This window comes from Novosphingobium sp. BL-S-21, assembly GCF_055521655.1.
This window is the reverse complement of sequence record NZ_CM145495.1, coordinates 57,672-160,000: the sequence shown is the minus strand read 5'-3', so window position 1 is coordinate 160,000 and position 102,329 is coordinate 57,672. Positions and strand designations below refer to the sequence as shown.

At 67.6% G+C, this 102,329-nt stretch carries 77 protein-coding genes (2 of these 77 cut by a window edge); 25 read left to right on the top strand and 52 right to left on the bottom strand.

What is annotated here, in order from left to right; genetic code table 11:
• On the top strand, positions 1–84 hold the 3' portion of the coding sequence (locus tag ACZ1J6_RS00620) for a hypothetical protein (protein WP_465127344.1). 708 nt of this gene lie to the left of the window's left edge; the window shows 84 of its 792 coding nt (coding positions 709–792); the start codon falls outside the window, past its left edge; it ends in the stop codon at positions 82–84.
• 31 nt (positions 85–115) lie between these two features.
• Here the strand turns inward: ACZ1J6_RS00620 and ACZ1J6_RS00615 are convergent, their stop codons facing one another.
• A complete protein-coding gene (locus ACZ1J6_RS00615; protein ID WP_132267842.1) occupies positions 116–577 on the bottom strand; it encodes an Lrp/AsnC family transcriptional regulator in 462 nt (153 codons plus the stop codon).
• A 136-nt stretch (positions 578–713) separates the two neighbouring features.
• On the opposite strand from ACZ1J6_RS00615, the gene ACZ1J6_RS00610 reads away from it, so the two are divergent.
• Entirely contained in the window at positions 714–1,766 is a 1,053-nt protein-coding gene (locus tag ACZ1J6_RS00610) for a Leu/Phe/Val dehydrogenase (protein WP_132267840.1), read from the top strand.
• A gap of 91 nt (positions 1,767–1,857) precedes the next feature.
• Here ACZ1J6_RS00610 and ACZ1J6_RS00605 read toward each other — a convergent pair whose 3' ends face one another.
• From ACZ1J6_RS00605 to cpaB, 16 genes are all read right to left on the bottom strand, one after another.
• Positions 1,858–2,778 (bottom strand): diguanylate cyclase, encoded by a 921-nt coding sequence (locus ACZ1J6_RS00605; RefSeq protein ID WP_132267839.1) that lies wholly within the window; start codon positions 2,776–2,778, stop codon positions 1,858–1,860.
• Positions 2,775–5,747, bottom strand: coding sequence for a hybrid sensor histidine kinase/response regulator (locus ACZ1J6_RS00600; RefSeq protein ID WP_465127343.1), 2,973 nt, complete (start codon positions 5,745–5,747; stop codon positions 2,775–2,777). The genes ACZ1J6_RS00605 and ACZ1J6_RS00600 overlap by 4 nt, the downstream gene beginning before the upstream one ends.
• Positions 5,744–6,124, bottom strand: coding sequence for a hypothetical protein (locus tag ACZ1J6_RS00595; RefSeq protein ID WP_134093284.1), 381 nt, complete (start codon positions 6,122–6,124; stop codon positions 5,744–5,746). The genes ACZ1J6_RS00600 and ACZ1J6_RS00595 overlap by 4 nt, the downstream gene beginning before the upstream one ends.
• Before the next feature lie 157 nt (positions 6,125–6,281).
• A complete protein-coding gene (locus ACZ1J6_RS00590) occupies positions 6,282–7,505 on the bottom strand; it encodes a GGDEF domain-containing protein (protein ID WP_465127342.1) in 1,224 nt (407 codons plus the stop codon).
• A gap of 219 nt (positions 7,506–7,724) precedes the next feature.
• Complete coding sequence (locus ACZ1J6_RS00585) at positions 7,725–8,744, bottom strand: response regulator (protein WP_243840876.1); 1,020 nt, start codon at positions 8,742–8,744, stop codon at positions 7,725–7,727.
• A 38-nt stretch (positions 8,745–8,782) separates the two neighbouring features.
• Positions 8,783–9,244 (bottom strand): hypothetical protein, encoded by a 462-nt coding sequence (locus ACZ1J6_RS00580; RefSeq protein ID WP_132267832.1) that lies wholly within the window; start codon positions 9,242–9,244, stop codon positions 8,783–8,785.
• Positions 9,245–9,691, bottom strand: coding sequence for a TadE/TadG family type IV pilus assembly protein (locus tag ACZ1J6_RS00575; RefSeq protein ID WP_465127341.1), 447 nt, complete (start codon positions 9,689–9,691; stop codon positions 9,245–9,247).
• Positions 9,691–9,861, bottom strand: coding sequence for a Flp family type IVb pilin (locus ACZ1J6_RS00570; RefSeq protein WP_465127340.1), 171 nt, complete (start codon positions 9,859–9,861; stop codon positions 9,691–9,693). Before ACZ1J6_RS00570 ends, ACZ1J6_RS00575 begins: the two co-directional genes overlap by 1 nt.
• A gap of 76 nt (positions 9,862–9,937) precedes the next feature.
• Entirely contained in the window at positions 9,938–11,779 is a 1,842-nt protein-coding gene (locus ACZ1J6_RS00565) for a pilus assembly protein TadG-related protein (protein WP_465127339.1), read from the bottom strand.
• A gap of 2 nt (positions 11,780–11,781) precedes the next feature.
• Positions 11,782–12,552, bottom strand: a complete 771-nt coding sequence (locus ACZ1J6_RS00560) for a tetratricopeptide repeat protein (RefSeq protein ID WP_465127338.1) — start codon at positions 12,550–12,552, stop codon at positions 11,782–11,784.
• Positions 12,552–13,445 (bottom strand): type II secretion system F family protein, encoded by an 894-nt coding sequence (locus ACZ1J6_RS00555; RefSeq protein ID WP_465127337.1) that lies wholly within the window; start codon positions 13,443–13,445, stop codon positions 12,552–12,554. The genes ACZ1J6_RS00560 and ACZ1J6_RS00555 overlap by 1 nt, the downstream gene beginning before the upstream one ends.
• The gene (locus ACZ1J6_RS00550; RefSeq protein ID WP_465127336.1) at positions 13,445–14,347 is read right to left on the bottom strand and encodes a type II secretion system F family protein; all 903 of its coding nucleotides are present in this window, start codon (positions 14,345–14,347) and stop codon (positions 13,445–13,447) included. The genes ACZ1J6_RS00555 and ACZ1J6_RS00550 overlap by 1 nt, the downstream gene beginning before the upstream one ends.
• Positions 14,341–15,726, bottom strand: a complete 1,386-nt coding sequence (locus tag ACZ1J6_RS00545) for a CpaF family protein (protein ID WP_134093288.1) — start codon at positions 15,724–15,726, stop codon at positions 14,341–14,343. Before ACZ1J6_RS00545 ends, ACZ1J6_RS00550 begins: the two co-directional genes overlap by 7 nt.
• Positions 15,723–16,886 (bottom strand): AAA family ATPase, encoded by a 1,164-nt coding sequence (locus ACZ1J6_RS00540; RefSeq protein WP_314469171.1) that lies wholly within the window; start codon positions 16,884–16,886, stop codon positions 15,723–15,725. The genes ACZ1J6_RS00545 and ACZ1J6_RS00540 overlap by 4 nt, the downstream gene beginning before the upstream one ends.
• A 1-nt stretch (position 16,887) precedes the next feature.
• Entirely contained in the window at positions 16,888–18,099 is a 1,212-nt protein-coding gene (locus ACZ1J6_RS00535; RefSeq protein WP_465127335.1) for a type II and III secretion system protein family protein, read from the bottom strand.
• Positions 18,096–19,052 carry a Flp pilus assembly protein CpaB gene (gene cpaB / locus ACZ1J6_RS00530; protein ID WP_465127334.1) on the bottom strand — a complete coding sequence of 319 codons (957 nt, stop codon included), beginning with the start codon at positions 19,050–19,052 and terminating at the stop codon, positions 18,096–18,098. The genes ACZ1J6_RS00535 and cpaB overlap by 4 nt, the downstream gene beginning before the upstream one ends.
• A 633-nt stretch (positions 19,053–19,685) precedes the next feature.
• Between cpaB and ACZ1J6_RS00525 the strand changes: the two genes are divergently transcribed.
• Positions 19,686–21,020 (top strand): histidine kinase, encoded by a 1,335-nt coding sequence (locus tag ACZ1J6_RS00525; protein WP_465127333.1) that lies wholly within the window; start codon positions 19,686–19,688, stop codon positions 21,018–21,020.
• On the opposite strand, the gene ACZ1J6_RS00520 is transcribed toward ACZ1J6_RS00525, so the two are convergent.
• The 10 genes from ACZ1J6_RS00520 to ACZ1J6_RS00475 form a co-directional block, all read right to left on the bottom strand.
• Complete coding sequence (locus ACZ1J6_RS00520; RefSeq protein ID WP_465127332.1) at positions 21,000–22,106, bottom strand: sensor histidine kinase; 1,107 nt, start codon at positions 22,104–22,106, stop codon at positions 21,000–21,002. The genes ACZ1J6_RS00525 and ACZ1J6_RS00520 overlap by 21 nt on opposite strands.
• Positions 22,103–22,495, bottom strand: a complete 393-nt coding sequence (locus ACZ1J6_RS00515; protein ID WP_132267811.1) for a response regulator — start codon at positions 22,493–22,495, stop codon at positions 22,103–22,105. The genes ACZ1J6_RS00520 and ACZ1J6_RS00515 overlap by 4 nt, the downstream gene beginning before the upstream one ends.
• Before the next feature lie 167 nt (positions 22,496–22,662).
• Entirely contained in the window at positions 22,663–23,352 is a 690-nt protein-coding gene (locus tag ACZ1J6_RS00510; protein ID WP_165921469.1) for a helix-turn-helix domain-containing protein, read from the bottom strand.
• A gap of 50 nt (positions 23,353–23,402) precedes the next feature.
• On the bottom strand, positions 23,403–23,639 hold the full coding sequence (locus ACZ1J6_RS00505) for a hypothetical protein (protein ID WP_134093291.1): 237 nt from the start codon (positions 23,637–23,639) through the stop codon (positions 23,403–23,405).
• Between the two features lie 40 nt (positions 23,640–23,679).
• Positions 23,680–25,050, bottom strand: coding sequence for an EAL domain-containing protein (locus ACZ1J6_RS00500; RefSeq protein ID WP_465127331.1), 1,371 nt, complete (start codon positions 25,048–25,050; stop codon positions 23,680–23,682).
• Positions 25,051–25,174: 124 nt separating this feature from the next.
• Positions 25,175–26,680 carry a hypothetical protein gene (locus ACZ1J6_RS00495; RefSeq protein WP_465127330.1) on the bottom strand — a complete coding sequence of 502 codons (1,506 nt, stop codon included), beginning with the start codon at positions 26,678–26,680 and terminating at the stop codon, positions 25,175–25,177.
• Between the two features lie 782 nt (positions 26,681–27,462).
• Positions 27,463–28,821 carry a hypothetical protein gene (locus ACZ1J6_RS00490; protein WP_465127329.1) on the bottom strand — a complete coding sequence of 453 codons (1,359 nt, stop codon included), beginning with the start codon at positions 28,819–28,821 and terminating at the stop codon, positions 27,463–27,465.
• A 1,130-nt stretch (positions 28,822–29,951) separates the two neighbouring features.
• Positions 29,952–30,968 (bottom strand): ParB/RepB/Spo0J family partition protein, encoded by a 1,017-nt coding sequence (locus ACZ1J6_RS00485; protein WP_132267803.1) that lies wholly within the window; start codon positions 30,966–30,968, stop codon positions 29,952–29,954.
• 172 nt (positions 30,969–31,140) lie between these two features.
• A complete protein-coding gene (locus ACZ1J6_RS00480) occupies positions 31,141–31,701 on the bottom strand; it encodes a 2OG-Fe(II) oxygenase (RefSeq protein ID WP_431567815.1) in 561 nt (186 codons plus the stop codon).
• Between the two features lie 96 nt (positions 31,702–31,797).
• Complete coding sequence (locus ACZ1J6_RS00475) at positions 31,798–33,447, bottom strand: ShlB/FhaC/HecB family hemolysin secretion/activation protein (protein WP_465127328.1); 1,650 nt, start codon at positions 33,445–33,447, stop codon at positions 31,798–31,800.
• Positions 33,448–33,552: 105 nt separating this feature from the next.
• Between ACZ1J6_RS00475 and ACZ1J6_RS00470 the strand changes: the two genes are divergently transcribed.
• The 5 genes from ACZ1J6_RS00470 (at position 33,553) to ACZ1J6_RS00450 (ending at position 39,787) form a co-directional block, all read left to right on the top strand.
• Entirely contained in the window at positions 33,553–33,813 is a 261-nt protein-coding gene (locus tag ACZ1J6_RS00470; protein ID WP_431567813.1) for a hypothetical protein, read from the top strand.
• 393 nt (positions 33,814–34,206) lie between these two features.
• Positions 34,207–35,361 carry a diguanylate cyclase domain-containing protein gene (locus ACZ1J6_RS00465; RefSeq protein WP_431567812.1) on the top strand — a complete coding sequence of 385 codons (1,155 nt, stop codon included), beginning with the start codon at positions 34,207–34,209 and terminating at the stop codon, positions 35,359–35,361.
• Positions 35,362–35,593: 232 nt separating this feature from the next.
• Entirely contained in the window at positions 35,594–36,787 is a 1,194-nt protein-coding gene (locus ACZ1J6_RS00460) for an AAA family ATPase (protein WP_132267795.1), read from the top strand.
• 106 nt (positions 36,788–36,893) lie between these two features.
• Complete coding sequence (locus ACZ1J6_RS00455; RefSeq protein ID WP_431567811.1) at positions 36,894–38,027, top strand: ParB/RepB/Spo0J family partition protein; 1,134 nt, start codon at positions 36,894–36,896, stop codon at positions 38,025–38,027.
• Between the two features lie 410 nt (positions 38,028–38,437).
• Entirely contained in the window at positions 38,438–39,787 is a 1,350-nt protein-coding gene (locus tag ACZ1J6_RS00450) for a replication initiator protein A (RefSeq protein ID WP_431567810.1), read from the top strand.
• A 1,409-nt stretch (positions 39,788–41,196) separates the two neighbouring features.
• Here ACZ1J6_RS00450 and ACZ1J6_RS00445 read toward each other — a convergent pair.
• Positions 41,197–42,339, bottom strand: a complete 1,143-nt coding sequence (locus ACZ1J6_RS00445; protein ID WP_465127327.1) for a hypothetical protein — start codon at positions 42,337–42,339, stop codon at positions 41,197–41,199.
• Positions 42,340–42,749: 410 nt separating this feature from the next.
• On the opposite strand from ACZ1J6_RS00445, the gene ACZ1J6_RS00440 reads away from it, so the two are divergent.
• From ACZ1J6_RS00440 to ACZ1J6_RS00425, 4 genes are all read left to right on the top strand, one after another.
• Entirely contained in the window at positions 42,750–43,874 is a 1,125-nt protein-coding gene (locus ACZ1J6_RS00440; RefSeq protein ID WP_465127326.1) for a tyrosine-type recombinase/integrase, read from the top strand.
• Positions 43,875–44,241: 367 nt separating this feature from the next.
• On the top strand, positions 44,242–54,858 hold the full coding sequence (locus ACZ1J6_RS00435; RefSeq protein ID WP_465127325.1) for a YDG domain-containing protein: 10,617 nt from the start codon (positions 44,242–44,244) through the stop codon (positions 54,856–54,858).
• A gap of 38 nt (positions 54,859–54,896) precedes the next feature.
• Positions 54,897–56,633: a ShlB/FhaC/HecB family hemolysin secretion/activation protein gene (locus ACZ1J6_RS00430; protein WP_465127324.1), complete on the top strand. Its 1,737-nt coding sequence runs from the start codon at positions 54,897–54,899 to the stop codon at positions 56,631–56,633.
• 99 nt (positions 56,634–56,732) lie between these two features.
• On the top strand, positions 56,733–57,983 hold the full coding sequence (locus ACZ1J6_RS00425; protein WP_431567805.1) for a BamA/TamA family outer membrane protein: 1,251 nt from the start codon (positions 56,733–56,735) through the stop codon (positions 57,981–57,983).
• Positions 57,984–58,149: 166 nt separating this feature from the next.
• Here the strand turns inward: ACZ1J6_RS00425 and ACZ1J6_RS00420 are convergent, their stop codons facing one another.
• Entirely contained in the window at positions 58,150–60,471 is a 2,322-nt protein-coding gene (locus ACZ1J6_RS00420; RefSeq protein WP_431567804.1) for an arylsulfatase, read from the bottom strand.
• A 414-nt stretch (positions 60,472–60,885) separates the two neighbouring features.
• Between ACZ1J6_RS00420 and ACZ1J6_RS00415 the strand changes: the two genes are divergently transcribed.
• The 3 genes from ACZ1J6_RS00415 (at position 60,886) to ACZ1J6_RS00405 (ending at position 63,246) form a co-directional block, all read left to right on the top strand.
• A complete protein-coding gene (locus tag ACZ1J6_RS00415; protein ID WP_431567803.1) occupies positions 60,886–61,704 on the top strand; it encodes a hypothetical protein in 819 nt (272 codons plus the stop codon).
• A gap of 121 nt (positions 61,705–61,825) precedes the next feature.
• The gene (locus ACZ1J6_RS00410; RefSeq protein ID WP_314467498.1) at positions 61,826–62,656 is read left to right on the top strand and encodes a DUF2092 domain-containing protein; all 831 of its coding nucleotides are present in this window, start codon (positions 61,826–61,828) and stop codon (positions 62,654–62,656) included.
• Positions 62,653–63,246, top strand: coding sequence for a hypothetical protein (locus ACZ1J6_RS00405; protein ID WP_465127323.1), 594 nt, complete (start codon positions 62,653–62,655; stop codon positions 63,244–63,246). Before ACZ1J6_RS00410 ends, ACZ1J6_RS00405 begins: the two co-directional genes overlap by 4 nt.
• Positions 63,247–63,348: 102 nt before the next feature.
• Here ACZ1J6_RS00405 and ACZ1J6_RS00400 read toward each other — a convergent pair whose 3' ends face one another.
• The 4 genes from ACZ1J6_RS00400 to ACZ1J6_RS00385 form a co-directional block, all read right to left on the bottom strand.
• Entirely contained in the window at positions 63,349–64,251 is a 903-nt protein-coding gene (locus ACZ1J6_RS00400; RefSeq protein WP_431567908.1) for an outer membrane beta-barrel protein, read from the bottom strand.
• A 270-nt stretch (positions 64,252–64,521) separates the two neighbouring features.
• On the bottom strand, positions 64,522–65,445 hold the full coding sequence (locus ACZ1J6_RS00395; protein ID WP_465127322.1) for a bestrophin-like domain: 924 nt from the start codon (positions 65,443–65,445) through the stop codon (positions 64,522–64,524).
• Between the two features lie 70 nt (positions 65,446–65,515).
• Complete coding sequence (locus tag ACZ1J6_RS00390) at positions 65,516–65,911, bottom strand: YidH family protein (protein ID WP_132267775.1); 396 nt, start codon at positions 65,909–65,911, stop codon at positions 65,516–65,518.
• Positions 65,912–65,937: 26 nt separating this feature from the next.
• Positions 65,938–66,342, bottom strand: a complete 405-nt coding sequence (locus tag ACZ1J6_RS00385) for a DUF1622 domain-containing protein (protein WP_431567910.1) — start codon at positions 66,340–66,342, stop codon at positions 65,938–65,940.
• 195 nt (positions 66,343–66,537) lie between these two features.
• On the opposite strand from ACZ1J6_RS00385, the gene ACZ1J6_RS00380 reads away from it, so the two are divergent.
• From ACZ1J6_RS00380 to ACZ1J6_RS00370, 3 genes are all read left to right on the top strand, one after another.
• Positions 66,538–67,287: a siderophore-interacting protein gene (locus ACZ1J6_RS00380; protein WP_132267773.1), complete on the top strand. Its 750-nt coding sequence runs from the start codon at positions 66,538–66,540 to the stop codon at positions 67,285–67,287.
• Between the two features lie 141 nt (positions 67,288–67,428).
• The gene (locus ACZ1J6_RS00375) at positions 67,429–67,998 is read left to right on the top strand and encodes a TetR/AcrR family transcriptional regulator (protein ID WP_132267772.1); all 570 of its coding nucleotides are present in this window, start codon (positions 67,429–67,431) and stop codon (positions 67,996–67,998) included.
• A gap of 371 nt (positions 67,999–68,369) precedes the next feature.
• Positions 68,370–70,754, top strand: coding sequence for an adenosylcobalamin-dependent ribonucleoside-diphosphate reductase (locus tag ACZ1J6_RS00370; protein WP_431567911.1), 2,385 nt, complete (start codon positions 68,370–68,372; stop codon positions 70,752–70,754).
• A 4-nt stretch (positions 70,755–70,758) separates the two neighbouring features.
• Here ACZ1J6_RS00370 and ACZ1J6_RS00365 read toward each other — a convergent pair whose 3' ends face one another.
• The 5 genes from ACZ1J6_RS00365 to ACZ1J6_RS00345 form a co-directional block, all read right to left on the bottom strand.
• Positions 70,759–71,340, bottom strand: a complete 582-nt coding sequence (locus ACZ1J6_RS00365; protein ID WP_431567912.1) for a DedA family protein — start codon at positions 71,338–71,340, stop codon at positions 70,759–70,761.
• Between the two features lie 58 nt (positions 71,341–71,398).
• Positions 71,399–71,683, bottom strand: a complete 285-nt coding sequence (locus ACZ1J6_RS00360) for a hypothetical protein (protein ID WP_465127321.1) — start codon at positions 71,681–71,683, stop codon at positions 71,399–71,401.
• A 125-nt stretch (positions 71,684–71,808) separates the two neighbouring features.
• Positions 71,809–72,588, bottom strand: coding sequence for a hypothetical protein (locus ACZ1J6_RS00355; RefSeq protein ID WP_431567913.1), 780 nt, complete (start codon positions 72,586–72,588; stop codon positions 71,809–71,811).
• Positions 72,589–72,635: 47 nt separating this feature from the next.
• Entirely contained in the window at positions 72,636–73,268 is a 633-nt protein-coding gene (locus tag ACZ1J6_RS00350; RefSeq protein ID WP_134093699.1) for a DedA family protein, read from the bottom strand.
• An 84-nt stretch (positions 73,269–73,352) separates the two neighbouring features.
• Positions 73,353–74,642, bottom strand: coding sequence for a glycosyltransferase family 4 protein (locus ACZ1J6_RS00345; protein WP_431567914.1), 1,290 nt, complete (start codon positions 74,640–74,642; stop codon positions 73,353–73,355).
• Positions 74,643–74,855: 213 nt separating this feature from the next.
• On the opposite strand from ACZ1J6_RS00345, the gene ACZ1J6_RS00340 reads away from it, so the two are divergent.
• The gene (locus tag ACZ1J6_RS00340; protein ID WP_431567915.1) at positions 74,856–75,605 is read left to right on the top strand and encodes a response regulator; all 750 of its coding nucleotides are present in this window, start codon (positions 74,856–74,858) and stop codon (positions 75,603–75,605) included.
• The gene (locus tag ACZ1J6_RS00335; protein ID WP_431567916.1) at positions 75,605–76,966 is read left to right on the top strand and encodes an ATP-binding protein; all 1,362 of its coding nucleotides are present in this window, start codon (positions 75,605–75,607) and stop codon (positions 76,964–76,966) included. Before ACZ1J6_RS00340 ends, ACZ1J6_RS00335 begins: the two co-directional genes overlap by 1 nt.
• 83 nt (positions 76,967–77,049) lie before the next feature.
• Here ACZ1J6_RS00335 and egtD read toward each other — a convergent pair whose 3' ends face one another.
• The 5 genes from egtD to ACZ1J6_RS00310 all read right to left on the bottom strand — a co-directional run bounded on the left by egtD (position 77,050) and on the right by ACZ1J6_RS00310 (position 83,218).
• A complete protein-coding gene (gene egtD / locus ACZ1J6_RS00330; RefSeq protein WP_431567917.1) occupies positions 77,050–78,060 on the bottom strand; it encodes an L-histidine N(alpha)-methyltransferase in 1,011 nt (336 codons plus the stop codon).
• A gap of 1 nt (position 78,061) precedes the next feature.
• Positions 78,062–79,366 (bottom strand): ergothioneine biosynthesis protein EgtB, encoded by a 1,305-nt coding sequence (gene egtB, locus ACZ1J6_RS00325; RefSeq protein WP_465127320.1) that lies wholly within the window; start codon positions 79,364–79,366, stop codon positions 78,062–78,064.
• Between the two features lie 163 nt (positions 79,367–79,529).
• The gene (locus ACZ1J6_RS00320) at positions 79,530–80,240 is read right to left on the bottom strand and encodes a YoaK family protein (RefSeq protein WP_431567919.1); all 711 of its coding nucleotides are present in this window, start codon (positions 80,238–80,240) and stop codon (positions 79,530–79,532) included.
• 208 nt (positions 80,241–80,448) lie between these two features.
• On the bottom strand, positions 80,449–82,749 hold the full coding sequence (locus tag ACZ1J6_RS00315; RefSeq protein WP_431567920.1) for a S9 family peptidase: 2,301 nt from the start codon (positions 82,747–82,749) through the stop codon (positions 80,449–80,451).
• 196 nt (positions 82,750–82,945) lie between these two features.
• On the bottom strand, positions 82,946–83,218 hold the full coding sequence (locus ACZ1J6_RS00310) for a hypothetical protein (RefSeq protein ID WP_431567921.1): 273 nt from the start codon (positions 83,216–83,218) through the stop codon (positions 82,946–82,948).
• A gap of 97 nt (positions 83,219–83,315) precedes the next feature.
• Here ACZ1J6_RS00310 and ACZ1J6_RS00305 point away from each other — a divergent pair, with 97 nt between their 5' ends.
• From ACZ1J6_RS00305 to ACZ1J6_RS00285, 5 genes are all read left to right on the top strand, one after another.
• Positions 83,316–83,651 (top strand): hypothetical protein, encoded by a 336-nt coding sequence (locus ACZ1J6_RS00305; RefSeq protein ID WP_465127319.1) that lies wholly within the window; start codon positions 83,316–83,318, stop codon positions 83,649–83,651.
• A gap of 120 nt (positions 83,652–83,771) precedes the next feature.
• A complete protein-coding gene (locus ACZ1J6_RS00300; protein WP_132267748.1) occupies positions 83,772–84,545 on the top strand; it encodes a TSUP family transporter in 774 nt (257 codons plus the stop codon).
• A gap of 185 nt (positions 84,546–84,730) precedes the next feature.
• Positions 84,731–87,277, top strand: a complete 2,547-nt coding sequence (locus ACZ1J6_RS00295; RefSeq protein ID WP_431567922.1) for a hypothetical protein — start codon at positions 84,731–84,733, stop codon at positions 87,275–87,277.
• A gap of 145 nt (positions 87,278–87,422) precedes the next feature.
• Positions 87,423–87,848 (top strand): hypothetical protein, encoded by a 426-nt coding sequence (locus ACZ1J6_RS00290; RefSeq protein ID WP_431567923.1) that lies wholly within the window; start codon positions 87,423–87,425, stop codon positions 87,846–87,848.
• Positions 87,849–87,975: 127 nt separating this feature from the next.
• A complete protein-coding gene (locus tag ACZ1J6_RS00285; protein WP_431567924.1) occupies positions 87,976–88,779 on the top strand; it encodes a hypothetical protein in 804 nt (267 codons plus the stop codon).
• Between the two features lie 106 nt (positions 88,780–88,885).
• Here the strand turns inward: ACZ1J6_RS00285 and ACZ1J6_RS00280 are convergent, their stop codons facing one another.
• The 9 genes from ACZ1J6_RS00280 to ACZ1J6_RS00240 all read right to left on the bottom strand — a co-directional run.
• Positions 88,886–91,069 carry a GumC family protein gene (locus ACZ1J6_RS00280; protein ID WP_132267741.1) on the bottom strand — a complete coding sequence of 728 codons (2,184 nt, stop codon included), beginning with the start codon at positions 91,067–91,069 and terminating at the stop codon, positions 88,886–88,888.
• A gap of 340 nt (positions 91,070–91,409) precedes the next feature.
• Complete coding sequence (locus ACZ1J6_RS00275) at positions 91,410–92,444, bottom strand: hypothetical protein (protein ID WP_465127318.1); 1,035 nt, start codon at positions 92,442–92,444, stop codon at positions 91,410–91,412.
• A 141-nt stretch (positions 92,445–92,585) separates the two neighbouring features.
• Positions 92,586–93,929, bottom strand: a complete 1,344-nt coding sequence (locus ACZ1J6_RS00270) for an O-antigen ligase family protein (protein WP_132267738.1) — start codon at positions 93,927–93,929, stop codon at positions 92,586–92,588.
• 72 nt (positions 93,930–94,001) lie between these two features.
• A complete protein-coding gene (locus tag ACZ1J6_RS00265) occupies positions 94,002–95,210 on the bottom strand; it encodes a glycosyltransferase family 4 protein (protein WP_431567927.1) in 1,209 nt (402 codons plus the stop codon).
• On the bottom strand, positions 95,207–96,400 hold the full coding sequence (locus ACZ1J6_RS00260; RefSeq protein ID WP_431567928.1) for a glycosyltransferase: 1,194 nt from the start codon (positions 96,398–96,400) through the stop codon (positions 95,207–95,209). Before ACZ1J6_RS00260 ends, ACZ1J6_RS00265 begins: the two co-directional genes overlap by 4 nt.
• A 294-nt stretch (positions 96,401–96,694) precedes the next feature.
• Positions 96,695–98,392 (bottom strand): arylsulfatase, encoded by a 1,698-nt coding sequence (locus ACZ1J6_RS00255; protein ID WP_431567929.1) that lies wholly within the window; start codon positions 98,390–98,392, stop codon positions 96,695–96,697.
• An 81-nt stretch (positions 98,393–98,473) separates the two neighbouring features.
• Positions 98,474–99,427 carry a TauD/TfdA dioxygenase family protein gene (locus ACZ1J6_RS00250; RefSeq protein WP_132267732.1) on the bottom strand — a complete coding sequence of 318 codons (954 nt, stop codon included), beginning with the start codon at positions 99,425–99,427 and terminating at the stop codon, positions 98,474–98,476.
• A gap of 62 nt (positions 99,428–99,489) precedes the next feature.
• Positions 99,490–100,881 (bottom strand): MFS transporter, encoded by a 1,392-nt coding sequence (locus ACZ1J6_RS00245; RefSeq protein WP_134093328.1) that lies wholly within the window; start codon positions 100,879–100,881, stop codon positions 99,490–99,492.
• A gap of 28 nt (positions 100,882–100,909) precedes the next feature.
• Positions 100,910–102,329, bottom strand: the 3' portion of a protein-coding gene (locus ACZ1J6_RS00240; protein WP_431567930.1) for a TonB-dependent receptor. It continues 998 nt past the right edge of the window; only the last 1,420 of its 2,418 coding nucleotides appear in the window; its start codon lies off the right edge, out of view — the gene reads right to left on this strand; the stop codon is at positions 100,910–100,912.

The window sequence follows — 102,329 nt, the reverse complement described above, 5'->3', positions numbered from 1 at the left end:
CAATGCGCGAGGCGAAGCTGGGCCATCGAACCGAGCGAACAGGGCAGCGCGCTCTACAACCGCATTCGCAAGCTGGAGGACTGAGACGCGCAAGCGCTCCCGGAACCGGCCGCCTTCAGATCGGCAGTTCCGTCGTCGCCTTGATTTCCGAGAGCGCGACGATCGAGTTGAGTTCCTGCACCCCCGGCAACTGGGAGAGCTTCTCGAAAAAGAACTTCTCGTAAGCCTCGATGTCGGCAGCGACGACGCGGATCAGGAAGTCGATCGAGCCCATCAGCACATAACAGTCCAGCACCTCGGGAAATTCGCGAATCTTGGCCGAGAATTCGTCCAGGTTCGCGCGGCCATGGGCATTGAGCTTCACTTGCGCAAAGACATGCGCGTCCAGCCCCACTTTCTTGCGATCTACCAGGGCAACCCGGCGCTTGATGAAGCCTTCGCGTTCCAGCCGGTCGATGCGGCGCCAGCACGGGGAGGATGACAGGCCAACCCGTTCCGCGATCTGGGCCGTGGTCTGACTCGCGTCGCGCTGGAGTTCGCGGAGAATCTTCCGCTCGTAGGGATCAAGATCGGTCATTTCTTCCTCATATCAGCATTTATGAGGTCAGTCTTGCTCTCAATCAGCCCGATCGGCCCGGAATGAGGAGAGAATGCCCTCCACGGAACTGTCATAAGGCAGGCGGCAATCACGCCATCCTGACTGGAGTTCGAAAATGGTCGCCCGCGCCAGCCGCATGACGCCGCCGATGGAATATGTCCGTCTCTACGACGAAGCAGCCGGTCTCGACGGGGTGATCGCCATTCACTCGACCGCACGCGGCCCGGCCGCCGGCGGATGCCGCTTCTGGACCTACCCCGACGAAAGCGCCGCCATGGCCGATGCCGTGCGTCTGGCCGAAGGGATGAGCTACAAGAACGCCATGGCCGAACTGCCCTTCGGCGGCGGCAAGGCCGTATTGCGCCGCCCGGCCGGCGATTTCGATCGCGCCGCTCTGTTCGAGGCTTTCGGCCAGGCCGTCGCGCGGCTTGAAGGTCGTTACGTGACGGCCGAGGACGTCGGCACTTCCGTGGCCGACATGGAAGCGGTCGCCCGTTATACCGACCATGTCGCGGGCCGCACCGCCCTGCCCGGCCGCGCCGGCGGCGATCCCTCGCCCTGGACTGCGCTGGGCGTGTTCGAAGCGATGCGCGCGGCCGTCGCGCTTCGGTCCGGCAGCGGGCTTTCGAGCATGACCGTCTCGGTGCTGGGCGTCGGCAATGTCGGCGCGCACTTGTGCGATCTGCTGGCCGAGGCCGGTGCCGAACTGATCGTGGCCGACATCGACCCCGCGCGCTGCGCACGCATGGCGGAACGCCATGGCGCCCGCGTGGTCCCCATCCACGAGATCGCCGGGGTTGCGGCCGACGTCTTCGCCCCTTGCGCGCTCGGCGGCGCGCTCGATGAGGCCACGGTGGACGCGCTCAAGGCCCAGCTGGTCTGCGGCGCGGCCAACAACCAGCTCGCCAGCGAGGACATGGCCGCGCGCCTGCTCGAGCGCGGCGTGACTTACGTGCCCGACTATGTCGCCAATGCCGGCGGGATCATCAACGTGGCGGCCGAATACTTGCGCGAGAGCGCGGACGAAGTGCGCGAGCGCGTTCTTCAGATCGGCCCGCGCGTCGCCGCCGTTTTGGACGAAGCCGCAAGGCAGGGCCTCGCCCCTTCGACCGTGGCCGATCGCACCGCGGAACGCCTGATGCAGGAACGCGTCGCCGAACCGGCCTGACAGCTTCCGGAAAATCCGTCGTCCCGGGTCTGACCCGGGACGACGTTCTCCCTATACGCTGTCGTCCGGCCCCCTTCAGCCCAGGCCCCCTTCAGCCCAAACAGGGCACTTCGAATTCGGTGGCGACGATCCGGTCCCGCCCGCTCACCTTGCTGAGGTAGAGCTGCTTGTCGGCCTCGGCGATCCAGCGTTCGGGCGAAGTGTCGCCCGTGCAGCGCGCGCTGGCGACGCCGACGCTGACCGTGACGCAAGGACTGACGTTCGACGTTTCATGCGGGATCTGCAGGGCATTGATCTGCCGCCGGATCTCTTCCGCCACCTGCATCGCCGTAACCGGATCGGCGCCCGGCAGGATGCAGACGAATTCTTCACCGCCATAGCGCGCCGTCACCGCCGTCATCCGCCGCAGGGCGCGGTTGAGCGAGGCGGCGATCATGACGATGCAGCGATCCCCCGCGACATGGCCATACGTGTCGTTGAACTGCTTGAAGAAATCGATGTCCAGCATGATGACCGAGAGCCAGTCCCCGGTCCGGCACAACCGCACCCACTCGCCTTCCAGCGTCCGTTCCAGTTGGCGGCGGTTGCTGAGGCCGGTGAGCGCGTCGGTTACCGCCAGTTCGGCCAGCTTGTCGCGCAGGCGCTTCAGCTCGACATGGTTGCTCACCCGCGCGCGCAGGACGGCGGGCTGGATCGGCTTGGCCACATAGTCGATCGCGCCCAGCGACAGGCCGCGCATCTCGTCCTCGGCATCGCCAAGGCCGGTCATGAAGATCACCGGCACGTCCGCCATGACGGGATCCGTCTTGAGCTGGCGGCAGACCTCGAAACCGTCGAGGCCCGGCAGCATCACGTCGAGCAGGATCAGGTCGGGATCGACCGACCGCGCCGTCTCGATCGCTTCTTCGCCGGTGGTGGCGAAGCAGACGTCGTAGTCGTCTTCGAGCACGGCGTTCATGATCTCGATATTCGCCACATCGTCATCGACGACGAGAATGGTCGCTTTGGTCACGAAGGGATTCCTTGAGAGACGGGGCCTTCAGGGGCCGGGTTACCTTGCGGAGCGCCCGGCAATTCGTCCAGCAGAGCCAGGGCAGTGGCATAGTCCAGCCGCTGCAAAGCCTCGTGCAGGGGGTGAGCGGCGCGTTCGGCTTCAGTGAGGCCCATATCGCGCGCCAGCCGGTCGAAGGCGCCGCGTGCGCTCAGGCTGCGGCGCCGCAGCAGGGCGCGCAGATCCTCGCGCCCGTCGGCCAGGTTGCCGGTGCGCGCGGCGCCGGGATCGACATCGGCGATCGGTACGACGGGATTGATCGCGGGCGTTTCTGCCAGCGACCGCGCCGCGGCGACGGCCCTGGCCAGTTCCGGTTCGAGCGCCGCCAGCGCGGCAGCGGCCGGTGCCAGATCGTGGCGCGCCAGCCAGTGTTCGACATCGGCGGCACAGGCCTGAAGCTCGCGCAGTTCCAGCGATCCTGCCACGCCCTTGAGGCTATGGGCCACGCGCCGGGCATCGGCAACTTGCCCCGCCGCGATCCGCTGCCGGATGTCCTGCGCGGCATCGGCGTAAGTCCCCGCGAAACTGACGATCAGCTTGCGGAGCAGAGACGCCTTGCCGTTCACGCGCTTCAGCGCCTCGGCAATGCCGAAGGGGCCGAGCCGGTCGGGCAGGTCGGTCATGGCCGCGCACGCTTTCGCGGTTTCTCCCGCGTCCGTTCCCACCGGCTTCTCCGCCACCGCGCTCGCAGCAGGCGCGATGCCTTCGCGCGCGGGCTTCAGCCAGCGATTGAGCGTGCGGATCAGCTGAGCCGGATCGACCGGCTTGGCGACATGGTCGTTCATGCCCACGTCCAGGCAGCGTTGCCGCTCGGCATCGAAAGCATGGGCGGTGATGGCGATGACCGGCAGTTCCTCTGCGGGCCAGGCGCGGCGGATGACCGCCGTGGCCTCGATCCCGTCCATTTCCGGCATCTGCACGTCCATGAGCACGCCGGCATAGGCCCTGCCGTTCTGGGCCACCTTGTCGCAGGCGACCCGCCCGTTCTCGGCGCAGTCCACGACAAGACCGGCATGAGTCAGCAGTTCGGTCGCGATCTCGCGGTTGATCTCGTTATCCTCGACCAGCAGCACCCGCAGGCCGCGCAGGCGGGGATCGACTTTGCCTTCCACTTCGGCGCCCAGCGTCTCGACCGGGGGCGGCGCCAGGCTGGGACTGCCCCGGCGCCGATGCGGCGCGGCGCGGCCCGGCCCATGCTCGATGGCGGCTTCGGCAAAGAGCGAGGTGATGGTCTCCAGCAGGGCATGGGGCTCGATCGGCTTGGTCAGGAAGGCGGAGACTCCCGCCTCGCCCGCTTCGGCGGCCATTTCGTCCACGGAATACGCCGTGACGATCAGCGTCACCGGAGACGGCGCGCCGTGCTGCATGCGGCGAAGCTCGCGCACGGCCTCCATGCCGTCCATGCCGGGCATCTTCCAGTCGAGCAGGACGAGATCGTAGGCCTGGTCGCGCCCGGCCGCGCTGCCGAAGGCGGAAACGGCTTCCTCGCCCGAAGCGACAAGGTCCACGCCCATGTCCCAGCCTTCGAAGATCTCCTCCACCAGATGCCGCGCCGCCGCGTTGTCATCGGCCGCGAGCACCCGCAGCCCGCGGATATGCGGCGCGGGAACGGCACCCTCGCCCAGCGCCTTGCGCGCGGCGAAGCGCATCCGGCAGGTGAAAGTGCTGCCCTGCCCGGGAGCGCTGTCCACGCGGATGCCGCCGCCCATCTGCTCCACGATCTGGCGGCAGATGGCCAGGCCCAGCCCGGTGCCGCCGAAGCGGCGGGTGGTGGAATTGTCCCCTTGCGAGAAGGAGCGGAACAGGCTGGCCTGCTGCTCCGCGCTCATGCCGATGCCGTGGTCGCGCACCGAAAGCGTCACTTCCAGCGCCTGATCCCCGGCCGAGAGCAAGTCGAGGCCGATGGTCACCGCGCCCCGATCGGAGAACTTGACCGCATTGCTCAGCAGGTTGAGCACCACTTGCGAGAAGCGGAGTTCGTCTCCCACCACGCTGACGGGCAGGCGGTGATCGATCTGCGGCACGATCTGCACGCCCTTCGCCGCCGCCTCCACCGAGAGCAGCTGCACTTGCCCGGCAATCGCGGCGCGAAGGTCAAAAGGCCGTGATTCCAGAGTGAGCTTGCCGGCCTCGTTCTTCGAATAGTCCAGAATGTCGTTGATCAGCCGCAGCAAGGATGCACCGGCACTGCTGATCCGCTCGACATAACCGCGCTGGCGCTCGTCCAGTTCGGTGCGCGATACCAGATGGCAGAAGCCCAGGATCGCGTTCATCGGCGTGCGGATCTCGTGGCTCATATTGGCCAGGAACATCGACTTGGCGCGGGTCGCCTCTTCGGCCTCGCGCGTGCGTTCCTCCAGCGCGGCGTTCTTGGCGACGATTTCCTCGCTCATGCGCGCGCTGCGATCGAAACTGGCGTGGAGCATGTTGTTCAGCCAGACCAGCACGCCGGTCTGGAAAGCGACGATCGTGGCATGGAGCGCCACCCGCTCCAGGTTGCCCGCCCCCGGGAACACCGCATAGGGCAGGAGATAGAGCAATACGACGTGATGCGCGGCGATGGCGGCCGCGGCCACCAGGATCGCTTCCCGGTCCAGCCAGGCGATCGTCAGCGCCAGCATTGCGAAGAAGTACATGTGCATGTCCATCTGCCACGGATGCCCGCGCAGCAGGAACAGCAGCATGGCCGGTTCCGCCATGAGCGCCACGGCCGAGAGATAGCGCGTGGCCGGCGCCGTGCCGAACCGCCGCCAGGTGACATGATAGGCGGCGGCGACGATCGCGGCCGCGATCCCGGCCCGCAGCGCCGACCAGCTCCCCGAAGTGCTCAGCGTCTGGGCGACAGCAGCCTGAATGAGGACATGGCCCCAGAGCAGCGGGACCAGGATATGGCCGAACTGGTTGCGCAGCCTGTCGACAGCGGCGTTCACAGCACGGGCTCCAGGCTGGAATCGGTGCATCCGGCCGCGAGCGGCGCAGGCGCCACCAGCCAAGCGCCGGCGGCGCGGGCCCTGGCCGCAAAGGCAGGATCGGCCGAAGCGGCAAAGACCACGTTGGCGAAGTTTCCGGTGCGGACCAGCGTGCCGTCCATGCCGCGAACCAGTGCCACGGTCCGTCCCTGCGACCAGCCGGGCGGCGTTATCACCACGAACTTGTCGTCAGTGGCGTCGCTCCAGATCGAGGCCACGAGCAAGGCCAGCAGCCCCGCGCCCAGCAGAGAGAGGGCGGGCAACAGATCGCGGACTCGAAAAGCCTCGCCTTCCAACTTGAACGGCCGCGCCGTGTCATGGACATCCTGACTTCGCACTTCAACGTAGCTCGATCGCAAGTTTGTCCCCCCCGGGTCAAAGCGATAGCTTAAGCGCATCAGGTATTGTTTTCGTAAATGTTTCTCAAGTCGCCTTTGCCTATTCGCGATCAACCGAATGCTGCATTCGATTGTCGCACTCAAAGGAAACGATACTTTACCGTGTAGGAACGATTTCTCGGGGCCGGGACGCGTCGACCGGAAGCGTCACAAGGGGGATGGCACTGCGAAAGGCGCGGTCGCGCGGCGCCGGGGGCGCTACCGATTCGGCGCCGACCTCGCGGTGGCTGGGCCGGTTTCGGCCCTGACGTTTGGCATCGTAAAGCGCGCGGTCCGCCACCCCGAACAGCGTCTCAAGGTCGATCGCGCCGGCCGACTGGGTCGCGCAGCCGATGCTGAGCGTACCGCCGTTCCCGCGTCCACCACCGACGCTGGCAAAGCCGCGGCAGAGCGCCTTGGCCAAGCTCTGCGCCGCGAAGGAATCGGTGCGAGGCAGCAGGATGGCGAATTCATCGCCGCCCAGGCGCGCCCAGATCGCGTGCCCCGGCAGGGTGGAATTGAGGAACACGCCCAAGGCCACCAGCAGGCGGTCGCCTTCGGGGTGACCGTAACCATCGTTGATCGACTTGAAGTGATCGATATCCAGCAGGAGCAGCGCTGCCGGAGCGCCCTCCTCCTCCAGTGCCGCGCGGGCGCGCACGTCGAACCCGCGGCGGTTGAGCAGGCCGGTCAGCGGGTCGTGCTCGGCCAGGCGGACGATGCTGCGCTCGCGCCGACGCCGCAGCGCGCCGACGATCGACAGCGCCAGCGCCACTTCCATCATGATCCCCTCGAACAGCGAGACCGAGATCATCAGGCCGGTGTAGTGGAAGAGGTTGACGAAAGCGCCGGGGACGAAGGCCGTCAGCGTCTTGAACAAGTAGAAGCCGCCGTGGGCCAGGAATGCGAACGCCAGAAGCGCGGAATCGGGATTGCGGTGCTGGCGCAGGCCGCCCAGCATGTGCCCCGATTTCAGCGAGAGCACAGCCACCAGCAAGGCGTTCATCATCGAGAGCACTTGCGTGCGCGAGGCATCGTCGGGGATCGCCAGCATCAGCCCCCAGACCGGCAGCGTCAGGCACCAGCCCGGCGACACCCGGCGGCCGAGAAACGCGGCCGTGCCGTAGAGAAACGCCAGATGCGCCGTCACCAGCAGGCCGTTGGCCAGCCAGACCCCGGCGACGAAAAAGCCCGCCTCGCGCAGGGGGGTGATCGCGCAGCCCAGGACGATCGCGGCGAATCCGGCGCTCCAGTAAGCCAGCGACCGTTCGCGCAGCAGGTGCCATTCGAACAGCAGAAACGCCGAAGCCACGAAGGCCACGGCATTCGTCATGAACAGCATTGTGCGCGGATCTATGGTCATGGGAACTTCGCGTCGGGAAGGATGGCGCTTGGTTAACGGTTGTTCGTAAACAAACCGTTCCACCGGCCGCATGAATCGTTTGCGGTGGTCGCTCCCTGGTCTCCGGTTCCGAAGATCTGCTTTTTCTCGACTTGCGCGGAGCGGCCGTGTGCAGCCGCTCCCTTCAACCTCCGATGCGAGCTTTCGATCCTCAGGCCGTCACTTCACGCCCGATTTTGCGCGCTGGCGCAATTGCTCGGTTAGGTACTCCAGCAAGGGGCCTTCGAACTTCGGGTTGATGATCAGGAAGTGCCGGCGCCGGTCGTGTTCGTCGGGCAGGCGGCAAAGCACGCTTTCGCCGACCAGCCGGCGCACCAGCCGCAGCGCCGTGCTCATCGGCGCGCCGGAGGCGATGCAGGCGCTGGAAACGGAAACGCGCCGCCCCTCGATCTTGGCGAGCAGCAGATCGAGCAGCATTTCCCAGGCCGGATCGCCGAACAATTCTCCGCCGCCGATCTCGCGGCGTTTCATTTCCTTGCGCAGGAGTTCGCGGATGAAGTCGGTAAGCTGTCCGGCCTCGGGGATCGCCGGGATTTCGGAAAGCGGAACCCTGACGACAGGCTCCGGCTCGCGCACCAGATCTCCCGCGCGGATCTGCGGCTGCGCGCCGGGATCGTCCATCAGCATCGCCAGCCGCTGCAGTTCGGTGCTGAGACTGGACATCTTGCCGAGCAGCGATTCACGCGCGTCGGGCGTCTGGCGCAGGCCCTTGATGCGCTGCAGGGCCTGGCGCAAGTCAGACTGGTTGATCGGCTTTTCAAGGAAATCCACCGCCGATGCCCGCATGGCGTCGATGGCGACATCCTTGCTGGCATAGCCCGTGGCCATGATGAACTGAAGGCGCAGGCCCCGCGCCTCGGCATTCTGGCCCAGGGCGTGGATCAGCGCGATGCCGTCCTGCCCGGGCATGTTGTAGTCGACGATGGCGATCGAAATCTCGTTGCTCTCGAACAGGGCCATGGCCTCTTCCGCGCTCGTGGCGACGATCGGGTCATAGCCCATGAGCCGCAGGCTGAAGGCGCATTCGCTGCCGAAATCCTCATCGTCGTCGACGATGAGAACCGGCTCGGGCCGCATCGTTTCATCGCCGACGGCATCCTCGTCCGCCGCCCCGTGGGGCTGGGCCGGGTTGAGCATGGCTCCTAGGCGGGACCGCCAGCTGGGATTCATTACGTTCATCGGCACATCCAACCTCGCCTGAGCGACGGTTGCCCCTTTCAGATTGACGGCAGAACCTGCTGAAGGCCCACGCAGAAGATGGCGACAGCCACGATCGCCCCCGAGTCGGGACGGCGCGCGGCGGTGCGGAATTGCTGTGCGCTTGCCAGTACGAGCAGCGTCATGGCTGTGATCGCGATCATGGTCAGTGCGCCGACCAGACCGAGCCAGGTAGCCCCGGCGGCAAGAAGCTTGATCTGGCTGCCCGTGAGCACCCTCAGCCCCATGCCCGCGCGCAGGGCGGCGACACTGCCGGCCACCAGTATCAGACACCCGGCGCCCGCCGCCATCGCCCAGGCAAGCGCGGGCGCGCCGCCTTTCAGCGCAGCGAAGCTGAGGCCGCCGATAGCGATAACAACATAGAGAAGATCAGGTGGCCTTCGCCCCTCCCAAGGCAAAATCACCGCCGGGAGAAGCAAGATTATCAGCAAGGCCAGATTGAAATAACTCAGACCAGCCATTCAATATCCCCCATTTGTCACGACGACGCTTGCTTCTACGTTCGACGATGGCAAGGGAACGAAGTTCCCGTATTTCATTATTGGACTGCCGCTCATGTCATAGCTGACTTTGACCTTGAACGCACCCACTCCATCCGATGAAGCGGTTATTACAGCGGACGTGCCGCTGCCGAGAATGCGGCCATAGCCATCGACAACCTGCTTCGCCCGCTTCTGCGCCAGATCGACGCGCTCGCTGGTGGAAAGCCCGGCAACGGCAGCCCGCGCCCCTTCGGCCGCAGCCTGCCGCACGCCGATCAGCGCGCTGAAGTAGATCGAGTAGATGATGATCCCGAAGACCAGGGCCAGCAGCGCCGGAGCGAGAAACACAAACTCCAGCGCCGCCATTCCGCGTTCGCATTTCAGCAGACTTCGCAAAGCGTTAGCTGACATGCGAAGCTTCAGCATCAGAACTTAGCAATCATAGACCGGAAAGCGCCGCTGAGACCATCAGTGAACTCAGTGGCGACAGCACTAATTCCGCCCACAACAATCGCTCCCAATACTGCATATTCTACGGCCGTCAGACCACGTTCGTCAGTCATCAGACGCGCGAAAAGCTTACGAATGGTATTCATGGCTCAATACTCCCCAATTCCTCCGATTAAATTTCCGCAACCGGTTGGAGGACTCCGGTGGCAGTCTTCATGAAAACTAAATCAAAACAGGCACTCCGCACCGCGCGCCGGTAGTCCAGACGGTCGCGCTGCCAAGTTGGACGCCAAGTGCCGCCAGCACGTTGGTCAGAAGCGGGTCGATCACGTTCCCGGCCAGATCAGTTACCGGCCCGATGACAGCCGGCAGCACGGTACCGGTCACCGTAGCCAGACCCGTCGCTTCAAGAATGTCGCAGGCAATCAGGCACGTACCCAGGAGCTTGACGTTGACGTCCAATCCATTCGAGCCGAGCAAACTCTTCGTCAGACTGCTCACAGTCTGGCCGAGCTGAACCGAATTGCCGATGGTCTGGCCGGATGTCGGCACGGATGGACTGCCGGCGCCCGGCCCGAACGTCAGGGTCGCATCATTTGGTCCTGCGCCAGTGACGGGCTGCACCACTGCGCGTCCCTTCACTTCGGCGGACACGAGGCTTCCCAGCAGATTCACACTGACGATGCTGGCCTGGCGAATGTCGCTCGCACCGATCACCGGCAACGATTTGGCCATCGGGTCGAAGGCAGTGTCGCCGATATAGGCGTTGACGGTACCTGACCGCACATGGACGGCAACGCGCGTGTCGCGTGCCTGTTCGGATGAATTGGAGCAGTCGATTGCGCTGACTTCGGCCTGGGCTGCGCCAACGTCCACGATCACCGGCAAGTGCACATTGACCGAAGCCACCGCGAGATTGATGGGCAAGTCGATCAGGATGCCGATCCGCAAGGCAGACGTACCGGCCTTGGCTTCTCCAGCCGGTCCGAAGGCAAACCGGGGACGATCGCCCGCTCCGCTCGAAACCAGGCCGATCTTGACTGTGCTGACTGGCACCAGCAGCCCTACGGCCTTGGAAAGGTCGATGGCGGTCGGCCCCGACTGGACCGCATAAGTGATGAGTGCATAGGCGTTCATCCCGGCTCGCAGCGCCGGTTGGTCGTCGGCCTCGCCCACTGGCATGTTTTTCCAGACGCCAAGACTGTACATGCCGTTAAAGGGCACGACGTAGCCGTTGCTGACCTGCCGCGCGAATACGCGCAAGGCCGCGGCGGCCTCGGGCGTGGCGGCGGCATCCGCTGCGGCTTCGGCAATGTCCTTCAGCCCGTGCGATCTGTTCACCAGCTCGCCGTAAGTTCCCGTGAAGCCTTCTTTCCTGGCCAGGCTGTCGAAGAACAGACCGGCATCGACATTGCCTTGCATGAGCCCCCGAACGTCGGTCCGGCCCAGGGAGATGGGAATGCCCAGCAGCGAGCCGAGGAGATTGTTGACGACGCCCACCAGCGGCACCGTCACCGGATCAAGCACGGGCGAAACCACTTTTGTCAGAACATCGGACGTCACACTCACTCCCGCCTCATCGATGCGGGCGGCGGAGGCGGTGGCGGTGAGGTCGGGGATCGGGCCGGCTTCGCCCAGGACGCCGGTGAGGAAGCGGCGGCTTGCCTGGCTCGTGACCACGCGGACCGCGTTGGCGAGGCCGTTACCAGGGCAGCGCGCCATCGTCGGGTCGAAGCGCTGGTCGGTGGCCTGGCCGATGTCGGCGCAGTAGCGGCCGATCTGGACCGACTTGAGAACGGCGGGATCGTAGCCGTTGCGGGTCAGGTAATCGCGCGCGCGGGCTTCGGCGTGGTAGGGGTCCATGGCGGCCGCCAGCGCCGCCGCCTCGGTGGCCGCGCGCAAGTCGCGGTTGCCCTGGTAGTAGAGCCCGACATCCAGAGCCAGCCCCGCCGCGCCCAGCAGCGAGACGCCCAGCACCGCCACCATCGGCCCGATCACGCCGCCCTCGTCGCCTTTCAGTTCGCGCAGGGGCCGCAGTCTGGGGAAGGGACGGAGGCGGGCCACGGTCAGTTCTCCCGCGCCGCGATGGCCGGCGCTGCGACCGGGGTCGCCGGGATTGCGGAAGGTGAAGCCGAGGTGAGCAGAAGCGCGGCCTGTTCCGCGATCTGCGCGCGCAGCGTGGACCGGGCGGCGGCATCGCGGACGGTGTCGAGCAGCGCCTCGGCCTCGGCCCGGCGCCCGGCGACGGTCAGCGCTAGCGCGAGATTGTTGCGCACCACTTCGTTGCCCGGCGCCAGGTCCCGCGCGGCCTTGAGCGCTTCCACCGCCTGCCCCGCCTCTCCGCCGCGCAGAAGCGCGTAGCCCAGGGCATTGCTCGCCAGCGGATCGGCCGGGCTGACACGCAGCGCGGTGCGATATTGCTCCGCCGCCGCCGGCCAGCGTCCTTGCGCGGCCAGGACATGGCCTCGCACGGCCTCGGCCTCGGCGCTGTGGTCCGAGGCGGCGATCTGCGCCAGGGCGGCCTGCGCCTGGTCGTTCTGGCCGAGGTCGAGCAGGCAATTGATCCGCAGGATGCGCGATTCCCGGTCACCGGGATATTGCCGGTCGAAATCATCGAGGAACGCGAGCGCGGCGCGCTGGCGGCCGTCCTTGCGGGCCTGCTGGATCAGCACGAGGTAGAGCTGGCGGGTCGAGCCGGACGCTTCCGCGCCAAGGGCTTCGGCGGCGAAGGCGCGGCCCGCCAGCGGGGGGGAAAGCAGGGCGGGAACGGGCGACAGGACCGCAGCGGCGAGCGCAAGCGCGGCCGGGGTCACGGGAAAGAGGCGGCGACGGATCATCACTTGACGCTCCCCAAAGTGTCGAGAATGGCGGCTACCGGCGGGCCTGCGAGAACGATGAACAGCGCCGGCATGAAGAACACGAGCATCAGGATCACCATGCGCACGGTGATCGTGCCGATCGCCTCGCGGGCGCGGGCGACGCGGCGCTGGGAGAACTCGCGGATGAATTCGCGCAGCGCCGGGACCAGCTCCATGCCCTGGAACAGGGACTGCCGGAACACCGTGGCCAGTTCGCGCGCGCCGGTCACGGCCACGCGGGCGGCCCAGCGGTCGAACGCGAGCTGGTAGTCCTGCCCCCGGTCCAGATCCTCGACCAGCATGGCCACCAGCCGCGCGTGATGCGGCACGGCGACGCGCTCTTCGCGGGCGATGGCGCGGAAGCACTGGTCCAGCGAGACGCCGCTCTCCAGCATCATCAGCATGAGATCGAGCAGGAAGGGAAACTCGGCGGTGAGAATACGCTCGCGCGACGCCGCACGCATGCGCAGGGCGTACTTGGCGCCGATGTAGGTCAGGCCGGACAAGGCCAGCGTGGGGAACAGGGGGCGCAGCGGATTGCCGCTGGTGGCCAGGCAGGCGAGCATCGAGGCGAGCGCCACGGCGGCCGTCGCGGCCAGGCGCAGCCAGGCGAAGGCCTCCAGCGCGCCGGGCTCGAAATAACCGGCCTTGCGCAGCTTCTGCTCCACTTCCTCGCGGTCCCGCCCGCGCACCACGAACACGCGGGGCAGCGGGAAGCGGGCAGTAGTGGAGGCGCCGCCGGCGCGGCCGGACTGCCCGTCTATGCGCTGGCGCAGACGGGCGTCGGCATCGAGCATCCGCACGCCGAAAACCACCAGCACGAGGCTGCCCGCCGCCAGGGCGAAGAGGAGCATGGGGCCGAGCGCCGGCATCAGAACTCCAGCCTCAGCATGCGGCGGATGATGAGGATGCCCGCCACTTCGAGGCCGATCGCCAGGAAGGAAAGCGACCGTCCGCGCGAATCCGAGATGAAGAAGTCGAGATAGGCCGGGTTCATCAGCACGAGGCCGATCATGGCCAGGAGCGGCATGGCGATCAGCACGCGCGAGCTGACTTTGGCCTCCGACGTGGCGGCAACAAGTTCGCGGCGGATGCGCAGGCGCTCGCGCAGGATGTGCGCCAGGTTGGTGAAGACCGCGCCGATCGAGCCGCCGTAGCGCAAGTTGGTGCGAATGGCGGCGGCGATCATCGACACTTCGGGAACCTGGATGCGGTCGGCCAGCTGCTGCATCGTCTCGGCCACGGGCGCGCCCATTTCCAGCCGCCGCGCGGCGGTGTCGAAGAAGGAGCGCACCACCGGAGAGGCATCCGCCAGCGCGCGGGCCAGCGCCTGCGAGAGCGAGTTGCCCACCGCCTGGAGCTGGCGCACGCCGTCGAGATAGAGCGGCAGGGCCTCGGTCAGGGCGTCCACGCGCTTGCGGGCGCGGCCGCGCAGCCAGGACAGCGCCGCCATCGGCAGCCCGAGCAGTACCCCCAGCGCGAAAGCCGAACCGGCCAGCACCAGCACCAGGAAGACCAGGCCCAGGCCGACCAGCGCCAGCAGCCGCACGGTCTGCACCGTGATCTCCAGCTGGGCCTGCGCCAGCAGCGGCGCGATGCGTTCCGGCACCGAAATCGCCACCGAGGAGCGCACCGGCGCGGAGCCGGGCGTGGTCAGCCCGGCCAGGCGCCGGTCGATGGCCGCCAGGCTGCGCGCCCGCTCGCCCAGGAGGGCGAAGAGCACGCCGCCCAGGATCAGCAGGGCCAGGATCAGATAGGCGGCGCCCTTCACCATGCGGTCGAAGCTCCCCGGCCGCTGGCAAGGCCCGAGCCCGTGGAGCCTTGCGCCAGCCCGGGCATCGGATAGTCCTTGAGGCGCGCGGCATGATAAGGCCGCGGCGAGAGCGTCTGGAACGTGCCCTCCCCCGACATCGGCGGCTGCTCCTCGAAGCGGAAAAGCTCGTTCAGGGTGAAGGCGTCGCCTTCGGTTCCGGTCACTTCGCTGATCGAGGTGACGCGGCGCATGCCGCTGGCCAGGCGCTGGATGTTGACGATCACATGGATGCTGTTGGCCACGAAACGTCGCACCGCGCGCACGTCGTTCTGCTGCCCCGCGAAGCCGAGCAGCATTTCCAGCCGCGACAGCGCATCGCGCGGGGAATTGCCGTGAAGCGTCGCCATCGACCCGTCGTGGCCGGTGGACATGGCCTGGAGCATCTCCACCGCCTCCACGCCGCGCACTTCGCCCAGGATGATCCGGTCCGGCCGCATGCGCAGCGCGTTGCGCACGAGGTCTCGCGCGCTCACCTCACGGCTGCCATCCACGCTGGGTGGGCGGGTTTCCAGCCGCACGACGTGGTCCTGGCAGAGTTGCAGCTCGGCCGCGTCCTCGATGGTGACGAGGCGTTCGTGGTTGCTGATGCAGCCCGACAGCACGTTGAGCAGGGTGGACTTGCCCGCCCCGGTCCCGCCGCAGATCAGGACGTTGAGCCGCGAGCGCACGGCAGCGGCGAGATAAGTCGCCATCGGGCCGCTCATCACGCCGCCAGCGACGCAGTCGTCCAGGGTCAGGGCCTGAAGGCGGAACTTGCGGATCGAGACCAGCGGGCCGTCGAGCGCGATCGGCGGGATGACGATGTTGACGCGCGATCCGTCCGCCAGGCGGGCGTCGCAGAAGGGCGTCGCCTCGTCCACGCGGCGGCCGATGGGGCCGACGATGCGCTGGATGATGTTCATGAGATGGGCATCGTCGCGGAAGCGCGTTTCCACGCGCTGCAGCAGGCCGCCGCGCTCGGCGTAGATGGCGTGAGCGCCGTTGACGATGATGTCGTCTATCGAACCGTCGCGCAGCAGCGGTGCCAGCGGGCCGAGGCCGACCACTTCGTCCTCCACGTCCTCGATCAGCAGGAGGCGCTCGGCACTGTTGAGGGCAAGCTGGCCGCGGCGGCTGCGGCTGTTGATGACTTGTTCGATCTCGTGGCGGAGCGTGCGCTGGTCCAGCGATTCCGCGGTGATCCCCTGGGTCTCCAGCTGTTCTATGACCTGCTGGCAGGTGATCGCCTTGACCGCCTGGTAGCTGTCGCTCATGCGCTGGGCCGAAGGCTGCGCCACCGCGGACTTGCGGCGACCCGCGGCCAGGCCCTCCTGCAGTTCCTCGGTGGTCAGGAGGCTCATGCGCTGCGCTCCACGGAGCGCAGGATGGCCCGGCGCATGCGATCGATGCTGCCGCCGGACTTCGCCGGAGCGGCGATGTTGCAGGCGCGGCGCACGGCCTGGCCATAAGCGCCGCTCTCCCGGTCGTAGATCAGCGGGCGGCCGGCATTGAGGGCATTGGCGGTGCGCACGCGGTCCGTCGGCACGCCCATCACGGCCTCCACGCCCAGCACGTCGGCCATGCGCCGGCCGTCGAGCAGGATGCGCGGATCGTAGTCCCAGACCAGCAGGCGCATACGATTGCCGCTGGCAGTGTCGAGCGCGATCTTGTCGAGCAGGCGACGGCAGGCTTCAAGCTCGCGGATCGACTGGCTGCAGACGATCTCGATGGCCTGCGCCTGGGAGGCCAGTTCGCGCAGCAGGCCGCCATGGCGCAGGCTGCCTGCCGAAACCACCACTTGCGCGAAATTGGCGCGCAGCAGCTGGATCAGGCCGACCACGTCGTTGGGGCCGACACCGGCCGGCTCCGCGCCGGTGCCGCCGTCGAACGTCAGCAGGGACAGGCCGCTGGCCTCGTGCCGCGCCAGGGCGTCCGAAAGCAGGCTGGTGTCCATGCGGTCGAGATCGGCGACGGCAGAGGCCACGCCGTAGTCCACCTTGAGGTCGAGATAGGCCTCGGCCGTGCTGGTGGGCAAGGTGAAGTCCACCAGCAGCGTCGGCATCTGGGCCAGGCTGCAGGCCAGCGCCATGTCGGTCGCCAGCATCGGCAGCGCCTCGCGGTCGTTGCCGAGCACGATGGTCAGGCGGCCCAGTCGGCCCTGCGTGGTGAGCGCGGTGTTCATCACCCGCGTCAGGATTTCGGATATTTCCGCGCCCGCCGCCGCGCGCGGCAGCACGTCCGCCGCGCCGGCGCGGATCGCCTGCAGCACTTGCCCGGCATACATGTCCTCGGTGGCGACCACCACCGCACGGCCGGGCGCCATCTGCGCCACTTCGCCGATCGAGGACGAGAGCGAGCGCTCCGCCGGAACCGAGGCATGGTCGATCACGACGATGCCGGGGCCATCGAGATCGCTGTGCTCCAGCGATTGCACCATTTCGACGGCGACATGCTCGCCCATGGCGTCCGTCAGGCGTTGGGCCAGCGTGCGGTCTACGGAGAGGAGGTGGATCTTGGGCATGTCAGGGCCTCACGACGCCGAAGGTTTTCACGGACTGCTCGACGCCGTCGTTGCCGACGATCATCTGGCCCAGGCTGGGATCGGGGTTGCCGGGCGCCGAGGGCAGCGCCACCGGCGCAGTGCCGGGCTCGACCAGTCGCGGCGTCGCCACGATGATAAGCTCCTGCCGTTCCTTCTGGGTCTGCTGCCGCTTGAAGAAGGCGCCCAGCACCGGCAGGTCGCCCAGGAACGGCACTTTGTCCTTGGTGATCGCGCTGTTGGTATAGTTGAGCCCGGCGATCACGAAGCTCTGGCCGCTGCCCAGTTCCACGGTGGTTTCCGCGGAGCGGCGGCGGATGCCGGGCACCACGTAGCCCTGAAGCTGCACGCCGTTGCTGTAGTCCAGTTCGCTCACTTCGGGCGCCAGTTTCAGCACGATGTGGTCGGAGGACAGGACATAAGGCGTCACTGTCAGGCGCACGCCGAATTCCTTGTACTCGATCGACAGGGTATTGCCGTTGCCGCCGCTGTTCTGCGGCACCGGCACCGGGAATTCACCGCCGGCCAGGAAGCTGGCCTGCTCGCCGGAACGCACCAGCAGGGTGGGCTGCGCCAGGAGCTGGGACAGCCCGTTGGACGAGAGCGCGCTCAGCACGGCGCCGATCCCGTGGTTGCGGGCCGAGAGGAAGAGGTTGAAGGCGCTCTGGATCGGCACCGAAGCGTCGATCGACAACCCGGTCCGGTCGTTGCTGTAGCTGTTGACCCCGCTGGGCGAGATCACGGCGCCCTGAAGGTCTCCGGCCAGCTTGGCGAAGCTGAAGCCCAGCGCCTTGAGCGTGGAGCTGGAGACGGCCGCGAACTGCACGTCCACCGCCACGACTTTCTCACCGGGGCGGTAGCCCGCGGCCTGGCCGGTAAAGCCCGCGCCGCCGATGCGGACGTTGCGTTCGCCCATGACGGTGCCGTCCTGCGCAAAGACGGTCAGCACGGCATCGCCCACCGCCAGCGCTTTGATGCGGATCGACTGCGCGGTCGGAGCCGAGACGCCGATCACGTTCTCGCGGCTCACTTCCACCCGGCCGATCGCCTTGGGGAAGGACAGGGTGCGCTGGTCGTCCACTTGCAGGAGTTCCTGCTGCTCCTCGCCCCGCGCCTGGGCATGGGCGGGAACGGCCAGGGAGGCGCCGGCAAGGCCGGCTCCGGCCAGGACGCAGGAGGCGATCAGGGCTTTCACTGCGATGCACTCCCGGAATAGATGACCTGGCGATTGCCGCCGACGACGAGTTCGATGGCCTGCGCGCCGCCGGACTGGCTACCCGGCCTTGGCGCAGGGCGCGCTGCCGGCGTGGAGCGGGGCGCAGGGGCGGGGCGGGGGGCCGCATAAGCGGGCGCCGGCACCGGATAGGGCATGGCCGGGCGCGGCAGCGGCGCGGAGGCCACTTGCGAAACCGCCACTTCGACGCTGTCGCCCGGGTTGCGCAGCGAAAGCGTGAGCGCGCCCGTGCTCTTGGCCAGCGAGAGCTGCGAAACCTGCTCGGGCGAAAGGGCCAGCGTCACCGTGCGGGCGGGCGGCGGCTCGGCCGCGACCGTGCCCGTCACGCCACTTGCAGGCTGAGTGCCGACCACCGCCTCGCCCACGGCCAGAACCGGAACCATCTGCAGCAGCGTGCGCGCGCGGCTGACGCCGCTGGCCCGCGCGCCGCTGAGGGCGTCTTCGCCGGGATAGACGACTTGCACGTCCACCCGGTCTCCCGGCCGGACCAGACCGGCCACGGCGATTTCCGCCGTCGTGTCGATGCTGATCGCGCGCATGCCCATCGGCACGCGGATCGCCAGCTTCGTTTCCTCTCCCACCGCCGTGCGGGGGATCAGCGCGTTGGCGCGAATGTCCTGCGTGGCCACTTTGCCGACGATCTCGGCCGGGGTCACGGCGGTGGGGAAGCGTGCGGGATCGGACCGGGCATTGCGGATCATGTCGGCGGTGATGGTTTCGCCCACCTTGATGTCGCGCGTGGTGGCGGCAAGCACGGTGTAGGAAGGCTCCGACTTGCCCAGCGGGATGCGGGCGGCGGCATCGGCCACCGGCCTGGCAGCCCGTCCCAGTTCGCGAACTCCCAGAAAGGCAAAGCAGCAGGCCGCAACCAGCCCGACGCCGATTGTCAGCTTCGCCTTCGAACCGAGCCGCATGCCCATTCCCCCTGGTCCCTTGCGTCTACGCAAATCGGATCGACTGCCCCGAAGATCCGAATTGGAGATTTTCAATCATTCGACGGCTGAAATCGCCGTCTTGCGTATGAATGATAGCGGCTCTCGAATATGATCCGAGATGGAGAAATAGCCGATACGACCGCAATCAGCGGGAGTCTTTCTCAAGCGTTAAAGCCCCGGAAAGTATACCTTTGCTCATTTCGTCCAAATCAGGCGTCAATCCTGATCTTTGGCCATTTAGGGGTATGCCAAGACTATCGCCAAACATGTTCGGATCGGTTCTTTCCGATCCACGCAAAAGCCGGTTATGCGTTAGCAGGGAAAGCATAAGGCAAGAGCAGAACAGAATGGATCGCCTGCTTTGCGCATTCTCGTCTGGCGCTTCTCTTCGGCTTCCGCCGACATTTGCGAAGATTATCGCCGGATTAACATTCTGAAAGCGGCTTGCGGATCCGGCTGAACGGCGCTTTGTTAGTCTATTTACTTACGACCGCATAAAACCTTCTATCAGGTTTATTTCGCGGTTGCGAAAACCCGTCGGGCTGGCAATCATCGATCCGTCCGGACTCGCAGACGCAGGGCGTCCGATCCGGGCTCGGGGGCCAGACTGCAATGATAGTGCCGAACAACAACGTCGTGGAATTTCCGCCGGCTGCTCCGGCGGGGACCAACTCTTCCGGGGCCGGGCCGTCGGGAGCACCGGGGGCCAACGACGACGGCCTGCCGGGGGGCAAGAGCGCCTCCCGCGGCGCAGGCTTCGCGCCGCAACTGGCCATGCGGCTGCGCGCCTGGGAAGACGGCACGCGTTTCTATCCCGGCGCCATCGCGCTCTGCGCGCTTTGCCTCGGCCTCGTTTCCAGCCATGCCCCCGCCGCCGGCGTGATCGGTTCGGCCGCAGCGGGCGCTCTCTTCGTCCTGCACAAGACGATCAAGGCCGCGCTGGTCACCGCCGCCCTCAGCGCGGGCTTCTACCTCATTCCCGAAGCCCGGATCGCGCCCGCCTACTGGACCACCCTGGGCATGGTCGCCGCGGCCGGGTTCTTCCCGCGCAGCCTCGTCACCGTGCTGCTGCGCGCGCCGCGCTGGACCTGGGTGCTGGCACTGCTGGTCGCCATGGCCAGTTTCTGCGCCACGCTGATCGCCCCCGGCCTGCCGGCGACCGTTGCGGTCTTCACCGGATCGCTGAGCGCCGCGTTCCTGGGTGCCGGCCTCGCGCGGCACCTGGCCATGGTCGACGCCCGGCTGCTGGCCTGGGGCGAGGACGGCCTGGTGCCCGTCACCCGCGACCTGCTGCTCGGGCGCGTAACCGCGGGCATGCTGCACGACCTGGCGCAGCCGCTGAACGTGATCTCCATGGCCAACGGCAACATGCGCTATATCGTCGAGCAGCTCGACATCGGCGAAGAGAGCCGCAAGCAATTGCTGGACCGGGTCGCGCGCATTTCCACGCATACCGAGGCCGCGGCCTTCATCCTCAGCCTGTTCCGGTGGTTCGGCCGCGATGGCGACAAGGAGCGCAGCGCGCTCAGCGTGCGCAGCGCGCTGGAGCGGGCCGTGGCCGCCACCAAGTCCAACGTGCGGCACCACGGCGTCTCGGTGGAACTGGACGGCAATGCGCTGGACCATCTCCTGCCCGAACATCACGGCGCGCTGGAGATGATGGCGGTGGCCGCGCTGCTCAGTGCCTTCGGCAGCTTCATCGGGCCGGGCACCGAGAAGCGAAAGGGCAAAGTCCTGCTGCGCGCCGCCATGACGCCGGTTCACGTCGTGGTGACGGTCCAGTGCATCGACGAGAACGAGGCGCCTGCCCCCGGCTGCAAGCTGGACCATGCCACGCTCTGGCTGGTCGAACAGGTCGCGATCGAGGCGGGCGGGGACTTCCGCTCCATGCTGCGATCCAGTCAGCCCACGCGTTTCGTGATCCGCCTAGGCCGCGACGACATCTGAGGTTGCCGGCCTGCCCGACGCGGAAGGCAGGCAGATTTCCACCCGGGCGCCCACGCCCTGATTGGACACCAGCCGGATGCCGCCCTTGGCCTTTTCCATGATCTGACGGCAGATGTGCAGGCCCAGGCCGGTGCCGTCCTGCGCTTTGGTGGTGAAGAACGGTTCGAAGGCCAGCCGTTCGAGATCGGCGGAAAGGCCCGCGCCATTGTCGGTCACCACGCAGCGCATCTGGCCGGGCTTGCCTTCCAGGGCGATGGCGATCCGCCCCTCCCCGTCCCAGCCTGCCGCGCGGCGCGACTGGATGCTGTCGGCGGCGTTGCGCAGGACGTTGACGAAGACCTGCTCCAGCTCCACCCGCCCCAACGCCACACAGGCGGAAAGGCCCGTGGGTTCCAGCTCGACGGCGATCTCCGCCCGCTCGAACAGCGCTTCCAGAAACTCCACCGCGCTAGCGGCCGCTTCCATCACGTCGGTATGGCGGGCGACGATCTTGTCGTCCGCGGCCTGACCCAGCGTGCGCTTGATGATGACCTGGGCGCGCAGGACCTGCTCGGCAATGCGCGAGGCGCTGGTCTGAAGGCGCGAGCGCGTGGTGTCCGGCCGGTCCAGCATGAGGCGCAGGCTCTCGTTCGCCATCGAGATCGTGAAGAGGGGCTGGCGCAGTTCATGGGCCAGGGTCAGCGCCCTTTCGCCCAGATCCGCCATGCGGGCGCGCTCGGCCATGGCCTCGTGCCCCATTTCCTCGTGGGACACGCGCGGCTCGGGCGCGTTCAAGAACACCGCGCTGGCCCAATGCATGCCGCCCAGGTTGCCGCGCAGGATCACGGTCAAAGTGCTGCGCGGGCCGGTGCGAAGATCGGTCGTCACGTCCGAGCGGCCGCTCAGCGCGGCAAGGCGCAGGACATCCTCGGAATGGATCGCCAGGGCCTCGGGCTGCTCGCCCTCCCCGGCATTCTCGCGGCGGAACAGGATCGTCTTCGCGGCCGCATCCAGGCGCAAGTCGCTGACGACCCGCAGGCCGACATGCTCGCGCAAAGCCTCTATCAGGCCGCTCGCGGCGGCCGCATCATCGCCGGTCCCCGTCACGCACCGACACCGTTGGCCAGCATCTTGCGGATCGTGCCGATCAGCGCCTGCGGCTGCACCGGCTTGGTCAGGAACGTGTAATGCGACGTGCCGGCCACCAGATCCTCGCGCATCTGGTCACCGGTGATGAAGACATATTCGAATTCCCGCGCGCCCAGCTTCGGGTGCTTGCGGACGCGGGATACGATGTCGAGCCCCGATTCGCGGTCCAGCCGCAAGTCGCAGGCGACCACGCTGACGGCGGGATGGCGCTCCAGCATGTCCACGGCTTCGGTGAGATTGGCGGCACCGACGCCGGGAATGCCGTGAAGCGACATCAGGGTCAGCAACTCTTCGACGATGGCCGAAAAATCATCGAGAACAAGTACCCTGGCCTGGTCGTCCCGCATCCGATCCCGTTCCTCCGTGTGACGTCCGCCACCAGCAGCCACTGGTGGATCGCCACTGGACATCGTTACTCCTATAAGCGCGGGACATTATCAATAAATGAAAGCGGGATGCACGAACTTTCACGTCAAGCCGTTCGAACGGCTTAAAAAAATGCCTGCAATCGAATTCAGAACTCGATTACGATTTTCACTTTCGCCGGTGCGACATTGAAGTGGGTCGCGATCTGATCGCGATATTGGGCCATGAGAAAGGCCAGGTTATCGGTGCGCGGCAGGCCGTCCAGTTCGTCGACCGTGGTGCCCAGCGCTTCGGCTATTCCTTTCAAGCGGGCATCCTGCGGACGGGCGCGACCGTGCTCCCAGGCCCAGACCGTCGGCTTGCTGACGCCGATCCGCTCGGCCAGTTCGCCCTGGCTGAAGCCGTTCTGCTTGCGCAGCCGCCGCAGGCGCCGGGCCAGCGATTCCTGCGCATCGTCATCGGTATCGGACGCGGCATCGGCAGCGTCCTCCTCTTCCGCTTCCTCGGCCGCGAGCGGCGCCGCGCGCAGCCGGGCCGCGCCCAGCACCGCCGCGGAGATCGGCGTCTCGAAACGGCAGCCGTAGAAGCTCTCGCTGTGCCACATCACCCGGGCGCGCACGCGTTCGTGTTCCGACAGGTCGATCTCGATCACATCGTCGACCGTCAGCTCGACGTCGCTTTCGACAAGCAGGCCGCCCTGGGAGAGGTTGTGCACCACCACGTCCGCCTCCTGCCCATCGGCCCGTACCTGCGCATCGAGCAGGAGGCTGAAGCGCGGCAGGTTCGACCGCGCATCGCGCTCGAAACGGGCGGGCAGGCTCTGGTTGCCCCAGTTCATCGGGCCTCCTTCATCGGCATGCTCTCCTTGATCGGAATAGAGGGGCCGGGTCATGCGCAGCTGCGGATGCTGGAGTAGGCGGGACGGCCGCGCTGGATCGCCAGGGCCATGGCCTCGATCGGCGGGGCGCCGGCCGGCAGATCATCCAGCGACTCCGCGTGCGAACCGCCCAGCGCATCCAGCGCGCCGGCTACGAGAGCACCGCTCACGCGCGCTTCGCATTCGTCGAGCATGTCCAGCGCGATGCGCAGGAGTTCGCGGGCGTGCTGGACTTTGTCGTTCGTCATCTCGGCTTCCTTTCCAGTCTTTTCGTTTGATTATGAGTGATCAGAAAACGGGGCTCTGTGCCGCGAGCGGCCAGGACAGCGGCCTGAAACGGGCAGGTTCGGGCGCGGCGGTTTCGAGGGCGGAAGGGGCGCTGGCCGTTCGCGCCCGCGGGATCCGGTCCTGAGCCGCCCGATCCGGCGCCGACCACACCCGCCGTGTGCCGACGCGGCCGAGCCGCGCACCGGCAATCCATTCCGCGCCCTCCTCCGCTGCCAGCCGGATCTGCGCCGGGGTTTCGGCCCCGGTGAGGATAACGGTGCGGCACAGCGTGCGCGCTTCCAGCGCCAGCCGGCCGACGCGGGCGCGGTTGCGCTCCGAAAGGAAGGCGGTGCGCAGAAAGGCGCTGTCCAGCTTGACCTGGTCGGGCCGCAGCACGGCAAGTTGCCGCACCGAAGCATGGCCCGAACCGAATCCGTATAGCCCCAGGCCCACCCCCAGCTCGCGCAGGGTGTTGAGAAAAGTCAGCGTCCCCGGCCAGAACCGGCAGGCAGCGGATTCGTGGAATTCGAGCACGAGCCGCTCCGCCAGCTCGGGCCGGCGCTCCAGCCGCGCCAGAACGTCGGTCCAGGCCGCATCCGCGCCGCCAAGGTCGAAGGAGAGGCTCTGCGGCGAGATCGCGATGGACAAATGCGCGTGCGGATCGGCTTCGAGGGCGTCCAGCACCCGGAGCACCAGATTGCGATCCAGCAGGTGAGCCATGCCCAACCGCTCCAGCGCCGCATAGGCAGCGGTGCAGTCGAACTGCTCGCCCCGCTCCCCGGCATAGCGCAGCAGCGCCTCGTGCTGGAACAGGCGGTCCGGATGGCGCGGATCGAAGATCGGCCGCCACGCGAAGAAAGTTTCGCCCCGCGCGATCTGGCCGAGCAGCCGCTCCGCCCGCGCCATGTCGTCACGGTAGCGGGCGAGCATCTGGGCACTGGCCTCGTTCGCCAGGTGAAGGCTGGCCGTATGGCCGGGCGCGGCCAGTCGCTCAAGCCGGGCGCAGGCCGCAGCAAGCGCTGCCGAGAGGTCTTCGCCCAGCACGCCGGGCACGGGGTCGCTATGGCCGATCGAGACCGAGAGCAGGATGCGGCCCGCGCCATGGACCAGGGGGTCCAGGCAAAGCTGCATGCCAAGCGCCTCGATCTGGGCGCAGACGAAGTCCGGTTCGAGCATCGCCGCATGGGCCAGCAGGGTCATCCGGTCCCGCTCGGCCTTGTGGAAGCGGACCGGGTTGAGGTTCCGCTCGATCGCGCCGGCCAGGTGCGCCATCGCGGCGCGGAGTCCGTCCTCGCCGTGGATCGCGGCAATGGCCTCGGCATTGTCGAGACGTGCGACAAGCAGGGTGTTGCAGCAGCGGTTGGGCGGGCTGATCCTGGCGAGGTCGATCATCGGTCGGGTCCAAGAGCTTCGAGAGGGAAAGGCGGCCGGGGGAAAAGGACCGCCGGGGAGGGGGAAAGCGGTTGGGCCCAGCCGGCGCGGGTGGGGGAGATCCCGCGCCGGGGGCCGGATCGGGTCAGCTACCCGACGCGCCGCCAAGCAGGCCGCCGAGCAGCGCGCCGCCTGCCGATGCCCCACCGGAAGCGCTGCCCGAGGTGCCCCCCGTGAGGCCGCCACCCAGGCCGCCGGTCAGCCCGCCGACCAGCGAGGACACCGCGCCCGTCACCGGCGCCAGCACCGAACCTGCCGCGCCGCTGCCCGTCGATCCCGGCGCCAGGCCGCCCACGATGCCTTCGACAAGACCGGTCACCGGCGCCAGCGGCGAACCGCTTCCGCCTGCTCCGGCATTGCCAAGACTGCCGACCACGCCTTCGACAAGGCCCGTGACCGGCGCCAGCACCGATCCGGCGCCCGTGCCGGCGCCAAGGCCGCCCGTCACTTGCCCCAGCGTACCGCCCAGCGCGCCGTTCACCGTATCGAGGACAGGCGCGGTCACGGTGGCGACCGTGGCCGTAACCGGCGCGACGACCGGCGAGACACCGCCCGTCACCTGGTCCACCAGTCCGCCGACCTGCTCGCCCAGCAGGGCGCCGGCCAGGTTGCCGACAGGCGCCAGCCCGGCGGCCACGCCCTCGGTCGTCGTCGGCAGCGCCACGTCGACCACCTTGCCGTCGGAGAGCACATTGGCCGTCACCAGCTGGCCGGTGGTCAGGCCGGGATTTTCGGCCAGGACGTTCAGGCCCACCAGGGTATCGCCGTTGCTCGGCCCGGTGACGGGATTGTTGCCGAGGTCGACGCCGAGCAGCGGGCCGTCGAATGTCCGTGCCGGGCCGGAGCCATCGGCCCCCCCTGCACCCGCCAGGCTGCCGGTGACGCCGTCGACCAGCCCGCCGAGCTGCCCGGTGACGGGCGCCAGCACGCCGTTCTCACCGGCGATCGGCGCGAGCACGCCATTGACCGTGTCGAGTAGCGGCGAAGTGACGCTGCTCACCGCCGAAGTGACCGTGGCCACCGTTGGCGCGAGACCGTCGGTCACTTGCGTCACCGTGCCGCCCACCTGGTCGCCCAGCAAGGCGCCGGCCAGCGTGCCCACCGGGGCGAGCGCCTGCTTGGTATCGTCCGCGGTGGTGGGAAGCGTGACCTGCACCACTTTGCCGTCGCCGGTGAGGACATCGACGGTCACGCCGCTCGTGTCGGTGGTCGCCTTGTCCGGGTTCACGTTCACATTGACCAGGGTGCCCGATCCGCTCTGGCCGAGCAGATCGGTGCCGCCCACCGACACACCGGCGGCCGGGCCGGTGAAGCTGGTGGTCGAGCCGCTGGGATCGGTCGGACCCGTGGGGCCGGTCGGGCCGGTGGGACCGCTGGGGTCGGTCGGACCCGTCGGGCCCGTCGGGCCGGAAGGGGTGCTCGGGCCGGAAGGCGTGCTGGGACCGCTGGGCGTGCTGGGGCTGGTCGGCCCGGAAGAGGTGCCGGCCTGGAAGTCCATTCCGCTCGTGCAGGCCGCTACCAGCAGCAGCGGGATCGTGGCCGTGCCCAGGAGGGCGTGTCGCTTGAACGAGGGGTAATGACGGGTCGGCATGGGTCTTCTCCAACGTGATCTCAGCCGCGATCGGCCTGTTGAAGAGATGATAGGTCGGCCCCGCCGAAGCACCGCGTCCAGAAGCAGCCGCCTCGGACCTGACCGCATCCGGGCGGACCGGGAGAACGGAAAGTCGTTCGGGAACAAGCCGGAAAATTCGCGGAAGAGGTCTGCGCAAACACGCAAAGCACCGGAAATTCGCGCAAGCCGAGGGAAAATCGGCGGCTTTGGAAGGGAGAGGGAGGAAACCGGGCCGCGGAAGTTGCCCTATGGTTAAGCACTCAGTCCGGTTCATTTTCGTTACGTTTCGATAGCCCCCGATAGGCCTGATCACGGTTTGCAGCGGCGGCCGTAGCGGGGATCGAGCGGCGGCTTGGGCGGCGGCTTGGGCGGCGGCTTGGGCGGCGGCTTGGGCGGCGGCTTGGGCGGCGGCTTGGGCGGCGGCTTGGGCGGCGGCTTGGGCGGCGGCTTGGGCGGCGGCTTGGGCGGCGGCTTGGGCGGCGGCTTGGGCGGCGGCTTGGGCGGCGGCTTGGGCGGCGGCTTGGGCGGCGGCTTGGGCGGCGGCTTGGGCGGCGGCTTGGGCGGCGGCTTGGGCGGCGGCTTGGGCGGCGGCTTGGGCGGCGGCTTGGGCGGCGGCTTGGGCGGCGGCTTGGGCGGCCAGAATCGAAGAGGCAGCCCCGTCGCCGGGACTGCCTCTTCTCCCCCACCCCCCTTCGGTCAGAAGGCGGGGGTCGTTCGCGTGCCCGACCATGGGGTTGTGGGGCGCCGGGCACGCATGACGATCAGTTCGTGCGGCCGCCAAGCCCCCCGAGCAGCGAGCCTACGAGGCCGGTGACCGGCGCGAGTGCGGAGCCCAGACCATTGGACGCCCCAGTCCCGGCACCGGTCCCGGCTCCGGTGCCGGCACCCGTTGCCGCACCGGTGACACCGCCCACCAGCGCGTTGACCGCGCCCGTGACGGGTGCGAGCGGCGCCGTGCTTTCGGCCGCGCCGCCGACCACGCCTTGCACCACGCCGGTGACGGCGCCTGTTACCGGGGCCAGGGCGCCGCCCTGATTCGTGCCGCTCAGCAACGTGTCGACCGCGCCTGTCACGGGCGCGAGGGCGGCGCCTGCCCCCGTTCCGCTGCCCGTCAAGCCGCCGACGACGCCTTCGACAAGTCCGGTGACCGGCGCCAAAACGCCCCCGGCTCCACCCGTCGCGCCGCCTGCCAAACCGCCGACCAGCGAGTCGACCGCGCCGGTGACAGGGGCCAGCACCGCTGCCGCGCCGCCGTCACCCGATCCCAATCCTCCGGTCACGCCTCCCGTCACACCGCCGACAACGCCGCCAAGCGCGCTGTTGACGGCGCCGAGCAGAGGCGATGTCACGCTGTCCACGACGGCCGTCACCGGCGCCACCACCGGCGCGAGGCCGCTGGTCAACTGGTCGACCGCGCCGCCGGCCTGCTCGCCCAGCAGGGCACCGGCCAGGTTGCCGACAGGTGCAAGTCCGGCAGCCACGCCTTCCGCCGTAGTCGGCAGGCCCAGTTCCGCGATGTTGCCATTGGACAGCACGCTGGCCGTCACGAGCTGCCCCGTGGTCTGGCCCGCCCCTTCGGCGAGGACATTGAGGCCCACCAGAGTGTCGCCGGTGCTCGCCCCGGTCAGAGCCGTGTTGCCCAGGTCGACACCCAGCAACGGACCGTCATATGTCCGTGCCGGACCGCCCGCACCGCCTAGCGAGCCGGTCAGTCCCTCGACGAGACCGCCGACCTGGCCGGTGACGGGGGCCAGCAATCCGGTCTCACCCAGCACGGGCGAGAGCACGCCGTTCACGGTATCGAGCAGCGGCGAGGCGACGCCGTCCACCGTGGAGGTCAGCGTGGCCACCGTCGGCGCCAGTCCGTTGGTGAGCTGCGTCACCGTGGTTCCAGCCTGATCGCCGAGCAGGGCCCCGGCCAACGCACCGACCGGCGCGAGCGCCTGCTGGGTCTGCGCCGCGGTGGTCGGCAGCGTTACCTGCACGGCCTTGCCGTCTCCGGTGAGCAAGTCGACGGCCAGGCCGGTGCTGCTGGTGGAGGCGGTATCCGGCGCGACATTGACGTCGATCAGCGTGCTCGAACCGCTCTGGCCGAGCAGGCTGCCACCGCCGACGTTCACGCCCGCAATCGGTCCGGTGAAGCTGGTGCTGCCGCTGGGATCCGTGGGCCCGGTCGGGCTCGTGGGTCCGGTGGGACCAGTCGGGCCGGTCGGTCCCGTCGGGCCTGCGGGGCCGGTAGGACCAGTTGGACCGGTCGGACCTGCCGGGCCGGTGGGGCCTGCTGGACCAGTCGGGCTGGTGGGGCCGGTGGGGCCAGTTGGTCCAGTCGGACCGCTTGGCCCGTCGGGACCGGTGGGTCCAGCGGGACCGGTGGGGCCGCTGGGGTCGGTTGGCCCGGTGGGTCCTGTGGGACCGGTCGGACCGGCCGGACCCGTTGGGCCGCTCGGATCAGTCGGACCTGTAGGGCCGCTCGGATTGGTAGGGCCTGTGGGGCCGCTGGGATCGGAAGGGCCGCTGGGGCCGGATGGGCCAGTCGGGCCTGTGGGGCTGGTCGGGCCTGTGGGTCCCGTTGGACCGCTTGGGCCCGAGGGCGAGCCGCCGCCACCCGCGCCGACGCGGAAGCCGACACCGTCGGCACAGGCGCCCAGGAGAAGAAGCGGGATAGCCGTCGCACAAAGCAGAAGGTGCCTGGCGGATCGGCGCGATTGTTGACGCGGCATCGTGTTAACCTCCATGAAAATGCCCACTGCGTCGGAGCCTAGGCACAGTTCGGAGGCGCTTCGCGGCCAGATGGAACCGGCCTGAAACTGCCGATCCCGGACTTGCGACAGTCCCGCATCGGGAATGAGCAAAGGTGCTGTCGCGTACGGAAAATCGGGCCTTTGCGGGGCTGGTGCCACGCAAAGGCCATGCTCATCGTCGGATCGGAGGGGAAGGAAGCACGCAAGGCGCGCAAGTCGGCCAAACCGCTTGCCGAGCGGTTAGAACCGAAAAGACTATTGTTTGGAACAGGCTGCCGAAGACGGCGCCCGTCATGGCCGGAGAAAATCTGTCAGTCACGAATTCAACCGCTGCCACCTTCGCAGCCCCGCCGGTCAGCCGGCGAATCGGCCCAGCCAGACGCTGAAAGATCGGGGAGAAATCCCGCCCCGCCTGAGGGGTGACGAGATACCTGATCTCCCCCCGTCAGCGCCAACGAGTTGCCCTTTACCGCCGCGAACGGCCACGGAAGCCGCTATGGCCGGCTCGGTCAGGCGGCCGGCTCTGGCTCTACCGAGAGAAGGCGGCGGCTGTCGATCAGGGCGTCCCGCAAGGTAACGAGCAAGGCGTCGATGTCGGTTTCCTCGGAAACGAGCAGGTCCACGGCCAGCCCTTCCCTTCCGGCCCGGATGCGGCCCACGCGTGCATCGCCGAGAACCAGGGGCCGATCATTGCCGCGCCGGATGTCGCCTTCCTTGGCGGCGTCTTTCAGACGGGCAAGAACGGTGGCGGCCGGGATCATTCGCTCTCCCCCGGCGGCGAGGCGTTGCTGCTCTTCCCCGATCAGGCGTGCGCTGACCAGCAGGCGTTCTCGCTGTTCGGCACGGCGCAACAAGGGCGTCAGCACTTCGGAGTGGCGCACCCGCAGTTCGTCACGCGTGGCGAAGGCATTGACGACTTCGTCCGGCATTTGCGCGAGGGACAGCAGGCGGCTCAACTGGCTGTTCGACAGGTTCAGCGCTTCGGCCATGCGCGATTGCACCCCGCCGTAGAACCTGTCGACCGCATTCTGATAGCTGCGGGCGCGGTCCAGTTCGGTGATATCTTCCCGCTCGCGATTTTCGATATCCGCGAGGCGAAATGCTTCTTCGTCAGTGAGATCGACGATAAGCGCTGTCAGCCGAATCTCCGGCCGGCCATTGTGATTCAGCCAGTCCACCGAGAAGCGCCGGCGGCTGCCGACCAGCAATTGATAGGGATGATCAGCGCCGGGTGCATTGTGGCGGACGAGCACGGGAATGCGATTTCCGTCTTCCTGCGCGATCGATTCGATCAGCGAGCGGCAGCTTTCCGCCGAGAGGCCGGGCACATCGCGCGGGTTGCCATCCCAGACGCTGCAATCGGAAGGGCGAATGGAAATCGCCGTGCGGGCCCTGCCGCTCCCCTGCGCAAATCCGGCAAGGCGCTGATCGAGCCGCGACAGCGCTTCACCGTCCACGCCCGCCGCTTCGGCCGGATGAGGTTCGTAGGACAAGGTCGTCAAAATGTCCCGTACAAACCCGCCCATGTCACTCTCCACAACCTCTGACCAAGCCCTTTTCATATCCGCGCTTTTCGCAAAGCGGGTGTTAAACAATGTTCGTATCGGCGGAGTTATGGCACCACTTCGGTGCGGTTACGGTCCCCTGCGCGGCTGCAGGCACTCTCGACGCCCGCCCCGTTGCCTTCGCCGCCCCGGATCAACGCCAGTTGGGGCCTTCGACCCAGGTGACAAGGCTGCGCCGTGTCCCTTCAAGCACCGGCAGTACGCGGTGCTGAAGGAAGGACGGAAAGATCAGCAGACTGCCACGCGGCGCGAATTGCTCGGCCGGGTTGGCGATCCCGAAGAACTCGAACGCACCGCCGTTGTAGTCGCTGGCGTTGGATAGCTGGACGACGACAGACAGCTTGCGCGCAAAGGGCCGGGTGGATTCGAGCCACACGTCCTGATGCCAATCGTAATGCCCTTTGTTCGTCGCGCGGTATTCCGTGAACTGAAGTTCGTAAGGCGCTTCGATCTCCACGCCGAAGTTCGTTCGGTTGGAGGGGCGGACGAAATCCATGACGCGCGAAACGATGTCCTTCTCGCGCCCGGCGTCCAGCCAGCGGACTGTCGAAGTGCGATGACCAAGATCGCTGCGCAAGTTGCCGGAGAACCCGATCGTCGCGTCCTGTTCCGAATATCCCTCGGCACGCTTGATGATGGCGTCGCACTCCGCATCGGTGAACGCACTGGTCCAGACTTCCCAAACATTCTTCATCGTCCGCCCCATTCCTTCGACGCGTGAATTTCATGATCCAGTGAAAAGGCTCGCACGGAGAGCGCATGGCGTTTTGCGTACACGCAAAAGCGCAAATCAGACCGTCCGATTGACGCTGAAGAAGAACCGCGCCTTTTTACTGTAGAACTCTGATAGAGACTTGACAGGTACTGCAATTTGTGCAGTCGCAGTCCAGCCCTTGACCGGCGTTACCCTTACCCCGGCACCTGCGGTCGCCAGCGAAAAGTCCTGAGCCGCCAGTCGGTAGGCTGGTCGCTCGTAGCTGTGCGCCAGCGCTCCATCGGTATAGGCAAAAACGGTCAGGCCGCGCGTGGCACCCGCTGGCTTGCCCGCGACGCGCCAGGACAGTTCCAGACTGCCCGCGGCTGCCTTGTCCGAGGTGATGATGCCGATGCGGTAAGCCATGCCCGCGCCCTCGCCGCCCAAGGGGAAGCGCTCGGTGGTCGGCAACCGGTCGCCGCTATATTGGCCGCGCAGCGTGGCCTTGACGGAGACGGCCTTGGTCAATTCCTTGATCGCGGTGAGTTGCACATTGGCCTTGCGGAACGAGGCATCGGAATAGCCCTCGATCGGCCGCGCGCCCAAGGCATCCAGGCCCTGGCTCAGACTGGTGGAGATGGCATAGCCGCCAGTCTTGTCGATCGACGACCATACCGTGCCGAGCCGCAAAGCCCGCGTCTTGAAACCGCCGAACGCCGTATCGAGGAAGTAATTGGTGCTGTTCGTCCCGTCGAGCGAAAGGCTCAGGGAGAGATTGCGGCGATAGGAGCGGATCAGCGGGTGCGAGATGGCGATGCCGCCCTGCTTCGCTTCGCCGATGATGTTCAAATCGCGCGTCTTGGTGCGGACATAAGCGCCGCTGACGCCCAGCGTGGTGCCGTTGGAGCCGATCGGCGTGGCGTGGCTCAGCGAGTAGAACTGGTAGCGATCCGGGTTGAACGGCAGGTTCCCCGAGAAGCGCGTGGTATCGCCTTCGCGCAGCACGCCGTTCACCGCGACCGAAAGCTGGGTCTGCACGCCCGTGGTGACATTGACGATGCCATTGTTGTTGACGTTCAGCGTGACGTCCACTTGCTTGCGGTCCACCTTGAGGTCGAGCGCCAGCTCGCCGGGGGTCGGCGTCTGCTTCAGGCTGGCCTGCACGGTCTGGCCGGGAATGTCGCGCAGCAGGGAAATGGTGCGCTCGATGGTGGACTTGTGAGTCGGCGTCTCGCGCAGGAGGCGCTTCACTTGCGCGTCGATCAGGCGCGTCGGCGTGCTGCGCGTCTTTCCGTCCAGCGTGTAGCGGGTGATGCGCCCCTCCAGCACGCGGACCGTGAGCACGCCGCCGGTGGGCACTTGCTGCGGGATCGACACCGCGAAGAAGGCGATGTCGCTCTGCCCATAAGTAGTGCTGAGGGCGTTGGCGATCTTCTGCAGGTTGTCCCGGTTCAACGGGGCGCCGATGAAAGCGGCGACGGCCTTGTCGAGCAGCGGCTTGGGCAGGGTGGAGCCTTCGTATTGCAGGCCGGTCAGCGCGACGCCGGCTCCGCCCGAAGGTGCCGCTGGCGTGGCGACCACCGGGGTTTGCGCCTGCGGCACTTGCGCCGGTGCCGGCACCCGCGGCACGTCGGGATCCTGCCGGTCGACGCGGTCGCGGTCGATGATCGGGGCCTGCGGAGACGGCGCGGCGATCTGCGCCTGCGCGGCCTGGAACGGCATCGACGGAAGCAAGAGGCCCGCCATCAGCAGGCCCAGCTTTCGCGCCAGCCTCCGGGGCCGGCTTGGGGGTGAGGGAATTGCCGAAGCCGTCATGGTTCGTGATCGCCTGATGGTGTTTGCGGGAGTGAAGTGTGGGAAGAGCTTTCCCCGCAAGATGAAGAACATGGACTCGCCCGCCATCCCGAACTGGAGCCGGAGCGGCTGCTTCGAGGCGGTTATGCGGGTTTGCCGGCTCACGGCCGGGGCAGCCCCGTTGCCGGCGCTACGCAAAGCCGGCTTCAGGGCGCGGAAAACGGCAAGGCCGGCAGGAAATCGGTAACCATATCCGGGTTTTCGCCGGGATTGATCGCGGCGATGACGATCACCGGGACGAATTCATTAACGCTCTGATTTATAGTTCTTATTTTAGATTATGGCGGCCGAAGAGAGCCCCAAGAACGACCTTGGACAAGTTACGCAAATCGCCGCCAGGTCGGCTCCAACCCCATGTCGGGCGGGGAAAGGCCCGCAAGGCGCCGGAAAGCGGATATAGGTCGTTTCGGCTACAAATTAGCCCCTGGACGCAGGCAGCGCCCTGCCCGTTCGGCGCCGATCACCGCTCCGGCGGACTTGCAAAGTCCATCGCCTGCCCCGGAAATGATAAGCGATCCGTTCATCCCGCGGCGCTATAAGTATAGCAGCCAGTCGCCTCGCCGTCGGCGCTCCCCGGGCAACTACCGAGGGGCTCGACGATTTCAACGAGGTGAAGAGAGAATATCCGCAAAGCGGAATTGGGAGAGAGCCATGACCCCGTCACCGGGCGAAACGTCATCCGCGGAGACGGTGCCTGTCGAAAGCCTGGCGGAGCGGGCCTATGTCGAACTCGTGCGCAGTCTCTACGAGACGATCGCGCAGGCGCTCTACATGCTGGTCATCTTTCTCGTCTGTTTCGTTCTCGTCTACCATTCCAGCGAGGACCGCGCGGTTCTGCTGGTCGGCTCGGCCGCGCTGCTCACCTGGATCGCCCGCATCGAGGTGGCCCGGCGCTTCCGGCAACGCGCCTTGACCGGAGTGATCGCCAAGGCCGAGGCGCGGCGGCTCGAAGTGGCTTTCGCCGTTCCCTATGTCGGCTTCGCGATCCTGCTGGGGACTTTCGGCGCGCGAGTATTCGTCCTGCCGGACCCGCAGGCACACATGCTGGTGATCTGCACCGTCATGGGTTTCTGCGCGGGCGTGGTCACAGGCGTCGGGCGAAGGCCGGCCATCGCCAATCTCTCGATGCTGGCGGCGGCGGGACCGATCGTCGTCACGGCGGCCCTGCACGGCACACCTTTATATATAGGGACGGCCCTGATCACCGCGGCCTATCTGGTCGGCGGGATGCAGGCGCTGAAAATGCGCTTCGAGATCGTCAAGGCGGAGATCGGCAAGCGCCTGCTCTCGGTCTCGCTGGCCCGCAGCGACAGCCTGACCGCCCTGCCCAATCGCCTCGCCTTGCGCGAATACTTCGACGAGAACACGCGCCTCATCTCGTCTTCCGGGCTGATCGCGGTGCATTATCTGGACCTCAACGGCTTCAAGCCGGTGAACGACGATTACGGCCACAGCATCGGCGACATGTTGCTCGCCCTCGTGGCGGACCGGCTGCGCGGGGCGATCCGCAGCGGAGATATCGTCGCCCGCCTGGGCGGAGACGAATTCGCCGTGCTCCAATATGGCCTTCATCGCGGCGAGGAAGCGGAGTTCCTGGCGCAAAGGCTGGTGGCGGCGATCGCCCAGCCCTTCCTGGTGGGCGATCTGACGCTGGCGATCACCGCGTCCATCGGCACCGTCGTGACCAGCAACGGCAGGGAGGATCTGACCGTCTTGCTCGACGAGGCGGACGCCCGGCTCTACCTCGCCAAGCGGGGGCGCTTGGAAAGAGTCGCAGGCAAGACCATCAATGGCGCGGACTGGTAGCGGCGTGCGAATCACCTAGTGACATCGCGCGGTGCGTCACTGCGGCCGGGAATTGAATCCTTCCGCCGCTTCGCCGTTTATTGCCGAGACCTTTGCCGCATGGCCGCACTGATCGGACGCAACGTCCCAGAAACCCACAGATAGTCATGCTTTCCCGGATTTTTGCGCTCGACTGAACATCGCCTCAGGCATATACCTGCAAACTCGTTCAAAAGTATTTTGCAGGCGGGACATGCATTCACAAGTCGACCGTATCTCGGAAATGGCGCAAGCCGGAGAGAAGATGATCGAACGGCTGCGGCGCAAGGCCTTCTTGCCCGAAAGCCGCAAGGGCCTCAACGTTCGTTTCGGCATTGCCGAGGCCGCGACACTTCTCGGCTGCTCCACCAACCGGATTCGCATGGCCGAGGACGACGGGCGCCTGCCGCCGCCGCCCGCCGCCGGCAATGGTCGCCGCCTGGGCTATACGGTGGAGGAAATGCTCCACATGCGCGAAGTTCTGGGCGCCTCCCCTGCCCGCGCGCCGCTCGATGTTCCGGCGATGATCGCCGTGCAGAACTTCAAGGGCGGCGTCGGCAAGTCGACGGTCACAACGCACCTTGCGCACTATTTCGCGGTGCAGGGTTACCGCGTGCTCGTCGTCGATTGCGACAGCCAGGCCACCACGACCACGCTGTTCGGCTTCAACCCGCACTTCAACATCACGCGGGAAGAGACACTCTACCCCTACCTCTCGATCGACCCCACTCAGGCCGACCTGCTCTACGCGGTCAAGCGGACGCCTTGGCCCAATGTCGACCTGATCCCTTCGAACCTCGAACTCTTCGACGTGGAATACGAACTCGCCGCGGCGGGTGCGGATGGTCAGTCGGTATTGGCCGCACGCTTCCGCAAGCTGAAGCAGGGCCTGATGGATCTGGCGCGCGAATATGACGTGGTAATCCTCGATCCGCCGCCGGCGCTGGGCACGATCTCGCTCGCGGTGATGCAGGCCGCCAATGCGCTGCTCGTGCCGCTGGCCGCCACCACGCCCGACTTCTGTTCGACGGTCCAGTTCCTCTCGATGATGGACCAGGTGCTCGAACAGCTGGTGGGCGCGGGCATCTCGGTGGACTATTCCTTCGTCCGCCTGATCTGCTCGAAGTTCGACGGCAACGATCCCAGCCACGAGATGGTCCGCTCCATCATGGAGCAGACGTTCGGCCCGGCCCTGCTGCCGGTGCCGATCCTGGAAAGTGCCGAGATCAGCCATGCCGCCTTGCGCATGATGACCGTCTACGAGCTGGAAAAGGCCATCGGCACACCGCGGACGCACAAGCGCTGCAAGGCCAATCTCGACGAGGCCCTGGGCCAGATCGAACAACTGGTACGCACCGGATGGGGCCGCTCGCAGCGGGTGGACGAGGACTTGCTGGTCAATGGCTAAGCTCCTCGCAACGGACGAAAAAACGTTTTCCTACAAGGAATTTGTTCGTCATATGTTCCATCGCGATTCTCGCCGTTCTTCTCGCCAGCTATCTTTGAGGTAAGCCATGGCCCGCAAGCAATCCGACTATCTCGCCGCCCTGCTTTCCGACGACGACCTGAACCTGGATGACGACACGGCGCCCGCCGCCAATGTCGCGGCTGAGGACGGCTCGTCCACTTCGCAATCGGCCCTGTCCGCATCCGGGCAGGTATCCGGGCACACAGGCGGCCTGGAAGGCAGGCCCCGCACCGAAAGGACGCGCGGCACCACGCTGCTGGGGCGCGAGAGCGCCCTCGCCCGTGTCGCCACCGGCGAAGTGCGGCAGGTCACCCAGCTCCTGCTCGATCCGGCACGCGTGCGGATCTGGCCGGGCAATGCCCGGTCCTATGCCCATCTCTCGGAAGAGTCCTGCCAGGAACTGATCGATTCGATCATCGCCGAAGGGGGGCAGAAAGTCCCTGCCGTCGTGCGCCGGGTCGAAGGCGATGCCGATCACGACTACGAAGTGATCGCCGGCACCCGCCGCCACTGGTCGATCTCCTGGCTGCGCGGCCATTCCTATCCGGACATGCAGTTCGTGGCGCAAGTCGCCCAACTGGATGACGAAGCCGCGTTCCGTCTGGCCGACCTCGAAAACCGCGCACGCAAAGACGTCTCGGATCTCGAACGGGCCCGCAATTACGCCCAGGCCCTGCGCGACCACTACGGCAACCACATGACCCGCATGGCCGAACGGCTGAAGCTCTCCAAGGGCTGGCTGTCGAAGATGCTCAAGGTCGCCGCCATTCCCGACGCGGTGCTCTCGGCTTTCGCTTCGCCTGCCGACGTGCAGCTCAAGCCCGCGTATCCGCTGGCCCAGTTGCTCGACGATAAGGACAAGGCCGCCGCCGTGCGCAAGGAAGCGGCGCGTCTCGCGCGTGAGCAGGCCGGTCGCCGCGCCGATGGACGCCCTACCCTTCCCGCCGCGGACGTTCTCAAGGCCCTGCTCTCGGCGCCCGACGCCGAGCGGGTGAAGCCGGATCCGATGGTCGTCGTATCGCGCCACGGCCGTACGATGGCCTCGGTCCAGACCAGCAACCGGCAGGGCGTGACGCTCCGTCTCCACGCGGGTTCGGGTGCAAGCCGCGACGAAGTGGTCAACGCCGTGCGCAACCTGCTCATCCAGCTCGATGGCGAGGGACGCGGGCTGCAGACATGACACCGGGAGGGAAGAAGGCGGCCTGGCTTTTCGAGAACGTCGAAACGGCCCCCCTCTTCCCTCCATTGCCGAAAGACGGATCGAAAAGCAGGGGCGCCACCCCTGCTTTTTTATGTCCGCACCCGCTGCGCTTTCGGTGTTTCCCCGGGGAAACGCCCCCTGCCCTCGCCCCCGGCTCGGAGTCGAGGAGCCATCGCCGGTCCGGACTAGCTCGCAGGCCGCCGCACAGGCGCCTGAAACCACGCACAAGTTCTGCACAAGCAAGCGTTCCGGCCATTTGCCCAGCCCCGCGCGCGCCGCCATTATGCCGGGAATCACCCGAATCCGCCGATTCTTGTTTCCCCGGGGAAACAGGGAAACGCGGTGTCCGGGTGAACCTGTGTCCACCGTCCTGACTTCGGAATGAGATAATGAGTCGCCCACGCAAAGAGACGGCCTCTGAACAGTTCGACTTGTTCCTTCCGTATATCGCGGACCTGCCGATGCGCGACCAGCGCGAGATGATGGAGCGTCCCTTCTTCAGCCTCGCAAAGTCCAAGCGCGTCAAGCCGATCGATTACACCAGCCCCGACAGCAAGCTCTGGGTCCATGTCTCGGCCAACCCGGACTACGGCATGGCCACGATCTGGGATGCCGACATCCTGATCTACTGCGCCAGCATGCTCGCGGACATGGCGCGCCGCGGCGTCAACGATGTGCCGCGCAAGCTGCACCTCATGCCTTATGACCTGCTGCGCGCCATCGGCCGGCCGACCACGGGCCGCGCCTACGAATTGCTCAGCCAGGCGCTCGATCGGCTCGTGGCGACGACGATCAAGACCAACATCCGTGCCGAGAACCGCCGCGAGGCGACCTTCTCCTGGCTCGATGGCTGGACCCAGCTTGTAGACGAGCGCACCGAACGCTCGCGCGGCATGACCATCGAACTGTCGAACTGGTTCTGGGAAGGCGTGATGATGAAGGGCGGCGTGCTCTCCATCGATCGGGCCTATTTCGACATCACCGGCGGCCGCGAGCGCTGGCTCTACAAAGTCGCACGCAAGCACGCCGGCGGCGCGGGCGAGGGCGGCTTTGCGATTTCCATGCCGGTGCTCTTCGAGAAGTCCGGCGCGGAAGGACAATACCGCCGCTTCAAGTTCGAGATGCTGAAGCTGGTCGAGAAGGACGATCTTCCCGGCTACGCGCTGTCGCTGGAAACCGCGCGCGACGGTGAGCCGATGATCCGCATGCGCCGCGTCGATGGCAAGGGCGGCGCGGAAAAGGGATTGCCTGCCAGTCCCGCCGCGAACGAGGACGAGATGGAACAGGCCATCGATCGCGCCTTCGCCACCCCCCGCGCGCCCCTGCCCACCGAGGCGGCGATGCCTCCCAAGGCCCCTGCCCGTCCCCGCAAGGTCACCGCGACAGCCGCCGCCCGCACCGCCGTTTCCCCGGGGAAACCGGTCGCATCCCAAACTGTCTCGGCAACATCTCCGGCCGCTCGCGCGGGCTCGCCGAATGAACCCGTGGTCGACGCCAGCCACCTCATCCGCCGCACCGTCATCGGCCTGTCGGAAGCCGCAACGCGCGGTTTCATGACCGACGAGACCATCGACCACTTGCGCCGCACGTGCCCGGGCTGGGACCTCCACGCCCTGCATGCGGAGTTCGAACGCTGGATCGCCGCCTCTCCCGACCGCACCCCCGCCGACTGGCAGCGCGCCTTCGTGGGCTGGGTCAAGCGCCACCACGAAAAACACGGTCGCAACTTGCGGGGCTGACCGCTCCCCGATCCTGCCGCAGACCTCAGACCGAAGGCCCCGAAGCGACAACCGCTTCGGGGCCTTTGTCTTTGCCCATTCCGGCACTAGCTCTGGCCCAGCATCGCTGCGCGCTCCCCGTCTCTGCGTCCCGGACGCGCCCTATTCGGCAAGGCGCGGACGTGGCGGCAGGCGCCCCTCCTTCATTTCGACGCCAACCGCGATTGCTCTCAAATAGAGGGAAGGCGATGAAGAGGCCCGGGGACCTCTCTCGATGGGGAAAGGAAACTCGAAATTCCCAGTCGCACATAGGCCCGTTTGCGCAGGTCATCCTGACGACCGCAAGCGCCCGTTCTCAACGCGTCCCCTCTTCTCACGTCTGTCTCTGGTCGTTCGCCGATCGGGCCGTTCCCGAAGTGTCGCGTCTGGAGGTAAAGCGAAGCGGCAACGCGACGAAGGCTGGCGTGAGAGCAGCGCGATTGAACCTTTCCACACCGACCCCTTTGGAAAGTGATTCAAATATACGACGGAAATTCAGGCCTTCGACACACCGGGAACGCCCAAACCGCATGTTTCGACCCTTCGGGAACACCACGTCGACCTTTCAGGAACACGCGTTCGACCTTTCGGGAACAGGTCCTACGACACTTCAGGAACGAAGCAACGACACTTCGGGAATGGCCCGAAAATGCGAATCGCGGGACTCGTGGCGCTGCAGCGCAGATCCCGGCGGTCTAACTTCTTCTAACAGAATCCCTCTAAACACCTTTCTAACCGCTCCGCACGAAGTTTGCCTTTAGGGGGAAATGGGGGAGAGGGCTGCGCCGGGTTGAAAAGGGGTGCCAAGAGTGCGGGCCTTTCCTTCCGCTGCCTCGCGTGCAGAGCCGCTTCGGACGAACCGCAAGACAGCCGCGTTTGCCGGCCGCGGAAACGCGAGTTGAATCAATTTTCGGACCTTGAGGCGCATATTGATTCAAACCGCAGCGCCCGAGGTCCCATCTCGCGTCTGGCATGTCAAATTTTTGCCCTGAGAAGCCCGTAGAGCGCTCCCAGGGCTGTGGTGGACCCTTACCCCACCCTAGGCCGGTTTCGGCGCTCTACGAAGGCCGCTTTCAGGGTGCTGGAAAACCGCGATTTTCCGCGAAAATTCGTGTGAAGAGCGCTGAAATCGGTCTGGAGGGCCGTTTTTCGGCCTGGTCCACCAGAATTCGGCCCGGGTCAGGTCAACCTGCCACCTCGCCGGCAAACCCGTCCCCCTCGCGCGGAGAGGCGAGGCGACGAACAACCCGGGTCATCTCTTCTGGGTCGTGACCGTTTGCCTTGCGCCGCGTCTGGATCGGCAGAGGCTGGCAAGCCGAGCGCCCTCCAGGCGAACGGTGGCGATTGTAAAGAGCGCCGCCGTCGACGGAGGGCATAGTCACTCGTCGGCGTCAGTCCTCGCCGTCTCTGGCGGCGGTGCGGTTCAACAGGTCCTCGATAGCGCGCATGGAGGCTTCGTAATCTTCGATGGCCTCGCGCGAGGGGGTGAACTTCGCCTGCGCCGGTGGCGGTGCGGGCGCTTCGGGTTCCCAGGGCACGTAGGCGTGGATGCGCGCGGCGTTGCGCGAAACATGGGTCTCGATGAGGGCGGCGTCGCTCAAGGTGGTGGTCAGGACGCGGACGCCGGGGCGCGAGACGCCGATCAGGGCTTCGATCTGCGCGCCGCGCAGCGGGCCGAACCCGGCGAGATAGCCGGCCAGTTCCCGCGCGCGGCCGGAACTGCGACGGTCGTGCAAGCCTGCCGAGATGCGGGCGCCGTCGCGTTCGGCTTCGGTCAGCCAGCGATCGATCCGCGAGAAGGCGCCGTGCAGAGCGGCTATCGCCTCCTGGGCAACATCGGGGTCATCGCTATCGGGAAGTCCCGCGGGCAGTGCCACGAGGCCCGGTAGAGGCAGCGCGGCAGGGAGCCCGTGACGCGGCGAGAGGTAGTGCCCGGCGAGGATGTCCAAGGCCCAGCCTGCATGACCGGTAGGGCGCTGTTCCATGGCCATGCCGCGAACCAGAGCGAGGCTGGGCATCTGGCGGGCGAAGTGCGGCGAACGGGCCGCGGCAGCGAACAGGCGGGCGGCGGCGTGAAAGGGGAGGGCGTCCTCTGGGCTGTCGATGGCGGCGATCAGCGCGTGCGCGGCCTGGACCGCGGTATGGGCGTCCTCGTGCTCGGTTCCGAGGTGGAGGTCGCTGGGGGCGATGAAAGCCCGCAGAAGGGCTTCGGCGGCCAGGGCGAGGGGAGGCCAGGGATTGTGCCGGAATTCGGTTAGAATGGCTTGGCAGAGGGCCTTGGGAGGGCGTAAACTGGCGGGCGAGCCCTCCGAAAGCGTGTCCAGCCCGGCAAACCAGGTGAAGAATCGGCTTTCGGTGAATTCGTGGCCTTCCTGTCGAAGCGCGGTCAGGAGGCTTTCGCGGATCGACCGGGCGGCCAGAACCGGCAGGGCGGCGTCACTGGCCCGCGAAATGCCGATCTGGATGCGGCCCAGAAGCAGGGCGCAGAGCGTGATCGGGGCGGGTTCCAGGGGGTGTAATGGATCCGGCTGCATAAAACGCCCTTGAAACAATGGACTGCACCAAGTGGAACTTAAATCAAGTTAGCTTTGCACCTGCTGGTGTCAAGATTTGCCTCACTATCGATAATCGAAACGTGGTATAGTCGAGGTGCGGAAGGCAGGCGCGGTCCTTGGGTGCGCAGCGGTCGGACGCGCCGTTAACTGCGGTAAGGAAGCGGCGCTCGATGCCGCTCGCCACTTTGCCGATAGTCTCGCTGGCGGCGGAATTCCGCCCTTTTTGGGGGGCGCATCGAAGGAGTGAGGGTGCCATTACAGCGGACGGGCGAGGTGAGCAGGTTGTAGCGATGGAAGAGGGCGGGCTGAACTCGGGCGCTCGGCCGCCGGAGGAGCATGACTTGCATCAGGGCGGCAAAGGCGATGGGGCCGCAATTCGTGTCGCCAGAATGTCGGCGGCGGGCAGTGGGGAGAACGATGCGATCGTCATAGTCCATGCGGCCGGAAAGCAGTCTCTGCCCCAGCGCCGGACTGGTGGCGCCATCGATCGCAATGCTCAGCTCCTGGCGCTTGTCGGCAGTTTGTGGGCATCGGACCACGCCCTGGATGCTGCGGCTTTCCGCGCTGCCATCGCTCCCCGGGCCGCGGCGAGCGTGAAGGCGCTGGCGAGCGATCTTGACGATTACGCCACCTTTTGCCGGGAACGGCGCCTGACCGGGCTTCCGGCCGGTGAGGCGCGTCTGGTGCGCTATATCGAGGACTGCGAAGCACGGGGGCTCAAGCCCGCCACGGCAGCGCGGCGGTTGGCATCGCTGGGGGCGGTTCACGAGATGCTGGGATGCGCGAATCCCGCGCTGGCCGACCGGGTGCGCGGTACCTTGCTGGCGATGAAAGGGCGCGCCAAGGGCGGACAGCGGCAGTTGGCCGCGCTCCGTTCCGGCGACGGGGGTGAGGGGGCGGAGCAGGGCAGGGCGATCACGCTGGCGGTGCTCTTGGCGGCCTGCGAGGCCGATCCGCCGGGCCTGAGGGATGGAGCGCTGCTGTCTCTGGGCAGCGATTGCGGACTGCGGGTTTCCCAACTCGTCGCCTTGACCCTGAGCGATCTTGCGCTGGAGGCGGAGGAATTGCGCATTCCCCCCCGGAAAGGCGGCGAAACGGTGCGCGTGGTTCCACTGCCGGGCGATACCTTGAGGCGGCTCCGTGCCTGGATCGCGGCAGCGGATCTGCGCGAGGGCCCGCTGTTTCGCCGGGTGGCGGTGCGGCGGGTCAAGGCGCGCAGCGGCGCCGATGCCGTGCCGCTGCGCAAGCTGGCGTGGAACCACCGGCAGGGCGAGGGCCGTCTTGGCGGCCGCACGGCGCGGCCCGAGCGCGTCGACTATGCCATCGGCGAGCAGGCGCTGACGGCAGCGGCGGTGCGCGCGATCGTCAAGGGCAGGGCCCGCCGCGCGGCGGAGCGGGGGCTGGTGGCATTGGAAGGCGCAGCACTGGAAGCGGCGATAGCGCGCCTGAGCGGCGGATCGATGCGGCTCGGCTTTCGCGAGGACGGCTCGGCCGAAGAGGAGCCGACGCGATGAGCGATCCTGCGTCCTGAAGCTTGAACCCTGCGTTACTTCGCCGCGTGTTGGAAGGCTCCAACCGGGCTGGCGATGATGCCGGAGGATACCGGGCTGGCGAAACTCGGACGCCGCCATGGGCGCGATCCGCGAATTCGCGTCATCCACTCTGCTGTTCCGCGGCCCGTCACCCCCACCGAGAGGCGGTGTGGCGCGCGGAAGAGGCCATTTCCAGCGGTTACAGGCACGGTGAATTGATCCGCTTCTCCGACATTTACCCCAACCAATAGGGGGAATCCCCGATGTCCTGCGGGGCGGGCGGATCGTACCAAGCGAGTCGGGTGGGCAGCGAGGTTTTATGCACCGATCTGCACGCATTCGTTCGAACATGCTCCGGACCACGTCGCTGGGGCGGCTCCCCGCGGCAGGGCTTCGGCCGGTCCGGGGGCCGGTCCTGCGGCCCGTCCTGCGGCCCATGCTCCTGCCGCTGCTGGCTCCGGCGCTGCTGCTTTCCGCACCGGCCCTGGCCGAGGCGCCGGGGCTGCCGACGGGCGGGGTGTTCACGGGCGGATCGGGCACGATCTCCGTCGCCGGCACGACGATGACGATCACTCAGGGCTCCAACCGGGCGGTGATCGACTGGGGCGACTTTTCCATCGGCACCGACCGTAAGGTCCGCATCGACAATGCCGCGGGCGCGACGCTCAACCGGGTGATGGGCGGGCAACTCTCGCGCATAGACGGCACACTTTCGGCCAGCGGCTCGGTCTACCTGATGAACCCGGCCGGGATGATCGTGGGACCGGGCGGCAAAGTGCTGACGGGGGGCAGTTTCGTCGGCTCCACGCGGGCGATCGATCCGGCCGCCTTCATGGCGGGTGGGGCGCTGCACGCGCGCGGGACTTCGGCCGGGGGGATCGAGAACCAAGGTACTATTACCGCGGGCGTCGGTCAGGACGGGGGCGAGGGCAGCGTGGTCCTCATCGCCCGCTCGGTGACCAACAGCGGTCTCATCACCGCGGCGAACGGGCGCGTGACGCTGGCTGCGGCCGACGACGTGCTGCTGGCGACCACCGATGGCAAGGCGGACGGGATTTACGTCTCCTACGCAGCCGGGACCGGCACGGGCGGCGACGTGACCCAGACCGGCCGGATCGAGGCGGCTGCGGCCGCGCTCAAGGCGGCGAACGGCAATGTCTTCGCGCTGGCGGGCAACCGCGAGGGCCTGGTCCAGGCCACTGGCACGGCCACGATCGACGGCGAGCTGTGGCTGACGGCGCCTTCAGGCACGGTGGTGGTGGACGGAACGCTGGCGGCCAGGGCGGCCGACGGCAGCGGCGGCACGATCGGCGTCAATGGACAGCAGGTGCAGATCGCGGCGGGCGCGCTTATCGACGCCTCGGGAACGCGCGGCGGCGAAGTGCTGGTGGGCACGGCCGCCTTCGCGAGCGGGAAAGATATCGCCCAGGTCACCCGGATCGAAAGCGGCGCGGAGATCCGCGCCGACGGCACCGAAGGCGGGGGCGCGGGCGGGGGAAGGGTGGAGACATCCGGGCGCGCATTCACGCTTGGCGCGGCGACGATCCTGGCGGGTCGCGGCGGGCAATGGCTGCTCGATCCCGACGACATCGTGATCGACACGGCGGCGGCGACCACGATCGTCACTTCGCTCAATGCCGGAAGCGACGTCACGCAGCAGACGACGGCGGGCGGCACCGGGGGCAGCGGCAACATCACCGTGGTCGCTCCGGTGATCTGGACCGGCACGGGCGGCCTGACGCTTGACGCGCTCAATGACATCACGGTCGACCAGCCCATTTCCGGCGGCGGCTCGGTCACGCTCACCGCCGGTAATGCGCTTGGCGTCAACGCTGCCGTCACCGCCACTGCCGTGACGGCCAGCGCGGCCGGAGCCACCACCCTTTCGGCCGCAGGGCAGCTTGCCGCGACAACCGGGAACGTGACGCTGACCACGGGCAGCTTCACCAACCAGGCCGGTGCGGGCGCGCTCTCGGCGGGGGGGAACTGGCTGGTCTATTCGGACGACCCGGCCGCCGACAGCCCGGGCGGCCTGATACCGGACTTCTATCGATATGCCGCGCCCGCCGGCACGGCTCCGGCAGCAGGCGGCAATGGGCTGCTCTATGCCGCCGCGCCGAGCGTGAGCTTCACGCTGGGGCCGGTAGTGAAGGATTACGACGGCACCACCACTGCCTTCCTCGACGATGGCAACGTCACCGTCACCGGCCTCATCAATAGCGACGACTGGACGCTGGACGGCACATACGCGGACAAGAACGCCGCCACCGGCATTGCCGTTACCGCCACCAATTTCGAAGCGACCCACGGCGGCATTCCCGTCTTCGGCTATGCCGTGGCAACGCCCAGCGTCACGGCCGCAACGGGCACGATCAACCGCATGGCGCTGACCGCGGCGATCATCGGCAACCCCACCAAGACTTACAACGCCACGACGGCGGTTTCTCTCACTTCGGCCAATTTCCAGCTGACCGGGGTGGCGGCCGGAGAGTCCATCGCCGTCGGCGCCGCCGCCACGGCGGCCTACGATGCGCCCGATGCCGGTGCGCGCACCGTGAATGCCACCTTCGCGGCGCCCAACTTCACCGCCGGGGCAGGGACCAGCCTGTCGAACTACATCCTGCCCACCATCGGCACCGGCGCGGGGCAGATCGCCCCGGCCTCGCTGATCGTCAGCGGCATCGTGGCGGACGACAAGGTCTACGACAGCACCACGGCGGCCGTGCTGAACACCGGCTCCGCCACGATCTTCGGCGTGGTGGGCAGCGATGACGTGATGCTGGACTTCTCCGGTTCGAGCGGCGTCTTTGCGACCAAGAACGTGGGCAATGCGATCGCAGTGACGGCCACCGGCGTCGTACTGAGCGGCGCGGACGCGGGGAACTACGTGGTGGCGCAGCCGAGCGGGCTGGCTGCCAACATCACCCGCGCCGCGCTGGTGGTGTCCGGGCTCACCGCCAACGACAAAGTCTACGACGGCACGCTGTTCGGCGGCGTCAACACGGGCGGCCTCCAGGTTTCAGGCCTCTTCGCGGGGGACGACATCATCCCCGTCGCCGGTCCGGGCGCGCAGATCACTTTCGCCACCAAGAACGTCGGCACGGGCATTCCGGTGACGATCGACGGCCTCAGCCTGAGCGGGGCCGATGCGGGCAATTACGACCTCAGCTTCTCGTCCACGCTGAGCGCCGCGATCACGCCGCGTCCGCTGTCGGTAACCGGCAGCGGCATGCCGACCAAGGTTTACGACGGGTCGACCTCCGCCATCGTGACATCCTCGCAAGTGGCGCTGGGCAATCTCGTTTCCGGCGAATCCATCACGCTGAATCAGGCCTCCGCGCTGGACTATGCCTCTAAGAACGTCGGCATCTGGGACATCGCCGTCTCGCTCAGTCCGTCGGACTACGTGGCAGGGCCGAATACCCTGCTGTCGAACTACAGCCTCCCCACGGTGGGCGCGATCCAGGGCGAGATCACCCCCGCGCCCCTGAACATCACCATCATCGGCAATCCCACCAAGACCTACGACGGCAATGCCAATGCCTCTCTGGGGCCATCGAACTTCCAGGTGGACGGCTGGGTCACCGGGGAAGGCGGGACAGTCACGCAGAGCCAGGGCACCTATTCCTCGTCCAACGCCGGGATCTGGACGGTTTCGGCCAATCTCGACGCCAGCAATTTCACCACCGATCCCGGCACATTGCTGTCGAACTACATCATCCCTTCGCCGGTCGCCGGCCTTGGCACCATCGTGCGGCGCAACCTTGGCCCGGGCGTGATCGTCGTCGACATCACCGGCAATCCCACCAAGGTCTACGACGGCAATACCATCGCCACGCTGACCCCCGCCGACTACACGCTGAGCGGCTTCATCACCGGCGAAGGGGCCACGATCACCCAGACGGTGGGCGAATATGGCAGTGCCAATGCCGGGCCGCAGGCGGTGACCGTGCAGCTTGCGCCGACCGACTTCGATCCCTTCGCCAACACCAACCTCGCCAACTATACCCTGCCCACCGAGGCCACCGGCATCGGCACGATCCTGCGTGCGCCGCTGACGGCCAGCGTGATCGGCAACCCCACGCGCGTCTACAACGGCACCACGCGGATCGGGCTTACCTCCGGCAACTTCGCGATTTCCGGCCTCGTCAGCGGCGAGAGCATTTCCGTGCTGTCCCGCGTGGGCAATTATGACAGCCGCAACGCCGGTGCGCGCTCTATCCTGGTTGCACTGGCTTCGGCATCGGAGTTCGTGGCCGGGGCGAACACGCTGCTGACCAACTATGCCCTGCCCACCGAAGCGGTGGGCCCCGGCACGATCACGCCCGCGCCGCTCAACGTGCTGGGCATCAGCGCCCAGAACAAGGTCTACGACCAGACGACGCTGGCGCAGCTGGCCGGGACGGCGACGCTGTACGGGCTGGTTACCGACGATGACGTGACGCTGGACCCATCGGCCTCCACCGGCACGTTCGCCACGGCCAATGTCGGCAACGGCATCGCGGTGACGGCTTCGGGCTACACGGTGGCCGGGGCGGACGTGGGCAATTACACCCTGTTCCAGCCCAGCGGCCTGGTGGCCAATATCACACCGCGCGGGCTGACCATTGCCAACCTCACCGCGCTCGACAAGTTCTACGACGGCACCACCGCCGCCACGCTCTCGGGCGCGGCGACGCTCTCGGGCGTGTTGGCGGGGGACGACGTGGCGCTGGACGGCGGCAGTTCCTCGGCGGCCTTCCTCCAGTCCAACGTCGGCACGGACTTGCGCGTCAACGTGGGCGGATACGGCATCTCGGGCGCGCAGGCGGGGAACTACACGCTTTCGCAGCCCTCGGGGCTGACGGCGGACATCAATCCGCTGGCGCTGACCGGGAGCATCGTCGGCAATCCGACCAAGACTTACGACGGCACCACCCAGGTCTCGCTGACCGCCGCCAACTATGCGCTTTCGGGCTTCATCACCGGAGAGGGCGGCACGATCGCGCAGTCCGCGGGGGCCGCTTACGACAGTGCAAACGCGGGCGCGCGCACCGTCACCGCCACGCTGGTGGTGTCGGACTTCAGGGCCAATGCCGGTACGCTGCTGTCCAACTATGTCCTGCCCACCAGCATTTCCGGCCCCGGCACGATCACCCAGGCGGCGCTGAGCGCGATCATCATCGGCAATCCCACCAAGGTCTACGATGCCACCACGGCCGCCACGCTGACCACCGCCAATTACAGCCTCAGCGGCTTCGTGGCGGGCGAGAGCGCGGACGTGACGCAGGCCCTGGGCTCTTACGACAGCAAGAACGTCGGCGCGCGGGTGGTCACGGCCACGCTGGGCGCGGGCGACTTCACTGCCGGGGCAGGCACCCAGCTTGCCAACTACATCCTGCCGGTTTCCGCCTCCGGTGCGGGGACGATCACGCCGGCCAGCCTGCAGGTGGTGGGCATTTCCGCGCTGGACAAAGTCTATGACGGCACCACGCTGGCCGGGCTGGACAGTTCGCTGGGCTCGCTGACGGGCATTCTCGGCAGCGATGTCGTCACGCTGGTTTCCAGCGGCGCAAGTGGGCAGTTCGCCACCAAGAACGTGGGCGTCGACATTCCGGTCACGGCCACCGGCTACACCGCCGCCGGGACCGATGCGGCGAACTACATCGTGCTGCAGCCTGTAGGCCTTGCGGCGGACATCACCGAAGCGACGATCCAGCTTGCCTCCGTCACGCGGGTCTACGATGCCACGACCGGCCTTCCCACCGTGGGCAGCGCCTACACGCTTTCGGGTGTCATCGCGGGAGACACGGTGAGCGTCGATGCCGCCGGCATCTCGGGCAATTACGATACCAAGAACGTGGGCACCGGCAAGCTGGTGACGCTGTCCGGCCTTGCCATCACCGGCACCGATGCGCTGAACTACTCGATCGCATCCAGCGTGACCAATGCCGCCATCGGCACGATCACGCCCGCAACCCTCAACGTGATCGGCGCGACCGCGCTGGACAAGACGTACAACCAGAGCGCGCTCGCCGCGCTGGACAACAGCGGCACCGGCCTCAGCGGCGTGCTCGGCAGCGACGTGGTCGTCCTGGACACCGCCGCCAGCACCGGCACTTTCGTGGACGGCGCGGGCAATCCCACCGCCAACGCCGGCTTCTGGAACGTGACGACCAGCGGCTACACGGTTTCCGGGGCCGATGCGGGCAATTACAACCTGGTGCAGGCCCAGGGCCTCACCGCCCGGATCAACCCGCTCCAGATCATCCTGGCTTCGGTGACCAAGGTCTATGACGGCACCACGGCGCTGCCCTCTGCCTCCACCGGCTACAGCTTCACCGGGGTCCTGACCGGCGACACCGTCAATGCCGACACCTCGGGTGTCTCGGGCCAATATAATGCCGGTGCCAATGTCGGCTCGGGCATGTCGGTGACGGTCCGCAATCTCGCCCTGTCGGGCGCCAGCGCGGGCAATTATTTCGTCAGCAACGATGTGACCGGCCCCATCGGCACGATCACGCAGGCCCAGCTGACGGCGGCGATCATCGGCAATCCCACCAAGACTTATGACGGCAACAACCTGGCCACCCTGACTTCCGCGAACTACCAGCTCACCGGCTTCGTCACCGGCGAAGGCGCCAGCGTCACGCAGACCACCGGCGCCTACGACAGCGCCAATGCGGGCGCACGCACGGTCACCGCCGTGCTCGGCAGCGGGGACTTCTCGGCCACTGGCGCCACGCTGCTGTCCAACTACGTCCTGCCTGTCTCCGCCAGCGGCGCGGGCACGATCGACCAGCGTGTACTGACGATCAGCGGGGTCGTGGCGAACGACAAGGTCTACGACGGCACCACCGCCGCCACGCTGAACAGCACGAATGCCGCGCTGGTCAATGTCGTGAGCGGAGATACCGTCTCGCTGGTCTCCACGGGGGCGGCGGGCACGTTCGACAGCCGCAATGTCGGCACTGACATTCCGGTGACCGCCTTCGGCTATGCTCTCGCCGATGACTTCGGAAACTACGTGCTGGTTCAGCCCACCGGGCTCTCGGCGGACATCACCCAGGCACTGATCCAGCTGGTCGGGGTGACCAAGACCTATGACGGCAACGTGACGCTGCCGACGCTGTCTTCCGCCTATACCCTGACCGGCGTGGTCTCGGGCGATGACGTGACCGTCAATACGGCCGGGATCACCGGCGAATACGCCGACAGGAACGTGGCGAGCGGCATCAATGTCTCGCTGATGGGACTGGTGCTCGCAGGCGGCGACGCTGCCAACTACAGCATTTCCGGCACGGTCCTGGCCCAGCCCATCGGTACGATCACCCCGGCCACACTGAACGTCTCGATCATCGGCAATCCCACCAAGACTTATGACGGCACGACCGCCGCGACACTGGCCGCGGGCAATTACCAGATCACCGGCTTCGTCACCGGAGAGGGCGCGACGATCAACCAGACCCAGGGCGCCTATGCCAGCGCCAATGCCGGGATCAGCACGATTACCGCTGCGCTGCTCGCCGGCAATTACGACGCCGACAGCGGGACGCTGCTCTCCAACTACGTGCTGGCGACAAGCGCGAGCGGCGACGGCACGATCAACCCGGCCTTGCTGGGCATCTCGATCGTCGGCAATCCCACCAAGACGTACGACGGTACCATTGCCGCCATCCTGGGCACGGCCAACTACCAGCTCACCGGCTTCATGGGCAGCGAGAGCGCTACGGTAACGCAGACATCGGGGCGGTACGACAGCGCCAATGCCGGCGCGCGCACCGTCACCGCAGACCTCGCCAACAGTGACTTCGTCGCCGGTTCGGGCACGCTCCTCTCCAACTACATCCTGCCGACCACCGCGAGCGGCGCGGGCACCATCAACCAGGCCGTGCTCTCGGCGGCGATCGTCGGCAATCCCACCAAGACCTATGACGGCAACACGGTGGCGGCCCTCACCGGTGCCAATTACCAGCTCACCGGGTTCGTCACCGGCGAAGGCGCCAGCGTCACGCAGGCCATCGGCGCCTACGACAGCGCCAATGCCGGCGCACGCACCGTCACCGCCGTGCTCGGCAGCGGGGACTTCACGGCCAATTCCGGCACCCTGCTGTCGAACTACGTCCTGCCGCTCGGCGCCAGCGGCGCGGGCACCATCGGGCAGGCCACGCTTTCCGCCGCAATCGTCGGCAATCCCACCAAGACGTACGACGGCACCACCCTGGCCACGCTGGCCTCCGGCAACTACCAGCTGACCGGCTTCGTCTCGGGTGAAAGCGCCAGCATCACGCAGGCGCTGGGCGCCTATGGCAGCGCCAATGCGGGCACCCGGCTGGTCACCGCCCTGCTCGGCAGCGGGGACTTTGTCGCCGGGGCCGGCACGGACCTTGCCAACTACGTCCTGCCGGTGGAGGCCGCCGGCCTCGGCACCATCGACCGCGCCGTGCTTTCGGCGGCCATCGTCGGCACGCCCACCAAAGTCTATGACGGCAACGCCGCCGCCCGCCTGACCAGCGGCAACTACGCACTCACCGGCTTCGTCACCGGAGAGAGCGCCAGCGTGACGCGCAGCATCGGTGTCTACGACAGCCCCAACGCCGGTGCGCGCACCGTCACGGCCAGCCTGGTGGCGGGAGACTTCGTTGCCGGCGCCGGTACGCTGCTGGACAACTACGTCCTGCCGGTCAGCGCTACGGGCGCGGGGTTGATAGGGAAGGCCACGCTGGCGGCTTCCATCGTCGGCATCCCGGTCAAGACCTATGACGGCACGACGCTGATCACGCTGGTTCCGGGCAATTACCAGATGACGGGCTTCGCCGTGGGCGAGGGCGCCGCGGTGACGCAGGCCAGCGGCACGTTCGCCGCGCCCGATGCCGGGTTCCGCCAGATCACCGCCACGCTGGGCGCGGGGGACTTCGCGCCCCAGTCGAACACCTTGCTCGACAACTACATCCTCCCCACCCAGGCCACCGGCATCGGCCTGATCGAACGCGCCGTGCTGACCGCCACCATCCTCGGCAATCCCACCAAGGTCTACGACGCGACCACGGCTGCCAGCCTGACGAGCGCCAACTATGCGCTCACCGGCTTCATCGCCGGGCAGGGCGCCACGGTGACCGAGACGGTCGGCACTTACGACAGCGCCAATGCCGGCGCGCGCACCGTCACCGCCGCGCTCGGCAGCGCCGACTTCGTGGCGAACAGCGGCACGTCCTTGCTGAACTACGTCCTGCCCGCCAGCGCCAGCGGCGCGGGCACGATCACGCAGGCCGTGCTGGCCGCCGTGATCCTCGGCAATCCCACCAAGACCTATGACGGTTCCACGGCGGCCCTGCTCACGCCGGGCAACTTCCTGCTCACCGGCTTCATCGGCAGCGAAAGCGCCACGGTCACCGCGACTTCGGGCACATACGCCGATGCCAATGCCGGCATCCACCTGGTGACGGCGATGCTGGGCAGCGGGGACTTCGCGGCAGGGGCGGGCACGGTTCTTTCGAACTACCTGCTGCCGACCACGGCAGCGGGGCTGGGCACTATCGAGCGGGCGGTGCTCTCGGCCGCCATCGTCGGCAATCCCACCAAGCCCTACGATGGCACCAATGCCGCCACGCTGACCGGGGCAAACTATGCCCTGGCCGGTTTCGCACCGGGAGAGGGCGCCGCGGTGACGCAGACCGTGGGCACTTATGCAGGCGTGAACGCGGGCCTCTGGACCGTGACTGCCGGTCTGGGCACGGCGGACTTCACCGCCCAGTCCGGTACGCTGCTGTCCAACTACATCCTGCCGACCAGCGCCAGCGGGCCGGGCACGATCGCGCGGGCCGTGCTGACGGCCGCGATCATCGGCAATCCCACCCGCACTTACGACGGCACCACCGGCATCGGCCTCACGCCCGGCAACTACCTGCTCACCGGCTTCGTCGGCAGCGACGGGGCCAGCATAACCCAGGCGCAGGGCCGCTACGACAGTGCCAATGCCGGCGCGCGGATCGTGACCGCGCTGCTTTCCGAAACCGACTTCGCCGCCCTGTCCGGCACCCTGCTGTCCAACTATGCCCTGCCGACCAGCGCCAGCGGCGCGGGCACCATCGAACGCGCGGTGCTGACGGCCGCCATCGTCGGCAACCCCAGCCGCGCCTACGACGGCACCACCGTCGCCCGCCTGACGAGCGCCAACTATGCCCTCACCAGCTTCGTCGCGGGCGAGGGCGCCAGCGTCACGCAGGGCCAGGGGCTCTACGACGGTCCCAATGCCGGGCCGCACACCGTCACCGCCGCGCTGGCACAGGGTGATTTCAGCCCGAACAGCGGCACCCTGCTGGCGAACTACGTCCTGCCGACCCTGGCCTCGGGCACGGGCACCATCTCCCGCGCGGACCTGACGGTGGCGATCACCGGCAATCCCACCAAGGCCTGGGACGGCACCACCGATGCCCAGCTCGTGCCCAGCTATTACACGATCACCGGCTTCGCGGCCGGGGAAGGGGCGACGATCACTCAGGCCTCCGGCACTTATGCGGAGGCTTCGCCCGGCCGCCACCAGGTGACCGCGCTGCTCTCCCCGTCGGACTACCTGGCCGATAGCGGTACGCTGCTGTCGAACTACAACCTGCCGGACAGCGCCGAAGGGCCGGGCACGATCCGCCCGCCGTTCAACTGCACCTCGCTCGCATCCTGCCTGCCCGAACCGCCCGACCTGGCCCGCTTCGCAGCAGGAGCCTTCCCGCGCTTCTACGTGGTCTATCCCAGCGTCTTCCCGCGCTACCAGGCCCATACCCAGGCCTTCGCGGCGATGCCCAGCATCCTCGATCCGGGCGGCGTGGTCCTGACGGCGGACGGCTGGCTGGTGGCCAAGCGCAGCACGGTGCTCAATTCCAGCGAGCAGATCCTGGCGCGCGGCGGCGGTAGCATGGAAGTGCGTATCCGCTACGAAGCGCCGCCTGCGGCGATAGAACTGGGCGAACCGGGCGGCATGGGGGGACAATGATGCGATCCACGATATTGCGAAGCCGGTCCGCGCGGGCCGTGACGGCGCCTGCCGCCCTTCTGGCCGGGGTGGCCGTGCTGACCGGCGCCGCCCTGCTGCCCGCCACGGCCGCGGCGCAGGACTTCGAGCGGCGCCTGCCCAAGGCCCCGCCGCTCCCCGCCACGCCCGAAGTGCCCGTGCCGCCCGAAACCCCGCCGCCGCCTGCGGACGCCACGCCGATCCTGCCGCTGTTGCGCGGGCTGGTCTTCGTCGATGGACCGGGCGCGCTGCAACCTGCCGGGATCGCCCCGGAGGGTGCGGAAAGCGGCATTTCCGTGCGCGGCCTGCCGCTGCTTGCCGGTCCGGCCTTCGATGCGGCGGTGCGCCCCTATCTCGGCCGACCGCTGACCCGCGCCGATCTCGACGCCGTGGTCCGCATCGTCCAGGATACCTACCGCGCCACCGAGCATCCTTTCGTGGACGTCAGCGTGCCGCCGCAGAACGTGCAGAGCGGCGTGGTGCAGGTGGTCGTCACCGAATACCGCGTCGGCGCCATCGAAGTGACCGGCAACCGCCATTTCTCCACCCGGCTGATCCGCGGCATGAGCGACCTCGATCCCGGGGAAGTGCTCACCCTGCCGCGCCTGCGCGAGGCGCTGGACGATTACAACCAGAACTCCTTCCTCACCGTGGACGGGGTGCTGCGGCCCGGCCGGGGCACCGGCACGACCGACCTGGTGCTGGAAGCGCATGACCGGCTGCCGCTGCGCGTCTATGGCGGCTATGACAACCAGGGCGTCGCCACGCTCGGCAGGGACGAATGGTTCGTCGGTTTCAACTGGGGCAACGTGCTGGGCACCGGGCAGATCCTGTCCTACCAGTTCACCCGCAGCTTCGAGGGCCGCTATACCTCGCATTCGGCCAGCGACGTCATTCCGCTCTCCCCGAACGACAAGCTGCTGGTGTTCGGCGCCTATGCCACCCAGAAGCCGAAGATCGCCGACCTGTTCGACAGCAAGGGCCATTCCGGGCAGGTCAGCGCCCGCTTCGTCCACGACCTGCCGCGCAGCGGCGCGCTCAGGAGCAGCATGCAGCTGGGCATCGACTACAAGCGGGCGGACAACAACCTGGAGTTCCTGGGCTTCCGCGTGCTCGATACGGCGGTGGAGGTTTTCCAGTTCCCGGTGGTCTTCACCGGCACCGTGGACGACCGGCTGGGGCAGACGGTGATCGAGAACCAGATGGTGTTCTCGCCCGGCGGGGTGACCCGCTACAACCACGATGCCGATCTCCAGCAACTGGTGCCTTATGCCAAGGCGACTTATGCCTATGACCGCATTTCCGTTACCCGCACCACTTGGCTGCCCTACCGCATGAGCTGGGTGCTGCGCGGCATGGCGCAGTTCGCCACCAGCAACCTGCCCTATAGCGAGCAACTGGCGGCAGGCGGCCTCGGCAGCGTGCGCGGCTACGATCCCAATACGGCGCTGGGCAGCGAGGGCTTCCTGCTCAAGACCGAACTCAATGCGCCGGCCTTCTCGGTGATTTCCGGCAGCGGTTCGCTGACCGACCAGATGCAGCTCGGCCTCTTCGTCGATTACGGCAAGGTCTGGCAGCAGCGCCGCCTGCCGGATTCGCCCAAGAATGCCGAACTGGTGAGCGTGGGCGGCAAAGTCCACTATACGCTCGGCCGCTACCTCGACCTGGAAGTGGACCTGGGCCACCAGCTGCAGAAGGCGCCCTTCGCGCGGGACCGCGATACCCGGCTGGCAGTGATGGCCATTGTGGGGTTCTAACTTCAGGCGCGTTTCTACAGGCTTCTACCGATGGCCGGCGGCGGTGGTTCTGCCGATGATCCTGCAGGATTTTATGGTCCGACAGGGAGTCATGCGCCGATGAGACTGAGCCCCCGCGCGTTCTCGATCGCCGCCCTGGCGGCCCTTGCCTTGCCCGCGCCCGGCGCCCTGGCGCAGGAGGCGGGCGATCCCGCCCCGGCGCCTCCAGCGCCCGTCCCCGCGCCGCCTACGCCTTCCGCCGAGCCCGTCGGTCCCCCCGACCCTTCGCAAACGCCGCCGGTGAAGAAGGAATCGAAGTTTCACCGCAACTTCTTCGACGAGACCGACGGCAAGCTCGATTTCTCCAACTTCCTGGCAAAGGGCGGGTTCTTCCCGATGCCGGTCATCATCACCGAGCCGGCGGTGGACGGCGGCTTCGGCGTGGTCGCGCAGTTCATCACCGTGAACAAGGACGATCCCAAGCGCACCACGCGCCGGATGCTGGGGGCGGTGAAGACCGGCAACGGCTCCTATGGCTACGGCTATTTCCAGTCCGGGTCGGCTTTCGATGACCGGGTCAGCTACAAGTTCGGCGTGGGGCGCGGCAAAGTGACGCTGAAGGCCTATCCGGACATCCTGCCGTCCGGCCTCGAATATACCAACAAGTACGATTACGGCGCGCTCGCCTCGGTGCGGCTGCACCTGGCGGATTCGCGCTTCTCGCTCGGACCGCTGTTCGATTTCCGCAAGCTGCACTCGCGCATAGACCTCGACATCGAGGATCTGCCCGAGCGCTTCTCCGACTTCGAGCGCAAGCTCAAGACCGGCGCGCTCGGGTTTGGGGTCCATTTCGACAGCCGCGACAATGCCATGACCCCCACCGAGGGCCTGAACATCTACGCCGAAGGCAAGTTCAACGACGGCGCTTTCGGCAGCGACCGGGACTTCCAGATCTACGACGTGCACGGCTACGGCTTCCACAAGCTCTCGCCCGAATGGCGGTTGGGGGCGAAAGTGGAAGTCGATGCGATCCGGGGGCACTATCCGGTCTACTTCGCGTCCTCGATCAACTTGCGGGGTATCGAGGCGCGGCGCTACCAGGGCGAGACGGCCGTGAGCACGGAACTGGAAATAACCCGCCAGATCAGCCCCCGCTGGGCGCTGCTGGGCTTTGCGGGGCTGGGCTTCACCGATGCGGGCGGGGCGCGGATCTTCGACAATTCCGGCGCAAAGATCGCCGGCGGGGGCGGCTTCCGCTATCGGATCGCCCGAAAGCTGGGTCTCGATGCCGGTATCGATGTGGCCTATGGTCCCTCGGGCGCGGTGTTCTACCTCCAGTTCGGCCACGCCTGGGCATTCAACCTGGATTGACCGGGGCCGGCTCGGCTTCTTTTTCGGATAGCCATTCGCGCCGAATGCGGCCGCGCGCCCTTCGGACAGTCTCGCTCCAGTCGCAGCACGCCGGATGGCGGGCACAAAAAAATGGATGGGAGCGCAAGGCTCCCATCCATCCTTCGATCCGATCGATCGCGAAGGGTCAGTCGACCGCCATCGCCGCCGCCGCCAGCTTTTCGAGATCGAGATACTGTTCCTTCTCGACCGATACGCCGACGCCGAAGATCGTGCCGTTCTTGAACTCACCCGGCGAGGCGTATTCCTCGCTGACCGCATCGCCGCTGTCGCGCCCGATGCACAGGCCGTCACCGGAGAGCGTGAACTTGCCGAGCTGGGTCTTCATGTCGCCCGAGTCCACGGCCTGTTCGTTGACGTAGAGCGTGGTCTTGCCCAGCGATTCTCCGTATTCGCCCGCCTTCTCGCGGATGAACTCCATGCCCAGCGAATACTTGCCGGGAGTGAGCTTGTCCGAGACGAACTTCTGCTCGGGCTTGATGCCCAGGAAGTTGTAGACGTAGTGCAGCTTGCCGTCCTTGATGAACAGCGAGTGCCCGCCGAAGCGTGAGCCATGCGCGAAGATCACGCCTTCGGTGCTGTCGGTCACTTCGACATCGGCGATGATCTTGTAGTTGCGCCCACGCACGTTCACGGCAACGCCTTCCGGTACGGGCGCGGTGCCCGGATAGTAGACGTAGCGTTCACGCGGCGGCTCGGTGGAGGGACGTTCGGTGCCCAGCACTTCGGCCGCGCTGCGGTCGTCAAGCGGAAGCACGTTGTTGGCATCGGCTTCCTCGAACCAGGCCTTGATCAGGGCCTGCAGCTTTTCGGGATGCTCCTTGGCAAGGTCGACCGATTCCGAGCGATCCTCGTCGACGTTGTAGAGTTCCCAATCGTCCTGGTCGAAGTGGCCCTTGCCGGTCAGCGGGGCATGGATCGCGGCGGCCTTCCAGCCGTCTTCCCAGATGCCGCGGGTGCCGAGCATGGCGTAGTACTGGCGCTTCTTCTGCGTCGCGCCGTCGGCCTCGAAGCTGTACTTCATCGACACGCCGGACAGCGGGTGCTGCTTCACGCCGTGATGGGTTTCGGGCATCTGGATGCCGATGCATTCGAGCAGCGTGGGCACCAGGTCCACCGCGTGGTGGTACTGGTTGCGCACTTCGCCCTTGGCCTTGATGCCCTTGGGCCAGGAAATGACCATCGGGCAGGCGGTGCCCCCGGCATATTCCGAATAGCGCTTGAACATCTTGTACGGCGCCGAGAAGGCCGCCGCCCAGCCGGTGGGATAGTGGTTGTAGGTTTCCGGCCCGCCCAGCACGTCGAGATACTTGAGGTTCTCTTCGACCGAGTCGGGATAGTTGTTGAAGAACTTGTTCTCGTTCACCGAGCCGTTGGGACCGCCTTCGCCCGATGCGCCGTTGTCGGAGCAGTAGAGGACGATGGTGTTGTCCAGCTGCCCGCTCTGTTCGAGGTAGTCGATCAGGCGGCCCACCTGCACATCGGTATATTCCGACATGCCGGCATAGACTTCGGCCATGCGCGAGAAGAGGCGCTTTTCGTCCGCGCTCAGTTCCTCCCACGGGCGCACGTAGTCGCCGGGGTTGGCCTGGTCTTCGCGAACCGGGTTGAAATCTTCCAGCTTGGTGCCGGCCGGCAGCAGGCCCTTCTCGATCATCCGGGGCACGACCCACTTGCGATAGGCGTCGTAACCGTCGTCGAACTTGCCCTTGTACTTGTCGGCATATTCCTTGGGGGAATGGTGCGGGGCATGGTTGGCGCCGGGGCAGAGCCACATGAACCAGGGCTTGGAGGGGTTGCTGGCCTTCTGGTCGCGGATCATCTGCATGGCCTGGTCCACCAGGTCCTTGGACAAGTGGTAGCCGTCCTCGGGCAGGTAGGGCTGGTCGATGAACTTGTTGTCCTCGACCAGGTCGGGATACCAGTTGTTGGTCTCACCGCCGAGGAAGCCGTAGTACCGGTCGAAGCCCTTCTGCAGCGGCCATTCCGACTTCGGCCCGCCGGAGCAGATGTCCTGTTCGGGCACGTTGTGGTCCTTGCCCAGCCAGTAGGTGCTGTAGCCGTTGCCCTGCAGCATCTGGCCGATCGACATGCAGTTTTCCGGCACGCGGCCGCTCCAGCCCGGGAAGCCGTTCGACGCCTCGGTAATGCAGGACATGCCGTTGAGGTGGTGGTTGCGGCCCGTCAGGAAGCACGAGCGGGTGGGCGAACACAGCGCGGTGGTGTGCCACTGCGTGTAGGTCAGGCCGTTGTCGGCGAGCTTCTGCAGCGTGGGCATGTTGATGGCGCCGCCATAAGGCTGCCATGCCGCCTGGCCGGTATCATCGTAAAGCACGATCAGGACGTTCGGTGCCCCTTCCGGCGCCTTGGGCGGCAGGAATGGCTCCCAGTCCGCTTTCGAATCGCGAATGTCGAGCTTGATGACGCCTTTGAATTCCTTCTGGGCCACGGCCAGTCTCCTTCATTTCGGTCGGCATTTCGGGTTGGGTTCATGCCGCGCTCGCGCGCCTTCCGGGCCGCGAAAGTTCGGCCGGACATGAATTTGTGACGCACCGTATCGGCGGTTCGGCGGCTCCTTCGGCGCGTCACGCCCTATCGGGTACCCGATCCCCGTGGCGGCACCCATCGGGACTCTCCCGCGAAAGACCCAGGCGATTCCCTGACATGGCGATGGGTCCGGCCCATTCAGGAGCCGCTCCCGGGCCGGTCTCGGGAATTGTCCCCCCGCAAAGGCAAGGAAATCGCCCATAGCCCCGGCCCCGGGGACGGGCGAGCGTGCCGGTATTGGCCCGGGGGCTGGCCCGGTGCTGGCCCGTATTGGGCCCTGACCGGGCGGGCCGGTCCATCGAGGGAGAACGACCAGATGAGATTCGCCGCGACACTCGCTGCCCTGTTGCTGGCGGGAACTTGCGCTGCCGCTCGCGCGCAGGAGCAGGATGCCGCTTCGGCCGGTGCCGCTTCCGAAGGGCAGGCGCTGGCGGACAAGCTGGCGAACCCGATCTCCAGCCTGATCTCGGTGCCGCTCCAGTCCAATTACGACTGCTGCTACGGCCCGGCGGACGGGGACCGCTATACCCTGAACATCCAGCCGGTGATCCCGCTGGGCATCACGAAGGACTGGAACCTCATCACCCGCACGATCCTGCCGGTCATCAGCCAGGAGACCACCGTACGCGGCGGCAAGGGCGACACCGGCCTCGGCGATACCCTGCAGAGCTTCTTCCTTTCGCCCAAGGCGGCGAAAAACGGCGTGGTCTGGGGCGTCGGCCCGGCCATTCTCTGGCCCACCGGCAATGCCACTTTCGGGTCGGACAAGTTCGGCGCCGGGCCGACCGCAGTGCTGTTGAAGCAGGGCGGGGGGCTGACGTTCGGCTTCCTGGCCAATCACCTCTGGTCATTCGCCGGCAAGTCTTCCGCGCCGGGGATCAGCCAGACCTTCCTCCAGCCTTTCATCACCAAGACCCTGCCCGATTCCACCAGCTTCGCCCTCAACACCGAGACGAGCTACGACTGGAAGTCCAAGGACTGGACGGTTCCGGTGAACCTTTCGGTCAGCCATGTGGTGAAGTTCGGCAAGCAGCCGGTCAGCCTGGGCGTGGGCGCGCGCTACTATGCCGAGCGACCCCGCTTCGGCCCGGAGTGGGGCGCCCGCTTCGTGATGACCCTGCTGTTCCCCGAATAAGGCGGTTTCCCGGACAGGCGGATCAATCCTGCGCGAACTCGGCATTAATCCCGATGGGGCGGCTGGCTTCGCGGGCAGATAGTCATAGCCGCCCGTCGGGCGACCTTAGAGGAGAGACTATATGGCACGTTCCGGCTCAATCGGCCCGACACGGAAGGCGGCGCTCATGGCGACCGCGATGGCATTGGCGGGGATAGGGGCGCTATGCGGGCCGGTGGCGCCTTCCGCCCGGGCGCAGGCCGCTTCCGCGGATGCCGCCTCCAGCCCCATCGACCCCGCCGCCATGCAGGCCATGGACCGCATGAGCGCCTTCCTGCTGACTCTCGGCAGCTTCCGCGTCACGGCGGACGCCACCACCGAGCAGGTTCTGGTCACCGGCCAGAAGATCCAGTTCGGCGGCAAGGTGAACATCCTGGCGAAGCGGCCCAATGCCTTCAAGATCGTCACGGATTCTGACACCCAGCTTCGCGAGATGTACTACGACGGCAAGACCTTCACGATCTTCGCCCCGCGCGTGGGCTTCTACGCGGACTTCCCGGCGGCCTCCTCGATCGGCCTGACCATCGACAAGGCCAAGCGCGACTACGGCATCGAGCTGCCCCTGGCCGACTTCTTCACCTGGGGCACCGACCAGACCCTGCGTTCGCGCGTGAAGGAGGCCATGGTCGTGCGGCCGGAGACGATCGATGACCGCAAGTGCATGCACTATGCCTTCCGCCAGGAGAAAGTGGACTGGCAGATCTGGATCGAGGACGGCGCCCGGCCGCTGCCCTGCAAGCTGGTCATCACCAACAAGGACGATCCCGCCATGCCGCAATATGTCGCCGTATTGCACTGGGACACGCAAGTGACGCCGGGCACGGCCGACCTGGCCTTCACCCCGCCAGCGAACGCACATCGTATCACCATGGCGGACGTCAATGCCGCCGCAACCAAGGGAGAAGGGCAGTGAGCCTGATCGTCTCCGCGCCTCTGGCGCTCGTGGCCGGACTCGCATTGGGGCTGGACGGGGTCTCGGCCGCGTCGCTGGCAGGGCCGGACATGCTGCCGGCATCGGCCGTGTCGGGAAGTGAGGCGCAGCTTGCGCCGGGTGGCGGCCAGCGCCGTCCCGCAGGCGGCGGTGCCCACGCGCGGCCTGCCGGTGGCGGCGGCGGAGCGCGTGCCGCCGCGCCCCGCTCCGGCGGCCGTCCGCCGGTGCGCGGCGGGGCCTCCACCAACATCAACCACAGCGCCGATCGCAACGTGAACCGGAACGTCAATCGCAACGTGAACCGCAATGTCGACGTCAACGTCCATGGCGACTATCACGGTGGTTATCACGACGACTGGGACGATTGGGACGATCACTGGCACCCGGTGGCGACGATGGCGGTTGCCGCCACGACCGCGGCGGTGGTCGGCTCCATCGTCCGCAGCGTGCCGCCCAGCTGCACCACGACGATCGTCAACGGCGTCAGCTACTCCCAATGCGGCAGCACCTGGTATCAGCCGCAGTATTCGGGATCGTCCGTCCAGTACGTCGTGGTCAATCCTCCGCGCTGAGGGGACCGGCGCGCCGGCGCTCGTCGGCGCGCAGACGCTGGACGCAAGGGAAAGGCGGCGGACCGATCCGGTCCGCCGCCTTTCTCGTTACCGGCAATGCGATCAGAACGAGGCCTGGAGCAGCACCGCCGGGCCATAGAGCTTGTAGCGCACGCGGCCGTCCCAGCGCTCCTTGTCGATCCCCAGGCGGTAGTCGACATAGCGATAGGCCACCCCCAGCTGGAGGTTCTTCGCCACCGCGTAGTTGGCGCCGACCTGGGCGTTGAGCAGGCGGCCGTCGTAATCGTCGATCTTGAGCGAAAGCCAGTCGAACCGGCCGTTCAGCTCCACCCGCGGGGCGACCTTGTACGTCACGAAGGCGCCGATCGTGGGGAGCGGTGCCAGCACGTTGCGGCGGCGGACTTCGCTCTGGCCGGTCACGCCGCCCACGGTGCCCACGCCGCTGAGCGACATCTCGAACCGGGTGACGTGCGCGCCGATCGCGGCGCCCAGTTCCACCGTGGAGTTCTGCACGAAGGCATAGCCCACGGTGAGGCGGTAGATCTCGCTGTCGAAGCCGCTGCGCACCTGGGCAGTGGCGGGATAGACGACGCCGTCGAACGAGATGTCGCGCGCCAGGCCGATCTGGCCATTGCGGTTGAGCTTGTAGAAGTCAGCGCCCACGACCACCCGGCCGAAGCGTGCACCGGCCGTGAAGGAGGGCAGGATCTCGTCCTTGTCGAGCGCCAAGTCCTTTTCGAAATCGATGTCCGTGCCGATGTCCGCCTGGGTCTTGGTGGCCACGCGCACGTCGGTATCGACTTTGGGGAAGAACGCCATGGCGCTGACCCAGTACTTGTTGTCCAGCGTCTGGGCCGAGGCGGGGGCGTGGAGCCCCAGTGCGGCACAGGCCGATGCCAGCAGGGCGATCCGCCGTCTGTTGCGGGCGGGCCGCATCCGCTCAGGCGCGCTTTGTCCGGAACCTCGGCGGAGTGTCGGAACCACGTCGGAAATCTGGGCTTCCATGGTCTGCTCCTGTCAGAGGCGGCCTGGTATCGATGGCAGGCGGCCCAAAGTGAATGAGGTCTTCGAAAAGGCGGGGAGAACCCGGGTGACGGGCTCTCAATTCGTGGTTTTCCCGAAGGATATGCCTGCAAGGATATGGGCGCCGCCGAGTCCCGCGTATCCGGGCCAATCCCGAGGCAGGCATCAGGGAAACCCCTACTCCTGCACCCAAGGAGACGCGGTTCCGGCCGGGGCAGGCGCCGGGGAAGTCGAGAGCGCCCGGCACGGCATCTACTGCGGCGCAGGCTGCGTGGCCGGCAGCACCCCCGGCACGGTCCGCCAGCGGTCGAAATCGGCGCGGGCTTCGCCGCGCATGGACTGGCTGAGCAGCAGCATGGGGAACTGCGATTCCCGGATGCCGCCCGATGCCGGCCGGTCGATGTCCATGATCAGCATGAGTGACATGACCACCAGCAGGTTCATCACGCAGGACAAGTAGAAGCTCGCGCGGGTGCGGATGATGTAGCCGATGATGAAGGCGGCGATCAGCACGTAGACGATCAGCACCCAGAACACTTCCTCCGGCACATGAGCCATGCGACCGGTCTTGCGCGAAGTATCGAGGTCTATCACCGCGTTGATCGAGGACACGAAAGTGCTGGACATATCGTACTGGCGGATGCTGTCGAACCCGGCCAGGGTGGCGGACCAGATGTCGTTGACGATGCGGTTGTTCTCCGCCAGCTCGTTGCGCAGCTGCTCCGGCGTCGGGTCTCCGGCCAGGGCTATGCGGTTATCGGTATAGCGGGTCAGCAGCGCGCTCAGGCGGGCACGGTGCGGGTCGGGCAGGATCTGCGTCTGGAGATAGGCCGTGCCGATGGCGTTGGCTTCTTCCAGCACCAGGCCCCTGCGCGTTTCGAAACGGTCCACCGCCAGAGCGAAGGTGAAGCCCAGCAGCAGGGCCAGCAGGCCCAGCACGGCCGGTACGATCGCGCTGTTCACATCGTCGCCCGGATCGTCGGCCCCGGCTTTCGCGGAGGTGGTGGCCGCACCCGGCATGCGGGGATCGGCACTGACCGTGGTAGAGCGGCGCGCCCCTTCGATCCGGGTTCCCAGCCTCATGCCCAGCCATGTCAGGCCGACCACCACGGCAAGGAGCACGAGCCCCAGGATGACGATGGGGACCGAGGCAAGCGGACTGGTTATGGGCATCATGACAGGCTCCGTTGGGCGAGAGATGGGGCGGCAAGCGATGGGGCAGCGGGGCGGGAAATCGGGCCGGTGCTCACACCAGTCGCGTGGCGATGGCGGTGAAAAGGAACAGGCCTGCCACGGACATCACGAAAGCCACCAGCAGCACGGAGCGGCCGAGCTTGAAAGGCTCGACGCGGGCGACGTCGCGCAGGGTGATCCAGTAGCTGGCCGTGCCCAGCAGCATCGCGCCGGTACCCGCCGCCGCCAGGAACATGCCGACATGCTGCGGGCTGTCGGTACGGGTGATCTGGGCGTTGTCCGCCAGACTCTGGAGAAATTTGTAGATCGTGAAGCCGAAGCTGAGCATCGACAGCGAAGTGCGGATCCACGCCATCAGCGTGCGGTCTGCCGCCAGGATCGTGCGGATTGCGCCCAGGTCGCCCGGTAGTTCGGGCGTTTCTCCCTGGGCAGGTTGCGTCGTGGCCATCAAGGCATCTCCCGTGTAGGACCCGATCAGGGGGCGGCGGTTCCCATTGTCGCGGCACGCGCCTCGGCAGCGTCCCGCATCGCCTCGGCCCGGCGCTCGGCCCGCTCGCGGAGCGCATCCATGTCGCGGTCCAGGAAATAGTTCAGCAGCGTCCTGAGGACGGCGATGGCGGCCAGCTTGCCGATGGCGTCCCAGTTGGGTGCGATCGTGGTTTCCACGATGTCTGCGGCAAGCTGGAACGTCAGCCCGGCCACCAGCCAGCGCCCGAGCGAAAGCCAGACCGGGCCCAGTTCCTCTTCGGAACCGTTGAACAGCAGCAGGCGCGACAGGCCGATGGCGCCCTGGATCGAACCGATGGCAATGGCCAGCATCGCCAGCAGGTTCACCCCCAGCGCCAGGTATTCGGCTATGCTATGCAGAATGTCTTCCATCGACAGGCCCCTTCTTCGGACCCTGGGAGGATGTTCCGTTCGGGCGGCCTTTGCCCATCGGGAGAATCCCCGGCAAAAGCGGCGGCGGCTCCCCGAAGCGAGGGCCGTGGGCCCTTGCGAACAGGGATACCAGTGAGTATCTGAAAGGCGGGAAGGGAGCGCGCCCATTCGCGCCAACCGCTCGCAGGAGAGCCCATGAAGCACCAGATCAACCGCGTCCGCCACGAACTGCACCGCCGCACGCTCGTGGTCAGCCGGGTCGAGAACGTCACGCCGAACATGTTGCGGCTTACCCTGAGCGGGGACGAGCTGGCCGGTTTCACCAGCCTCGCGCCTGACGATCATATCAAGGTCTTCGTGCCCGAAGGAGAAAACGGCGAAACCGCCATGCGCGACTACACGCCGCGCCGCTACGACGCGGAAAACAATGCGTTGATCGTAGACTTCGCGATTCACGAGGCAGGGCCGGTCACCGCCTGGGCTTCGGGCGCGAAAGTGGGCGACGAGGCGCGCATCGGCGGTCCGCGCGGTTCGCTGGTGGTGCCGCAGGACTTCGACTGGTGGCTGCTGGTGGGAGACGAGACCGCATTGCCCGCCATCGGCCGCCGGATCGAGGAACTCGCGCCCGGAACCCCCGTCACCAGCCTGGTCGCCGTGACAGGGGCGGAAGAAGAGCAGGTATTCGCAACCGCCGCGCAGCACGAGGCCATCTGGGTGCACCGCCCGGCCGCGCAGGCCATCGATGCCGAACCGCTGCTGGAAGCCCTGCGCCAGTTCGTGCCGCCCGCGGGCGACGGTTTCATCTGGATCGCCGCGGAAGGCGCCGTGACGCGGGCGCTGCGCACTTATGTGCTGGAGGAACTGGGCCATGTGCCGCAGTGGCTCAAGGCCAGCGGTTACTGGGTGAAGGGTGCGGCGGACACGACGGAGAAGTTCGAAAGTTGATCCCCGGGGCGCCGCTGCGGGCAAGGCGCGGCGCCTCTTTGAATACCGATTAGTATCCCGAAGCGGGCCGCGCAGACGGCCCGCTTCGGCAAGAAACGCCAGGCCGTCCGAACGAGGCGGACCGACAGGAGAAGTGGGCATATGACGCGGCTGACGCGGAGTGAAAGCCAGGCGCTCACGCGCCTGCGGCTGCTGAAATCGGCGCGCGAGCTGTTCCGGCGCGACGGCTATGCCGTGACCTCGGTAGACCGCATCGCCGAAGCGGCGGGCTACAGCAAGGGCGCGGTCTATTCCAATTTCGAGGGCAAGGAAGCGATCTTCCTGGCCGTGCTGGAATCGGAAAGCGAGGAGAACCTCCGGGAATTGCTGGCACGGCTGGAAAAGGCCGAGGAAACGGCGGAAATCGTGACCATTCTGGCAGATTGGGCCGATGAGCGCTCGCGGTTCGGGGGATGGTCGCTGACCATTCTGGAACATGCCCGCGTGGCCCAGGGCAAGGACTCGCTGCGCCGACAGGAAGAGATCGTGCGCGGGCAGTGGCGCAAGCTCGGCAGCTATCTGCTCGGCCGTTTCCCGGGGTGCCGGGCCGCGCCCGAGCAGCTTGGCGCGCTGCTGTTCGAGATCGCCTTCGCCCCGGCCCTGACCTTCGTGTCCGCACCCCGCGCCGGAGACCTCGTGCGGCTGGCGCTGCCGCCCCTGCTTCCCGGCTAAGGCCCCTGCTCCACCACGAAAGTTTCCCGCAAGGGTTGTAATCGGGAAACCGCCCGGTATCCTGAATCCCGTCGTGTCCGGATGGCCGGGTGCGGCGGAGATTGCCGCCATGATCGCTGCCCAGGCGCCGCTTCGCGCCCCGATGAGACGCGTCCCCAAGGCGCGAACGTCGCCCAGGTCTCCGCAGACCTGCGAGCGCGCTCCGCCCGGCGCCTGACGCGCAAGCTCTCGATACCGACAACCAAAACCGCTCCGCGGCCGTTACCCTGGTGACGGCCGAGGCTTCGGCGCGCCTGCAGGCGTGCCCGCCGCCCATCCACCCGATCTGCCCGGACCGATTTCTGGCCGACAGATCACGACAAGGAACCGCCATGCCCGCCCCGACCTCGTCCGCTCCCAGTGCTTCAGGCCTGACTTCCTCCGGCCCCCTCGACCAGCCCGTCACCCTGCACGTCTGGAAGGAGAAGTACCGGCACGCCGATGAGCAGAGCCCGTCCGACACCTTCCGGCGCGTGGTGGCGGGCGTCTATGCCCGGGACGATGCCGCCCATGCGGCCGAGGCGCTGGCGGCGCTGGAGGCGCGCGACTGGGTGCCCGGTGGCCGCATCTTCGCGGGCGCGGGCACCGGCAAGCGGGTGACCTGGATCAACTGCTTCGTCAGTCCGATCATCCAGGATTCGATGGATACCGAGCCGGACCTGCCGGGCGTGGGCATAATGGACGCCTTGAAAGTGGCCGCCTTCACGCAGCAGCAGGGTGGCGGCATCGGCATGGACTTCGGCACGATCCGCCCCGACGGCGCGGTGGTGGGCCGCACGGCCTCGGTCTCCTCGGGCGTGATCCCGTTCATGGTCATGTGGGACGGCATGTGCGTGACGATCCGCAGCAGCGGATCGCGGCGCGGCGCGATGATGGCCATGCTGCCGGTCTGGCATCCGGACGTGATCGCCTTCGTGGAGGCGAAGACGCGCAAGGACGTGCTGAAGAACTTCAACGTCTCGGTGGCGATCACTGACGATTTCATGGCCGCGCTGGAAGCCGATGCGGACTGGGACCTGGGCTTCTCCGTGCCCCGCGCGGACGGCAGCCATGTCGCCGTCACCGAGCGCGACGGTAAGCCGTGGTACGTCTATCGCCGCATGCGCGCGGCGGAACTTTTCGACCTCATCACCCGCACGACTTACGAATATGCCGAGCCGGGAGTCGTCTTCGTGGACCGGGTGAACCGGCTCAACAACCTTTCCTACTGCGAGACGATCTCGGCCACCAACCCTTGCGGCGAGCAGCCCCTGCCGCCCAACGGCGATTGCGATCTGGGCCACGTCAACCTGGCCAACATGGTGCTCGATCCCTTCACTGCCGCTGCGCGGGTGGATTGGGAGCGGCTGGCCAGAACCGTGCGGATCGGCGTGCGCTTCCTCGATAACGTGCTGGAAACCTCGCCCTTCCCCACCGAGGACCAGCGGCTGGAGGCGCAGGCCAAGCGCCGCATCGGGCTGGGCTTCACCGGCCTGGGCAATCTGCTTCAGCAGCTGGGCCTGCGCTATGGCGAGGCTGCCGTGCCGATGGTGGAGGAAGTCTGCGCGGCGATGGCGGCAGAAGCCTATCGCGCCTCGATCGCGCTGGCGAAGGAGCGCGGGCCGTTCCCCGCCTATGACCGGGACCAGTTCGCCCGTGCGCCGATGCTGGACAAGCTCCCCGCGGACATCCGCGCCGACGTGGCCAGCCACGGGATCCGCAACGGCGTGCTGCTCACCATCGCGCCCACCGGCACCACCAGCATCTTCTACGGCAATGTCAGCTCCGGCATCGAGCCGAGCTTCTCCTGGCGCTACAACCGCGCCGTCGTGGTGGAGCAGACCGCCACCGAGCAGCGCACGGAAAGCTTCACTGTCGAGGACTACGGCTGGTACCTCTACAGCCGCCTGCCGGGCTTCGATCCGGCCGCGCCGCTGCCGCCCTACATGGTGACCGCGCTGGAACTCTCGGTGGAGGATCATATCGCCGTGGCCGCCGCCGCTCAGAAATGGGTGGACGCGGCGATCTCCAAGACGATCAACTGCCCGGCGGACATGCCCTACGCGGCGTTCCGCGCGGTCTACCTGAAGGCCTGGGAGACCGGCATGAAGGGCTGCACTACATACCGGCCCAGCGGCGTGCGCGGTTCCGTGCTGTCAGAGCCGGTGGCGGAACAGGTGAAGGAAACGGCCGGGGAAACGGCCAAGCCTGCAGCGCCGGCGCCGACTTTCCCCAGCGAGGCGCCGGTGCCCAAGCGCCCGGAAATGCTTCAGGGCCGCACGATCAAGATCAAGTGGCCGGTCGATGGTGAGAACTACTACCTCACCATCAACGATTACCTCGCGCCGGACGGCCGCCGCATTCCCTTCGAAATCTTCATCAACACCAGTTCGGCCGAGAATTTCGAGACGATGGCGGCGCTCACCCGCACCCTCTCGGCGGTCTGCCGCCGGGGCGACGCGGTGTTCATCTTCGAGGAACTGGAGCGCGTCCATTCGGCCAAGGGCGGGGCTTTCGTGGCTCTGGAGCACGATACAAAGGGGCGCTACGCCCCCAGCCTGATCGCGCTGATCGGCCGCATCCTGCGCGAACATGCGGAAGGCCCGGTCGGGGCGCCTGCGGCGACGAACGACACGGGGGTTGCCGGAGAGACCTGCCCGAATTGCGGCGAGCACTCCGCGATCATGATGGAAGGCTGCCTCACCTGCCCGCAATGCGGCTTCAGCAAATGCGGGTGAGGCCCTAGGTCTCGTCCGTATCGATGGCCCGGCTGAGCCGGCGCCGGAACAGCAGGGTCAGCGCGGTAGCGACGGCCACGAGCGCGAAGACAGCGAGCGCGACGTGGCCGAAGCGCCGGAGGTGGCCGAAAGCCAGCTCCACGACCTGCCCGAAGCTGTAGCCGATCCCGGCGATCACCACGCCCCATACCGCCGCCGCCAGCGCGTTGAGCGCCACGAAGCGGCGGGCAGGGATGTTCGAGGTGCCGATGGCGATGGGGCTGATCGTGCGCAAGCCGTAGAGGAAGCGGAAAGCCAGGATGAAGCCGGTGGGATAGCGCTCCAGCAGCTTGAGCACGCGGGCGAATGCCTTCCGTTCGGTGACTTTGCGCACCAGCCTGTGCATGCGGAAGCGGCGGCCGAGCAGGAAGAAGAACTGGTCCGCCACGAAAGAGCCGATGGCGGCGGCGGCCATGACGCCCGAAAGCGGCATCAGGCCCTGGTGCGCGATGAGACCGCCGGACATGACCACCGTCTCGCCTTCCACCGCCGCGCCCAGCGCCACGGCGGGAAGGCCGAACCGGGCGATCAGCGCCGCTATGGACATTGCGGGTATGCGCCCAACCGGACGCGCGCCGGGGCGGGGTCCATCGGGGGCGTGCCGGTCAGAGCTTGTCTTCCACCACCCGCAGGCGTGCACCCGCGCCGACGGCGATGGAGGCGCCGTCGGGATATTCGACCACGCCGTCCGGACGAAACATGGCGAATTCCACCGTATCCATGCTGCCGTTGATGGTGATCGGCGTGATCGTGGACATCGGCACCGTATCGCCCTTCACCTTAAAGGTGTCGATCCGCCAGGCCAGGACCTGGTCCATCTCGGCCGAATCCGTGCGCTCACGGCCCTTGCGGGTCTCGGTGGAGAGGTAATAGCCTTCGGTTGCCGGCACGCATGCCGTTGAAATAAGCTCGTGATCTACCACGCCGTTTCGTCCTAGTGTGCCCCCGCGGGCGTTCCCGGCGCTTTGCACGGGATCGACCACGCAGGCCTAATCTAGCCGCGCTTACGGCATCCTTACAGGGTGTTTTTCACAGGTATTTTCATTAGGGCAACACTTGCCGGGCCAGGCCTGTCTGCGGATTCCGTTGCCGCCTGGCTACCGTCGGCGCTCTCGATGCCTTCGGCGCGGGCGGCGCCATATTGCGCTTCCCAGGCGGCCAGATCGCTGCGGTATTGCTCATAGCTGTCGAAGAAGGCGCGGAACGGGGCCTCGGCACTGGCCAGGGCCGAGGGCGCGAAGCCTTCGAGCTGGGCCGGGGTCACGGCTTGAAGCGAACCCGTCAGCTCCAGCGCGGCGCGGCAAAGCGAGGGCACTACCGGTGGCAGCGCGAAGAAGTTGTAGACCTGCGTCTGGTAGGCCTCGCGTTCGCGAATGGCCTTGGCGCCGAAGCGGGCGCGAAATTCCTTGTCGAGCGTCTTGTTGGTGGCCGCCAGGGACTTGGCGTACTTCTTCTGGAACTCGCTGTACCCCGCCAGGATCGGCGCACCATCGGCCCCGGTGCAGTTGAGCGCCGCCACGTTGTAGGCGGAGCGCAAGTTCCAGATCGCCTGCGCGGGGGAGAGCGCGCTGTTGACGGTATGGCGCGCGCCGTCGGCGGCGCGGGCGGGAATGGCCATGCTGGGAGAGGCGCCCATCGGCGGCATCGGGCGCGGCGGCACCACCACCACGGGCGGCGGCGGGGGCGGCGGCACTTCGGCCACTTTCGGCGCACTGCAGCCCGCCAGCAGCGCGGCCAGCGCCGTGGCGGCCGCGGCGGCGAGAATTGCAGTCTCGCGGGAAACCGCTGCGGTCATCGTCCTGTCCATTCCATCACCCCGTCCATTGGTCTCATGCCGAATTGTCACGCCTTGCGCCGCCGCCGCCGTCCCAGCAGCCGCGATCCGAGCAAGGTCAGCCCCATTGCCGTGGCCGCCAGGGCCAGTCCGCCCAGCAGCAGCTTGCCCTCGTCGATCGCCAGCGCCGCGCCCAGCGGTCCGGCGGCGAGGTAGCCGGGGGCGAACATCAGCGGCACCCAGAGGCAGGCCGAAGCGACGTTGGCGATCTGGAAAGGCCGCCGGGGCATGGCCAGAACGCCGGCCACCAGCGGCACCGTCGCGCGGATCGGGCCGAGGAAGCGGCCCATGAAGATCGCCGCGAAGCCGTATTTGCGGAAGAACAGCCGGGTGCGCGCCACGGCCGGACGGTGGCGGTTCAGCGGCCAGCGGCGATAGACGCGCGGGCCGATGCGGTTGCCGAAGGCGTAGGAGACCCAGTCCCCGAGGATCGATCCTGCCACTGCCCAGAGGAAGATCGGCCAGGCTTCCAGCGCGTCGGCGCCGATGAGGCCGCCGATCGCCAGCATGACGGCGGTGGCCGGCACGAACAGGCCGACGATGGCCAGCGACTCCCCGAAGCAGAGCACACCCACCACCGGCCCGGCCCAGATGCCGTGGGTCGATACGAAGGCGCTGGCCTGGGCGATCATGCCTTCCATGGCAGGGTCAGGCCCCGCCCGGATCAGGGCGCGTGTCGAAACCGCGGGGAGAACGCCCCCCAGAGACAAAGTTCGGCGCTACGCTCACGCGGCGCGGCTCAGGGCTTCGGCGGGGCATGGTTCGGCAGAGCAGGCGGCGGCGGGGCAAGTGTCAGCCGGGGAGAGGCTGCGCCCGAGCACGTCCATGTAGCAGGCCAGCACCTGGTGCGAGGCGGCGTCCCAGTCGTAGGCCTTGCTCGCCTCGCGCGCGAAAGCGCCCATCCGGGCACGGCGGCGGCTGTCGCTCACCAGCAGGCGCAAGCCATCCAGAGCGCCCTCCTCGTCCCCGGGGGCGTAGAGCAGGCCGGAGCCGCCCTCCAGCAGGTTGCGCCCGCTCGGCATGTCGACGCAGACGGTGGGCAGGCCCGAGGCCATGGCCTCCAGCGTGACGTTGCCGAAAGCCTCGGTCGTGCTGGGATTGAGGAACAAGTCGGCGCTGGCCACGGCGCGGCCTAGTTCAGCGCCCATGAGGTGGCCGGCGAAACGGGCCTGAGGCAGCTTCTGCTCCAGCCAGGCGCGCTCGGGGCCGTCTCCCACGATCAGCGGGCGGACCGGCAGGCCCTCCGCGATCAGGCGGCGGCAGAGCGCGACGAAGGCGGCCAGGCCCTTTTCGCGCACCAGGCGGCCAAAATGGAGCACGGCCACTTCGCCTTCGGCCACGCCCATCGCGCGGCGCCAGCCTAGGTCGCGCGCATGCGGCGTGAACTGCGTGCGGTCCACCCCGCGCCCCCAGAGCCGCGTGCGACCGGCTAGTCCGGCCTCGGCAAATTCCGCGGCGATGGCGGGGGTGGGCACCAGGATGCGATCCGAATTGCGGTAGAAGCGCGCGAGGTGCCGCTCCATCGCCGGGCGCACGAGGCCCGCGCCGTAGAAGGCGGCATAAGTCTCGAAGCGGGTGTGCAGGCTGGAGACGACCGGGATGCCGGCCTGCCGCGCCAGGCGCTGGGCGGCGGTGCCGGTCCAGTCGGGCGCGGAGACGTGGACGATCTCCGGCGCGAACTCGGCCAGATTGGCGCGGATGCGGCGCGGCAGGCCCAGCCCCAGCCGATAGTCGCCGCGCCCCGGGATCCTCACCGAAGGGACCGATATCAGCGTTCCTTCGGGCGCGAAGGCGGGGGCGGGCGCCGTCGGCGAATAGACGCGCACGGTGCAGCCGCGCCGCTCCAGATAGCCGACCAGCCGGTTGAGCGCCTGGTTCGCGCCGTCGCGGACGTAGTTGTAGTTTCCCGAAAAGAGCGCGACGCGCGGGCGCCGGCTGGAAGCGGGCGCGCGGGGGGGAAGGGGGCGTGGCAGGGACGGGCGTTCTTCGGGCGCGATTTCGACTTGCGGCTTCATGTCCTGGTTTCGATTTGCGGCGCGGTCCGTTCCGCCCGCCGCTCGGCGCCGCGCTATTCCGCCTTGGCTTACCGCAACCTTACAGCCTGCCGGTGCGTGGGAGGATGTGCGCAGGGGCGCATGTCTGTTGCGCGCCGGTTCCATCCCCGCGATAGATGGGGGGATGACTGGCACTCCGATCACTCCCGCCCCGCGGCTCCCCGAAGGCGCGCCATGCGGCTGCTGATCGTCGAGGACAATGCCGAGCTGGCCGAGCTGATCGGCATGCACCTTCGCGACGGGGGCTTCGGCAACGATATCGTCGCCACCGCGGAAGAAGCGCGCATCCTGGTGGAGGCGGGCAACCACGCCGCGCTGCTTCTCGACCTTGGCCTGCCCGACCAGGACGGCATCGCCCTGCTCCGCTCGCTGCGGGCTGCCGGCCATTACCTGCCGGTGCTGGTGCTGACCGCGCGTTCGGCCATTGCCGACCGGGTCGCCGGGCTCAATGCCGGGGCCGACGATTACCTGCCCAAGCCATTTGCCGCGGAGGAACTGATCGCCCGCGTGGCCGCGCTGCTGCGCCGCTCCATGGGCGAGAACGGCAGCGAGATCGCCTGCGGCCGCTTGCGCTACGACGTGGCCTCGCAGACGGTGCGGGTGGGGCGGAACGGAGAGGTTTCCAGCATCGTCCTGGCCCCGCGCGAGGTTCAGTTGCTCGACCTGCTGATGCGCCAGCGAGACAAAGTGGTGCGCAAGACCCAGATCGAATCCGTGTTCTTCGGCCTTGGCGAGGAATTCTCCTCCAATGCTGCCGAAGTCAGCGTGCACCGGCTGCGCAAGCGGCTGACGGCGCTGGAGGCGGGGGTGGAGATCGTGACGGTGCGCGGCCTGGGCTACCTGCTGCGCGCCGCGCCGGAAGCGGCACCTGAAGTCTCGTCCCCCGATCCGGCCACCCATCCGGCCCCCGATCCGGCGCCCTGATGCCAACCCATTCGATCCTGCGCCGCATCCTGTTGCTCCATGCGGCGGCCACGCTGGTCACGGCGGTCCTGGCGGCCTGGGGCGCGATGCTGCTGATCGACAGCACGGGGGACCGGCTGCAACGCCAGATCCTGGACGAATATGCCCTGAAGATGCAGCACGGGCTCCACCGGCAGGGGGGCGGCTGGACGATCTCGGAGGAAACCGCCTCGGCCCTGCGCGGCGGCGGCTCCAGCTTCAGTTTCTGGATCGAGGACGAGGGGCGGCCCGTCGCCATCGAGAACTTGCGCTCGGACCCTTCGCTGTCAGTGCCGATGCGGGCGGGCGCGGCCTATTTCAAGCGAGTGCGCGGGCCGCGGATCTATTCCGGCGTTTCCATGCCGCTGATGGGCGAGCGGGGCAGCTGGCTGGTGATCGTGCAGAACCTCGACCATCCAGACGTGATCTTCGACGACTTGCGCGCCGATATCGCGGTGGTGGGCGGGGTGCTGCTGGCGGTGTTCCTGGTGGGGTTGCTGGCGGTGGACGCCTATATCGTGCGCCAGTCGCTGGCGCCGCTCAAGCGGGCTTCGGGGCAAGTGGGGCAAGTCTCGCCCTATCAGCTCCAGCAGCGGGTGGACACGGCGGGCATGCCCGAGGAAGTCGTGCCGCTGCTCCAGGCGATCAATGCCGCGCTCGACAGGGTCGAGGAAGCCTACCGCATCGAACGCGACTTCGCTGCGGATGCGGCCCACGAACTGCGCACCCCGCTGGCGATCCTGCGCTTGTTGGTGGAGCAGGACGGTGCGCCCGAGGCGGTGCCCCGGCTGCAACGGCAGATCGACGCGCTGGAGGCCATGGTGGAGCGGCTGCTGCTGCTGGCGGAAGTGGACGCCATGGCCTGCGACCCCGGCGAAGTGACGGATCTGCGCGCCCTGGCAGAAGAACGCGTGGCGGGAATTGCGCCGCTGTTCATCGCCCGCGGGCAGGAGATCGAGATCGTCGGCGCTGAAAGCGTGCCCGTCTTCGCCGCGCACCACCTGGCCGCGCGTGCGCTCGATTCCCTGCTGGAAAACGCCATGAAGCACACGCCGGCCGGAACGCATGTGGTGGTGACCGTGGACCCCGCCGCCGAAATCCGCGTGGCCGATGACGGACCGGGCCTGCCGCCCGTCGCCGCCGGTGACGAACTCTTCGCGCGCTTCTCCTCGGCGCGGCGCGACTTCAAGAGCGGGTCGGGGCTGGGGCTGGCCATCGCCAGCGAACTCATGGCGCGGACCGGCGGCAATCTGGAGGCCGCCGAAAACCGCCCGCGCGGCACCGTGTTCCGCATGCGCTTCCACCCGGTGCCGACGGCGCCGCGCGGCGCGCGGCGGGGCTGAGAGGGATCAGGATTGCGCAAGGGGTCGCAGGAGCGACAGACGTGCGCAGAACCACCGCGCACGTCCGTCCTGCATGATGGCCGTCAGGGTTCCTGACGGGCTCCGTCGGCCTTGGCCAGGATCAGCGAGAAATCGCCTTGCGGGTCGGTCCAGTGCTCCAGTTCGCGCCAACCGCTGGCGGCCAGCAGTACGCGCATTTCCCCGGGGCGGTACTTGTGGCAATTCTCGGTGTGGATGGTTTCGCCGCCTTCCATGCGGAAGGGCTGGCCGTCCACCTCGAAGCGGATCGCGCGGCGGGCTTCCAGATGCATCTCGACACGGCTGGCCAGCGGATTCCAGCGCGAGACATGGCGGAATTCCCCGACCGGGATCGAGCCGCCCAGCTCGCGGTTGATGCGCTGGAGCAAGTTGAGGTTGAACAGGGCCGTCACCCCCTGCGCATCGTCATAGGCGGCGGTGAGCCGCTGCGGGTCCTTCACCCGGTCGATGCCGATCAGCAGGTGGGCATTCGTGCCCAGCGTCTCGCGCATGGAGCGCAGCAGGTCCACGGCGGCTTCCGGGGTGAGGTTGCCGATGGTCGATCCGGGGAAGAAGCCCAGCATGCTGCGCGCCTCGCCATCCTGCCGCAGCGGCAGGTGAACGGGGTTCATGAAGTTCGCTTCCACCGGCACGATGCGCAGCGCGGGGAACAGGCCCTGGAGCGCGGCGCAGGCCTCGTCCAGGAATTCGCCGCAGATGTCGATCGGCACATATGTCGCACGCGGCATGGATTTCAGCAGGATGCGCGTCTTGATCGAGCTGCCCGATCCGAATTCCACCACCGTGGCATCGCTGCCGATGCGCTCCGACACGGCGGGGCAATGGGCCTGGAGCAGTGCGGTTTCGGTGCGGGTGGGGTAGTATTCGGGGACCTGGGTGATCGCTTCGAACAGTTGCGATCCGCGCATGTCGTAAAACCAGCGCGCGGGCACCGCTTTTTGCGTTTGCGCAAGACCGCGCAGCACGTCGGCGCGGAAGGCGGGGTCTGCCTCGGGCGCTCTGGCAAGGGGACGGACAGTCGGATTCTCGTCATTCCTGGGGGCCGTGAAATACATGTCAGAGGCTCCTTGCGAGGCGAAGTCCGGTGAACTGCCAGCGCTGGTGGGGGTGGAAGAAGTTGCGGTAGGAAGGGCGGACATGGCCGCGCGGGGTGGCGCAGCTGCCGCCGCGCAGCACGAACTGGCTGGACATGAACTTGCCGTTGTATTCGCCCACGGCGCCCGCCGCCGGGCGATAGCCGGGCCAGGGGCGATAGGCCGAGCCGGTCCACTCCCAGACATTGCCGTAGAGCGAGGCGAAGCCGTCCACTTCCTCTTCCGCACGGGGCGCTGCGGGGCCGGCCCGGTCCAGTTGCAGGCCGCCAAGAGGATCGCGGCCACGCGCAGCGGCTTCCCATTCGTGCTCGGTGGGAAGGCGGGCCCCCGCCCATGTCGCGAAAGCATCGGCTTCGTAGAAGGAGATATGCGTCACCGGGGCTTCGGGATCGACGTCCTGCCAGCCCGCCAGCGTGAACTGTTTCCACTGCCGTCCGCCGCCGCGCCAGTAAAGCGGCGCTGAGATGGTTTCGACGCCCCCTGCGGCGCCGCGCACCCAGTCCCAGCCATCCGACAGCCAGAGCGCGGCCGTGCCGTAGCCCTGGTCGGCGATGAACTCGATCCACTCGCCATTGGTCACCGGGCGGTTGGCCAGGGCATGGGGGGCGAGCCAGGCGGGGTGGCGGGGCAGTTCGTTGTCGAAAGCGAAGCGCTCGTCCGGGCCGGCCCCGATCTCCGCCCGGCCCTCCGGCCCTTCGATCCAGCGCAGCGGGGCGCTGCGGGCCGGCGTGGAGGGCGGCTTGGAGGGTGCCGCATAAGCGGGGCCGAGCGGATTGCGCGAAAACAGGTGCTTGATGTCGGTCAGCAGCAGTTCCTGGTGTTGCTGCTCGTGCTGGATGCCCAGTTCCACCAACTCGCCGTGGCGTTCCAGCAGGAGGGGCATGGACTCCAGCATGGCGGCTTCCACATGGGCGCGATAGTCCAGCACGTCGGCCAGCGTGGGCCGCGTCAGCAGGCCGCGCTCGGGCCGGGCAAGGCGGGCGCCTTCGGCCTCGTAGTAGCTGTTGAACAGGAAGGGCCAGCGCGGATCGTGAAGGCGATAGCCGGGCACATGGTCGCGCAGGAGGAAAGTCTCGAAGAACCAGGTCGTATGCGCGAGATGCCACTTGGCGGGCGAGGCATCGGGCATGGACTGGACGGCGGCGTCGGCCTCGTTCAGCCCCTGCACCAGATCGCGGCTGAGATGGCGGGTTCGCTGGAATCTGTCGGCCATATCCCCGGGAGAGAGGGCGGGGCGCACGTCCGCACGGCTCGACTGTTCCTTCATCGTCTCTCCTTCCGCTACCCGCGTGGGCACGCCTCATGTTCGCCAGCGCCGGAAAAGAAGTCCAGCGCTCACGAAACGAAGGTATGTCGTAGGTAGTGCTCGGGAGGCCGCGAGGTTCCGAGCACCGGAAAAATCGCCATGCGATGCTACCGGCGGTGCCCCGTTATGGCCGGTGCGGTTGGGCGGAGCCGGGGTCGCGGGCGAAAAGCAGGGTGGCGCCCAGCACCACCGCTCCGGCGAGTGCCAGCGGCACGGCCAGGCCGACGCGGAGCAGCAGGGCCGCACCCAGGGCCGCGCCGAGGAAGATCGAGAGCACGGCGGCAAGGCGGCGCGCGAAGTTGGGGGAGACGCGCCCTGCCATGTCGGCGGCGATGCCGGTGATCGTCAGGGTGAGCACGGTGGTCGTCAGGTCCGGCACTTTCAGTGCGCGCACCGTGGCGTTGCGCAGGCCCATCGCGAAACCGGTGAGGGCGATGACCGAAAGCACGGCAATCTCCGGTGCCTGTGCGGCCACGTCGATACGGGTGGAAATCGCCGCGGCGACCCACAGCAAGCCGGCTTCCACCACGGCCGCGCGGATCAGCCAGCGGCGCAACGGCAGGTCGGTATGGGTCCGCGCCAGGCGTCCCGCTCCCCAGGCGCCGACCATGAAGGCCAGCAGCGCCAGCACCGCCGGCACGACCTTGAAGCCCGGCGTACCCGCGGCCGCAAAGCCCAGGAACACCACGTTGCCGGTCATGTTGGCAGTGAACACTTTGCCAAGCCCGAGCACCGAAGCGGCATCGACAAGGCCGGTCGTTGCGGACAGCAGCAGCAGCAGGCGCGGGAGGGACGTCTTGGCGGTGATGGTCGGGCCGGTTGTGGGCGAAGTCATGGCGGGGGGCTCCATCGGGACAGGTGTTATCGAATGCGCCGCCCAGGATGCGATCGGGGCGGACGGGAAAGCGTTGGTGGAGCCTTTGTCGCCAGAATCGCCCTTTCGGTGAAGCTGGATAAAACCCCGTCAATCGTTCGATGAAACTGAAAAGCGCCGGACCTTTCGGCCCGGCGTTTCGAAAATTGCCTGCTCGCTCTCGTGGCGGTCACTCCGGCGGGGTGACGCCGTGGCGGGTGAGGAAGGCGAAGATCGTCTCCCAGACGTGCTTGCTGATCATCGGTCCCTTCACCGCGTGGGTATAGCCGGGATAGAGCATCATCTCGAACGGGACGGCCTGGGCCTGGAGCTTCGAGATCAGCACGGTGCTGTTCTCGAACACCACGTTGTCGTCCGACATGCCGTGGATCAGCAGCAGGGGATCGCTGATCTTCGCGGCGTTCTCGATGGCGTCGGAGGCGGTATAGGCTTCCGGCTGCTTGCGCGGGTCGCCCATGTAGCGTTCGGTGTAATGGGTGTCGTAAAGCTCCCACTTGGTCACCGGCGCGCCCGAGATGCCTGCCGCATAAAGGCCGTGATCGGCCTGGAGCATCTTCAGCGTCATGTAGCCGCCGTAGGACCAGCCATAAGTCGCGATCTTCTTCGGATCGACGAAGTCCAGCGTCTTGAGATAGGCGGCGCCCGCGCGCTGGTCCGCCACTTCGACGGTGCCCAGCTTGTGGCGGATCTGGCTTTCGAACTTCACGCCGCGGTTCGGGCTGCCGCGGTTGTCGAGGCGGAAGTAGATATAGCCCTTGTCGACGATGGCCTGCGGCAGGGCGCCCAGCCACTGGCGCGCCACTTGCTGGCTATGCGGGCCGCCGTAGTGCTCGAAGAACACCGGGTAGCGCTTGCCGGGCTCCATCTTGGGCGTGATCATCAGCCAGTGCAGGTCGCTGCCATCCTCGGCCTTGACCGTGCCGAAGGTGGGCGTGCGGTGTCCGGCCAGATAGGGCGCATAAGGATGCGCGCCGTCGAGGCGGTTTTCCTCAACCCAGGCGAGGCGCTTGCCCTCGGCATCGGCGACATAGCTTTGCGAGGGCTGCGTGGGCGAGGAGCGGGTGACGACCAGCGTGCGGCCGTCCTTGTTCGCCACGGCGGCATTGAACCAGCCTTCCTCGGTCAGGCGCTGGGGCGTGCCCGGCCTGGCCAGGTCGATGGCGTAGAGCTGGGGGGACAGCACATCGTCCTTCGTGCCGGTGAACAGCACGCGCCCGCGCGCCTCGTCCACCGAGACGAGCTTGGTCACCGTCCACCGGCCCGAGGTCAGCTGCTGCCACTTGCCGTTCGCGAAGTGGTAGAGATGGCCGAAACCGTCGCGCTCGGACCACCAGATCAGGCTGCCGTCCTTGAGGAAGCGGTAGTTGCCGGACAAGTTGATCCAGGCATCCGGAGAGGCCTTTTCGGTGAAGAGCACGCTGCTCCTGCCGGTGGCCGGATCGACCGCCAGCATGTCGATCTTCGTCTGCGCGCGGTCCTGCCGCTGGACGTAAAGCGTCTTGCCATCGCGCGACCAGTTGACCCGGGCCACGTAGATGTCGCTGTCGGCACCCAGGTCGACCTGGACCTTGCCGCTGCCGTCCGGCTTCATCACGAAGAGGGAGACCAGCACGTTCGGCGTGCCCGCGGCCGGATAGCGCTGCTCGTAAGTGCGTGTGCCCTCCGCGCCGATCGCGGCGCGGGTGACGACCTTGACCGGGGCCTCGTCATAGCGCTCCACGGCGATGCGGCTTTCGTCCGGCGACCACCAATAGCCCGCCATGCGGTCCATCTCTTCCTGCGCCACGAACTCCGCCTCGCCCCAGTGCACGGTCTTGGCGCTTTCTTCGGGGGTGATCGGCTTCTGCGCGCCCTGTTCGAGCGAGCCCACCCAGAGCCGCTGTTCGCGCACGAAGGAGAGGTACTTGCCGCCGGGGCTGAGCGCGGAGTTCAGCTCGTCCTCCGGGGAATCGGTCAGGCGGCGCACCGAACCGTCCAGCCCGGCCAGGTAGAGATCGCCGTCGAGCGGAACGATGATCGAGCGGCCGTCGTCGCTCCAGTCATAAGCGACGATGCCCTTGAGATCGCCCACGCGCTTGCGTTCGCGCTGCATCTTTTCGGCTTCGGACAGCGGGCGGCTGGAGCCGAGCTTGAGCGAATCCACCAGCATGCGCCATTCGCCGCTCTCGCGGTCGTAGCCCCAGAGGTCGTAGCGCTGGCGGTCCTCGGTGCGATTGCGCAGCAGGGTGAGATAGCGCCCGTCCGGCGAGATCTTCACTTCGCGCGGCTGCGGTCCATCGAGCGAGGGGCTGGCGAAGACGCGCTGGAAATCGAGCGCGCCTGCAGCGATGTTCGGACGAGGGGCCGGACTGGCAGGGGTGTCGGCGGCCCGGGGGGCGGTCTTCTCGGTCACGGGGGCGGCCTCTGCGGAGATGAAGCTGGCGGAAACTGTGGCGCACAGGGCGGCAAGCAGCAGGGAGATTCTGGACATCGGACCCATGCCTAGAGCATTTTCTAGTCGGGTGGAATCACCTGTTGGCTCGGAAAATGCGACCGCTTCCGCGCGCTTGGAATCGCTTGCGGCGTCAAGGCGCGTTTTGCCGAATCGGCGCGGAAAAAGCCGCGTTCCCCGCGGGTTTCAGCCGTTTCCCTCGGGAAACATGGCGGTGTGTCCGGCGAAGAGGCGCTCAGGCGCCAGGCGGCTCGGCGCTTTCCTCCAGTTCGGCGATCTCGAAGACGAAGCCCTTCCAGCCCCGCATCCGCACCGCGTCCTGCGTGGCGGCGCGCCTTTTCTTGGCTTCCGCCAGCGAGCGGGTATGCCCCCAGAACACCTCAGTCTTGCCGTTTTCCAGCGTGGCGACAATGCGCCAGTAATGCGTGAAGGGGTCGGCGGTCGGCCCGATCGTCTTCACGTAGCCGTCCGGCATCCGCGCGGTGAGGTATCGCTTTTTCCTGCCCATGGGCCGGCGATAGGACGTCGCAGTGGCAATGTCAGCCGGGGCGCGGTAGGGGCAGGCCGATTTCAGGCAATTCCTTTCAGGCAGATCAGGCAGAGACATGGCCCGCAAGCATCCCAAACACGGCCCCTGGGAAGATCTCACCGAAGAGGAAGAGGCCCCTCCGCCGGTGCCGTGCTGGCTCTGCGGGCGGCCCACGGGCAAGACCATCGTCTGGCATCACCCCGTTCCCAAGAGCAGGGGCGGGCGCGATGTCGTGCCGATGCACCCGATCTGCCAGCAGACGCTGATCGCCAATTTCAGCAATTCCGAACTCCAGCGTCACGGCATGGATGTGGAGGGCCTGCTGCTCAATCCCAACGTGCGCAAGTTCGTGGACTGGGTGGCGAAGAAGGACCCGGACTTCACCGCCGCCATCACCAAAAAGCAGCGCTGACGGCCCGCGCCCTCGAAAGCCCTGCGCCGATCCTTTCCCGCTTCCCCCGCCCCGCGGCGCAGTCCCGCGGGCAGGGAGGGCGACGAGAAGCGGCCTTGACCGTACTTTCAGGACCCCTCCATGCATCTGACCCTCGAAGCCATCTCGTTCCTGGTCGCCATCGCGTTCGTGGCGGGCACGGTCGATGCCCTGGCCGGGGGCGGGGGACTGCTGACGATCCCGGCGCTGCTGATGGCGGGCGTGCCGCCGATCGCCGCGCTGGCCACCAACAAGCTGCAGAGCACGATCGGCACGGCCTCTGCCGTGGTCGCCTTCCTGCGCGCAGGCCGAGTGGATCTGCGCGCTTTCGCCGTGCCGGCGGCCGGGGCCTTCGCCGGATCGGTGCTGGGCGCCACGGCCGTCCAGCATGTCGATCCCGGCTTCCTCACCGCTTTCGTGCCGCTGCTGCTGATCGCGATGGGTCTCTATTTCCTGCTCGCACCGCCGATGAGCGAAGTGGACCGCCATGCCCGCCTCGGCGGCGCGGGGCTGACCGCCGTCTGCACCGGCATCGGCTTCTACGACGGTTTCTTCGGTCCGGGCACCGGTTCCTTCCTGACCACGGCGCTGGTGGCGCTGGGCGGGCTGGGTCTGGTGCGGGCCATTGCCAATACCAAGTTCATCAATCTGGCCACCAATGTGGCCGCGCTGCTGGCGATGGTGGCCGGCGGCAAAGTGCTGTGGGTTCTGGGCCTCTCCATGGCGGCGGCGAACATTGCCGGCAACCAGACCGGCGCCTGGCTGGCGATCCGCTTCGGCGGGCGCGGGGTGCGGCCGCTGCTGGTGGTCATGTCCTTCGCGCTGACCGTCAAGCTGCTGGCTGACCCGGCCAATCCCTTGTGGACGCTGTTCTAGGGAAGGCGCAGCATACCGCCCCGCCCCCCGCCGCGAACCGCACGGCAGGGTCGATCCGTCCGGCAAACCGGCGCCGCGCCCTTGGCAAGGCGGTACGCGATGTGAATAGGGGCGAGGTGAATAAATTTGCGCCTCGGGACCGATAGTCAGGCAACCGACAGGATGGACGCGCTTTGCCGATCAGCATGAAGGACGATGATTCGCGGTTCCCGCGCGCCGGAGCGCCCCTGTTCCTCGCCGCCTCGGCGCTTGCTGCCGTGGCGGCGGCGCCAGCCCTGGCCGATCCCGCTCCCTTCGAGCTGAGCGGCCCGGACTTGCGGATCGAGGTGACGCGCGGCCAGCAGACCCTGCCGATTGCGCAAGTGCCCAGCCTGGCCGAGGGGGACAAGCTCTCGATCCGCGCCGACCTGCCGGGCGACCAGGGCCAGAAGTTCCTGCTGACGTCCGCCTTCCTGCGCGGGGCCACCAATCCCCCGCCGAAGGACTGGGTCACCACCGCCAGCACCTGGAAGTCCAAGGACAAGGACAAGGCGCTGTCGCTCACCGTGCCCAAGGGCGCGCGGCAGGCGGTGCTGCTGATGGTGGCGGATACCGGCGGGGCGGAAGGCGTGCTGCTGGATGCGGTACGCGGCAAGCCGGGCGAATTCGTGCGCGCCAGCCAGGATCTGAACCAGGCCTCGCTTGACCATTCGCGCCTGGCCACCTTCATGGCCGCCATCCAGGCGCAGGACAACACCGGCCCGGAATACTTGCGCACCGTGGCCCCCGTGCTGGCGCGCAGCCTGTCCATCAAGCTCAATGACGAGTGCCTGTCCAAAGTCGTGGAGATGCAGGCCTCGTGCCTGCTGGAGAACCGCGAGGCGCTGGTGCTGAACGACGTGCACTCCAGTTCGCTGGCCGATACGCTGACGGGCACCCCCACCGATCTGGCCCTGCAGCTCAGCGCCACGCCCGAGGCGGGCGGCGGCTATTACAGCGCCTATATCGGTGTGGCGCGGGACATCGCGCGCATCTTCGGCGCCTTCAACAACCCCCAGTTCAATTACTTGCCTACGCTTTCGCTGCGCAAGGACGCCACGATGTCGCTGCTGCTCAATGCGGCGCCCTCGTTCCAGAAGCCGAAGTCGGTCATGGTCACGGCGCTGCCTGCGGTGGAGGCGGACATTCCCCCGCAGCTTCGCAGCATCGCCAAGGGGCCGGTCTGCATCGCCCGGCCCGGCGCCGTGCTGCCGGTGGAAGGCGCGCCCCTGGTCTATTCCACGGCCTTCGCGCACGACATGAAGGTCAAGCTCACTAACGGTTCCGGCCAGACGATGGACGTGGCGGCGGTGCCGCGCGCGGACCGGGGCGGCTACATGATCGGGCCGGACGAACTGCCCAGCGCCTTCACCGGATCGCTGCGCGCCCAGCTTCACGGCATGTGGGGCTTCGCGCCGTTCGGCGGGCCGGACTTCCTGCTGCAGCGGCCCGACGGCGCGGCCTGGAAAGTGGTGGGCGACGCTGACGGACTGGTGGTCGGCCGCGACAATGCTGTCACGCTGGAAGGCGCGGCGCCCTCCTGCGTGGAGGAAGTGCTGCTGAGGCAGGGCAGTGGCGCCCCCCGGTCGCTGGAATGGAAAGTGCAGGACGGCCAGCGGCTGACGTTCACCGTGCCGCTGGCCGCGGTGAACCCCGGCGAGATGCGCGTGGAAGTGCGCTATCAGGGCGCGAAGGGCCCGGAAACCGTCACGTTGCGCGCCCGCGCCGAAGCGAGCCGGGTCGACGGGTTCGAGTTTCACGCCGGAGACCGCCAGGGCGTGCTGACCGGCCAGCGGCTGGACCAGGTCCAGTCGCTGACGCTGAACGATGTAGAATACCGCCCGGATGGCCTTACCCGCGAGGATGCGGTCGATCGCCTGCGACTCTCGGTGAAAGCCGATCCGGCTCAGGTCAATTCGGCGCCCGGCACTCCGGGCCAGAACACGCCGGGCCAGAACGGTGCGGCGAAGACCACTCCCGCGCTTGAGCAAGGTGCTTCGGCAAAGGCCGTGGTGCGCCTGGCGGACGGGCGCAGCCTGACCCTGCCGGTGCGCGTGAGTGCTCCCCGCCTGCAAGTGGAGCTGCTGGGCCGCACGATCTATCCCGGCCCGGTCGCGCCGGGCGCCAGGGCGCTGGAACTGGGCGCGGGCGAACTTCTGCCTGACAACGGCGAACTGGTCTTCTCGGTAAAGGCCGCGCCGGGCGCCGGTTTCGGCACGCGCGACACGATCGAGATCGCCACGGCGGACGGCCCCGCGGTCGCTCGTCTTTCGGCCGGCAAGGGGCTGACGCTGGAGAGCCGCCAGGTGCTCGTCGCCCGGCTCAAGGCCGCCGACCTGCCTGCCGGCGCCTTCGGCCCGCTGCGCTTCCGTCTGGCCGGGGGTGAGACCACGGGGGACTGGACGCCGCTGACCACGCTGGCCCGGCTGCCCCGGATCGAGAACCTCGCCTGCGACAAGGACGGCGCGAAACAGGAGGCCGGGGCAGGGACCGGGGCAGCGACCGGAGCAGGGGCGGCAACACCCTGTACGCTCACTGGGCGGGACCTGTTCCTGATCGGCTCCGTCTCGGCGGAGCCCACTTTCGCCCAGCCCGCGGCAGTGCCCACCGGCTTCACCGGCTCCAGCCTGCCCGTGCCGCGTCCCGTGGCCGGAAAGCTCTACCTGCGCCTGCGCGATGCGCCCGATACCGCGGTGGCCCTGCCGCAATCCTGAGCTTTCGCCCCACATGGCGCTTTCGGACTTTTCGATCCTTGGCTTCTCAATTCGTTAGGCATTGCTATGTAGGCTGCCGCTGTCCGGGTGCGCGATGCCCGGACGCGCGAATGGGGCAGCGAAGCAGCGACATGGACCTGGCCGGATGATCGAACGCGGCGGCGCGAAAGCATGGGCCGGCGGCAAGCCGGCCGTTCCGGCGCTGACGGTGGCCGTCGGCAGCCTCTCGGTGCGCGCCGCGGGCCCTGCCGGTCTGCTGGGTCTCGATGTGGCCGGAACGGTGGAGGAAGACGATGTCCTGCCTTCCTGGGGCCACGAGGGCGCCGAAGTCGCGCTTTGCGTGAATCCCGCAGGCACGGCCTTTCTGGAAGGCGTGCTAGGCCAGGGCCGCGTCTATGCGGACCGTATCGAAGTGGACATCGTCCTGCCGGCCGGCGAGGCGGAAGCGCTGGCGTCCCGGCTCGCCCAGCCCGCCCCATCCCACGCCCGCCCATCCCGCCACCGCCTGCGCCTGACCGCGCAGCCGATCACCGAGACCCTGCTGCGCATCACCGGCTTCGAGATCTGCTGATTCCGCGCGCTCCGGGCGCAAAAGAGGTAGCAGGCCACTCGCAATAGCTGCGCCCCGGCCAGGCCGAGCGGCTATCCTGATCCCGGTGCGGATAGGCGAGGAACCGGGGCATGGGCGGGACGACTCTGTGAAGACGGCGGTCGACCGCCTGCTGAAACCCCTGGGCCTTCAGGCGCGGCCGGACGATCCCGGACCCTATTGGCCCCGGCGCCGCACCGACCGGATCCACCACCCCTTCCTGTTCCTGCTGACGCCGCCGGGCGCGGGCACGACCGCGATCGCGCGTCATGTGGCCGATCGTGCCGATGTCGGCGGGCTTCACTCCAGCTTCGAAGGGCAGCGCCTGGTGCGCGGGCTGATGGACGCGGACCAGTGGCTCGACCGCAAGTTCGTGGACTACGAAGCGGTGCTCGGGGCCTGGAACGCACGCATCGCCGAAGCCGAGCGGAGCCGCGGCCGGGCGTTCTTCCTGGAGAAGAGCCCGCCCAACCTCGTCCGCTACGAAACGCTGTTCGGTCATTTCAGCGACTACCGCGTCGCCGTGTGCAACCGTGCGCCGCTGACCAATATCGATGCTCAGCTCAAGCGCTATGCCCTGCCCGCCTATCGCGGCGTCCCGCGCGACCGCGTGGTGCGCGACCTGGCACGGACGTGGATCTGGAGAAGCGGCCTGCTGCGCACCGCGATCGAGCGGCACGGCTATCCGCTGGTCACTTACGAACGCTTCCGCCGCGATCCCGATGCGATCCTGTCGGCTTTCGGGCTGGAAGTCGGCCCGCCCGCATCAGCGGCGGCCGAAGAGCATCGCAGCGCTTCGTCGCAGGTTCTCATGCTGTCGACCGGGGAGCGGCGGATCGTGGCCGAAACGGTGGCCGAAGCGCCGGACCTGCTGGCGTTCTTCGGCTACGAGGCCGAACGCCCAGCTGATTAGAGGGGCCGCCGATTAAAGGGTCCGCCGACCAAGGAGCCAATGCGGCCCCGTCGCCCCCGATCCGGTCGGTCTGATCCGGTAGGGACGACGGGCATTCCGGGCCTGCTCAGCTGGTGCCGCGCGCGTAGTAATATTGATAATAGGCCATTTCCTCGCCCAGCACGGCCGAGGAGCGCGTGTCCACCTGGGTGAGCAGCAGGCCGTAGATATTGGCGCCGGCGCGGTCGAGTTCGCGCAGGGCGGTCTTCAGCACGTTGCGCTGGGTGGAGCGCCAGCGCAGGATCATCAGGGTGACGTCCGCCATGGCCGCCAGCGCGCGGGCCTCGGCCACCGGGATGACCGGCGCGATGTCCAGCACGACAAGGTCGTATTCCTGGCGGAACCGGTCGAACAGGGTGGCGGTGGCGTCCGAGTGGATGATGTCCAGCGGCGTTTCGGCCGTGGAATTCAGCGGGAGGACATGCGCGCCCGAGGGTTCGTCCAGAACCAGCACGTCTTCCACCCGCGCCTCGCCGGTCAGCACTTCGGCCAGGCCGGGGCGGCCGCGCAGGCCCAGCGCGATGGTGGTGCCCATGCGGCGCACGTCGCAGTCGATCAGCAGCGTGCGGCGACCGGCCATGGCGGCGGAGCGGGCCAGGGCGATGGCGGTGCTGGTCTTGCCCTCTCCGGGGATCGACGAGGTGACCCCCACCGAGCGGGCGACCTGCCCCTTGTGCCCGATCTTCAGCGCCGTCCAGATCGCGCGCACCGATTCCGCGAAGGGCGAATCCCGGTGGCTCACCAGGAAGTCCGGCACGCCCAGGGCGTCGTCCTTGCGGAAGTCGGGTTCGTCCATGGTGGCGATGTCGGGCAGGCTGCTGACCACTTCGTAGCCGGTCAGCTCTTCGGCTTCGGCGCGGGTGCGGATGCCGCGTTCGCGCCATTCCAGGGCCAGCGCCAGCAGGACCGCGGCGATCACGCCGGCAATGCCGCCGCCCAGCATGTAGACCAGCAGGTCCGGCGAGGAGGGCTTGGTGGGCACCTGGGCGCGGGCGATGACTTGCGCCTTGCTCTTTTCGGTGCCGCGCGTGGCCAGTTCCACGCGGTAGCGGTCAAGGAAGGTCTGGTAAAGCTGGCGCGAACTTTCGGCCACGCGCTCCAGTTCGTTGAGCCGCACGGAGGCGTTGTTGCCCGCGAGCAGGCGGCCCTTGGCGCCGCCGATGGCGGATTGCAGGGCGCCCACGCGCTGGCTGTCCACGCCCACGTCGGAGCTGACGCCCGAGGCGGCGCGGGCCACTTCGCGGCGCAGCGCCTGGCGGGCAGTGGCGAGCTGGGCTTCGGTCCTGACGCGATCGGGGTGGTTCGGCCCGAGCGTGGAGGACTGCTCGGCCAGCTTGACCTCCAGCGTCGAGACTTCGGTGCGCAAGTCGCGGATCACCGGGCTGTTGTTGACGGCGGTGCCGTTCTCGCCCGCATTGGCCCTGGCGCGGCCCTGGGAAGCGGCGAGTTCGGCCTTGGCCGAGGCCAGTTCGGTGTTGAGCGTGGAAAGCTCCTGCTGCGCGATCGTGCTGTCGTTGCTGACGGCCACGAGATCGGCGCTGGCGCGGTAGGAGGCGACGGCGGCCTCGGCCTTGATCACGTCTCCGCGCAGCTGGTCGAGCCGGCTGCGCAGCATGTTGATGTCCTGGCTGCGCGCGCTCTGCTCGCCTTGCACCTGGCCGCTGACGTAAGCGTCGGCCACGGTGTTGGCGACCATCGCGGAGACCTTGGGATCGCGCGAGCGGTAGCCGAGGTTGATCGCGTAGGACAGCCCCTGGCGGCCGACCGTGAGGTTGGAGCGCAGGATATTGGCGGCGGCGGCCTCGGTCAGGGGGCCGGGGGCGTTCGGCGCCGAAGCGGCCAGGAACGCGGGATTGGTGTTGAGCCGCGCGTTGTGCACGGCGGCCGCCGCCACTTCGGGCGAGAGCAGGACCTGCACTTCGGTGTCCACCGCCGGGGAATCGACGATGGTATCCTTGTTGGTCTGCGCCGTGCGGACAAGTTGCTGGTCGCCCCGGTCCAGCGCCAGCACGACGCTGGCGTCGTATTTCTTGACCGCGAAGAGATAGGCCGTGGCCGTGGCCGCCAGCACCGCGAGAATGGCGATGAGCATGGCCCACTTGTGCCGCCAGGCCAGCGTCGCCAGCCAGGACAGGTCGATGAGCTTGCCCCCGTCGGGGCCAGACCCGGAGGCGGAAGCAGCGCTGCCTGGGGCGGGGTCGGTCAACCCCACCCTGCGCGCTACGGAGGGATCCAGCTTGTTGGGAGCCACGTGCAAGTCGCCTACCTCTCGAGAATCGAGGAAATTCGCGGACTTATTCTGCGAGCCTTTGCCATTGGAAATCCATGAGAAACAGGTAGTAATTCGAAATCTCAGGCACCACTACCTCGTGCGAGTGGAGCGGGCGCCCGGGCCGGGCTCCGGGCCTTTCGCGCTTGTGCAAGTGGCTTGGGGGCTGTCCGCATGGATGCCGGCGCCGCGCCGGACCGCCTGGCCTGGGGCGCCAGGGCGGATAGGCGCGCAAGGAACGCCAGCGGACCTCGGGCCGCCAGCCTTCGAAAACGGCCCGCCGACCGGCGCTCCGGCCGGTTCGACGGGCCTGTTCGGTCGGTCAGATCGCCATCCGCTGGTCGATCGTCACCTTGGAGCCGGAAAAGCTGCCGGATGCGCTCAGAACCTGGCCCGGCTTGGCGATCAGGCGGCGGATGTGCAGGTTGACCACGCCGTCCTCAGCGCGAAACAGGGGCACGTTGGGGTTTCCCGAGGCGATCAGCACGTCGATGGTGATCGTGCGGGTCACGCCCTTGCTGCCCTTGCCGATGATGCCGACGAAACGGTTGGTGCCCAGTTCGATCAGGCCGTGGCTCTGGTTGGTCCAGGCCTTGATGCCCTGGCGGCAGCCGGAGAGGTAGACGTTGTCCGCCCGCACATTGCCCTTGATGTCCAGGCAGGCATCGCTGGCGTTGATAACGCGGCCATTGGTGATCGTGCCGGAATAGCCGCCCTCGGTCGAGATGCCGTCCACGTTCTGGTAATAGCTTCCTGAATTCATGAATAGATTCTGGAAGTCGAAGTTGTTGATTTCAAAGGTTCCGACGTCGTCCGCGTCCTTGCCCTTGAGGGCGATGGCGGCCCAGGCGTCGTCGCTGTTGATGGCCGGATGGGCCTTGTCGCCGATCCAGACGAGGTCGTGGAAGCTCGCCTTGCCGATGCCGTTGCTGACGTTGACGAGGCCGAGGCCGAGGGTGGCGTCGGCGCGTGCCTCGGTGTCGGAAACGCGCTGAACCTGCAGGTCCTGCACATTGCTGCCGCGCATGAGCGGGCCGTAGCGCTGGGACTTGATGTCCCGCATCACGAAGCCGCTGGCGTCCTTGCCGTTGACCAGGATGTTGCCGTCCACGACGCAGAGCTTCGAGATTCCGGGCGTGGTCGCGGTCATGCGCAAGGTCGAGGCGGCCTTGCAGGCGGCGCTGCTGACTTGCGGGGCGGCGATGGACGGCATGGTGAAAGTGGTGGCGGCGGTAGTGGCGGTTGCCTGGGCCATGGCCAGCGGCGAGGCGGTCAGGCTGCTGAGTGCGGCGGGCGCACCCCCGTTGGATGGGCCCATCGCCAGCATCGGCAGGACGAGGCCAAGTGTTCGAAACATGTGCTTCCCCAAGGACTTAGGCTGTTGATCGCGTTTTATTGACAGGACCATGACGAATAGTCTCATCCGTATGGCTTAGTTCTTTTGGGCTACTTGCCCAGGCGAACTTGAAGCACAACTGGCGGGGCGGGCGAAATGTCCTCAAACGGGGCGGAGCGCTGCGGGATTTGCGACGGACCGTTTCGCAGCGCGGCCCTGAAGGTTGGCGTGAACCGTGAAACCGCAGAGCAGGCCGTAGAACAGCAGGCCCTCGATCATCCAGAACGGCATCGTCGCCATATTGAGCAGGAAGAACCCGAGATGCGCCATCACCAGCGTGAACCGCGCGGGCGTGCGCGCCGTGGCGGCCAGGAACACCATCCAGCTCCAGAGCAGCAGCATGGCCGCCACCCCCAGGACGCCCAGCTCGTAAAGCGTGGAGACCAGGGTGTTGTGCGCATAGTAGCGATAGCGGCCTTCCCAGGCATTGGCGCCGAAGCCCAGCATGTGCTGGCGCGGCGTGCCGGCATCCCAGGCGGTGATGTACTGGCTCCAGAGCAGCAGGCGGCCCGAGAGGACCTGCGTATCGGCGCGGCTGAAGTCGGCCGGGGCCTTCATGATGATGGCCGGGTTGTCCCACACGGTCTTGACCGCATCGAAGCGGTCCCCGGCGACGATCGGCACGATCGGCACGGCCGAGAGCACCAGCAGCCAGCCCAGGATGCCGGCGATCGGCCTCTGGCTGGGACGGACCCCGCCCACGATCGCGGCGATGAACAGGCCCAGCATCAGCGGCCCGGCGGTGATGATGGCGGTGCGGTAGTTGGCCGCCAGGATCCCGCCCAGGCAGACGACGGCGATCCCCAGCTTGTAGAGCGCGCGCAGCCGCGGGTTGAGGATCGCGGTGAGCAGCCCCGTCAGGAGGATGATCGAGAAGCTGGCCTCGTGGTTGTAGCCGCCGATGTAGGATGTGGAGCCGTCGCTTTCGGTGGCCTTGGCGATGCCCAGCACGATGCTGAAGCCCTGGAGCATCAGGGGAAGCAGGAACGTGAACAGCAGCCGCAGCAGCACTTTGCCGGCGCCGTCGATCACGAAGGCGTCGTAGGCGGTGAGGGCGATGATCGCGAGATAGGCGTATTTCACCAGGCTCTCGACCGAGCCGGAGATCTCGCCGTTAAGCACGGCGCTCATGGCGATGACCATGAGCAGCGGCGCGATCGGCGCCAGGATCAGCGGCACGGCGCGGCTGCGCAGGAGCAGCAGCGCGCCCACGCCCACCAGCACCACCGACGCCAGCGCGTTCCAGCTCAGTCCCGCCGGGCTGGAGGAAAAGGCGAAGCGCGGCATCGCGGACATCGCCAGGCGCATCGCGAAAGCCACGATCAGGAACCGCGCCGAAGCGCGCACCTGCAGGCAGAGCACCACCACGAGCACGCAGTAGAGCATCATCGTGGGCAGGAGCAGGAAGATCGGGATGGGCGGGCTGCCCGATGTCAGTGCCAGCATGGCGTGCTCCGGTCGCGGTCTAGGGGCGCTTCGGCCGTGGCGCCGGTCCGGGCCGGGATCGGCGGGAGGGCCTCAGCTTGCAGGGGTAAGGGCATGGCTGAGCCACTTGCGGGTCTTGAGCTTGCGGTAGGCGGCGGCCGTGCGCCGGGCCACTTCGTCCCAGTCGAGCAAAGTTTCGGGCAATGTCTCGGGCAATGTCTCAGGCTGGGGATCGCCCGCGCTTTCCCCGTCCTGCGGGCCGGTTTGCGGCCGGTCTTCCCCGCCGAGACGCGCGGCGAGGGCGTTGACGTCCCCGACCGGGAAGTAGCGGTCGGCGGGCAGGCCGAGGTCGAGGTTGGGCTGGATGTCGCTGAGCAGGACCGGGCAGCCGCAGGCCAGCGCCTCCAGCGCGGCGATGGGCAGGCCCTCATGGAAGGAGGGCAGCACGAAAAGCGCGGTATTGCGCAGCAGCACGCCCAGCCGGGGGCGCGGCACCATGCCCAGGAAGCGGATGCGCGGCTCCGCCATGGCGAGCAGGTCCTGCGCATAGCGATCGTCCTTGCGGCCCGCCCCGGCGATCACCAGGGTGCGCCCATCCCTGCCAGAACCGTCCCTGCCGAGACCGTCTCCGCTGCGGCGGAAGGCCTCCACCAGGTAGTGGATGCCCTTTTCCGGCACCAGCCGCGCCACGCAGAGGACATAGTCCTGCGCGCGCAAGTCCAGTTCGGCCAGCACGTCCTCGTCGCTCTGGGGAGAGGGGGGCATCGTGCTGACGCCGTTGGGAATGAACTCCACCCGCTCGGCCCGCGCCGGGTAGCGCTCGCGCATGCGGGCGGCGAGCGAGGGCGAGACGCAGACCACGCGGTCGGCCGATTGCACGCCCAGCCACTCGCCCAGCTTGAGCATGAGCTTGGCGCCGCGGCCCCATTTCTCGCGGTCGTAGTCGGCGCCGTGGTGAGTCAGCAGCACGCGCAGGCCGAGCAGGCGGGCGAAAGGGGCCAGCAGCGCGGGGCCGACCGCGTGGATATGCACGGCGTCGGCGCCGTGAAGGCGCGCGTGGACGATGCCCACGAACGTCGAGACAAGCGCCTCGCTGATGCGACCGGTGGGGGAATAGAGCGGCTTCAGCGCGACGTGGCGGAAACTGGTGATCGCCGGATCGACATAGGGCGCGCGGCAGCAGACCTCGATCTCGATCTCGGGCTCCATGGCGGCGATGCGGGGCAGGAGTTCCTCGCAGTGGGTTTCCACCCCGCCCATGACGCCGGGGATGCCGCGCAGGCCGGTAACGCAGACTTTCATGGCCGCACCGCCTGTGCCTGCCTTGCGGCAGGCGCCGGGGCGGCGTCCATCAGCGCCGTCCGGAACCGCTCGACCGCGCTTTCCACCGAGAAGGCGGCGGCGCGCCTGGCGGCGGCCGCGGACAGTTCCGCATGGCGCGGCCCCATCATTTCGGCCATGCAGCGCGCCATGGCGGCATGATCGTCGGGCGCCACGAGAGCGCCGCCATGACCCATGACCGAACGCGCGCCGTCCAGCTCGACCTCCAGGATTTCCGCCGGTCCCGAAGGGCAGTCGGTGGCGACGACCGGCAGGCCGACCGCCATCGCCTCCATCATGGCATTGGGAAAACCTTCGGCATAGGACGTGAGCAGGTAGCATCCCGCCCGCGCCAGCACGGCGTAGGGATTGGCGAGGAAGCCCGGGAAATGCACGCGATCGGCCAGGCCCAGCCCGGCCGCCAGCTCGATCAGGTCTTCCCGCAAGGGGCCTTCGCCCAGCACGATCAGGTTGGCGGATTCCGCTTCGGCCCCCGCCCCCGTCTCTGCCCCCATTTCCGCCAACGCGCGGATGGCCATGGCGGTGTTCTTGTTGTCCACCAGCCGGCCCATCGTCACGAAGTCCCGCGCGGTGACCGGGATGGCCGGTTCCTGGGCGGCCAGCGCGTGGATATGCGCGGTGTCCACCGGGTTGTAGATCACCGAGATGCGCTGCGGCTCCACGTCGAAGTCGCTCTCCAGCGTGCGGGCGACGCCTTCCGAGACGGCGATGATGCGCCGGGCGGTGGGGTAGGTATTGCGGATCAGGAGGCGGCTGAGGAAGGCGAGACGGCCGCTCCGGAGGTGGGCGGTGGTGTTCACCCGCTCGCTGATGATCGCCGCGCCGCCGGTGCGGCGCATGGCGACGATCGCGGCGACATTGGCGCGTGAGAGGAACGAGAGCGTCACGTCCGGCCGCAGCCGCCGCACCAGCTTGCGGGTCTGGGTGATGCTGCGCAGCAGCCCGCCGCGCGCGTCTAGGCGCTCCACCGTGACGCCGGCGGGCAGGCGGTAGGCCTCTTCCGCCTCGTTATCGAGCAGGGCGACGGTGATGGCGATTTCGTCCGGGCGGCGGCTGAGTTGGTCCACCAGGGTGGTGAACACGCGCTCTGCCCCGCCGCCGGCGAGCGAATTGATGACGAAGAGCGCGCGAAGCGGCGATTCAGAACGCATGCGACCTCTCGTGGCTTTGAGCAGGTGCAGCGTAGCCAGCGCATGGCGCGGGAGCGATTCAACAAAAGGGCCAGCGCGTGGCCCATCGGGGGTATGGCGCGGCACCCATATTGCCGGGCGCGGCCTGTTGAAAAGCCTGATCTTTCTCGTTTGCCGCCAGGGAGCCGGGGCAAGTCTCTCCCGCCCCGCGCCGGGGATCGCTTCGCCGCGCGCGTCACGGTGAGGGGGAGAGCAGGCGAGGGAGAGCGCGGGAGGGGGCGGCGATCCGTCCCGCCCCCTCCCGCGCGGGGCGGCTCAAGGGCGGTAGAGCGCCTCGGTGGGCAGGATCACGCCATTGGCCTTGGCATAATCGTCCCAGGCGGCCGTCAGTTCGCGCAGTTTGTCCGGGTTCGCGGCGGAGAGGTCGCGGGTTTCGCCGGGGTCGCGGGCGATGTCGAAGAGGCGCCACTGGCCGTCGCCGATGTCGGTCACTTTCCAGTCGCCCTTGCGCAAGGCGCGGCTGCCGAACAGTTCGGTGCCCAGCGGCTCGTCGGCGGCGTGGACCGCGGCGGCCTTGCCCTCCAGCCAGGGACGCGCGCTCTTGCCGGTGATCGGCAGGACGGTGCGGCCCTGGAACGTGGTGCCGGCGGCGGGCACGCCCGCATAGTCGAGCAGGGTCGGCGCGATGTCGGCCACGCTGACATAGGCACTGCCTATGCCCCGCGCGTGGGCCAGCCCCCTGGCATGGACGAAGGCCACGGTGCGGGTGCCGCCTTCCGAGGCATAGGCCTTGGTCAGCCACGAGGGCGCGGTGCCGGCCTGCGCCCATTCCGGGCCGTACGTGATGTAGGAGTTCGCCTTGCCGCGATTGGCGAAGCTGTTGTCCGCCTCGGCAACCCGGCTGCCGAGCATTTTCGCGCCGGTCGTGCGATAATCGAGGCCCTCCGCGCCGTTGTCGGCCAGGAACACGATCACGGTATTGTCGAGTTCGCCGCTGGCGCGCAGTTCCTCGATCACGCGGCCGACATTGCGGTCCATGCGTTCGACCATGGCGGCATAGATCTCCATGTCGCGTGCGGCTTCGCGCTTGTCCGCCGCCGACAGCGAATCCCAGCCGCCGCGCGGGGCGCGCACGCTGTGCGCGGCCGTACCCTTGGCCAGGATCCCGAGCTGCTCCTGCCGGGCGAGGCGGCGGCTGCGGATCTCGTCGAAGCCCAGGTCGTACTTGCCGCTCTGGCGCGCGACGTCTTCGGCGGGCGCCTGGAGCGGCCAGTGCGGCGCGGTGAAGGCGAGATAGGCGAAGAACGGCTTGTCAGGGCTCTCGCGGCGGCTCTGCTGCAATTCCGCGATCAGGTTCGTGGCATAGGCATCCGACGAGTAGAAATCCTTGTCGAGCGAGGCCAGGACCTTGCCGTCGCGGGTATAGGTCGCGCCCTTGCCGGGTTCGGCGGACTGGTCGCGGCCATAGTGGTTGGCGCCGCCCTGCAGCAGCGCGAAGCTGTGCTGGAAGCCGCGCGCATGGGGATCGAGGTCCGGGGTCAGGCCCAGGTGCCACTTGCCCGAAAGCAGCGTGCGATAGCCGCCCGCGGACAGGCGCTCGGCCAGGCTGGCGACATCGCGGCTGAGATAGCCTTCATAGCCGGGCTTGCCCTTCTGGTTGGGGGCGGTGAGTTCCGCCATGCTGCCCAGCCCGGCGCGGTGGTTGTCCGTGCCGGACAGCAGCATCGAGCGCGTGGGCGAGCACGTGGGCGCGGTGTGGAAGCCCGTCAGCCGCAGCCCGTCCAGCGCCAGCCGGTCGAGGTTGGGGGTGGCGATCTCGCTGCCGAAGGCGCCGACATCGGAAAAGCCGAGGTCGTCGGCGATGATGACCAGGAAGTTCGGGCGGGCTTGCGCGGGAACCTGGCCCGCAGGACCGGACGGCGCCGGAGCGGTTTGCGCCATCGCCGGGGTTACGGTGGTGGCGAGCAGGGCTGCGCCGAAAGCGGCGGCGAAAGCGAAACGCTTGGATTTCATCGATATGTCCTTGGAAAAATCCCGCGCCGCGGCGGAAGCGCGCGGCGCGGGCAGTCAACGGCCCGTACAGGGTGTGAGGGATCAGGCCGGTTCGTAAGTGGTGGCCTTTTCCTTCCGGGTCGTGCGGCTCTGGCGTCCGTCGATGGCGACCGGCACCGTGCCGGCGATCGTCGCGCGGCGCAGGGTGCGGCGCTGGAGGCCGAAGTCGGCCACGGCGCGGTGCTGGGTCGCCTGGTTGTCCCAGAAGGCCACGTCGCCCGGCTGCCAGCGCCAGCGCACGACGTTCTCGGGACGCGTGATGTGTTCCTGAAGGATCGAGAAGATCCGCGCCGAATCCGCCTGGTTCAGCCCGGCGATGCGCTTCACGAAATGGCCGAGCAGCAGGCTGCGCTGGCCCGAGACCGGATGGACGCGAACCAGCGGGTGCTCGGTTTCGTAGACGGTCGAGGCGAAGATGTTCTTCTGGAACTGCGTGCGGTTCTGGGCGGCCTCGTCATCCTTCGGCGCATTGCCCAGCACGGCGGCATAGTCGTAGTCGTTCGAGTGAACCGCCCAGAGCGTGTTCACCAGCTGGCGCAGGCTTTCCGGCAGGCCTTCGTAGGCAGTCTCGGTATTGGCCCAGACGGTGTCCCCGCCCGCCTCGGGAATGGTGATCGCGCGCAGGATCGAGCCGGCCGGATAGGCATCGGTGAAGGTCACGTCGGTGTGCCAGCTGGAGGCGGCGTAGCCTTCCTTGCTGTCGAGTTCGAGCAGGTAGCGCGATCCTTCGGCCACCGGCACGGTCGGGTGAGCGACCGGCTCGCCGAACAGCGAGGCGAAAGCCTCGTGGCGCTGGTCGTCCAGTTCGTGCTGGCCGCGGAAGAAGATCACCTTGTGGCGGACGAGCGCGTCCTTGATGGCCTGCACGGTCGGGCCGTCGAGATCGCCGGAGAGGGTCACGCCCCGGATCTCGGCGCCGATGGTGCCGGTGATCGGCGCGACGTCGAGCGGGGAGGCGGGATCCTTGGCATTGGCGTAAGTGGCAATCGAAGTCATGGCAGTTACTCCTTCGTCGTGAAAACGGGGAACGGGCTTCGTGAAAACAGGGGTCGGGAACGTCATTCGGCAGGGACGGCGGCGGCGGCGTAGACGTCCTCGCGCGCCTGGATCTGGCGGCGGATTTCGGCGTGGCGGCCGGCGTCGAGCGGGAAGCCCGCCACCAGCGCAGCGGCCAGGGTGTGGGCCAGCGCCGGGCCGAGCGCGAAGACCAGCAGCAGGGCATCGAGCGCCTGGGGCGTGTTGGTGGCGGCCTTGGGGTCGAAGCCGAAGGCCGTGACCAGCGGCAGGGCGATCCCGAAAGCCAAGGCGCCGCCCAGCTTCATCGAGACGCTGAATACGGAATAGTAGAGCCCCACGCGGTCCTCGCCGGTCTCGGCGCGGTGGAGGTCGGCCACGTCTGCCACCATCGAGCGGAGCATGAGGTTGCCCGAGCCTTGCGAGAGGCCCTGCGCCACGGCGAGCGCCATCATCAGGCCGAAACGGTCGGGCGTGAGGAAGACGAGGCCGAAGTTGATGGCCGCCTGGGTCAGTTCCGCCAGCACGGCGGCGCGGCTCTTGCCGAGGCGCAGGCCGATGCGGCGCCAGATCGGCCCGGCGAGCACGCCGAAGGAGTACTGGAGCAGGAAGAACCCGGCGGCCCATTCCGGGCGCTGGAAATAGATGGTGACGATGAACAGCAGCAGCGCGGTACGCACGCCCTGTCCGGCTGTGACCGCGGCGTCCGCGGCCAGGACGCGCAGCAGCAGGGGATTGCCGAAGACCGCCTTCAGCGTCTTGCGCAGCACGAATGGTTCCGCGCCGGAAGGCGCGCTGTGGTCGGGCACGGCGGTCAGCGTGAGCAGCAGGCCGGGCACGGCGGTGACCAGCACCAGGGTGCCGAACAGGGTCAGGCGCAGCGGGCCGTCGTCCGGCCGGAACTGGTCGGCCAAGGCGGGCAGCAGCAGGGTCAGCACCAGCGCCGCGGAGGACAGCAGCGTGAACTGCGAGGCGATCCGCGTGCGCTGGTCGTAGTCGCCGCTGATCTCGCCGGACCAGGCCAGCAAGGTGGTCTGGGTGGCGGAGGCCCCGGTGTAATAGCAGAGCACGCCGATCCCCACCCAGGTGAGGCTGGCGCCCTCGGGCGGGAAGAACAGCATGGTGCTGCCCACGATGAACAGCAGTCCGCCGGCCGCGATCCACGGCCGCCTGCGCCCGAAACGGCTGACGGTACGGTCGCTCAGCGCGCCGATCACCGGGTCCAGCAGCGAGTTCACCACCTGGCCGATCAGGTAGACCAGCCCCAGCCCCGCCAGCGGAATGGCATAGTGGCGCGAGAGGATGGCCGGCACGAAGGCCATGACCGGCTGCGCGGCTGCGTAGATCGGCACGGACATGGCGGTGAAGCGCAGGAGGCGCCAGCCATCAAGTCGTTCCTGTCGTGGCGGCGATGAAGGAAATCTCTCGTGGATCATGGCTGGCGCCTCCTGGTTGGGAGCGGGATCAGAGCTTGGTGCGAAGGGTGGCGCCGAACGTGCGCGGCTCGCCCAGCTGGGCAGTGACCGCGCCGGTGTTGGCGGCGCTGAGGCTGACGTAGTAGTTCTTGTCGAACAGGTTCTTGGCCCAGATCGAGAAGTCCCAGAGGCCGTCGTCCGTCCTCAGTCCGATGCGGCCGTTGGCCAGGCCGAAGCCGGGGATCTGCGCCCAGGCCGAATTCGAGGCCGAAGTGTTGAAATTGCTGCGGTAGGCGTAGTCGGCATGGGCATAGAGCCCCAGTTCCTTGCCGCCGAGATCGCCGAGCGCGGTGCTGAAGTCCGCGCCGATGGTCCAGGCGAACTTGGGCACGCCGGGCAGGCGCTCGCCGGAAAGGTCCTGGATCGCGCCCTGGTTCTGCCGTTCGAAGGCCTGCGGGGCGTTCTTGTAAGTGATGTAAGTGGCGTCGGTATAAGTCGCCGAGGCGTTGAAGCTGAGGTTGTCAGTGGCCGCCACGGCCAGTTCGCCTTCCAGGCCGCGCGAACGGACCTTGGGAATGTTCGAGATATATTGGCGGCCCACCACGGCGCCCACCGGCAGGTCGGTGATGGTGGTCTGGTAGTCGCTGATCTCGGTCCAGAACGCGGCGGCGTTGAAGGTGGCGCGGCGATCGAGGAACTGGGACTTGAAGCCCAGTTCGAAGGCGTCGACTTTCTCCGGCTTCACGTCGGGATCGACGCCGGCAGGCAGGACGGACAAGTTGAGCCCGCCCGACTTGTTGCCGCGCGAATAGGTCCCATAGACGTTGATGTCCGGCGCGACCTTCCAGTTCAGCGTGACCAGGCCGGAAAGGCTGTTGTTGGTGAAGCTGGTGGCATAGCTGGTCACCGGGTTGAACTGGGTGCGGATGGCGTTGATCGCCGCCTGCTGCGCGGCGGTGAAGCCCGAGATGTCGGCACCGTCGACCCAGTACTGGGCGTAGGCGCCTTCCTTCTTCTCATGCGTGAAGCGCAGGCCGGTGGTGAGCGTCAGGGCATCGTTGATGTGCCAGTCGGTCTGGCCGAACACAGCGATGGTCTTGGTTTCCGGGGTGGAGGTGGAATTGGATTCGAACCCGTCCAGCGCCGCATTGGCGATCGTCTGGTTCGCCGCCGGCAGGTTCCACAGGGCCGCGGCGGGGCCATAGCGCGAGGCGCCGTAGCCGCGCACGATCTGCCAGAAATAATAGGCGCCGATCACATAGTCGAAGCTGCCGCCGCCCTTGGAGGCCAGGCGGATTTCCTGGCTGAACTGGCGCTGGCGGTTGGCCTGCTGGGCCTTGGTGACGATCGGCAGCGAGGTGCTGTCGCCGTCGTTGGCGGGGTTCCAGTCCCACCAGCGATAGGCGGTGATCGCGGTCAGCGCGGCATTGCCGAGGTTCCAGTTGACCTCGCCCGAAACGCCGTAGCCG

What these genes read in the sequence shown, in the direction of transcription:
- ACZ1J6_RS00465 (WP_431567812.1), top strand. Translation starts at nt 34,207, where the DNA reads ATGACCCCGTCACCGGGCGAAACGTCATCCGCGGAGACGGTGCCTGTC.
- ACZ1J6_RS00260 (WP_431567928.1), bottom strand. Translation starts at nt 96,400, where the DNA reads ATGCGTTCTGAATCGCCGCTTCGCGCGCTCTTCGTCATCAATTCGCTC.
- ACZ1J6_RS00555 (WP_465127337.1), bottom strand. Translation starts at nt 13,445, where the DNA reads ATGCCGGCGCTCGGCCCCATGCTCCTCTTCGCCCTGGCGGCGGGCAGC.
- ACZ1J6_RS00485 (WP_132267803.1), bottom strand. Translation starts at nt 30,968, where the DNA reads ATGGGCGGGTTTGTACGGGACATTTTGACGACCTTGTCCTACGAACCT.
- ACZ1J6_RS00480 (WP_431567815.1), bottom strand. Translation starts at nt 31,701, where the DNA reads ATGAAGAATGTTTGGGAAGTCTGGACCAGTGCGTTCACCGATGCGGAG.
- ACZ1J6_RS00295 (WP_431567922.1), top strand. Translation starts at nt 84,731, where the DNA reads ATGAAGGACGATGATTCGCGGTTCCCGCGCGCCGGAGCGCCCCTGTTC.
- ACZ1J6_RS00245 (WP_134093328.1), bottom strand. Translation starts at nt 100,881, where the DNA reads ATGATCCACGAGAGATTTCCTTCATCGCCGCCACGACAGGAACGACTT.
- ACZ1J6_RS00515 (WP_132267811.1), bottom strand. Translation starts at nt 22,495, where the DNA reads ATGCGGGACGACCAGGCCAGGGTACTTGTTCTCGATGATTTTTCGGCC.
- ACZ1J6_RS00510 (WP_165921469.1), bottom strand. Translation starts at nt 23,352, where the DNA reads ATGAACTGGGGCAACCAGAGCCTGCCCGCCCGTTTCGAGCGCGATGCG.
- ACZ1J6_RS00500 (WP_465127331.1), bottom strand. Translation starts at nt 25,050, where the DNA reads ATGATCGACCTCGCCAGGATCAGCCCGCCCAACCGCTGCTGCAACACC.
- ACZ1J6_RS00385 (WP_431567910.1), bottom strand. Translation starts at nt 66,342, where the DNA reads ATGGAAGACATTCTGCATAGCATAGCCGAATACCTGGCGCTGGGGGTG.
- ACZ1J6_RS00525 (WP_465127333.1), top strand. Translation starts at nt 19,686, where the DNA reads ATGATAGTGCCGAACAACAACGTCGTGGAATTTCCGCCGGCTGCTCCG.
- ACZ1J6_RS00300 (WP_132267748.1), top strand. Translation starts at nt 83,772, where the DNA reads ATGCATCTGACCCTCGAAGCCATCTCGTTCCTGGTCGCCATCGCGTTC.
- ACZ1J6_RS00350 (WP_134093699.1), bottom strand. Translation starts at nt 73,268, where the DNA reads ATGGAAGGCATGATCGCCCAGGCCAGCGCCTTCGTATCGACCCACGGC.
- ACZ1J6_RS00460 (WP_132267795.1), top strand. Translation starts at nt 35,594, where the DNA reads ATGCATTCACAAGTCGACCGTATCTCGGAAATGGCGCAAGCCGGAGAG.
- ACZ1J6_RS00370 (WP_431567911.1), top strand. Translation starts at nt 68,370, where the DNA reads ATGCCCGCCCCGACCTCGTCCGCTCCCAGTGCTTCAGGCCTGACTTCC.
- egtB (WP_465127320.1), bottom strand. Translation starts at nt 79,366, where the DNA reads ATGAAGGAACAGTCGAGCCGTGCGGACGTGCGCCCCGCCCTCTCTCCC.
- ACZ1J6_RS00435 (WP_465127325.1), top strand. Translation starts at nt 44,242, where the DNA reads ATGCTCCGGACCACGTCGCTGGGGCGGCTCCCCGCGGCAGGGCTTCGG.
- ACZ1J6_RS00450 (WP_431567810.1), top strand. Translation starts at nt 38,438, where the DNA reads ATGAGTCGCCCACGCAAAGAGACGGCCTCTGAACAGTTCGACTTGTTC.
- ACZ1J6_RS00255 (WP_431567929.1), bottom strand. Translation starts at nt 98,392, where the DNA reads ATGAAATCCAAGCGTTTCGCTTTCGCCGCCGCTTTCGGCGCAGCCCTG.
- ACZ1J6_RS00560 (WP_465127338.1), bottom strand. Translation starts at nt 12,552, where the DNA reads ATGATCCGTCGCCGCCTCTTTCCCGTGACCCCGGCCGCGCTTGCGCTC.
- ACZ1J6_RS00550 (WP_465127336.1), bottom strand. Translation starts at nt 14,347, where the DNA reads ATGGTGAAGGGCGCCGCCTATCTGATCCTGGCCCTGCTGATCCTGGGC.
- ACZ1J6_RS00320 (WP_431567919.1), bottom strand. Translation starts at nt 80,240, where the DNA reads ATGACTTCGCCCACAACCGGCCCGACCATCACCGCCAAGACGTCCCTC.
- ACZ1J6_RS00590 (WP_465127342.1), bottom strand. Translation starts at nt 7,505, where the DNA reads ATGCTGTTCATGACGAATGCCGTGGCCTTCGTGGCTTCGGCGTTTCTG.
- ACZ1J6_RS00305 (WP_465127319.1), top strand. Translation starts at nt 83,316, where the DNA reads ATGGCCCGCAAGCATCCCAAACACGGCCCCTGGGAAGATCTCACCGAA.
- ACZ1J6_RS00445 (WP_465127327.1), bottom strand. Translation starts at nt 42,339, where the DNA reads ATGCAGCCGGATCCATTACACCCCCTGGAACCCGCCCCGATCACGCTC.
- ACZ1J6_RS00380 (WP_132267773.1), top strand. Translation starts at nt 66,538, where the DNA reads ATGAAGCACCAGATCAACCGCGTCCGCCACGAACTGCACCGCCGCACG.
- ACZ1J6_RS00495 (WP_465127330.1), bottom strand. Translation starts at nt 26,680, where the DNA reads ATGCCGACCCGTCATTACCCCTCGTTCAAGCGACACGCCCTCCTGGGC.
- ACZ1J6_RS00265 (WP_431567927.1), bottom strand. Translation starts at nt 95,210, where the DNA reads ATGAAAGTCTGCGTTACCGGCCTGCGCGGCATCCCCGGCGTCATGGGC.
- ACZ1J6_RS00290 (WP_431567923.1), top strand. Translation starts at nt 87,423, where the DNA reads ATGATCGAACGCGGCGGCGCGAAAGCATGGGCCGGCGGCAAGCCGGCC.
- ACZ1J6_RS00610 (WP_132267840.1), top strand. Translation starts at nt 714, where the DNA reads ATGGTCGCCCGCGCCAGCCGCATGACGCCGCCGATGGAATATGTCCGT.
- ACZ1J6_RS00570 (WP_465127340.1), bottom strand. Translation starts at nt 9,861, where the DNA reads ATGAATACCATTCGTAAGCTTTTCGCGCGTCTGATGACTGACGAACGT.
- ACZ1J6_RS00615 (WP_132267842.1), bottom strand. Translation starts at nt 577, where the DNA reads ATGACCGATCTTGATCCCTACGAGCGGAAGATTCTCCGCGAACTCCAG.
- ACZ1J6_RS00415 (WP_431567803.1), top strand. Translation starts at nt 60,886, where the DNA reads ATGAGATTCGCCGCGACACTCGCTGCCCTGTTGCTGGCGGGAACTTGC.
- ACZ1J6_RS00585 (WP_243840876.1), bottom strand. Translation starts at nt 8,744, where the DNA reads ATGAACGTAATGAATCCCAGCTGGCGGTCCCGCCTAGGAGCCATGCTC.
- ACZ1J6_RS00425 (WP_431567805.1), top strand. Translation starts at nt 56,733, where the DNA reads ATGAGACTGAGCCCCCGCGCGTTCTCGATCGCCGCCCTGGCGGCCCTT.
- ACZ1J6_RS00455 (WP_431567811.1), top strand. Translation starts at nt 36,894, where the DNA reads ATGGCCCGCAAGCAATCCGACTATCTCGCCGCCCTGCTTTCCGACGAC.
- ACZ1J6_RS00375 (WP_132267772.1), top strand. Translation starts at nt 67,429, where the DNA reads ATGACGCGGCTGACGCGGAGTGAAAGCCAGGCGCTCACGCGCCTGCGG.
- ACZ1J6_RS00540 (WP_314469171.1), bottom strand. Translation starts at nt 16,886, where the DNA reads ATGCCCAAGATCCACCTCCTCTCCGTAGACCGCACGCTGGCCCAACGC.
- ACZ1J6_RS00250 (WP_132267732.1), bottom strand. Translation starts at nt 99,427, where the DNA reads ATGACTTCGATTGCCACTTACGCCAATGCCAAGGATCCCGCCTCCCCG.
- ACZ1J6_RS00335 (WP_431567916.1), top strand. Translation starts at nt 75,605, where the DNA reads ATGCCAACCCATTCGATCCTGCGCCGCATCCTGTTGCTCCATGCGGCG.
- ACZ1J6_RS00345 (WP_431567914.1), bottom strand. Translation starts at nt 74,642, where the DNA reads ATGAAGCCGCAAGTCGAAATCGCGCCCGAAGAACGCCCGTCCCTGCCA.
- ACZ1J6_RS00395 (WP_465127322.1), bottom strand. Translation starts at nt 65,445, where the DNA reads ATGATGCCCATAACCAGTCCGCTTGCCTCGGTCCCCATCGTCATCCTG.
- ACZ1J6_RS00275 (WP_465127318.1), bottom strand. Translation starts at nt 92,444, where the DNA reads ATGTTTCGAACACTTGGCCTCGTCCTGCCGATGCTGGCGATGGGCCCA.
- ACZ1J6_RS00315 (WP_431567920.1), bottom strand. Translation starts at nt 82,749, where the DNA reads ATGTCCAGAATCTCCCTGCTGCTTGCCGCCCTGTGCGCCACAGTTTCC.
- ACZ1J6_RS00410 (WP_314467498.1), top strand. Translation starts at nt 61,826, where the DNA reads ATGGCACGTTCCGGCTCAATCGGCCCGACACGGAAGGCGGCGCTCATG.
- ACZ1J6_RS00580 (WP_132267832.1), bottom strand. Translation starts at nt 9,244, where the DNA reads ATGGCTGGTCTGAGTTATTTCAATCTGGCCTTGCTGATAATCTTGCTT.
- ACZ1J6_RS00270 (WP_132267738.1), bottom strand. Translation starts at nt 93,929, where the DNA reads ATGCTGGCACTGACATCGGGCAGCCCGCCCATCCCGATCTTCCTGCTC.
- ACZ1J6_RS00440 (WP_465127326.1), top strand. Translation starts at nt 42,750, where the DNA reads ATGTCGGCGGCGGGCAGTGGGGAGAACGATGCGATCGTCATAGTCCAT.
- ACZ1J6_RS00575 (WP_465127341.1), bottom strand. Translation starts at nt 9,691, where the DNA reads ATGCTGAAGCTTCGCATGTCAGCTAACGCTTTGCGAAGTCTGCTGAAA.
- ACZ1J6_RS00365 (WP_431567912.1), bottom strand. Translation starts at nt 71,340, where the DNA reads ATGTCCATAGCGGCGCTGATCGCCCGGTTCGGCCTTCCCGCCGTGGCG.
- ACZ1J6_RS00390 (WP_132267775.1), bottom strand. Translation starts at nt 65,911, where the DNA reads ATGGCCACGACGCAACCTGCCCAGGGAGAAACGCCCGAACTACCGGGC.
- ACZ1J6_RS00310 (WP_431567921.1), bottom strand. Translation starts at nt 83,218, where the DNA reads ATGGGCAGGAAAAAGCGATACCTCACCGCGCGGATGCCGGACGGCTAC.
- cpaB (WP_465127334.1), bottom strand. Translation starts at nt 19,052, where the DNA reads ATGCGGCTCGGTTCGAAGGCGAAGCTGACAATCGGCGTCGGGCTGGTT.
- egtD (WP_431567917.1), bottom strand. Translation starts at nt 78,060, where the DNA reads ATGTATTTCACGGCCCCCAGGAATGACGAGAATCCGACTGTCCGTCCC.
- ACZ1J6_RS00475 (WP_465127328.1), bottom strand. Translation starts at nt 33,447, where the DNA reads ATGGCGGGCCTCTTGCTTCCGTCGATGCCGTTCCAGGCCGCGCAGGCG.
- ACZ1J6_RS00545 (WP_134093288.1), bottom strand. Translation starts at nt 15,726, where the DNA reads ATGAGCCTCCTGACCACCGAGGAACTGCAGGAGGGCCTGGCCGCGGGT.
- ACZ1J6_RS00355 (WP_431567913.1), bottom strand. Translation starts at nt 72,588, where the DNA reads ATGACCGCAGCGGTTTCCCGCGAGACTGCAATTCTCGCCGCCGCGGCC.
- ACZ1J6_RS00505 (WP_134093291.1), bottom strand. Translation starts at nt 23,639, where the DNA reads ATGACGAACGACAAAGTCCAGCACGCCCGCGAACTCCTGCGCATCGCG.
- ACZ1J6_RS00340 (WP_431567915.1), top strand. Translation starts at nt 74,856, where the DNA reads ATGCGGCTGCTGATCGTCGAGGACAATGCCGAGCTGGCCGAGCTGATC.
- ACZ1J6_RS00400 (WP_431567908.1), bottom strand. Translation starts at nt 64,251, where the DNA reads ATGGAAGCCCAGATTTCCGACGTGGTTCCGACACTCCGCCGAGGTTCC.